The organism is Marinobacter sp. L-80 (genome assembly GCF_056859395.1).
Genome location: NZ_JBSXOI010000077.1, coordinates 402,838 through 518,180 on the forward strand (window position 1 = coordinate 402,838; position 115,343 = coordinate 518,180).

General features: G+C 53.2%; 114 protein-coding genes and 2 pseudogenes (2 of these 116 only partly in view). 38 read left to right on the top strand and 78 right to left on the bottom strand.

The window, feature by feature from the left end; all coding sequences use genetic code 11:
- The 3 genes from groL to AC13E3_RS21435 all read right to left on the bottom strand — a co-directional run.
- Positions 1-766, bottom strand: the 5' portion of a protein-coding gene (groL, locus tag AC13E3_RS21425) for a chaperonin GroEL (protein WP_349518175.1). 887 nt of this gene lie to the left of the window's left edge; only the first 766 of its 1,653 coding nucleotides appear in the window; it begins with the start codon at positions 764-766; its stop codon lies off the left edge, out of view.
- 78 nt (positions 767-844) lie between these two features.
- Entirely contained in the window at positions 845-1,132 is a 288-nt protein-coding gene (gene groES, locus AC13E3_RS21430; RefSeq protein WP_088556849.1) for a co-chaperone GroES, read from the bottom strand.
- A gap of 194 nt (positions 1,133-1,326) precedes the next feature.
- Positions 1,327-1,875, bottom strand: coding sequence for an FxsA family protein (locus tag AC13E3_RS21435; protein ID WP_482902486.1), 549 nt, complete (start codon positions 1,873-1,875; stop codon positions 1,327-1,329).
- A gap of 159 nt (positions 1,876-2,034) precedes the next feature.
- On the opposite strand from AC13E3_RS21435, the gene AC13E3_RS21440 reads away from it, so the two are divergent.
- The 3 genes from AC13E3_RS21440 (at position 2,035) to AC13E3_RS21450 (ending at position 4,335) form a co-directional block, all read left to right on the top strand.
- The gene (locus AC13E3_RS21440) at positions 2,035-2,796 is read left to right on the top strand and encodes an SDR family oxidoreductase (protein ID WP_482902487.1); all 762 of its coding nucleotides are present in this window, start codon (positions 2,035-2,037) and stop codon (positions 2,794-2,796) included.
- 122 nt (positions 2,797-2,918) lie between these two features.
- Entirely contained in the window at positions 2,919-3,161 is a 243-nt protein-coding gene (locus AC13E3_RS21445) for a helix-turn-helix transcriptional regulator (protein ID WP_008171357.1), read from the top strand.
- Positions 3,151-4,335, top strand: coding sequence for a type II toxin-antitoxin system HipA family toxin (locus AC13E3_RS21450; protein ID WP_482902488.1), 1,185 nt, complete (start codon positions 3,151-3,153; stop codon positions 4,333-4,335). The genes AC13E3_RS21445 and AC13E3_RS21450 overlap by 11 nt, the downstream gene beginning before the upstream one ends.
- Here AC13E3_RS21450 and AC13E3_RS21455 read toward each other — a convergent pair.
- From AC13E3_RS21455 to AC13E3_RS21465, 3 genes are all read right to left on the bottom strand, one after another.
- Entirely contained in the window at positions 4,292-4,600 is a 309-nt protein-coding gene (locus tag AC13E3_RS21455; protein ID WP_482902489.1) for an MGMT family protein, read from the bottom strand. The genes AC13E3_RS21450 and AC13E3_RS21455 overlap by 44 nt on opposite strands.
- Positions 4,600-5,937: an AmpG family muropeptide MFS transporter gene (locus tag AC13E3_RS21460; RefSeq protein ID WP_482902490.1), complete on the bottom strand. Its 1,338-nt coding sequence runs from the start codon at positions 5,935-5,937 to the stop codon at positions 4,600-4,602. The genes AC13E3_RS21455 and AC13E3_RS21460 overlap by 1 nt, the downstream gene beginning before the upstream one ends.
- Positions 5,938-6,015: 78 nt before the next feature.
- Entirely contained in the window at positions 6,016-6,498 is a 483-nt protein-coding gene (locus tag AC13E3_RS21465; RefSeq protein ID WP_482902491.1) for a YajQ family cyclic di-GMP-binding protein, read from the bottom strand.
- A 111-nt stretch (positions 6,499-6,609) separates the two neighbouring features.
- Here AC13E3_RS21465 and AC13E3_RS21470 point away from each other — a divergent pair, with 111 nt between their 5' ends.
- Positions 6,610-7,581 (top strand): response regulator, encoded by a 972-nt coding sequence (locus AC13E3_RS21470; RefSeq protein WP_482902492.1) that lies wholly within the window; start codon positions 6,610-6,612, stop codon positions 7,579-7,581.
- 242 nt (positions 7,582-7,823) lie between these two features.
- Here the strand turns inward: AC13E3_RS21470 and AC13E3_RS21475 are convergent, their stop codons facing one another.
- From AC13E3_RS21475 to AC13E3_RS21510, 8 genes are all read right to left on the bottom strand, one after another.
- Positions 7,824-8,084, bottom strand: a complete 261-nt coding sequence (locus AC13E3_RS21475) for a DUF2442 domain-containing protein (protein WP_053112546.1) — start codon at positions 8,082-8,084, stop codon at positions 7,824-7,826.
- Between the two features lie 9 nt (positions 8,085-8,093).
- Positions 8,094-8,360, bottom strand: a complete 267-nt coding sequence (locus AC13E3_RS21480) for a DUF4160 domain-containing protein (RefSeq protein WP_482902493.1) — start codon at positions 8,358-8,360, stop codon at positions 8,094-8,096.
- A gap of 29 nt (positions 8,361-8,389) precedes the next feature.
- Positions 8,390-9,403, bottom strand: coding sequence for an AraC family transcriptional regulator (locus AC13E3_RS21485; protein WP_273157519.1), 1,014 nt, complete (start codon positions 9,401-9,403; stop codon positions 8,390-8,392).
- A gap of 135 nt (positions 9,404-9,538) precedes the next feature.
- On the bottom strand, positions 9,539-10,750 hold the full coding sequence (locus AC13E3_RS21490) for an argininosuccinate synthase (protein WP_482902494.1): 1,212 nt from the start codon (positions 10,748-10,750) through the stop codon (positions 9,539-9,541).
- Between the two features lie 129 nt (positions 10,751-10,879).
- On the bottom strand, positions 10,880-11,278 hold the full coding sequence (fliS, locus tag AC13E3_RS21495) for a flagellar export chaperone FliS (RefSeq protein WP_482902495.1): 399 nt from the start codon (positions 11,276-11,278) through the stop codon (positions 10,880-10,882).
- A 36-nt stretch (positions 11,279-11,314) separates the two neighbouring features.
- Positions 11,315-13,306 (bottom strand): flagellar filament capping protein FliD, encoded by a 1,992-nt coding sequence (gene fliD, locus AC13E3_RS21500; RefSeq protein ID WP_482902496.1) that lies wholly within the window; start codon positions 13,304-13,306, stop codon positions 11,315-11,317.
- A 255-nt stretch (positions 13,307-13,561) separates the two neighbouring features.
- Positions 13,562-13,996: a flagellar protein FlaG gene (locus AC13E3_RS21505; RefSeq protein ID WP_482902497.1), complete on the bottom strand. Its 435-nt coding sequence runs from the start codon at positions 13,994-13,996 to the stop codon at positions 13,562-13,564.
- Positions 13,997-14,066: 70 nt separating this feature from the next.
- A complete protein-coding gene (locus AC13E3_RS21510; protein ID WP_482902498.1) occupies positions 14,067-15,617 on the bottom strand; it encodes a flagellin N-terminal helical domain-containing protein in 1,551 nt (516 codons plus the stop codon).
- A gap of 385 nt (positions 15,618-16,002) precedes the next feature.
- Here AC13E3_RS21510 and AC13E3_RS21515 point away from each other — a divergent pair, with 385 nt between their 5' ends.
- The 6 genes from AC13E3_RS21515 (at position 16,003) to AC13E3_RS21540 (ending at position 21,567) form a co-directional block, all read left to right on the top strand.
- Complete coding sequence (locus AC13E3_RS21515; protein ID WP_482902499.1) at positions 16,003-17,877, top strand: flagellin N-terminal helical domain-containing protein; 1,875 nt, start codon at positions 16,003-16,005, stop codon at positions 17,875-17,877.
- Positions 17,878-18,022: 145 nt separating this feature from the next.
- On the top strand, positions 18,023-18,262 hold the full coding sequence (locus AC13E3_RS21520; RefSeq protein WP_482902500.1) for a type II toxin-antitoxin system Phd/YefM family antitoxin: 240 nt from the start codon (positions 18,023-18,025) through the stop codon (positions 18,260-18,262).
- Position 18,263: 1 nt separating this feature from the next.
- Positions 18,264-18,479: a type II toxin-antitoxin system VapC family toxin gene (locus AC13E3_RS21525; RefSeq protein ID WP_482902501.1), complete on the top strand. Its 216-nt coding sequence runs from the start codon at positions 18,264-18,266 to the stop codon at positions 18,477-18,479.
- A gap of 259 nt (positions 18,480-18,738) precedes the next feature.
- Positions 18,739-19,020 (top strand): type II toxin-antitoxin system ParD family antitoxin, encoded by a 282-nt coding sequence (locus AC13E3_RS21530; RefSeq protein WP_482902502.1) that lies wholly within the window; start codon positions 18,739-18,741, stop codon positions 19,018-19,020.
- 5 nt (positions 19,021-19,025) lie between these two features.
- Complete coding sequence (locus AC13E3_RS21535) at positions 19,026-19,352, top strand: type II toxin-antitoxin system RelE/ParE family toxin (RefSeq protein ID WP_008171327.1); 327 nt, start codon at positions 19,026-19,028, stop codon at positions 19,350-19,352.
- A 214-nt stretch (positions 19,353-19,566) separates the two neighbouring features.
- Positions 19,567-21,567 carry a tetratricopeptide repeat protein gene (locus tag AC13E3_RS21540; RefSeq protein WP_482902503.1) on the top strand — a complete coding sequence of 667 codons (2,001 nt, stop codon included), beginning with the start codon at positions 19,567-19,569 and terminating at the stop codon, positions 21,565-21,567.
- 76 nt (positions 21,568-21,643) lie between these two features.
- Here AC13E3_RS21540 and AC13E3_RS21545 read toward each other — a convergent pair whose 3' ends face one another.
- From AC13E3_RS21545 to AC13E3_RS21560, 4 genes and pseudogenes are all read right to left on the bottom strand, one after another.
- Positions 21,644-21,985: a HepT-like ribonuclease domain-containing protein gene (locus AC13E3_RS21545; RefSeq protein ID WP_482902504.1), complete on the bottom strand. Its 342-nt coding sequence runs from the start codon at positions 21,983-21,985 to the stop codon at positions 21,644-21,646.
- Complete coding sequence (locus AC13E3_RS21550) at positions 21,975-22,298, bottom strand: nucleotidyltransferase family protein (protein WP_482902505.1); 324 nt, start codon at positions 22,296-22,298, stop codon at positions 21,975-21,977. Before AC13E3_RS21550 ends, AC13E3_RS21545 begins: the two co-directional genes overlap by 11 nt.
- Before the next feature lie 89 nt (positions 22,299-22,387).
- Positions 22,388-22,720: pseudogene (locus AC13E3_RS21555) on the bottom strand (transposase); the annotation flags it as partial.
- A complete protein-coding gene (locus tag AC13E3_RS21560; protein WP_050898262.1) occupies positions 22,713-22,898 on the bottom strand; it encodes a hypothetical protein in 186 nt (61 codons plus the stop codon). The pseudogene AC13E3_RS21555 and the gene AC13E3_RS21560, both read right to left, overlap by 8 nt.
- 505 nt (positions 22,899-23,403) lie before the next feature.
- Here AC13E3_RS21560 and AC13E3_RS21565 point away from each other — a divergent pair.
- Positions 23,404-23,829: pseudogene (locus AC13E3_RS21565) on the top strand (tetratricopeptide repeat protein); the annotation flags it as partial.
- Here AC13E3_RS21565 and AC13E3_RS21570 read toward each other — a convergent pair.
- Both AC13E3_RS21570 and AC13E3_RS21575 read right to left on the bottom strand, forming a co-directional pair.
- The gene (locus AC13E3_RS21570; protein ID WP_075267572.1) at positions 23,784-24,056 is read right to left on the bottom strand and encodes a type II toxin-antitoxin system ParD family antitoxin; all 273 of its coding nucleotides are present in this window, start codon (positions 24,054-24,056) and stop codon (positions 23,784-23,786) included. The pseudogene AC13E3_RS21565 and the gene AC13E3_RS21570 overlap by 46 nt on opposite strands.
- A gap of 80 nt (positions 24,057-24,136) precedes the next feature.
- Positions 24,137-25,546 (bottom strand): plasmid pRiA4b ORF-3 family protein, encoded by a 1,410-nt coding sequence (locus tag AC13E3_RS21575; protein ID WP_288367928.1) that lies wholly within the window; start codon positions 25,544-25,546, stop codon positions 24,137-24,139.
- 291 nt (positions 25,547-25,837) lie between these two features.
- Between AC13E3_RS21575 and AC13E3_RS21580 the strand changes: the two genes are divergently transcribed.
- The 5 genes from AC13E3_RS21580 (at position 25,838) to AC13E3_RS21600 (ending at position 27,803) form a co-directional block, all read left to right on the top strand.
- Entirely contained in the window at positions 25,838-26,077 is a 240-nt protein-coding gene (locus AC13E3_RS21580) for a type II toxin-antitoxin system Phd/YefM family antitoxin (RefSeq protein WP_008171314.1), read from the top strand.
- 1 nt (position 26,078) lies between these two features.
- Positions 26,079-26,465, top strand: a complete 387-nt coding sequence (locus AC13E3_RS21585) for a type II toxin-antitoxin system VapC family toxin (RefSeq protein ID WP_273082713.1) — start codon at positions 26,079-26,081, stop codon at positions 26,463-26,465.
- A gap of 104 nt (positions 26,466-26,569) precedes the next feature.
- The gene (locus AC13E3_RS21590) at positions 26,570-26,752 is read left to right on the top strand and encodes a hypothetical protein (RefSeq protein ID WP_273073132.1); all 183 of its coding nucleotides are present in this window, start codon (positions 26,570-26,572) and stop codon (positions 26,750-26,752) included.
- The gene (locus AC13E3_RS21595; RefSeq protein ID WP_482902506.1) at positions 26,710-27,336 is read left to right on the top strand and encodes a hypothetical protein; all 627 of its coding nucleotides are present in this window, start codon (positions 26,710-26,712) and stop codon (positions 27,334-27,336) included. Before AC13E3_RS21590 ends, AC13E3_RS21595 begins: the two co-directional genes overlap by 43 nt.
- Complete coding sequence (locus tag AC13E3_RS21600; RefSeq protein WP_482902507.1) at positions 27,294-27,803, top strand: hypothetical protein; 510 nt, start codon at positions 27,294-27,296, stop codon at positions 27,801-27,803. Before AC13E3_RS21595 ends, AC13E3_RS21600 begins: the two co-directional genes overlap by 43 nt.
- Before the next feature lie 256 nt (positions 27,804-28,059).
- On the opposite strand, the gene AC13E3_RS21605 is transcribed toward AC13E3_RS21600, so the two are convergent.
- From AC13E3_RS21605 to AC13E3_RS21625, 5 genes are all read right to left on the bottom strand, one after another.
- The gene (locus AC13E3_RS21605) at positions 28,060-28,398 is read right to left on the bottom strand and encodes an endonuclease domain-containing protein (protein WP_008171308.1); all 339 of its coding nucleotides are present in this window, start codon (positions 28,396-28,398) and stop codon (positions 28,060-28,062) included.
- A gap of 421 nt (positions 28,399-28,819) precedes the next feature.
- The gene (gene sbcB / locus AC13E3_RS21610; protein WP_405420616.1) at positions 28,820-30,265 is read right to left on the bottom strand and encodes an exodeoxyribonuclease I; all 1,446 of its coding nucleotides are present in this window, start codon (positions 30,263-30,265) and stop codon (positions 28,820-28,822) included.
- A 92-nt stretch (positions 30,266-30,357) separates the two neighbouring features.
- Positions 30,358-30,600: a DUF2442 domain-containing protein gene (locus AC13E3_RS21615; protein WP_405420619.1), complete on the bottom strand. Its 243-nt coding sequence runs from the start codon at positions 30,598-30,600 to the stop codon at positions 30,358-30,360.
- A 58-nt stretch (positions 30,601-30,658) separates the two neighbouring features.
- Positions 30,659-30,811, bottom strand: coding sequence for a DUF4160 domain-containing protein (locus tag AC13E3_RS21620; RefSeq protein WP_405420622.1), 153 nt, complete (start codon positions 30,809-30,811; stop codon positions 30,659-30,661).
- Between the two features lie 61 nt (positions 30,812-30,872).
- On the bottom strand, positions 30,873-31,766 hold the full coding sequence (locus AC13E3_RS21625; RefSeq protein ID WP_482902508.1) for a hypothetical protein: 894 nt from the start codon (positions 31,764-31,766) through the stop codon (positions 30,873-30,875).
- 267 nt (positions 31,767-32,033) lie between these two features.
- Between AC13E3_RS21625 and AC13E3_RS21630 the strand changes: the two genes are divergently transcribed.
- The 7 genes from AC13E3_RS21630 (at position 32,034) to AC13E3_RS21660 (ending at position 39,613) form a co-directional block, all read left to right on the top strand.
- On the top strand, positions 32,034-33,062 hold the full coding sequence (locus AC13E3_RS21630; protein ID WP_405420626.1) for a response regulator: 1,029 nt from the start codon (positions 32,034-32,036) through the stop codon (positions 33,060-33,062).
- A gap of 3 nt (positions 33,063-33,065) precedes the next feature.
- Positions 33,066-34,019, top strand: a complete 954-nt coding sequence (locus AC13E3_RS21635) for a GGDEF domain-containing protein (protein WP_405420629.1) — start codon at positions 33,066-33,068, stop codon at positions 34,017-34,019.
- A gap of 150 nt (positions 34,020-34,169) precedes the next feature.
- Positions 34,170-34,823, top strand: coding sequence for a transposase (locus tag AC13E3_RS21640; RefSeq protein WP_405420631.1), 654 nt, complete (start codon positions 34,170-34,172; stop codon positions 34,821-34,823).
- A 117-nt stretch (positions 34,824-34,940) separates the two neighbouring features.
- Complete coding sequence (locus AC13E3_RS21645) at positions 34,941-38,180, top strand: DEAD/DEAH box helicase (RefSeq protein ID WP_405420634.1); 3,240 nt, start codon at positions 34,941-34,943, stop codon at positions 38,178-38,180.
- Positions 38,181-38,295: 115 nt separating this feature from the next.
- A complete protein-coding gene (locus AC13E3_RS21650) occupies positions 38,296-38,544 on the top strand; it encodes a type II toxin-antitoxin system Phd/YefM family antitoxin (RefSeq protein ID WP_405420636.1) in 249 nt (82 codons plus the stop codon).
- A complete protein-coding gene (locus AC13E3_RS21655; RefSeq protein WP_405420639.1) occupies positions 38,534-38,824 on the top strand; it encodes a type II toxin-antitoxin system RelE family toxin in 291 nt (96 codons plus the stop codon). Before AC13E3_RS21650 ends, AC13E3_RS21655 begins: the two co-directional genes overlap by 11 nt.
- Before the next feature lie 90 nt (positions 38,825-38,914).
- Entirely contained in the window at positions 38,915-39,613 is a 699-nt protein-coding gene (locus tag AC13E3_RS21660; protein WP_482902509.1) for a Fic family protein, read from the top strand.
- Positions 39,614-39,689: 76 nt separating this feature from the next.
- On the opposite strand, the gene AC13E3_RS21665 is transcribed toward AC13E3_RS21660, so the two are convergent.
- The 14 genes from AC13E3_RS21665 to pseB all read right to left on the bottom strand — a co-directional run bounded on the left by AC13E3_RS21665 (position 39,690) and on the right by pseB (position 52,134).
- Complete coding sequence (locus AC13E3_RS21665; RefSeq protein WP_405420644.1) at positions 39,690-40,058, bottom strand: histone-like nucleoid-structuring protein, MvaT/MvaU family; 369 nt, start codon at positions 40,056-40,058, stop codon at positions 39,690-39,692.
- A 212-nt stretch (positions 40,059-40,270) separates the two neighbouring features.
- Positions 40,271-40,597 carry a nucleotidyltransferase family protein gene (locus tag AC13E3_RS21670; RefSeq protein ID WP_405420647.1) on the bottom strand — a complete coding sequence of 109 codons (327 nt, stop codon included), beginning with the start codon at positions 40,595-40,597 and terminating at the stop codon, positions 40,271-40,273.
- The gene (locus AC13E3_RS21675) at positions 40,584-41,012 is read right to left on the bottom strand and encodes a nucleotidyltransferase substrate binding protein (protein ID WP_405420650.1); all 429 of its coding nucleotides are present in this window, start codon (positions 41,010-41,012) and stop codon (positions 40,584-40,586) included. Before AC13E3_RS21675 ends, AC13E3_RS21670 begins: the two co-directional genes overlap by 14 nt.
- A gap of 123 nt (positions 41,013-41,135) precedes the next feature.
- On the bottom strand, positions 41,136-42,398 hold the full coding sequence (tviB, locus tag AC13E3_RS21680) for a Vi polysaccharide biosynthesis UDP-N-acetylglucosamine C-6 dehydrogenase TviB (RefSeq protein WP_482902510.1): 1,263 nt from the start codon (positions 42,396-42,398) through the stop codon (positions 41,136-41,138).
- 198 nt (positions 42,399-42,596) lie between these two features.
- The gene (locus AC13E3_RS21685) at positions 42,597-44,150 is read right to left on the bottom strand and encodes a Fic family protein (RefSeq protein ID WP_273157729.1); all 1,554 of its coding nucleotides are present in this window, start codon (positions 44,148-44,150) and stop codon (positions 42,597-42,599) included.
- Between the two features lie 230 nt (positions 44,151-44,380).
- Positions 44,381-44,656, bottom strand: a complete 276-nt coding sequence (locus tag AC13E3_RS21690) for a GxxExxY protein (RefSeq protein ID WP_075267575.1) — start codon at positions 44,654-44,656, stop codon at positions 44,381-44,383.
- Positions 44,657-44,805: 149 nt separating this feature from the next.
- Positions 44,806-45,057 carry a DUF2442 domain-containing protein gene (locus AC13E3_RS21695; RefSeq protein WP_053112596.1) on the bottom strand — a complete coding sequence of 84 codons (252 nt, stop codon included), beginning with the start codon at positions 45,055-45,057 and terminating at the stop codon, positions 44,806-44,808.
- Between the two features lie 79 nt (positions 45,058-45,136).
- Positions 45,137-46,525: an MBL fold metallo-hydrolase RNA specificity domain-containing protein gene (locus AC13E3_RS21700; RefSeq protein ID WP_482902511.1), complete on the bottom strand. Its 1,389-nt coding sequence runs from the start codon at positions 46,523-46,525 to the stop codon at positions 45,137-45,139.
- Between the two features lie 71 nt (positions 46,526-46,596).
- Positions 46,597-47,649: a pseudaminic acid synthase gene (pseI, locus tag AC13E3_RS21705; RefSeq protein WP_482902512.1), complete on the bottom strand. Its 1,053-nt coding sequence runs from the start codon at positions 47,647-47,649 to the stop codon at positions 46,597-46,599.
- The gene (gene pseH, locus AC13E3_RS21710) at positions 47,646-48,173 is read right to left on the bottom strand and encodes a UDP-4-amino-4,6-dideoxy-N-acetyl-beta-L-altrosamine N-acetyltransferase (protein ID WP_459419377.1); all 528 of its coding nucleotides are present in this window, start codon (positions 48,171-48,173) and stop codon (positions 47,646-47,648) included. Before pseH ends, pseI begins: the two co-directional genes overlap by 4 nt.
- Positions 48,166-49,281, bottom strand: a complete 1,116-nt coding sequence (gene pseG, locus AC13E3_RS21715) for a UDP-2,4-diacetamido-2,4,6-trideoxy-beta-L-altropyranose hydrolase (protein WP_482902513.1) — start codon at positions 49,279-49,281, stop codon at positions 48,166-48,168. The genes pseH and pseG overlap by 8 nt, the downstream gene beginning before the upstream one ends.
- Complete coding sequence (gene pseF, locus AC13E3_RS21720; protein ID WP_482902514.1) at positions 49,274-49,975, bottom strand: pseudaminic acid cytidylyltransferase; 702 nt, start codon at positions 49,973-49,975, stop codon at positions 49,274-49,276. Before pseF ends, pseG begins: the two co-directional genes overlap by 8 nt.
- Entirely contained in the window at positions 49,972-51,132 is a 1,161-nt protein-coding gene (gene pseC, locus AC13E3_RS21725) for a UDP-4-amino-4,6-dideoxy-N-acetyl-beta-L-altrosamine transaminase (RefSeq protein WP_482902622.1), read from the bottom strand. Before pseC ends, pseF begins: the two co-directional genes overlap by 4 nt.
- A gap of 3 nt (positions 51,133-51,135) precedes the next feature.
- Positions 51,136-52,134 (bottom strand): UDP-N-acetylglucosamine 4,6-dehydratase (inverting), encoded by a 999-nt coding sequence (pseB, locus tag AC13E3_RS21730; RefSeq protein ID WP_482902515.1) that lies wholly within the window; start codon positions 52,132-52,134, stop codon positions 51,136-51,138.
- 125 nt (positions 52,135-52,259) lie between these two features.
- Between pseB and AC13E3_RS21735 the strand changes: the two genes are divergently transcribed.
- A complete protein-coding gene (locus tag AC13E3_RS21735; RefSeq protein ID WP_482902516.1) occupies positions 52,260-53,696 on the top strand; it encodes a phosphomannomutase in 1,437 nt (478 codons plus the stop codon).
- 17 nt (positions 53,697-53,713) lie between these two features.
- On the opposite strand, the gene AC13E3_RS21740 is transcribed toward AC13E3_RS21735, so the two are convergent.
- The 24 genes from AC13E3_RS21740 to cysQ all read right to left on the bottom strand — a co-directional run bounded on the left by AC13E3_RS21740 (position 53,714) and on the right by cysQ (position 82,890).
- Positions 53,714-55,648: a polysaccharide biosynthesis protein gene (locus AC13E3_RS21740; RefSeq protein WP_482902517.1), complete on the bottom strand. Its 1,935-nt coding sequence runs from the start codon at positions 55,646-55,648 to the stop codon at positions 53,714-53,716.
- Complete coding sequence (locus tag AC13E3_RS21745) at positions 55,645-56,196, bottom strand: sugar transferase (protein WP_338355678.1); 552 nt, start codon at positions 56,194-56,196, stop codon at positions 55,645-55,647. The genes AC13E3_RS21740 and AC13E3_RS21745 overlap by 4 nt, the downstream gene beginning before the upstream one ends.
- 37 nt (positions 56,197-56,233) lie before the next feature.
- The gene (locus tag AC13E3_RS21750) at positions 56,234-57,187 is read right to left on the bottom strand and encodes a UDP-glucose 4-epimerase family protein (RefSeq protein WP_482902518.1); all 954 of its coding nucleotides are present in this window, start codon (positions 57,185-57,187) and stop codon (positions 56,234-56,236) included.
- Complete coding sequence (locus AC13E3_RS21755) at positions 57,184-57,963, bottom strand: glycosyltransferase family 2 protein (protein ID WP_482902519.1); 780 nt, start codon at positions 57,961-57,963, stop codon at positions 57,184-57,186. Before AC13E3_RS21755 ends, AC13E3_RS21750 begins: the two co-directional genes overlap by 4 nt.
- On the bottom strand, positions 57,960-59,084 hold the full coding sequence (locus tag AC13E3_RS21760; protein ID WP_482902520.1) for a glycosyltransferase family 4 protein: 1,125 nt from the start codon (positions 59,082-59,084) through the stop codon (positions 57,960-57,962). The genes AC13E3_RS21755 and AC13E3_RS21760 overlap by 4 nt, the downstream gene beginning before the upstream one ends.
- The gene (locus AC13E3_RS21765; protein ID WP_482902521.1) at positions 59,071-59,883 is read right to left on the bottom strand and encodes a glycosyltransferase family 2 protein; all 813 of its coding nucleotides are present in this window, start codon (positions 59,881-59,883) and stop codon (positions 59,071-59,073) included. The genes AC13E3_RS21760 and AC13E3_RS21765 overlap by 14 nt, the downstream gene beginning before the upstream one ends.
- The gene (locus tag AC13E3_RS21770; RefSeq protein ID WP_482902522.1) at positions 59,870-61,174 is read right to left on the bottom strand and encodes a hypothetical protein; all 1,305 of its coding nucleotides are present in this window, start codon (positions 61,172-61,174) and stop codon (positions 59,870-59,872) included. The genes AC13E3_RS21765 and AC13E3_RS21770 overlap by 14 nt, the downstream gene beginning before the upstream one ends.
- On the bottom strand, positions 61,171-61,923 hold the full coding sequence (locus AC13E3_RS21775; protein WP_482902523.1) for a Wzz/FepE/Etk N-terminal domain-containing protein: 753 nt from the start codon (positions 61,921-61,923) through the stop codon (positions 61,171-61,173). Before AC13E3_RS21775 ends, AC13E3_RS21770 begins: the two co-directional genes overlap by 4 nt.
- Before the next feature lie 132 nt (positions 61,924-62,055).
- On the bottom strand, positions 62,056-63,123 hold the full coding sequence (gene wecA, locus AC13E3_RS21780) for a UDP-N-acetylglucosamine--undecaprenyl-phosphate N-acetylglucosaminephosphotransferase (protein ID WP_482902524.1): 1,068 nt from the start codon (positions 63,121-63,123) through the stop codon (positions 62,056-62,058).
- Positions 63,124-63,244: 121 nt separating this feature from the next.
- Positions 63,245-64,675, bottom strand: a complete 1,431-nt coding sequence (locus tag AC13E3_RS21785) for a mannose-1-phosphate guanylyltransferase/mannose-6-phosphate isomerase (RefSeq protein WP_482902525.1) — start codon at positions 64,673-64,675, stop codon at positions 63,245-63,247.
- A 179-nt stretch (positions 64,676-64,854) separates the two neighbouring features.
- Positions 64,855-66,063: a glycosyltransferase family 4 protein gene (locus tag AC13E3_RS21790; protein WP_482902526.1), complete on the bottom strand. Its 1,209-nt coding sequence runs from the start codon at positions 66,061-66,063 to the stop codon at positions 64,855-64,857.
- Complete coding sequence (locus AC13E3_RS21795; protein ID WP_482902623.1) at positions 66,060-67,151, bottom strand: glycosyltransferase family 4 protein; 1,092 nt, start codon at positions 67,149-67,151, stop codon at positions 66,060-66,062. The genes AC13E3_RS21790 and AC13E3_RS21795 overlap by 4 nt, the downstream gene beginning before the upstream one ends.
- 54 nt (positions 67,152-67,205) lie before the next feature.
- A complete protein-coding gene (locus AC13E3_RS21800) occupies positions 67,206-68,333 on the bottom strand; it encodes a hypothetical protein (RefSeq protein WP_482902527.1) in 1,128 nt (375 codons plus the stop codon).
- Between the two features lie 96 nt (positions 68,334-68,429).
- Positions 68,430-69,176, bottom strand: a complete 747-nt coding sequence (locus tag AC13E3_RS21805) for a glycosyltransferase (protein ID WP_482902528.1) — start codon at positions 69,174-69,176, stop codon at positions 68,430-68,432.
- Between the two features lie 93 nt (positions 69,177-69,269).
- Positions 69,270-70,253 (bottom strand): GDP-L-fucose synthase, encoded by a 984-nt coding sequence (fcl, locus tag AC13E3_RS21810; protein ID WP_482902529.1) that lies wholly within the window; start codon positions 70,251-70,253, stop codon positions 69,270-69,272.
- The gene (gmd, locus tag AC13E3_RS21815) at positions 70,253-71,374 is read right to left on the bottom strand and encodes a GDP-mannose 4,6-dehydratase (RefSeq protein WP_482902530.1); all 1,122 of its coding nucleotides are present in this window, start codon (positions 71,372-71,374) and stop codon (positions 70,253-70,255) included. Before gmd ends, fcl begins: the two co-directional genes overlap by 1 nt.
- A complete protein-coding gene (locus tag AC13E3_RS21820) occupies positions 71,371-72,606 on the bottom strand; it encodes a glycosyltransferase family 4 protein (RefSeq protein ID WP_482902531.1) in 1,236 nt (411 codons plus the stop codon). Before AC13E3_RS21820 ends, gmd begins: the two co-directional genes overlap by 4 nt.
- Positions 72,603-74,978, bottom strand: a complete 2,376-nt coding sequence (locus AC13E3_RS21825; RefSeq protein ID WP_482902532.1) for a polysaccharide pyruvyl transferase family protein — start codon at positions 74,976-74,978, stop codon at positions 72,603-72,605. The genes AC13E3_RS21820 and AC13E3_RS21825 overlap by 4 nt, the downstream gene beginning before the upstream one ends.
- Positions 74,979-75,021: 43 nt before the next feature.
- Positions 75,022-76,350, bottom strand: coding sequence for a flippase (locus AC13E3_RS21830; protein ID WP_482902533.1), 1,329 nt, complete (start codon positions 76,348-76,350; stop codon positions 75,022-75,024).
- A 5-nt stretch (positions 76,351-76,355) separates the two neighbouring features.
- Positions 76,356-77,309 (bottom strand): Wzz/FepE/Etk N-terminal domain-containing protein, encoded by a 954-nt coding sequence (locus AC13E3_RS21835; RefSeq protein ID WP_482902534.1) that lies wholly within the window; start codon positions 77,307-77,309, stop codon positions 76,356-76,358.
- Positions 77,309-79,873 carry an SLBB domain-containing protein gene (locus AC13E3_RS21840; protein WP_482902535.1) on the bottom strand — a complete coding sequence of 855 codons (2,565 nt, stop codon included), beginning with the start codon at positions 79,871-79,873 and terminating at the stop codon, positions 77,309-77,311. Before AC13E3_RS21840 ends, AC13E3_RS21835 begins: the two co-directional genes overlap by 1 nt.
- A gap of 31 nt (positions 79,874-79,904) precedes the next feature.
- On the bottom strand, positions 79,905-81,389 hold the full coding sequence (locus AC13E3_RS21845; protein ID WP_482902536.1) for a capsule assembly Wzi family protein: 1,485 nt from the start codon (positions 81,387-81,389) through the stop codon (positions 79,905-79,907).
- Positions 81,390-81,637: 248 nt separating this feature from the next.
- On the bottom strand, positions 81,638-82,117 hold the full coding sequence (gene rfaH / locus AC13E3_RS21850; RefSeq protein ID WP_482902537.1) for a transcription/translation regulatory transformer protein RfaH: 480 nt from the start codon (positions 82,115-82,117) through the stop codon (positions 81,638-81,640).
- Entirely contained in the window at positions 82,114-82,890 is a 777-nt protein-coding gene (gene cysQ, locus AC13E3_RS21855; protein ID WP_482902538.1) for a 3'(2'),5'-bisphosphate nucleotidase CysQ, read from the bottom strand. Before cysQ ends, rfaH begins: the two co-directional genes overlap by 4 nt.
- Positions 82,891-82,980: 90 nt before the next feature.
- Here cysQ and AC13E3_RS21860 point away from each other — a divergent pair, with 90 nt between their 5' ends.
- Positions 82,981-84,342 carry an MBL fold metallo-hydrolase gene (locus AC13E3_RS21860; protein ID WP_482902539.1) on the top strand — a complete coding sequence of 454 codons (1,362 nt, stop codon included), beginning with the start codon at positions 82,981-82,983 and terminating at the stop codon, positions 84,340-84,342.
- 24 nt (positions 84,343-84,366) lie between these two features.
- Here AC13E3_RS21860 and AC13E3_RS21865 read toward each other — a convergent pair whose 3' ends face one another.
- The 4 genes from AC13E3_RS21865 to AC13E3_RS21880 form a co-directional block, all read right to left on the bottom strand.
- The gene (locus AC13E3_RS21865) at positions 84,367-84,678 is read right to left on the bottom strand and encodes a pilin (RefSeq protein ID WP_482902540.1); all 312 of its coding nucleotides are present in this window, start codon (positions 84,676-84,678) and stop codon (positions 84,367-84,369) included.
- Between the two features lie 15 nt (positions 84,679-84,693).
- Entirely contained in the window at positions 84,694-84,933 is a 240-nt protein-coding gene (locus AC13E3_RS21870) for a pilin (RefSeq protein ID WP_482902541.1), read from the bottom strand.
- A 75-nt stretch (positions 84,934-85,008) separates the two neighbouring features.
- Positions 85,009-86,724, bottom strand: coding sequence for a PglL family O-oligosaccharyltransferase (locus AC13E3_RS21875; protein ID WP_482902542.1), 1,716 nt, complete (start codon positions 86,722-86,724; stop codon positions 85,009-85,011).
- A gap of 178 nt (positions 86,725-86,902) precedes the next feature.
- Positions 86,903-87,361, bottom strand: coding sequence for a pilin (locus tag AC13E3_RS21880; protein ID WP_482902543.1), 459 nt, complete (start codon positions 87,359-87,361; stop codon positions 86,903-86,905).
- A gap of 413 nt (positions 87,362-87,774) precedes the next feature.
- Here AC13E3_RS21880 and pilB point away from each other — a divergent pair, with 413 nt between their 5' ends.
- The 12 genes from pilB (at position 87,775) to AC13E3_RS21940 (ending at position 101,712) form a co-directional block, all read left to right on the top strand.
- Positions 87,775-89,490 carry a type IV-A pilus assembly ATPase PilB gene (gene pilB, locus AC13E3_RS21885; protein ID WP_482902544.1) on the top strand — a complete coding sequence of 572 codons (1,716 nt, stop codon included), beginning with the start codon at positions 87,775-87,777 and terminating at the stop codon, positions 89,488-89,490.
- A 2-nt stretch (positions 89,491-89,492) separates the two neighbouring features.
- Positions 89,493-90,713, top strand: a complete 1,221-nt coding sequence (locus tag AC13E3_RS21890) for a type II secretion system F family protein (protein WP_482902545.1) — start codon at positions 89,493-89,495, stop codon at positions 90,711-90,713.
- A gap of 74 nt (positions 90,714-90,787) precedes the next feature.
- Positions 90,788-91,663 (top strand): prepilin peptidase, encoded by an 876-nt coding sequence (locus tag AC13E3_RS21895; protein WP_482902546.1) that lies wholly within the window; start codon positions 90,788-90,790, stop codon positions 91,661-91,663.
- A 3-nt stretch (positions 91,664-91,666) separates the two neighbouring features.
- Positions 91,667-92,305 carry a dephospho-CoA kinase gene (coaE, locus tag AC13E3_RS21900; RefSeq protein ID WP_482902547.1) on the top strand — a complete coding sequence of 213 codons (639 nt, stop codon included), beginning with the start codon at positions 91,667-91,669 and terminating at the stop codon, positions 92,303-92,305.
- Positions 92,298-93,392: a hypothetical protein gene (locus AC13E3_RS21905; protein ID WP_482902548.1), complete on the top strand. Its 1,095-nt coding sequence runs from the start codon at positions 92,298-92,300 to the stop codon at positions 93,390-93,392. The genes coaE and AC13E3_RS21905 overlap by 8 nt, the downstream gene beginning before the upstream one ends.
- Positions 93,392-94,135 carry a tRNA (N6-threonylcarbamoyladenosine(37)-N6)-methyltransferase TrmO gene (tsaA, locus tag AC13E3_RS21910; protein WP_482902549.1) on the top strand — a complete coding sequence of 248 codons (744 nt, stop codon included), beginning with the start codon at positions 93,392-93,394 and terminating at the stop codon, positions 94,133-94,135. The genes AC13E3_RS21905 and tsaA overlap by 1 nt, the downstream gene beginning before the upstream one ends.
- Before the next feature lie 43 nt (positions 94,136-94,178).
- Positions 94,179-96,530 (top strand): response regulator, encoded by a 2,352-nt coding sequence (locus AC13E3_RS21915; RefSeq protein ID WP_482902550.1) that lies wholly within the window; start codon positions 94,179-94,181, stop codon positions 96,528-96,530.
- Between the two features lie 62 nt (positions 96,531-96,592).
- The gene (gene yacG / locus AC13E3_RS21920) at positions 96,593-96,781 is read left to right on the top strand and encodes a DNA gyrase inhibitor YacG (RefSeq protein ID WP_482902551.1); all 189 of its coding nucleotides are present in this window, start codon (positions 96,593-96,595) and stop codon (positions 96,779-96,781) included.
- Positions 96,782-96,893: 112 nt separating this feature from the next.
- Positions 96,894-97,451 carry a YfaZ family outer membrane protein gene (locus AC13E3_RS21925; RefSeq protein ID WP_092030965.1) on the top strand — a complete coding sequence of 186 codons (558 nt, stop codon included), beginning with the start codon at positions 96,894-96,896 and terminating at the stop codon, positions 97,449-97,451.
- A gap of 137 nt (positions 97,452-97,588) precedes the next feature.
- A complete protein-coding gene (locus tag AC13E3_RS21930; RefSeq protein WP_482902552.1) occupies positions 97,589-99,760 on the top strand; it encodes a hypothetical protein in 2,172 nt (723 codons plus the stop codon).
- An 89-nt stretch (positions 99,761-99,849) separates the two neighbouring features.
- Positions 99,850-100,785 carry a glucosaminidase domain-containing protein gene (locus AC13E3_RS21935; RefSeq protein WP_482902553.1) on the top strand — a complete coding sequence of 312 codons (936 nt, stop codon included), beginning with the start codon at positions 99,850-99,852 and terminating at the stop codon, positions 100,783-100,785.
- 12 nt (positions 100,786-100,797) lie between these two features.
- Positions 100,798-101,712, top strand: coding sequence for an acyltransferase (locus tag AC13E3_RS21940; protein ID WP_482902554.1), 915 nt, complete (start codon positions 100,798-100,800; stop codon positions 101,710-101,712).
- Here the strand turns inward: AC13E3_RS21940 and AC13E3_RS21945 are convergent.
- The 6 genes from AC13E3_RS21945 to zapE all read right to left on the bottom strand — a co-directional run bounded on the left by AC13E3_RS21945 (position 101,678) and on the right by zapE (position 110,795).
- Positions 101,678-104,380, bottom strand: a complete 2,703-nt coding sequence (locus tag AC13E3_RS21945) for a LuxR C-terminal-related transcriptional regulator (RefSeq protein WP_482902555.1) — start codon at positions 104,378-104,380, stop codon at positions 101,678-101,680. The genes AC13E3_RS21940 and AC13E3_RS21945 overlap by 35 nt on opposite strands.
- 214 nt (positions 104,381-104,594) lie before the next feature.
- Positions 104,595-105,956, bottom strand: a complete 1,362-nt coding sequence (locus tag AC13E3_RS21950; protein WP_482902556.1) for a DUF1329 domain-containing protein — start codon at positions 105,954-105,956, stop codon at positions 104,595-104,597.
- A 33-nt stretch (positions 105,957-105,989) separates the two neighbouring features.
- The gene (locus AC13E3_RS21955) at positions 105,990-107,855 is read right to left on the bottom strand and encodes a DUF1302 domain-containing protein (RefSeq protein WP_482902557.1); all 1,866 of its coding nucleotides are present in this window, start codon (positions 107,853-107,855) and stop codon (positions 105,990-105,992) included.
- A gap of 128 nt (positions 107,856-107,983) precedes the next feature.
- Positions 107,984-108,196: a hypothetical protein gene (locus AC13E3_RS21960; RefSeq protein WP_008170200.1), complete on the bottom strand. Its 213-nt coding sequence runs from the start codon at positions 108,194-108,196 to the stop codon at positions 107,984-107,986.
- Between the two features lie 280 nt (positions 108,197-108,476).
- Entirely contained in the window at positions 108,477-109,661 is a 1,185-nt protein-coding gene (locus AC13E3_RS21965; protein ID WP_482902558.1) for a thiolase family protein, read from the bottom strand.
- Between the two features lie 36 nt (positions 109,662-109,697).
- Complete coding sequence (zapE, locus tag AC13E3_RS21970; RefSeq protein ID WP_439531865.1) at positions 109,698-110,795, bottom strand: cell division protein ZapE; 1,098 nt, start codon at positions 110,793-110,795, stop codon at positions 109,698-109,700.
- Positions 110,796-111,026: 231 nt separating this feature from the next.
- Here zapE and AC13E3_RS21975 point away from each other — a divergent pair, with 231 nt between their 5' ends.
- A complete protein-coding gene (locus AC13E3_RS21975) occupies positions 111,027-111,467 on the top strand; it encodes a Z-ring associated ZapG family protein (protein WP_008170195.1) in 441 nt (146 codons plus the stop codon).
- A 228-nt stretch (positions 111,468-111,695) separates the two neighbouring features.
- Here AC13E3_RS21975 and AC13E3_RS21980 read toward each other — a convergent pair whose 3' ends face one another.
- From AC13E3_RS21980 to hisG, 5 genes are all read right to left on the bottom strand, one after another.
- A complete protein-coding gene (locus AC13E3_RS21980) occupies positions 111,696-112,439 on the bottom strand; it encodes a Nif3-like dinuclear metal center hexameric protein (RefSeq protein ID WP_053112668.1) in 744 nt (247 codons plus the stop codon).
- A 166-nt stretch (positions 112,440-112,605) separates the two neighbouring features.
- Positions 112,606-113,658: a histidinol-phosphate transaminase gene (gene hisC / locus AC13E3_RS21985; protein ID WP_273071655.1), complete on the bottom strand. Its 1,053-nt coding sequence runs from the start codon at positions 113,656-113,658 to the stop codon at positions 112,606-112,608.
- Positions 113,659-113,699: 41 nt separating this feature from the next.
- Positions 113,700-113,834, bottom strand: coding sequence for a hypothetical protein (locus tag AC13E3_RS21990; RefSeq protein WP_008170188.1), 135 nt, complete (start codon positions 113,832-113,834; stop codon positions 113,700-113,702).
- Between the two features lie 67 nt (positions 113,835-113,901).
- On the bottom strand, positions 113,902-115,206 hold the full coding sequence (gene hisD, locus AC13E3_RS21995) for a histidinol dehydrogenase (RefSeq protein WP_053112670.1): 1,305 nt from the start codon (positions 115,204-115,206) through the stop codon (positions 113,902-113,904).
- Between the two features lie 53 nt (positions 115,207-115,259).
- Positions 115,260-115,343, bottom strand: the end of a protein-coding gene (hisG, locus tag AC13E3_RS22000) for an ATP phosphoribosyltransferase (protein ID WP_014577730.1). The gene runs 558 nt beyond the window's last position; only the last 84 of its 642 coding nucleotides appear in the window; the start codon falls outside the window, past its right edge; it ends in the stop codon at positions 115,260-115,262.

The window sequence follows — 115,343 nt, forward strand, 5'->3', positions numbered from 1 at the left end:
CTTCGATATCTTCAGCGATGATCTGCAGCGGCTTGCCAGCCTTGGCAACAGACTCCAGCACCGGCAGCAGTTCGCGGATGTTGGAGATCTTCTTGTCTACCAGCAGGATGTACGGGTCTTCCAGCTCGGCAGACATGTTGTCCTGGTTGTTGATGAAGTACGGAGACAGGAAGCCACGGTCGAACTGCATACCTTCAACCACGTCCAGCTCGTCTTCCAGGCCACGGCCTTCCTCAACGGTGATGACGCCTTCCTTGCCAACTTTCTGCATCGCATCGGCGATGATCTTGCCGATGGTCTCGTCGCCGTTGGCAGAGATGGTGCCAACCTGGGCAATCATCTTGCTGTCGTCGCAGGGCTTGGCCATCTCGCGGATCGCCTTCACAGCTTCGGTCGTGGCCTTGTCGATGCCGCGCTTCAGATCCATCGGGTTCATGCCGGCAGTAACAGCCTTCACGCCCTCGTTAACGATGGACTGAGCCAGAACGGTTGCAGTGGTGGTACCGTCACCAGCTGTGTCGTTGGCCTGGGAAGCCACTTCTTTCACCATCTGGGCGCCCATGTTCTCGAACTTGTCAGACAGTTCGATTTCCTTGGCCACGGAAACACCATCTTTGGTGATGGTCGGCGCGCCGAAGGATTTTTCCAGAACCACGTTACGGCCTTTCGGGCCAAGGGTCACTCTAACCGCGTCTGCCAGAACGTTGACGCCCGCGACCATGCGCTTACGCGCGCTATCACCGAATTTAACGTCTTTTGCTGCCATGTCTTCTATTCCTGTTCGTTAAACCGAAGTCGTTGAATCAATCGGATTAATGAGAGTTCGTGCGATTCGCCTCAGCGATCACTCAAGCACGCCGTAGATGTCGCTCTCGCTCATGATGAGAAGCTCTTCGCCGTCGATCTTGACGGTGTTACCGGCGTACTGGCCGAAGACCACGGTGTCACCCACCTTGACCGCCAGTGAGCGGGTTTCGCCGTTATCCAGGATGCGACCGTTACCAATGGCAATCACCTCGCCCTGGGAGGGCTTCTCTTTGGCGTTACCCGGCAGCACGATGCCACCCGCAGTTTTCTCTTCTTCTTCCTTACGGCGCACGACAACACGGTCGTGTAGCGGACGAATTTTCATTGCTCGGTTTCTCCAATAGTCAGATTAATGTGGCAATGACATTGTTGATGTAGGTCGGATTAGCGAAGCGTAACCCGACAAATTGCCCGGCTTGATAACCAACTGTTTTCAGAGGAAATCAGCCCGCAGCGAACTTGTGGTTCCTATTTGGGGTAGCAGGTAGGTGTTTTCAACACCCCGGAGAGAAAATTTTTTCACTTTTTTTCGATCCGGTCCCGATCGGATTCCGTCTCGTCCTGATACTCGCCTTCGATGATGTCGCCATTGCTGTCACGGTCAAATGGACGCTGCCGGCCAAACGGGTTTTCCCGGCCACCAAACGGATCCTGCCCGAAGGGACTGGACCCGCCACCGGCACGGAAATAGAAGCTGCTGCTGCGGTTCTGACCAGCCACGACCATGCGCTTCAGCGCCTGCGCCGCGAGCCAGTGGCGGCTCCCCGGAATCAGGCACAAAAAGCCGACCGTATCGGTGATAAAACCCGGCGTCAGCAGCAAGGCGCCACCAATAGCCAGAATCAGCCCCTCGGCAACCTCTTTGGCAGGCAATTCACCACTGTTCAGCCGCTGATTGGCCCTCAACAGCGTTGCCAGACCCTGCTGGCGAAGCAGCCACGCACCGATCACGGCGGTCAGCAGCACCAGCCCGATGGTATTGAGCACACCAATCATGCCGCCGACCTGGATCAGGACCGCCATCTCGGCGATGGGCATGACAATGAAGAGAAAAAGGAAAACGGACAAAGTGCCTCCATTGTTTCGGATCTTGTCGGGCTACGCTTCGCTAACCCAACAAGGATAAAACCCCACCATAGTCGTATTTGGTATACTCCGCGCACAAAAATAACCGCACAGACGCACAGCAACCGTAAAACCACCTGATAACAGTAGTTAGGGCAAAACATGAAACTTCAAGATTCCGTGATTGCAATTACCGGCGGTGGCCAGGGCCTTGGCCGCGCCATGGGCGAATACCTTGCCGCCAGAGGGGCAAAAGTCGCGCTCATCGACCTGATGCCAGAGAAGCTGGACGACGCCGTTACCGCCTGTGTGGCCGCAGGCTCCGAGGCCAGAAGCTACGTCTGCAACGTCGCGAAAGAAGAAGACGTGGAAAGAACCTTTGAAGCCATCGTAAAAGACTTCGGCCACCTCAATGGCCTGATCAACAACGCCGGTATCCTGCGGGACGGCCTGATGGTCAAAGTGAAGGATGGCGAAGTTGAGCGCCGCATGGAGCTGTCACAGTGGCAGGCGGTTATCGACGTCAACCTCACCGGCGTCTTCCTCTGCGGCCGCGAAGCTGCCACCCAGATGATCAAGAACGGCGACCAGGGCACGATCATCAACATCGCCTCCATCTCCCGCGCCGGCAACATGGGCCAGAGCAACTACTCCGCCGCCAAAGCCGGCGTCTCCGCACTGGTTCCCGTGTGGGCCAAAGAACTCGCCCGCTACGGCATCCGCTGTGCCGGTATCGCCCCGGGCTTCATCGAAACCGAAATGACCGCCTCCATGAAACCGGAAGCCCTGGAAAAAATGACCGCCGGCATTCCGCTGAAGCGCATGGGCAAGCCGGAAGAGATTGCCTCTGCTGCGGCGTTCATCTTTGAGAACGACTATATGTCCGGGCGGATGCTTGAGGTGGATGGGGCTCTGAGGCTGTAATCCCTCAGATCCATCAGAGAAGTGATGCCAGCTCAGGGACGAGCCGGCTTATAGCTCAAATACTTTACATATCGAAAGATAAAGACAATAATGTAAATTATTTTCGACAAAACAGGCCGGCAATGGATTTTCAGACCCTCGGACACGAAATCTCTGCATTCCGCCAACAACAAGGCGTCTCCCAGCAAAAAATGGCAGACCACCTCGGCATCTCTCGCGCCACAATCAATGCGCTGGAAAACGGGCGGTCTGGCGACATCGGCATCCGCAAGGTTATGAAAATACTCGACTACCTGGGCAAGGAGCTGGCTGTCCGGGACAAGTCTCCATTCCCGACCCTGGAGGAGCTGCGTGATGAGCGATGAACTGGACGTTCATGTGAATCACAGGCCTGCGGGGAAACTGTTCCGCGAGTCAGGCGAATTTGTCTTCAGCTACTCCGAGAAAGCCAGCCCCGCCGCCTTCGTCTCGCTGACCATGCCGGTCCGAAAAAAAGATTATAGCCATCCCCAACTGCACCCGGTTTTCGAGATGCATCTGCCGGAGGGCTACCTGCTGTCGGTAATCAAAAAGCAGTTTGCCAAACTTACGGATACCGACGACTTTGGGCTTCTTCGACTCCTGGCGCCGAATATTCGTGGCAGGGTCGAGTTCAATCCTGATGACCAGGCTGGCGAGACTTCATTGAGTCTCGAACAACTCTTGCACTCTGACACCCCCACCCTGTTCGAGGAGCTGGTGTCACGGTTTGCGCTTCGCTCTGCTTTAAGTGGCGTACAGCCCAAAGTCCTCGCGACACTGGAAAACAAGGCGACACTCCGGCTCGAAGACTACATCGTCAAAGCCTGGGGCCCTGATTATCCCGAACTGGCTCTCAACGAATACTGCTGCATGCTCGCCTGCCAGTACGCCGGAATTCCCGTTCCCGAATTCTATCTATCGGATGACGAATCCCTGTTCATCATGAAGCGGTTCGATTTGAAAGACGGCGGCGAGGCGCTTGGCTTTGAAGACATGTGCGTGCTTCAGGCAAAACAGCGGGAAGAAAAGTACACCGGCAGCTACGAGCAAATTGCCAAAACCATCAAAACGTTTGTTAGCGCAGAGAACAAGAAGGCCTCCCTTGAACAGTTTTTCAAGATGATGGTCCTGAACAATATCCTCCAAAATGGCGACGCCCACCTGAAGAACTTTGGCCTGGTCTACGAGAGCATCGATTCCATCAGGCTGGCGCCCGCCTACGATGTCGTGTGCACAACCGCCTATATCAGGCAGGATATCTCCGCTCTCACCCTCATGGGCAGCAAGAAATGGTGGCCCAGAAAACATATGGAGCGGTTTGGAGTTCAGGTCTGTGACCTGAGTGCGGTCAAAGCCAGAGAGTTGTACGAGGAGTGCCTGAGGGCAATTGCAAAGGTTCAGCTCTATATCGCGGACCGGCTTTCACGGGAACCTGCCGGAGAAAAAGCGGTGCTGTTGGCTCACCTCCAGACGCTCATTGCCAACGAAACCGCGACATCGAAACCCGCCCTTCGGTAACTTCGACACCCTCGGACTCAAGCCGGCTTACCTGCTCCCGGTATTTCTCGGACCCCGCGGGAAATGCAATCTGGCCGTTACTGCGAATCACCCGATACCAGGGCACCGCATGCCCTTCTGGCAGCTTGCCCAACGCCTTTCCGATATACCTCGCCTGCCGCCCCAACCCTGCCATCTCTGCAACCTGGCCGTAACTGACCACCTTTCCCTCCGGCACGGCCAGCACGACTTGCCAGACTTTCTGGTCTTTGGTCGGTTCGGACATCAAGGGCTCTCTGCTTCGGCATCAGGCTTCGATTCATTGCGCGGCGCCAACGCATCCAGTCGATGGCCATTTCGGATCATGAACATGGCCAACAAAATGGCAGGGACGCCCATTATGCCGGCCACCAGGAAGAACTCCGCATATCCGAAGCCCGCTACAACGATCCCGGAGAAGCCCCCCAGAAACTTGCCAGGCAGAGTCATCAGGGAACTGAACAGTGCGTACTGCGTAGCCGTAAACGAGGCACTGGTCATACTGGAGAGCCAGGCAATCAGGGCCACGTTGGCAATACCGCCACTGAGGTTATCGGCGCTGACCACCGCGGCCAGGGTAACGATGTTGGGCGGGTACTGGGCCAGAACGACGAACAGAAGATTGGTGGCGGCCGTCATGATCGCCCCCAGCAGAAGAATTCGACGAACCCCGTAACGAACCACCATAACCCCACCAACCAGCGAGCCGGCAATGGTCATGAAGAAGCCGAAAATCTTGGTCACATCAGCCACCTGGGTTTTGCTGAACCCCATGAAGTCCAGGTAAAAGGGATTGGCCATGACGCCCATGGCAATGTCCGAGATACGGTACACGGCAACCATGAGCAGGATGACCAGCGCCAGCTCCTTGTACCGCCTGAAAAAATCCAGGAACGGGCCTGCGACAGCAGCGTAGAACCAGCCAACCAGTCTCGCCAGGCGCGGATTCAGATGGGTGCGCCTGGCGGCCTCCTGCTCAATCTTGTGAGCAATGTCCTGGGCGGCAGCAAAGTGGTTCACGCTGGGCTCGCGAACGATGAGAACGGTGAGTGCGCCAACGCCTACGAGGGCCGCCATCACCTCATAGGACACCTGCCAGGACCAGAATTCCGCCAGGTAAAGAGCCCCGGCGCCGGCCACCAGAAGCGCCAGACGGTAACCGAAGATATACGTTGCGGCCAGCGCCGCCTGCAGCCGCTCCTCGGCAATCTCGATGCGGTAGGCATCAATGGCCACATCCTGAGTGGCGGAGGAAAAGGCCACCAGCAGGCCGCAAAGAGCCATCATTTCAGGCGCTGCCGTAGCATCCACGTGAGCCATCAGGTACAGCCCCGTGGCGATACCCGCCTGCGCAAAGATAATCCAGCTCCGCCGCTTGCCCAAAAGCCGGTCGAGCAACGGCAGTTTCAGGCGGTCCACCACCGGTGCCCAGAACACCTTGATTGAATAGGTAATACCGAGCCAGCTAAAGAACCCGATGGTGGCGGTTTCCACTCCCACATCCGCCAGCCGGGCGTTAAGGGTGGAAAACACCAGCAGAAACGGCAAACCCGCCGAGAACCCCAGGAATAACAGGGCGATCACCTGCCAACGGGTGTAGGTGTAAAGCGTATCCCGAATCAGGGTCAGGCGGGTGCCGGTTAAGATGGTAAAGCCTCCGGATCAGTCGCGGAAATTATTGAACTGCAGCGGGATATCCAGCTCAGCTTCGCGCAGCATAGCGATGGCCTCCTGGAGATCATCCCGTTTCTTGCCGGTCACCCGCACCTTATCGCCCTGGATACTGGCCTGGACCTTCATCTTCTGGTCCTTGATCATCTTCACGATCTTCTTGGCCATATCAGTTTCAATGCCCTGCTTCAGCAGCAGGTGCTGTTTGACCAGCTTGCCGGACTTGCTGTCGCCGCCCTCGGCCAGCGCGCGGGCATCGATATTGCGCTTGGCAAACGCCATCCGCAGCATATCCAGCAACTGCTCGAGCTGGAACTCCTGCTCGGCACTGACGGTGATGCCCTTGTCATCCAGCTCAATGTCGGCTTCAACGTTCTTGAAGTCCCAGCGATTGCCCAGTTCGCGCTTGGCCTGGTCGACCGCATTGGTGACTTCGTGCATATCGATTTCTGAAACAATGTCAAAAGAAGGCATGGTCGTTATTCTCCAACAGGGTAAGAAGGTATACTTCTTGAGTTTGCTGGGGATGATACCAACCCCCGACAACTCCCGCACCTGACAACGGACTGGTAAAAGTAGATAACAATGCCAAATCTGGACCTTCCCATCCTCGTAGTAGACGACGCGAAATTCAGCAGTATGGTGGTTGGCCGCACGCTGCGAAATGCCGGATATCGCGACGTACGCATCGTTAATAACGCACCGGAAGCCCTGCAGCTGATCGAACAGCGCCCGGTGAGCGTGCTGATTGCCGACTGGCTGATGCCCGAGATGGATGGTCTGGAACTGACCGATCAGGTCCGCCAGCAGGACGAACAGAACAACCATTACACCTACGTGATCCTGCTCACCGCAAGGGAAAGCGTCGAGGCCCTCTCGGAAGCCTTCGACCGGGGCGTGGACGACTTCATATACAAGTCCGACATGACCAAGCAACTGATCCCCCGTATCTTCGCGGCAGACCGAATGGCCGACCGCCAGAATACCCTGCTGAAGGCAAACTCACTGCTGATCGAGAACAACCGGGAACTGGAATCCACCAACATCATTGATCTGGAAACCGGCCTCTGCAACACCAAATACGGCCGCGAGCGGCTGACCAGGATGCTGCGCCACGCTGAATCCCGCGGCGGATGCTCTGCCTACGTGCTGTGCGGCATTCGCAACTGGCAGGAACTGAAACGCAAACACCCGCCCACGGTGATGAGTGAGCTGGGCATCGGCATCGCCCGCCGCCTGAGCACCCTGATACGCCCTATTGATGCCCTGTGCCGCGTCGGCGACAACCAGTTCGCCATCATTGCCTACTTCCCGAACAGCGACCATTGCACAACCACCGCCTTCCGGCGCGTGTTCGACGGCATCAACCACAAGGCTCTGAAAACCACCGCCGGCTATATTTCCGTGGAAGCCGGCATGGTACTTTGCAAAGCCGACGCCCAGAACGGCACGCCCTCGATCCAGGATATGGAACGGGCCGCGGTGCAGGGGCTGGTGGATGCCTATGATACGCGTCGGTTTACCGAGACTGCGCCGGAGATCGGAGCGACCGCCTGAAGCGGCGACACACTCGGTAACACTGATACACACTTCACAAACAGACAGGCAGAAGCGGAAGACCTATTCTGCAATTGTGGATTCAAGCAGTATCCCCCATGGTGGAGGAGCCGAGTAGTACCTCCGCCGCCATATGGGGAATCGAATCCACCGGATTAACGAATTTTTCAGGCACTTTCGTTCTTTCCTTGTTTTTTGGGCCAGCTTTTTAGCTGGCCTTTTTATTATAAGCCTGACACCCATTACCCTTCGGAAACTTTCAATAACGCCGACCGCTTTAACTCCTGCTCAACCGTCTCCGGGGCAATATCCTGACCATTGGGCCAGGTGATTGCACCATAGGTGATGCCTGCCTGCCGGAAATAATCCGTATCTTTCAACTCACGAAAAATGCCTTTTTCAAGGTAAGGCGACATATCCAGAACACCTTCCAGGCCATCAACACGTACTACCTTCAGCTTATAGTCATCCAGCGCCTCAACACTCTTTATATCCCAATACATCCGCACCTCCTAGAGCGGAGCAACCCTGAAGGGTAGCTCCCCATGAACAGCCAAATCCCAGTCTACCAGCAATTCTTCCCTGTGAAGCTCAATCCATGCCTGAACGAGACGGAGCTGTTTTCTCGGTAGGGTACCGGCGAGCAACTCTCCATCATGCAGACTCACCGATGCTTCAATCTCTGCGTACCGAGCATGAATGTGTGGAAGATTGTGATGATTATTATCCAACAGGTACATTCTTATCAGAATGCCATAGAACATCGAGATTACTGGCATTTTTGCTCTCCTTGGCTTGCCATCCACATTCAGTTTTTACGAAAATCCCCCGGAGTCTGACCCATCACCGCCTTGAACTTGCGGTGGAAGGATGTCGTCTCGCTGTACCCCAGCCGGAAGGCGATATCGGGAATACTCATTTCGGTGTTTCGCAGGTAGTCTTCAGCCATCTGCTGGCGGACTTCATCCAACAGCTTCTGGTAGGACACCCCCTCCTGACCCAGCTTGCGTTGCAGGGTGCGGCTGGTCATACCCAGATCTTCAGCAATCATATCCTGCCGGGTGACTCCATCCGCAAGTTGTTTCTGAATACTCTGTTTTACCCGGCTGGTCAGATCCGTATCAGAATCCAGCAGGGCCAACTGTGATAACGCATGAGTTTCCAGGGTCTTGCGCAACAGCGGGTCTGGCTGGCGCAGGCGTGTGGACAGAAGACTCTGGCGCAGGATTACGCAGTCCTCTTCGGCACTAAATTCCACCGGGCACTGCCAACGCTCTGCATAGGCCTTCTCGTAATCGCTCCCCGGGGAGGAACGCCGAAGCTGTACCCGCAGCGGCGAAGCCTTCCGGTTATCCGCCAGCCAACGGGCATAGTTGATCCATGAGGCAAACACATTGTCCACTACCTGGGGCCATACCAGCGGATCCGTAAAGTTGCAGGTCCACACCAGAGACACTTCATCACCATTCAACCGCAGCCCCGTGGTGCCCATATCTCCCACCAACTTTTCATAGGGTGCAATTCGAGTGACAGCCTCTCCAAGCGTCACACAACTCATCGTTATGTAACCAAGCACGCTATAGGAGCCTGGCTGCACGTAATCACCGGTTTCCAGGCCGAGAATAGGATTACCCGTTGTTTCGGCAAGCAGGCGGATAAAGATTTGAAACTGCTCGCCGTTCAGGCGACCGTCACCGGTATCGAGAATGTTCAGCTCAAGGCCCGCTTTGCTGAAAAGACGGGTGGTATCAATGCCTTTGGCATCGGCGTAGCGAACATATTGGCGCAGGGCAGAGACGGAAGCGGTTCCGAGAGGGGGCATGGTGACTTAAATCGTTGTTGGCATTTTGTCGAAGAGTATAACCAAAAACGCCGGATTGTGGATGAAAACGGGGTCAGATGAAAATGGGGTCAGATGACTTTTCATCCCATTTTCATCTGACCCCAAGTTCACGCTCTAAAGCTTGCGGCCTTTGCCAGCGGCAATCCGCAGGCGCAACGCGTTCAGCTTGATAAAGCCTTCCGCATCTTTCTGATCGTACGCACCCTGGTCTTCTTCAAAGGTGGCGATCTTCTCATCGAACAGAGAATCGTCAGACTTACGGCCGACCACGTCCACATTGCCCTTGTACAGCTTCAGGCGAACGGTGCCGTTCACGTAGTTCTGGGTCTGGTCGATCAGCGCCTGCAGAGCCTCACGCTCCGGTGACCACCAGTAACCGTTGTAGATCACCTCGGCGTAGCGCGGCATGATGCTGTCTTTCAGGTGCGCCACTTCGCGATCCAGGGTAATGGACTCGATGGCCCGGTGGGCGCGCAGCATAATGGTGCCGCCCGGGGTTTCGTAACAGCCGCGGGACTTCATGCCCACGTAGCGGTTCTCGACGATATCCAGACGGCCGATACCGTTGGCACCCGCCAGCTTGTTCAGAGTTTCCAGAACCACGTGAGGCTTCATGTCCTGACCGTCAATGGCAACAATGTCGCCCTTCTTGTAGGTCAGCTCAACGTAGGTCGGCTCATCCGGCGCGGCTTCCGGAGACACACTCCAGCGCCACATATCTTCCTCGGCTTCCGCCCAGGGATCTTCGAGGTTGATGCCCTCGTAAGAGATGTGCAACAGGTTGGCATCCATGGAGTACGGGCTCTTGCCCTTCTTCATTTCCACCGGAATGTTGCGCTCTTCGCAGTACTTCAGCAGCTTCTCGCGGGAATTCAGATCCCACTCACGCCAGGGTGCAATCACCTTTACACCCGGCTTCAGCGCGTAAGCACCCAGCTCGAAACGCACCTGGTCGTTGCCCTTGCCGGTTGCGCCGTGTGAAATGGCATCGGCGCCGGTCTCATTGGCGATATCGATCAAACGCTTGGCAATCAGAGGACGGGCAATGGACGTACCCAGCAGGTACTCACCCTCGTAGATGGTGTTCGCGCGGAACATCGGGAACACGTAATCGCGCACAAACTCCTCGCGCAGGTCCTCGATGTAGATTTCCTTAACGCCCAACGCCTCAGCTTTCGCCCGCGCCGGCTCAACTTCCTCGCCCTGGCCGATGTCGGCGGTAAACGTTACCACCTCACAGTTGTAGGTATCCTGCAACCACCGAACGATGACGGAAGTATCCAGGCCACCGGAATAGGCCAGCACCACCTTTTTAATATCAGACATGCCCTTGCTCCAGACTGAACAGAATGGATGTGTTGAAAATAAGGGCAGTATTGTACGGGAGAGCGCGAGGAATGGCTATAAAGCCCCTCTCCCCTGGCGGGAGAGGGGTTGGGGAGAGGGGGTTATTGATCAGCCAGCAGCCTGCTGACCAATAGCCTCTTCCCGAATACCATCCCACCCTTCTTTAACAGAACGCAGAAGGGTAAGAACCTCATCCAGCTTGGCCAAATCATTCTTGGCACTGGCTTCCAGCAAAGAGCGCTCCATATAGTCATACAGCGCCTCAAGACGCGCAGCCAGATCGCCACCTTGCTCAAAATCCAGGAAGGAACGAAGTCCACCTATGATCTCGATGGCCTTGTTGATCAACTGGGCCTTGCCGGAGTAATCCTTCGCCTGGATCCGAGACTTGGCCATATTGATCCGCTCAATCGCACCGTTATACAGAAGCTGGATCAGCCTATGCGGATCCGCATCAGTGATACTGGTTTGGGTGTTTACGCGCTGGTATGCCTGTAAACCGTTCATATCAGACCTCTTCGTTCGCTAACCGACCTGGGCCGATCAGTTGTTGTTCCGGTTGTTTTGAGGCGCAAGCGCAGCGAGCTGCTGGCTTACGTAATCCTGCGTGCTGTTGAGCTGGGAAATCAGGGAGTCTGCCGCTGTGAACTGGCTAACCAGCCGCTCACGATAAGCAGCAATCCGCTCCTCAAGTCGCGCCTGATTCTCCTGAATCTGTTCCAGATCCCGATTGAGACTTTCAGTCCGGGACTCAATGGCGCCATCGGCGCCAACAAAACTGCTGACCAGATCTACGGTTCTTTCGGCAACCCCTTCAACAAAGGTAATGGAGCCGCGACTTCCGGTCTGATCGCCCAGAATACGAACCTGAAGACCAGAAGCACCCCCGTTGCCATTTCCCAAAAAGAGCACCTGGCCGTCACCCTCCGCGGTTCGGCCACCAATCGTGCCAGCCACATCGACACCCGACGTGCCGGTGGCAGCGGACAATCCGTAAGCGGAACCATCTTCTACTGAGGTCAGGCTGACATTCGAATCACTGCCATAATCTGAAGACGTAAATGTGAGCTCGCCGCCACTGCCAACGCCAACCTGAACACCGGAGCCAGACGCATTCAGAGCATTGTTAGCGTTCAACTGTACCTGAATCTCGTCTGCCAGTTCCTGCGCGGTGTTATAGGTTTGCTGAGTGAGCTGAATGCTCACCGAGGTCTCCCCATTAACCTGGAACGTCAGCTCGTCGTTGCCGGCGTCGATGTCAAACGGCACACTCGAAATCGTAGCCCCGGAGAGTGAGCCCTGTGTCGCGGCCTGGGTGATATTGATGTCGTACCTGCCTGGCTCAGTGTTCAAACCACTGCGAACAAACTCAACCTGGCTATCCGTTGTCCGGCCTTGCTCGGCAAACAATGCCGTTACATCGTCCGGATTATTCTTCAGCTGCTCTTCAAACTTGGCTCGATCAAACTCCAGGCCGCCAGTCTCAAAGTTGGTCGTGATGCCCACATCCGCCAGGCTACGAACACTGGAATTTTCCAGGCCCGGCACAACCCGCGTCAGAACCTGACGCAATTGATTCTGAATAGAACGGACGGTACTGTCACCCGTGAGCAGACTGCCAACGCCTGCCTCAGCGTTAAAGCCAGCGAGACTATCAATAGTGGACTGAAGCGAATTAAATTTATCAACGAAGCCTTGTACGCGATCAGCAACCGCACCCAAGTCTTGCTGAACCTTGATAGTAGAGGAACCAGTCTCGGTGATATCGAAGGTCAAGCCATCAATTACATTCTCAAAACTGTTGGTGGACCGAGTAACCTCAACGCCGTTGATTTCCATCACGGCATCTGAAGCGGCAATTGTTTCTTGCAGACCGGAATCCGCATCCATTCCGGTGTTAAACGCAAAACGGGACAGGCCCTGGTTATCAGTATCTGTGCCACCCGTGTCGCCGGAAACTGAGATACTTACAGCGTTGGCAGTTCCGGTCTCATCCGCAGAAAGAACCAACTGGAACCCGTTCCCCGTATCGATAACACCGGCAGAGACGCCCGCATCTGAATCATTGATCGCGTTTGCCAGCCCCTGAAGCGTGTCGTTGCTGTTATCAACAGTGATATTCGTGGTTTTATCGCCTACATTCAGCGTCAGCGTGCCTTGCCCCACACTGGTCGCATCGCGATCCGCGAACACATCCCTGGAAGCCAACGCTTGCGCACCAGCAATACTGGTTACCTCAACGCTGTATGTGCCGCGACTCGCCTTAGTGCTGTCTACGGAAACCCCAATACCTTCGTTAGAAGAACTTGCAGAAAATGCCTTGAGATTATCCGGAGCGCTGAGCTGGCGCATTGGCAAACGCAATTCGGTAACAGCGCTGCGTAGCTTACCGTAGGCGGACAGCAAAGCCTGGGTTTGCTCTGTCTTCTGTGTAAGCCTATTTTCCGTAGGCGCACGCTCTGCCTGTACCAGTTGATCAACCAGATCCGAATTCAGAACGCCTGAACCAAGACCCAACGATGATATGTTTGCCATGCTCATGCCTCCTCAAGGGGGCGAATCTCTTCATTGTTCAGTTTATCGGCAAAAAGCGGCAAAACTTTGCCTTTTTCTTTCGCCGATTTGTAACACCCTGTAACAGTTAACAACACCTCCCCTCTCCCCTCGCGGGAGAGGGGCCGGGGGAGAGGGAGAACCCTCTCACCCCAAAAACGCAGAACACCGCCGGCCCCTCACGGGTGCGGCGGTGCTGAAATACCGTCATTTAACTTGGTGTAAAGGCGAGCGCCTTTACACTTTGATATTAAACAACGTCAGCGGCTCATCCTGAAGCAAGTTTTCTGCCAACCTCAATGCTAGCTCATCCGGAATCTGGCGAATAACCTCTTTGGTAGACTGATCAACGACCTTCACGATTGTCTGACCAAGATCATTATCCACTTCGAACTGCAAATCCCGCTGCACATTCTGAACAAAATCGTTCAGTTGGCTAACCGCATCATCCAGTTGCTCCCGTGTGGCTTCATTGCGAGCCTGGAGCTTTTCAGCCTTGGACACGTCCGAAGTTACCTGGGAATTCTGGGCCTGGCTGACTGCGGCAGACGAACCAGCAAGGTCGGAGGCATTCCTGCCTTCGGCCTGAGATGACGAAATTGCCCGAGCCGGTGTTTGCTCACTGGTGCGAACCAGCTTCAGATCCGGGCTGTTCAGGTTAACGTCATTCATAGCTTTACCTCGCTATCCTAAAACGGCGTTAAGCCGGAACCCGAAGGTTCCGGCTGTTACCGCTAGCCCCTTACTGCAGGAGGGACAGAACCTGCTGCGGACGGGCGTTTGCCTGAGCCAGGACGGAGATACCGGCCTGCTGCAGCACCTGGGACTTGGAGAGCTTCGCGGTTTCGGCGGCGAAGTCTGCGTCCAGGATTCGGCTGTTGGATGCACTCAGGTTTTCTGAAGTAGTCGCAATGTTCGCGATTGTACTTTCGAAACGGTTCTGAATCGCACCGAGCTCTCCGCGGAGACTGTTTACCTTGTCCAAGGCGGCATCAGTTCTGAGAATCGCCTCATTTGCGCCAGCCACTGTACTGATATCAGCGCCACTGACTCCACCGGTAGTTTCCAGAGAAATAGCGCCCGCACTCTCAGACGCGGAAGAAAATCCTAATGTCACGTCAAGCTCATCGTCCGCAGAAATAAAGTTTATTTCTGAATCTGCCGAAAACTTGACCTCTCCGTAAAGATTAGCAACGGAACCATCTCCCACGGTTTGAGAACCTGCAGTTGCAGTAGTATCGATTAAGCCCTCATCGGCGGTAGTAATAGCCGCACCGCCGATTGATTGTTGGAGGTTGATAGTCCTTCCGTCACTCGATGACAAAACGAGACTTCCGGAGTCATTAATTGCGCTGATACCAGTCGCACCGCTTTTGGAGTTGATCGAATCAACAATGTTCTGCAGGTTAAGTGTAGCAGCAGCACCCACTCCATCGGCATCGGCAGTAGTATCATCGGAGTCCAAGTTTACGGTTTGGCTGTAAACGACTTCCCCGTTGATCTCTATGTTGTAGTCGCCCTTTTGACCACCGGAACTTGCGGTCAAACCCGCCAAACCAAACGTTTGCTCATTACTTGCAGAGGCGGTCAGCCCCTCGACGCCGGACGCGTTGACAGCCTCAGCAATGGCAAAAGCACTGTTGGCCTCATAACCACTTGCTCCTACAACAGCCTCAGAAGCCTGAATTTCCGTGAAGGCATTGTCACCGACCGCTATCGAGACTCGAGCGCTAGAGCTGATAGCAGTGCCGCCAACAGTAAAACTACTTGAGGCGATTCGGCCAATTTGGTCAGTCTTCGTACCCTGAGTCAAATCAATCCCAATGGTCTCCCCAGCATTCGCACCTACCTGGAAGTTCTGCTTACCAAAGGAACCGTCCAAAACTTTCAAGCCGTTAAAAGCCGTCTGATTGGAAATTCGGTCAATTTCCTCCAAACGGGCAGTAACCTCATCGTTCAGTGCCTGACGGTCAGAATCACTGTTTGTGGCGTTCGCGGACTGAACCGCCAAATCACGAATACGCTGAAGGTTATTGGTAATTTCTTCCAGAGCACCCTCGGTAGTCTGCGCAAGGGAAATGCCATCATTGGCATTGCGCTGAGCCACATCGAGACCAGAAATCTGAGACTGAAAGCGTGTAGAAATGGCCAAGCCAGCCGCATCGTCCTTGGCAGAGTTGATGCGCAGACCAGAAGAAAGACGCTCAAGCGCCTGATTGCTCAGATCCTGAGACTTTTGAAGCTGATTCTGTGCAGACAGAGACGCAACGTTAGTGTTAATACCGAGAGCCATAATGCTTCTCCTTCGACTGATGTCGTTATTTCATGGAAAAGGTCTGGCGCCCGTTTTCAGTTTGGGAGCGCCGCCCTGTTACACCACTTAACGGCGCCTTCTCAGGTTGCTTTAGAAAAAAAACCACTGTTTTTGTTAACAAATGTAAAACCGGCAATTTAGTTCCCTTCAAAGCGGCAGCGCTTTGGCGTGCCATGTTTCCCTCAAACGGCTACCAGAACTGGAAACCTATTTAAAAACAGAAAGATAAATTTAAATCAAAGAAACTGGCACACCCTTCGCTTGTCACCCTGCAAAACGGCAATTTAACGAATTTCAGCCGGCAAGGGTTCCCATTAAAGATCGGGCACCAGGCTTCCGGCACCTCTGAGCAGGGAGAATTGATATGCCTCAGGTCATTAATACCAACATTGCTTCGCTGAATGCACAACGTAATCTGAACGCCTCTCAGGGGCAGGCCAACGTAGCTCTCGAGCGCTTGTCCTCGGGCTTGCGCATCAACTCTGCCAAAGACGATGCGGCTGGCCTTGCGATCTCTGAGCGCTTTCAGTCGCAAATCGCTGGCCTGAACCAGGCTCAGCGTAATGCCAATGACGGCATCTCCCTCGCCCAGACCGCTGAAGGCGCCATGGACGAGATTACCAATAACCTGCAGCGAATTCGTGAACTGGCCGTTCAGTCTGCTAACGCTACAAACAGTATCTCGGACCGTCAGGCTTTGAACCAGGAAGTGCAGCAACGGATTGAGGAAATCAACCGGATTGCGGCACAAACTTCCTTTAACGGATTAAAGGTACTGGACGGAACCTTTGCTACCCAGACTTTTCAGGTTGGCGCTAACACGGGCGAGACCATTGCTATCAGCGGTTTGGACTCCAGAGGCAGCCAGATAGGCTCGGTTCTAGAGCGTACGAACAATCTTGGGACTACGGTCGTTGGGGAAGACAGAGCGCCTGGCTTGCTCACAACGAACGACCTTACACTCAAATACGGAGACGGGACCGTTTCTGGAACGCTTACGATTGGCGACACACAGATCCCGATCACCAGCACACCAGGCTCAATCAACGACTTGCGGTCAGACATTGAGACAGCGATTAACAACTCCCCAGATATTGATGGGACAGCTATCACTGTCGGTGTCGATGGGGATGCGCTGACCTTCTCTAGCACGCTTCCCGAAGCTCAGGATTTTGAACTTTCGCTTTCCAACCAAGCTGCAAGCGCGACGACCTTCGCAATTGGCAACCTTGGAGGTGCCATTGACTCCGGGACTTCAGACACCGAACTTGAGGCAACCGGCGTTGCCACTCTTGACCTAACATCGGCCTTTGTTGCGTCAAGTTTCGCGGAGGGCGAAATCATCGTTGACTCCAATACCATTGATTTGAGTCCAGCATTGGCTGGCGTCGAATATGGAGATTTAAATAGTGTCGCCGATGCAATCACCACGACGTTGCAAAATGCAGGCATAGATGTAACGGCTAGTATTACAGGAGGGACAGTTCTCAACCTCACCAACAATACCTCAGGGACCAACTACAATATCTCCGGGTTCTCGCTTGACGATAACGCAGATCAATTGAACTTTTCCCAGAGCTCAGAGGTGCCGGCGGAGGCCGGCGTATCGCTCAGAGATTATTTGGAAGAGGGAAATGCTGTCGACTTCTCAGTCACCATCAATGCCACAACTCCAGAAGAGCTACTGATCGACGTGTCTGGCGCGACGTCGCTCAGCGACATTGTGAGCCAAGTCAATGCAAAATCGAACGACACCGGAATTCAGGCAAACCTCGATGCCACGAATAACGATATCTATTTCTCATCACAATTTGGTGAGGCCTTTACAGTCGATATCGATGCCGACATTGATGGCGACGGTCTTTTCACTGGTGATAGGGATATAGACTTTTCAGTCGCTGGCGATCCTGCCACAAACACGGTTAGCATGGTCGACATAGACATTTCTACTCGTGATGGTGCCGACTTAGCCATGATCGCAGTTGATTACGCAATCGACAGCATCAACGGCTTCCGAGCCGAACTCGGTGCCGTCCAGAACCGCTTCGAATCCACCATCGCAAACCTGGCTACCACCTCTGAGAACCTCTCAGCCTCCAACAGCCGCATCCGCGACGCAGACTTTGCGGCAGAATCGGCGGAGCTCGCCCGAACCCAGGTCCTCCAGCAAGCCGGCCTCTCTGTTCTGGCCCAGGCCAACGCAAGGCCGCAGCAGGTGTTGCAGTTGCTACAGGGTTAACGGCGTTTGACCTGAAAAGTGGAACCAGAGCGGCCGGGGTATTAGCTCGGCCGTTTTGGTTTTAGATTGCTGTTTTTTCAAAGTGGCTCGCACAAAAACCGGGTGTTAGGCTAAGTCTTAATAGCTAAGCTTAGGTGCGCAAACCATGGAATCCGTCAACATGCACGAAGCGAAGACTCGCCTGTCACAGCTTGTGGCCCGTGCAGCCAAGGGCGAGGCCTTCATTATTGCGAAAGCCGGCAAACCGGTTGCCCGCGTAACCGCTTACAATTCCCCGGAAGCAGGCCAGCAAAAGAGAATCGGCTTCATGGCTGGTGAGTTCACAGTGCCAGACGATTTCGACAGGATGGGTCAGGATGAAATAGGCGACATGTTCGGAGGCTGACGTGAACCTGCTTCTGGACACTCACGTTTTGCTCTGGGTGGCGGCTGAACCCTCCAAGTTATCCCCTCGGGCTACAGGGCTGATTGGCAATGAAGAGAACCGCCTGTTTTTCAGTGCTGCCAGCCTTTGGGAAATCGTTATTAAAAATGGTCTGGGCCGGCCGAATTTTCGGGTTGATCCTCATTTGCTGAGGCGCGGGTTTGTCGATAACGGCTAATCAGAATTGCCAATCACCTCGTAACACACTCATGCAGTGAGCCACTTTCCCGGCATACACCAGGATCCTTTCGACCGGATTCTGGTTGCCCAGGCAGAGACTGAGGGCTTTTTGCTACTTACCCCTGATGAGCTGGTTGCACGTTATCCGGGGCCTGTGCGGCTGGTCCAGGGTAACTGACGAAGAAAGTTACCCAAGTCTTGGCAGGCAGATCACCCGATGGCATTATATGCCAATGCACATTAGAGGGAGACTTCCTATGGCAACCCGAAATATCGTTTTGACCAACCACCAGGAGCAGTTGGTTGGCGCCCTTGTAAAAACCGGGCGCTACCAGAATGTAAGCGAGATTCTGCGTGAAGGATTGCGTCTGGTAGAAGAGCAAGAACTGCAATACCAGAACAAACTCCTGAAACTGCGCGAGGCATTGGCCGAAGGTCTGGATGACATCGAGAATGGGCGCACTGTAAGCCTTGGGGTTGGCGAAGAAATTACAGACTACCTTATAAGCCGCGCCGCTGACCTTACTCGCAAGGATTGAAGCAGATGGCTCAACTATGGACGGTAGAGCTTGCACAAAAGGCAAGTGAGGATCTCGATCAAGTAATCCTCCACACAGAGGAAAACTTCGGGCGTGACCAGGCGGTTCGTTACAGCGCCTTAATAGGTAACGCGCTCCAGGAGCTATCCCGGTCAGGCCCTGCACATCCATTAGCCAAAGAGCGATCGGAAGTGCTTCCCGGTATCCTAAGTATGCAGGTGCAGAGGGCCGGGAAGAAGGCCAGGCACATTCTCTTTTTCAAGGAGCATGAGCAGAAAATCGTTATCGTACGCATCTTGCATGAATCCATGGATTTCAGGGAACACCTCTAATCTGGGAAATTCGCACTTAAGCGGCAGGTCGCCCAGGCAGAGGGTTTCTTGCTACTTACCTCCGATGAGCTGGTTGCAGGCTACCCGGGGCCTGTTCGGTTGATTTAGAGAACTGGCATACCTTTCGCAACACCTCTCTCAAAGCACGGCAAACCGTCAAAAAAACTGCAGACCTTTGCCGCTTCCAATTGCGGCTGTATTCATGAGGTGTCCCATGCAAGCCAAGCATCAAGTCCAGGTATCCCAATCCCAACAGGCCCAGGTTGCCCGCCTGCTTTTGCAGGCCAATCTTGCCTATGGGGAGTCCAACAGCAACGGCCTGAGCCATATTCAGCGGCTGAAGGCCCGGCAGGAATGCCGGCGCTACCTGAACGAGGCGCTGGTTCTGGAGCCGGAGAATGCCGGTGGGCTGGGGCTGCTTGGCCGCGTGGAGATGGACGACGGGCAGCTTGAGAAAGCCCACACTCTGTTCAATGCCAGTCTGAACCATCAGCCGGTCCAGGCGCAGCAGTACTGCAACCTGGGTTACTGGGCTCTGAAAACCGAGCGGCCGGCGCTTGCAGAGCAGTATTTCCTGCAGGCCCTGGACTGCGACCGGCAATCTGCCGCCGCTTTCTGCGGTGTTGCCCACTCCAAGCGTTTGCAGGGACAGTTCGATGTGGCCTATCTGCATTACCGCAAGTTGCTGGAAACCGGCGCCGAATGGGATTCCATATACAGCGGCATGCTCACCTGCGCCCAGCACCTGGAAGTGAACAAGGCGGATTCCGCCCTGGCCCAGGATGCTATCGCTCTGCTTCAGCGGGATGGTCTGCCGCATCAGGAATTGGGCCGGTTTGTCAGCGCCATTATTCATCAACAATACGATCTGGATAACCCGGATGCTCAGATTTTCCTGGATGCCGCCAGCGAAGATGAACTGCTGATCCTTGCCCTCCAGAAAACTCTGATGCCCAATCCTGCGGTGGAAGAGCTGGTTACCCTGCTGCGTCGGGCGATCATTGCCGAAGTCGCACAAACCGTTGAACTTCGGGACGAACTGCAGCGCCTTACGCTGGCCATCGCTCAATACGCCGACAAAACCGGCTATGCCCTGGCAGCTGAAGACGATGAAGAACGACTGGTGTCTGCCATCAACGACAGCATCCAGGCCCAGTTTGCCCTTTGCGAGGAGCAGGATGGCCTAATCGGCTCACTGATGATCAGCGCAATGTATGGCGCCCTCTTCCACCAGCCCTTCGCCGTGCAACTTGGCCAATGGAACCTGGTGGACTGGCCCCTGGCATTACAGCCAGTTCTGGCCGCCAGCTATTACGATCGCGCCGAGGAAGAGGCGATCAAACAGAATTTCGATGAGAAGGCCGAGGAACTCTGTCTGGATAAGACCGATGTTCCCCAGGCATGGCCGTCCTGGTCTCGGTTGGCCTACCGCACCGAAAGCAGCCTTAAAACACTGATGGCCACCGAACTGGGGCTGGACACCGACAATCTCCCGGCCACTCTTCGCATATTAGTGTGCGGTGCGCAGTCCGGCCAGCGCGCCATGGAACTGGCCAGCTACCTGGACGATGTGGAAGTGATCGCGGTGGATGAATCCCTGGCCAACATCGCCAAAGCCACGCGCATGGCGAATGAGATGGGCATGGACAACATCGTGTTCTGGCCCTGGTCCATCGCCCAGCGTTTCGTGGCCGATGGCCACCAGGTGCACTGGATTGAAGTTGGTCGCCTGCCCTCACTGGCCATGACCACACTGTCTCTGGCGGCTCTGGTTAACCAGGCCACCGGCTCCGGCGCTGTGGTGCACATGCACACCGCCATTGCCGAACAAACCTCCGGCGACAAACAGATTCGCAAGCTGGTTGCCGAGCATAAGCTTCAACCCACCCGCCAGACGCTACGCCAGCTCCGCCGGATGGTCCTTGCCAATCGACACGACTCAACCTGGCAGGAATTGACCTCCGACGCCGATTTCTACAGCCTCGGCGGCTGCAGGGACAGATGGTTCAGGCCGCAGGACACAGCCCAGCTGAAAGAGCTGATGGCTATGGCGAGTAATGAGGTGGAATGGAAGCTCGTGAAAGCGCGGGATGTGGATGGCCACAGCCTGGCAACCGGGCCGGTTCAGAAGCAGATTCAGGCGGAGGCGCTGGGCAGTGAGGTGCAGAGTCTGATGGGGCAGAATTTGAGTGTTTATTTTGTGAAGCGGCGGTGAGATTGAACTTGGGGTCAGATGAAGTTCTCATCTGACCCCGTTTTTAACGCATTCCTGCAATATCAACTTTCGATGATTAATCAGCGCTCAGAGCTTCCCGCGCCTGATTCAAAACGTCATTTAGATTGCTTTCCAGCACACCCCAAACAATCACCGGATCGATAGTCGCATAGCCGTGAATAAGCACGTTCCGAAATGCGATCATCTTTTTATAATCGACAAACCGCTCAGCCTCGTCCGGAGCAATCTTGTGTAACTTACCCATTGCCTCTCCGATGATTTCGAACTGGCGCTCAACAGCAGACTGCAACAACTCATCACTCAGATAATCGTCTTCACTGCTACCAGCAACAAAACGCTGAACCTTCTCAGCAGCTGCAAGAATATCGTAAAGGTACTTGAGAGCCTCACGCTGCATACAAGGAATGCCGCTCTTCAAGAACCGAGGCTCTGAAATAAGGGTTGGTCAAGGAGGACACAGTGACCAGATCCACGGAGCGAGAAAACATCACTTCAAGATCTTCTTTTAGTCCGAAAAACGCCGCGGCTTTTTGTGAGGCCGTTAGCGCCGGATCAAAATCCACAAGAAAATCCAGATCACTGCTCTCATTGAAATGCCCCGTAGCAGCAGAACCAAAAACATCGAAAGACATTACACGGTGCTTTTCACAAAGCCGCCGAATCTCGTCCTGTTTTTCTTTCAGCATCTCCAGTGCATTAAATGCGGCCATACTTTACTCAGTCGCTTACGGTATATGTCTGGAGTTTAAACCTTGCCCCCCAAACAATAAAGAAAGCGGCGGCCGGAACGGCCAACATCGGGGCGCTTGGCAATGAACCAGGATACATTTTGGCGATCTTTATGCTTATCCCGCCTTTGAATGCCAAGATAACCGGCATCACCGAACACGCGCTGCTCGTCACCGTGAAGAAGGTTGCCGGCGGACACGATGTCGTGGACATTGGCAGCGGTGGTATCGATGCTGTGGATCAAGCCGAGCGTATCGTCCACGCCGATATGCATCTTCATGCCAAAGTACCACTGGTTGCCTTTTCTGGTTTGTCGCATCTCAGGGTCGCGCTGGCCGCTTTCATTCTTCGTGGAGCTTGGTGCAGAAATGATGGAAGCATCCACAATGCTGCCTTCACGCAGCATGGTCGGCAGCGGATACGGTGGCCGGCCAGTCTGGCCCCTTGGGGTAATATCGAGCTACCTTCTTCTCCAACTGCTTCCACGGAATCAGCTTGTCCATCCGTTCCAGAAAAATCTCGCGGCGGGTTTTACGCTTCTTGTTCTGGTACTCGGCTTCGGAGACGGTAATCTGATCCATGGTGGTGATGAATCCTGTGCGGTTGACAATGGCCGTATTATCGCTGATTTTGAGACTTATTCAGAGTCTCCCTAAGTTCTTTTGAACAAGTTTAGATGGCCGGTCAGGTCAATCATGAAATCTGTCAATTTGCAGGAAGCGAAAACCCGCTTGCAGCAACTGGTTGCCCGTGCAGCCAAAGGTGAGCCCTCCAAGTTATCCCCTCGGGCGACAGAGCTGATCGGCAATGAAGATAACCGCCTGTTTTTCAGTGCTGCCAGCCTCTGGAGACTGAGGGCTTCTTGCTACTTACCTCGAATGAGCTGGTGGCGCGCACCCGGGGCCTGTGCGGCTGGTCCAGGTAGACTGAGGACAAAACTTACCGCAGCCTTGGCAGGCCGATCACCCGATGGCTCGACTATGGACGGTGGAGTTTGCAGACCAATCTTGCCTATGGGGAGGCCAACAGCAATGGCCTCAGCCATATCCAGCGGCTGAGGGCCCGGCAGGAATGCCGGGGCTATCTGAAGCCGCCAGTGAAAACGATTTGCTGATCCTTGCCCTCCAGAAAACCCTGATGCCCAATCCTGCGATGTTTGCCCTTGGTGAGGAAAAGGACGGGCTCATCGGCTCACTGATGACCAGCGCGATGTATGGCGCCCTTTTCCACCAGCCATTCGCGGTACAACTTGGCCAGTGGAACCTGGTGGACTGGCCTCTGGCATTGCAGCCAGTTCTGGCCGCCAGCTATTACGATCGGGCAGAAGAAGAGGCGATCAAACAGAATTTCGATGAGAAGGCCGCGGTGGTCACCGAACTGGGGCTGGACACCGACAATCTCCCGGCCACTCTGCGCATCATGGTCTGCGGCGCCCAGTCCGGCCAGCGGGCCATGGAACTGGCCAGCTATCTGGACGATGTGGAAGTGATCGCGGTGGATGAATCCCTGGCTGGTTTCTTTGCAGAAACTCTCAGTTCATCCATTGAACAAGTCCCTTTGCCACTGGCAATTCCCGCTGTAACGAGACTTTGTAACTGGTCGATTTTGTGTCGCCGGTCCTGATCTTTACGAATAAGATCACGAACATAATCGCTGGTATTGGAATACCTACCAGATTCGGCCTGTTGCTCTGCCCAGGTTTTCATCGCATCGGGCAGGGATATATTCATCGTTGCCATAATTAAGCCCTCTAATGGTCAGATAATGGCAAAAGTTGCCAAAGAATGCACCGCCACTACTTTGGAGCCAGCCCCGAAACTTATACTCTGGTAAATAGCCCCTCAAACAACGCCGTCCGCCGCATCATCTGCTCACCCTCACTCCGCAACCGTGCATGCTCAGGATCCAGCTCGATCAGGCCAAGTAGCTGGTACAGCGTCAACATTCTTGAGCGCATCGCAGATCGTGCCTGCTCCTCATCGCTCATGTAGACCACCGGGTAGGCGGCAAGCGGCAGCCGGGGAAAGGCCTTGAGCATGTCCTCCAGGTAGTCGTCCACCGGGCGCCACTGCTCGCCTTTCTCTGACAGCAGCCAGAAGCAGAATGGTGCGGTGTACTGTATTTCATCCAGGCCATCGTAGTGGTCCATGGAAGCCCAGCTGAGCCGCGAGAACGCGGTGGAGAGCAGATCCCTGTAAACCATTAACCAGCCTTTTTTCTCAAGCCTGGTTTCGGCGGTTTTTTTGAGTGAAAGTACACCTTTCTGCTTTTTGGTATAGCCGGCAATTTCCAGCAACACGCGGGTGAGAATCACGGCCAGAATGTGCTCCTCGGAGCGAATCGGAGAATATCTCGCCATCGGTGCCACAATCTCTTCTCCACCGGCTTCAATCATGGCCTTGACCTGTTTGAGAGGCAGGTTGCCCTTGCCGGTGAGGCGGATGCCCTTGCCTTTCATGGCCTCAACCAGAACTTTCGCCATCCGGATGACCGGCGCGGTGTCGAGTTCGCGGTTTACGGCTTCGGCATCGATCAGCGGCTTGAACACAGAGGGGCAATTCAGTGGGTTCTGCAGCAGCTCATAAACCTGGCTGGGGCTAAGGCCGAAGAAGTCTCTGGCCGGCGGGATATCGGGTTCGGATTCGGTTTCGGAAAACAGGGCATCCCGCTCGGCGAGCGCCTGGTTGATGTCATCAAGATCCACAAACTCCGGCTCGAACCATTCGCCACCCATCCACTCGCGCACTGCCACATGCTCCGGATGAGCGGCATCTTCCATGGCTTCCAGAAAATCGTAGAATCCGGGCAAGCCACCGACATCCTCTGGCGGGCACTGGCGCACGGCTTTTATGCAGCGGGGCAACGGCTCGCCCTGATCGCCCGGCAGGACCTTTTCAAGCCGTACCTCATGCTCCCAGCTGTCGCCGAAATCATAGTCATACGTCAGAGCCTGCCCTTCCTTGTTGAGCACAGCAGACACCGCCACCATGGTTTCATCCTGAAAATTCAGCATGCCATCGAAATCCTCCGCCGGATCACCAATCAACCGGTCATCACCCGCCTGAAACATATGCAGATGACAGGCCTGCCAGCCCATCGCCAACTGGATAATCCGGTGAAGATCCTGAAACGTGGTATCCGGCGCAATCAGCAACCGGCGCCAGATCGGCGGCCGGGCGCCGAGAAGTGATACTTTGAGTTGGTAGGCTTTGTTGGCTGGCGGGGGCATAAGGGCTCCGGTAGTTTGGGGTCCACTTCATGAGCACATTTCTAAACGCAATCATTGTACTTACGGCAAAGCTGGTTCAGTTCTCCGTGTCGATCCCTCAGGACACCTGGCAATCCGGATTTAGCCATTCCCGCTCCCTTATAAATAAGTCGCTTTCCCAAAAGTCTAACCCACACCTTCCCGGCACTCTACCTTGTTGCGGCATTGCCTAATCAGAAATGCGCCGGAAGGTAGCCCAACTACCTCGCCAGTGATAGACTAAGTTCAAAGAACTAAGTCTATGGAGGAAAAATGGAATCCGTCAACATGCACGAAGCAAAAACCCGCCTGTCACAACTGGTGGCCCGTGCCGCCAAGGGCGAGGCATTCATCATCGCCAAAGCGGGAAAGCCGGTTGCCCGGGTAATGGCTTACGATTCCCCCGAACAAAGCCAGCAAAAACGGATTGGCTTCATGGCAGGTGAATTCACGGTGCCGGAAGATTTTGACCGGATGGGCCAGGACGAAATAGTTGAAATGTTCGGAGGCTGAGGTGAACCTGCTTCTGGATACCCACATTCTGCTATGGGCAGCGGCCGAGCCGGATAAGCTGTCACCCGAGGCGGCAACCCTGATCAGCAACGAAAGTAACCGCCTGTATTTCAGCGCCGCAAGTCTTTGGGAAGTGGTTATCAAGAATGGGCTGGGCCGACCGGATTTTCACGTTGATCCGCATCTACTGAGGCGTGGCCTTATGGATAACGGCTACCTGGAATTGCCGATATCGTCGCAGCACGCACTTGCCGTAAGCCACCTTCCGGACATACACAAGGATCCTTTCGACCGGATTCTGGTCGCCCAGGCAGAGACAGAAGGTTTCTTGCTACTTACCTCCGATGAGCTGGTTGCACGCTATCCGGGGCCTGTTCGGTTGATTTAGAGAACTGGCACACCTTTCGCAACACCTCCCTCAAAGCACGGCAAACCGTCAAAAACTGCAGACCTTTGCCGCTCCGGATTGCGGCTGTTATCACGAGGTGTCCCATGCAAGCCAAGCATCAAGTCCAGGTTTCCCAATCCCAGCAGGCCCAGGTTGCGCGCCTGCTCCTGCAGGCCAACCTTGCCTATGGGGAGTCCAACAGCAACGGTCTCAGCCATATCCAGCGGCTGAAGGCCCGGCAGGAATGTCGGGGCTATCTGAAGCCGCCAGCGAAGACGAACTGCTGATCCTTGCCCCCCAGAAAACCCTGATGCCCAATCCTGCGATGGAAGAGCTGGTTACCCTGCTGCGTCGGGCGATCATCGCCGAAGTCGCACAAACCGTTGAACTTCGGGACGAACTCCAGCGCCTGACGCTGGCCATTGCCCAGTATGCGGACAGAACCGGCTATGCCCTGGCAGTTGAAGACGATGAAGAACGGCTGGTCTCTGCCATCAACGACAGCATCCAGGCCCAGTTTGTCCTTGGCGAGGAACAGGACGGACTCATCGGCTCACTGATGACCAGCGCCATGTACGGCGCTCTCTTCCACCAGCCCTTCGCAGTGCAACTTGGCCAATGGAACCTCGTGGACTGGCCCCTGGAATTGCAGCCCGTTCTGGCCGCCAGCTATTACGATCGGGCCGAAGAAGAGGCCATCAAACAGAATTTCGATGAGAAGGCCGAGGAACTCTGTCTGGATAAGACCGATGCTCCCCAGGCATGGCCGTCCTGGTCTCGGTTGGCCTACCGCACCGAAAGCAGCCTTAAAACATTGATGGCCAACAGGTGCACTGGATCGAAGTCGGTCGACTGCCCTCCCCGGCCATGACCACCCTGTCTCTGGCGGCCCTGGTTAATCAAGCCACCGGCTCCGGCGCTGTAGTGCACATGCACACCGCCATTGCCGAGCAAACGTCCGGCGACAAACAGATTCGTAAACTGGTCAGCGAGCATAAGCTCCAACCCACCCGTCAGACGCTGCGCCAGCTCCGCCGGATGGTTCTCGCCAACCGAAACGATACTGCCTGGCAGGACCTGACCGCCGACGCCGATTTCTACAGCCTCGGCGGCTGCCGCGACAGATGGTTCCGGCCGCAGGATACCGCCCAGCTGAAAGAGTTGATGGCTATGGCGAGTAATGAGGTGGAATGGAAGCTCGTGAAAGCACGGGATGTGGATGGCCATAGCCTGGCAACCGGACCGGTGCAGAAGCAAATTCAGGCGGAGGCACTGGGCAGTGAGGTGCAGAGTTTGATGGGGCAGAATTTGAGTGTTTATTTTTTGAAGCGGCGGTGATTTGGATTGTGGAGGCCAGGACGCTTCCGCCTCTCCGCCTCTCCCCCTCTCCCCCGACCCATCTCCCGCCAGGGGAGAGGGGAGATTAGGGGTACAGAAATGAGGACAACACCATCAAAGCCCCCTCCCCTGGCGGGAGAGGGGCTTTACTAACAGAAGTCCTGCACCCCCAGTCCCTCGCGGAGAAGGCTTTGCCCAGCAAAAGTACTGCAGCCCGAGCCCTTGCGGTAGAGGGGGTGGTTAAATTGTTACTCCTTCATTCCCCTCGGCCTTCAACTGCTTTGTAAATAACCGAGAGCACCACATCGGTCTGTCGTAGAATCTCGTGGTTCCAGAACCGAAGCACCCTGTAACCCTGCGCTTTCAACCAAGCGTCTCTTCGTTCGTCAGTTGCTGACTCACTGTGCTGCCCACCATCAGCCTCAACGATGACTTTTGAACCGAAATGCACGAAATCCACAATAAAGGGTCCCAACGGTTGCTGTCGGCGGAAGCGTTTTCCATTGAGTCGGTAGGCACGGAGGTGGAACCAGAGGCGCCTTTCGGCGTCGGTCATATTTTTGCGGAGGTGTTTGGCGAAGGTTGTTTGGTTCATGGTTCGTCCCTGGGTTTGTGGTGGGCTTCCTGCCCGTTTTGCGGAGACACAATAGCCCCTCTTCGGTAGCCCCCCCCTCTCCCCCGGCCCCTCTCCCACAAAGGGGAGAGGGGGGCTTTTGGATCAAATTCTCCGGATGACTCTGCCTTGCCCAACTCGCAGGCCAGCACAGAGGCGAGATTCTTAATCAAATCTCCGAGCAACTCCATTTAGCCCCTCTCCCCTCGCGGGAGAGGGGGCTTTTGGATCAAATTCTCCGGATGACTCTGCCTTGCCCAACTCGCAGGCCAGCACAGAGGCGAGATTCTTAATCAAATCTCCAGGCAACTCCATTTAGCCCCTCTCCCCTCGCGGGAGAGGGGTTGGGGAGAGGGGGGGGCAAGCCCTTACGGCGGCTCCAACGGAGCCAACATCTTTATCCTCAGATATAAGGAATCAAAGATTCCCCATACAAATGCAAATCCTCCAGGATATGCCGCCGCTCCGGCGTCAGTTCCGGGTCCGCCGCCAGACGCTGTAACTCCTGGGCATAAGCCTCCAAAGACCGCCAGCCCTTCTTCGGGTGCATTAGCCTCTGGCTGCGAAACTCCTCCCATCGCTCCAGCTCCTCACCCATCAGGCTGCCCGGATAATTCCTGGCCCGATAGCGAAACAGCAGCTCCTGCAGGCGATCATCTTCAAAGGTCACATCCAGCTCGCCGAGTGTTTCCACCGGCTGCTCCAGCACCCAGTTCAGCTTCTCGCGGTCGGTTTTGCTGATAAAACCGCCAGCATAGAGCTGTTCGTCCGGGTCTGTGAGGTCGCTTTCGTGGGGCTGGTCGAAGGCCTCGGCAATCCTGGCTGGTAGATCCGGAGCCTTGCGCAGCATGGCCAGGTTGGCCCGCAAAGTATCACCATCCAAGGCCAGTTCTTCCAGGCGTTCCTGTGAAAGGGTGGAAAGCATGTTCGCTGGCGCCAGCACCGGGCATTTGTTCAGCTGCACCCCTTTCAGCGGAAAGCGGCTCACCCCCTCCCCCAATTCCGCCTGGGAAGTAAATACCCGCTCACGAATCTGTTCAGCACTGGCGTTGATCAGCTCGCCGGGGTCTTCACGCAGGTCGTAGACAATCACCTGGTTCTTATTTGTGGAATGCTCGGCTACGGGTGCGACCAGGGCACAGCAACCCCGGCTCGCTGGGTACTTGGCGGACACGTGGAACACCGGCTTCATAGTGGCCGTATCCAGCATGGCCCGTGCCGAGTGTTTGTCCTTGTTCTGCAGCACAAAATCAAAGAGCTTTGGCTGTTTCTCCTTGATCAGTCTGGCTACCGCAATGGTTGCCTCAACATCCGACACGGCGTCGTGGGCCGCTTCGTGGGCGATGCCGTTGGCAACGGTCAGCTCCTCCAGCTTGAAACTGGGGCTGCCATCTTCCTTCCGGGGCCAGTTGATACCCTCCGGGCGCAGGGCGTAGGTCAGGCGCACCATATCAATGATGTCCCAGCGGGAATTGCCGTTCTGCCATTCGCGGGCGTAGGGATCACGCAGGTTGCGGTACAGGGTATGGCGGGTCACTTCGTCGTCGAAACGCAGGCTGTTGTAGCCCACCACACAGGTGCCCGGCTGGCTGAAGGCTTCATTAATCTGGGCGATAAACTCCGCCTCGGGAAAACCGTCTTGCAGGGCTTTCTGGGGCGTAATGCCGGTAATCAGGCAGGCCTCCGGCGATGGCAGGTAATCATCCGCCGGCTTGCAGTAAATCACCAGCGGGTCTTCGATGATGTTGAGATCCGCATCCGTTCGCACACCGGCAAACTGGGAAGGCCTGTCGTGAACCGGGTCTACCCCGAAGGTTTCGTAATCGTGCCAGTAAAACGAGCGAATCAAAACAGAAGCTCCTGCGTTCGCGAAATCGGGGTCAGATGAAATTGGGGTCAGATGAACTTTTCATCTGACCCCAATTTCAGAGGGCGGGAGAATCAGGCAGCAGTTTGCCGGGCGTCGACCGACAACATCGCCTCAATGCTCAGGTGATAGTCGATATCTTCCCACTCGATGCCTGTTGCATCGCAAATGAAACGATACTTGCGAAATTCCTCAATCGAAGCGCGCTCCAGCTCTGGATACCAATGGATAGGTGTCGATATCACGCGGCCGTCCTCCAGTTCTACATGGAGATGGCGATCGTCTATATGAACGGATTTACCTTTCAAACCAGGCATTCCAACGCTCCAGAAACTCCGACCGATGGCTTTCAACAATTCCAAGGCAGGCTCGCAGCTACTGCTGTTTCAGTGAGCTGTGCACCACCTTTAAATCACTTAACTGGATTTTAGCCCATCGCTCGCCTTTAAGTACATGGACGTGCGCAGGCCAGTGATCGTTGGCGTAAAAGAAGAGCTTGAAGCCAGTCAGGTAAAGAAGGGTTGGCACCGATCACTCCCTGATCCCATGAGCCAAAAAGTTTTATTCGGGAGCAAAAATGAGGACCACCTTAAAAGAGCTGCTTACCCATGTCATTGCGGTGGGTTTGCAACCGCTCCACGCCCTGGTTGATCAATTTACTCATCTCAACAGTCATGCTGGTGGGCAGGTTGATGAACACACCCTGGCCAGCGTTGATCACGGTGGCGCCGTCCGGGCTTTGCCAATCAACACCCTCGCGCTGGAAACCAACAAAGAAATCGTTGGTGAACCCCGTGGTGCCCTCAGCGTTCTCGTCACCCACAACTAGGGACTGGAGGTGAGTCAGCGGAGCACAGTTTGTGGCGGGAGCTCCGGTGCAATCGGCGGGAGCTGCTGCGGGGTCGACAATACCAATATGAGTGGCTCTTCGTGGAGTTGCCTGGCCGTTTTGATCCATCAACGTGGCGTCGTATATCGTGCCGGACCCATCATCGAGTTTCAGGCCGATGTTGCCACTGAAACTGCTAGTCAGCGAAGAAACCGAACCTCTCGCCTGCCCGAAGCCCATCCTGAAACCGGCCAGCTCATCGTTAGCGTCATTTGCCAGTTCGATATAAGGCTTAAACGCCTCAAAATGAACCGTATCGCCTTTGTTGTAAGTGCGGCCGTTATATTGAACCCCATCATTGCGGGCAATATGTCCCAGCGCCAAGTGCTGGGCGGCAAAGTCTACGCCACCGTCAATTTCACCGGCCTTCACATCATCAATGTTGACCCGGGTCTCGACGTCCATGCCCAAAGTCATTCGGGTGAACTGATGACCGTCAACACCGCCGTCAATGTTCTCAATCTGCATAAAAGCCTGCCCGGTCACCTCACCCATTGTTTCCTCAGAAATGGGCTTCAGCTCGGCCTGGGCAACGGGCGCAATACCCAGGCAGAACAGGGTGACGGCAGCGTATCCATACGCTCGCTGTCTCATAGTTTTGTGTCTCTGAAGAACCATTATTATTTTATTTGCCGCAGGCACACTATAACCAAGGCAGATCGGCCAATAGAGTGAGCAGAGTCACAATCACCGTTTACAATTCAGTAATACTCAGCCAACTTTGAATACAGTCACAAAACCTTTGGCCTATTATACTTACAGCCTCTTACCGAATGTTACGAATGCTGTAGCAAACGTGTACACAAAGAAGACTGCTGGTATACTTTCGCACCCTATGACGAACCCTCTACGGCCCCATCAATGACCACCCGCATACTCATCTGCGACGACTCTGCCCTTGCCAGAAAGCAAATGGCCCGAGCCCTGCCAGAAGGATTGCGTGGCGATGTCAGCTTCGCAAAAGACGGCGTGGAAGCACTGGAGAAATTGCGCCGGCACGAGGCCGAGCTGATGTTCCTCGACCTGAACATGCCTGAGATGGACGGCTATCAGGTGCTGGAACAGGTTCGCAAGGAAGACCTTCCGGTGATGACCATCGTGGTTTCCGGCGATATCCAGCCGGAAGCACGGGAACGGGTAAAAAAACTCGGCGCCCTCGACTTCATCAAGAAACCGACAGAAACGTGCATCGTCCTTGATCTGCTGGTGGAATACGGCCTGTACCGGCCTTGCGAACTCGAAGACTCCGCGCTCAATGACAGCAGCCTGAAAAGCACAGGCAGTACCGCCCCGGAAATCTCCGTTTCCCTGAACGACTATCTGCAGGAAATCTCCAACGTCGCCATGGGCCGGTCCTCGGATCTGCTGGCCCGCCTGTTGCGCGTGTTCGTCAAACAGCCGATTCCCAAGGTAGCCTTCCTGGCCAACTCCGAACTGCACATGGCCATTTCCTCGGTCAGCGACAGCAACACCTATTCCGCCGTGTGCCAGGGGTTCACAGGAGCCGGTATTGCCGGGGAGGCACTGCTGCTGTTCGCCGACGCCAGCTTCCGGGACATGGCAGAGATGCTTCACTACGACACCCTTGAGGGCGAAGCGGTGAATGTGGAGGTGCTGATGGACATGTCCAGCATACTATTCGGCGCTTTTCTCAAGGGCATCGGCGACCAGTTGGACCTGAAACTCGGCCTGGGCCACCCCACCGTGCTCGGCCAGCACCGGCAAATCTACGAACTGCTGGAACACCACAGCGCCCGTGAAGAGCAGCTGTTGTGCATCGAAATCTGCTACACCCTGGAAGACCGCGACATCGAATGCGACATGCTGATCCTTCTAACCGAGGATTCAGTGCCTTTTCTCGAAGATCGCCTGCAATATCTGGTGGACTGACTCATGGCCATAGAAGAATCCGAAGCCAACTCCTTTCACTGGCTGATGGACATGCTGGAATCCGTGGAAGTGGGCCTGGTGGTCCTGGATCTGGATTTCAGAGTCGAAGTCTGGAACGGATTCATGGAAAACCACAGCGGCATCACGGCAAGCAAGATCCAGGGCCAGGTATTGTTCGATGTATTCCCTGATATCCCCCAGGCCTGGCTGACTCGCAAAGTCGATGCTGTGGCCTTGCTCAACACCAAGGCGTTTACTTCGTGGGAGCAGCGCCCTTACCTGTTCCAGTTCCGCAATACCCGGCCTATTACTGGCACCGAACAATACATGTTCCAGAACCTGACCATCAGCCCGCTCTCCGGCACAACAGGCGAGGTCGAGAAAGTGTGCCTGATGGTGTACGACGTAACCGACATCGCCAGCAGCAAAATGGCGCTGGAACGGGCCAACGAGCAGCTGGCCAAGCTGAGCATGACAGACCGCCTCACCGGCCTGCTCAACCGTGGCACCTGGGAAAACCTGGTCGACGCCGAGTTCGAACGTTTCCGCCGCTACGGGCACACCACCAGCCTGGTGATGTTCGATATCGACCACTTCAAGCCGGTGAACGACACCCATGGCCACCTGGCCGGGGACGAAGTGATCAAACACACCGCCAGCGTCACCCGTGCCGCCATCCGCCAATCCGACAGCGCCGGCCGCTACGGTGGTGAGGAATTCGGCATCATACTGCCGGAAACCGACGCCGAGGGCGCACGCATTATCTGCGAGCGGATACGGGAAAGCATTGAACAGAGTGAGGTGGAAACCAGCGTAGCGCCGATCCGTTATACCATCAGCATTGGCATAGCCCAGCTAACCGAAGAGCCTGAGAACTATATGCAGTGGATGCAGAAGGCGGATGAGGCGTTGTATGCAGCAAAAAAAGGCGGGCGAAACCAGGTTGTAGTGGCTTAAGTTGGGGTCAGATGAAATTGGGGTCAGAAGAAAAGTTCTTCTGACCCCAATTTCATCTGACCCCGAGTTCGTGCACTCCGTCATGGAAGACGAGGCAGCACCGCGATAGGGTTCCAACATAAACCAAAACTGTCACAAGGACGTGATGCTATGCCCAGAACTATCAGATTCTGCCCTCCCGGCGTACCCCAACACATTATCCAAAGGGGGAATAACCGTCAGCCAACCTTCAAAGGTCGAGTGGATTTCGCTTTTTATTGCCGCTTGATGGAGCAATATTCCGAAGAACATGGTGTCGCCCTTCATGGCTGGGTTCTGATGACAAACCATGTGCATCTGCTAGCGACACCCTCAAAAGAGAACGGCATATCGGCCTTTATGCAGTCACTCGGTCGTCGATACGTACGCTACTTTAACCGTCGACACGACAGAACAGGTGGCCTGTGGGAAGGTCGGTTCCGATCATGCCTCATTGATTCCGAAAATTACCTGCTCGGCTGTCAGCGCTATATCGAGATGAATCCGGTTAGCGCTAGAATGGTCGCCAATCCCGAGGATTACTGGTGGTCGAGTTACCAGTGCCATGCGCTCGGGAAAACCAGCGAAATGCACACACCTCACCCACTATACCTGGCCCTTGGCAAAGATTCGCATGAGCGAAGGCACAGATACCTAAAACTCTTCGCCCGGCCTATGCCCGATTACCTCAAAGACGAGATCCGCAAAGCCGCCAGAAGCGGAAAGACGCTGGGCTCTGCAAAGTTCAAAAGCGAACTTCAAGCAAGGTGCAGCATTGTCGACTGAGAACCAGGATCAATTTGGGGTCAGATGAAAACGGGGTCAGAAGAATTTTTCTTCTGACCCCGTTTTCATCTGACCCCAAGTTCCATTAACCTCCGGGCTTTTAGGCAGAAGCGCTCCATGCTCATATCCCACACGCACCTCACCCAGATTTATGGTGAAACCGTTGTTCAACGGGGGCGCCAGTATTTTAATGAAGGTCGGGTCGATGCTTTCAGTAGTCAGTTCGAGGGCATGAGCATACGCTTGCTGACAGGCACAGTTGCCGGCAGTGAGCGGCGGCCCTATCAAACCCGGGTCTGGATCGACCCTCATTATCCCTTCGACCTGCGCACACAATGCAGCTGCCCGGTTCAATTCTTCTGCAAACATTCAGTAGCAGTGTTGCTTGCCGCGAATTTCAGGCTTGAAGCGGAAAGTCAGAATCACCTGCAGAACGTTCGGGCGCAGGAGCAAACGAAGCGTTGGTTTGCCAAGGTTCGCGACCGGACCGACAAGGCGAACGTCGCGTCGTCAGAATGCCTGGTCTACGTACTCAAACCACCACGGGCGTTTGAAGCTCTTTCCGTGTCTGTGAGAAAAGCCAGGCCCCGAAAAGACGGTAGCCTTGGACGCGGCAATCCTTGCTCGCCATGGCACCGCGCCCAGCTGGATTACGAGCGGCCAAAATATTTGCGCAAATCCGACATAGCGCCTCTCACCTGGATCTCAGCGTTTTCGTCCGGGTATTATTCAGAACCGAAAATCGAGGATTACACCGGCGCAAGCTTTCTGGATGCTGTGATCGAAACTGGACGTCTTTTCTGGGAATCAACCGAAAATCCACCCCTCACTCGCGGTGGCCCCCTGCGCGCCACCTTTGAATGGATGGCACTGCCGAATAATCACTGGCAGCTGGCATTGTCTTCGCTTCCAGACAGCATTGTTCTGGCGCCTACCGATCCGCCCTGGTACATCGACACACTCAATCATAGCGCAGGCATAGTTAATACCGGCACAGATACGGCTACCTTTGAGCTTTTAATGACATGTCCGCCGTTGACCAATGCACATATTGAAGAGCTCTTACCTGAATTGACCCCATTGATGCAGGAACTTGCAATACCTCTGCCGGAAGACCTAGTGCTTCCTGAAATCATTACGACCACACCGAAACCGGTCCTACAGCTGTATTCAACGGTACTCCCCGGCCATCAGGAACTAAAGGCCGCCCGGCTGGCTTTCATCTATGGCGATCACCGAATCCACTACACCGATAAAGGTGAGACTGTCCGGCTGGAAAGCAGCCAGGGCCCTGTCCTTATCATCCGGGATGAGGAGGCCGAACTCGAGCTCGCAGGCAACCTTGATCAGTTCATCTACATCTCCATACATGCCAGGGACTGGCAAGATCCGCCCCCCGCTCATAGCCTGATGGACTTCACCTTGCCTTCACAACGGGATTGGCTCAGTTTTCTGGCCTACGAGCTGCCGATGCTTGAAGCCAGCGGCTGGCTCATTGAGGTCGACGAATCCTTCGATCTGGCAGTGATCGAACCGGATCAATGGTATGGCCTCACCCAACAGACGGATGAGCCAGGGTGGTTTGATGTCGAGTTAGGCATTGAGTATGAGGGCCGGACCATCAACCTGATTCCCCTGCTTTCCTCGGCTCTTGAGCGACTGAAGCGGGAAAGTGAGTACGACACCGAGGGCGCATTAATACTGCCTGAGCACCTGTGGCTGCATGACGATGAACGTCTTATCCGGGTGCACTCCGACCGCGTTCGCCCCATGATCGAAACCCTGTTCACCCTCTACGGAAAACCGGATGTTGAAGGCCGCCTCAGGCTGTCGCGGCTAGACAGCGCCCAACTGCTCGGCCGCACCCGGGCCGAATGGGAGAACAGCGAAGAGCTCGAAGCCCTGGGCAAAAGACTGACAGGATTCACCGGCCTTGAACAAATCAGACCAGCACAGGAACTTAACGCACAACTGCGCCCCTATCAGCAAACAGGGCTGAACTGGCTGCAGTTCCTTGGTCACAACGGACTCGGCGGCGTGCTGGCGGACGACATGGGGCTTGGCAAAACCCTGCAAACGCTGGCAAGCGTTCAGGTCGAAAAGGCTGCGGGACGCCTGAAAAGACCGGCCCTGATTGTCTGCCCGACCAGCGTTATACAGAACTGGCAGGGTGAAACCAGAAAATTCACCCCGGAGCTTCGCGTGCTGACTCTCCATGGCGCAAATAGAAAATCACTGTTTGCACAAATCGAAGAAAAAGATCTAATCATAACAAGCTACCCGCTGCTCACCCGCGACATCGAACAGCACAAAGCCAATCTATACAGCCAGATTTTCTTCGACGAAGCCCAGAATCTGAAAAACCACCAGACCGCCGTCGCCAGAGCTGCCCGTAAACTCAGAGCCAACAACCGCTTTGCGCTGACGGGTACGCCCATGGAAAATCACCTGGGCGAACTCTGGGCGTTGTTTGACCTGGTATTACCCGGATATCTCGGTAGCCACGATGAGTTCCGGCAAAATTTCCGCAAGCCCATTGAAGAACACGGCGCTATCGAACAACAGGCCCTGCTCACACGTCGTGTAAAACCCTTTCTGTTACGCAGGACAAAAGAGCAGGTTACGCCGGAGTTGCCAGAAAAAACCGAAATCATCAAGCCCGTCGAGCTCAACCGGGCCCAGCGGGATCTCTATGAAACCGTGCGTGCAAGCATGGATAAACGCATTCGCAAACTGATGGCCGATAAAGGCGCGGCACGCAGCCAGATCGAAATTCTCGACGCCTTGCTCAAACTTCGGCAAATCTGTTGCCACCCCCGCCTGCTGACTCATTCAACAGAGGGCCAGTCGGCAAAACTGGACTACCTGATGGAAATGCTTGCGGAACTGATCGATGAGGGTCGACGAATCATCGTCTTTTCCCAGTTCACCTCCATGCTGGCGCTTATCGAGGACGAACTCAACAAACGCGGCACTTCTTACGCCAAACTGACCGGCCAAACCAAAAACCGGAAAAAACCAGTTGAAGAATTCCAGAGGGGTGAAAAACCGCTGTTCCTGATCAGCTTGAAAGCCGGCGGCACGGGCCTGAACCTGACCGCTGCAGACTGTGTGATCCACTACGATCCCTGGTGGAATCCGGCCGTAGAAAACCAGGCCACCGACCGCGCCTGGCGCATTGGACAGGACAAACCAGTATTCGTATACCGACTGATCTGTGAAGGCACCGTCGAGGAAAAAATCCAAAACCTCCAACAACGCAAGAGCCAGCTAGCGAACAGCCTCTACGGAAACAAAGAGGCTCTATCCACCGCCCTCACCTCCGACGAGATTGCCACCCTGTTCGAAAAAATGTGAAGTCGGGGTCAGAAGAACTTTTCTTCTGACCCCATTTTTTTAAAAATCTTCTTGCTTGCATATAAGCCCGCCCACCCTCAAAATATGACCTATTAAAAGGTCTTTGGAGAGAGTTATGACTAATCAAATCTATTCTGAAGTAACCGCAAGCATTTCAGAGTTCAAAAAGAATCCGATGGCGGCCGTGCATTCGGGAGAGGGGTTCCCTATCGTCGTTCTGAACCGGAACAAGCCGGCATTCTACTGTGTTCCAGCTGAAATCTACGAAGCCATGCTTGACCGACTTGACGACCAAGAGATGGTAGCAATTGTGAAAGAGAGACTTGCAGAGCCAAGTATTCGAGTCAATCTCAATGAGCTTTAAGTATTCGCTTGCATTCAAACCATCAGCTCTAAAGGAATGGAAGAAGCTCGCTCCGGCAATTCGAGATCAGTTCAAGAAAAAGCTTACGAAACGCCTTGATGAACCTCATGTTCCATCTGACGCTCTGTCGGGGCTGCAAGGTTGCTACAAAATCAAGTTAAAGAGTGTTGGATATCGTTTGGTCTACCAAGTTGAGGACGGCGAGGTTTTAGTGACGGTTGTGGCCGTGGGGCGGCGGGAACGCGGTGATGTGTACAGCAAGGCGAAAGATCGAGCGTAAATTTTGATAACGCATGTTGGAAACGAACGAAAGTTACCTACTTTATTCTGATCCCACACGTAGAACCCATGAAGTGAACTCGGACCTGATATGACTGCCGCTGAAGACACCTGCTGGTCAGTGCCGCCGAACAAAAGCAAAGCCCTGATGATTGCGCAAAGAGAGGTTTCTGTTTTTGTGTATGACGCCGTTCGTCTGGAGGGAATTAACTTTACGCTGCCGGAAATACAAACGTTGCTGCAGGGCATTACGGTGGGCGGCCACAAATTAAGCGATCAGCAGATAGCTATCAACCAGAGTGAAACCTGGAAAGCCCTGTTTCAAATGATCCGGGAAAGTCAGTTCCAGTTGACGAAAGAATGCGCTGAAAGCCTGCATGCCATTGCTGCGAAAGAAGAGGCGCTGGAATGGGGATGCTTCCGTTCAGGGTCCGTGCTTATCGCAGGCACCGATTATGAACCTCCCGCCGCTGGCGAGCTTCCCCGACTTTATGAAGAAATGGTCCAGAGCCTGAATGATATTGAGGACATCTATGATCAGGCCATTCATCTCTTCCTCACCATGGCCCGATGCCAGTTCTTCTATGATGTAAACAAACGGATGGGCCGCTTCATGATGAATGGCCATTTATTGAACAACGGATATCCTGCTATCAATATCCCCGCCTCAAGACAGCTTGAGTTTAACGAGTTGATGCTGGAGTTTTATGCAATCGGTGATGAAACGGCCATGAATCGCTTTGTGCGCAGCTGCCTCAGCGAAAAAGTCATCCGCATCATGAAGGAGTGAAATCGAGGTCAGATGAAAATGGGGTCAGAAGAAAAATTCTTCTGACCCCATTTTCATCTGCCCCCAACTTAAGCGCTTAGTCCTGCTGCCAGCTCTGCACAGCTTCCTTACCATGCTTCTGACGCCACTCGTTCAACGTCTTGTGATTGCCACCACGGGTCTTGACCACTTCCCCGGTGTGCGGATTCTTGTAAGTCTTCATCGGGCGCTTCGGCCGGCTGCCAGCGGTTGTGTCAGCCTTTGCCCCAGACACTGAGGGATCAATTGCAGAAAGAATCTGAAGAACATCCTTCGGTGACTTGTCATACTCCTTCATCAATGCGCGAACCTTGTTTTCAAACTCCAGTTCACCTTTCAGAGCCTGGTCTTCTTCAAGCTGTTCCAGCTCTGCAGCAAGCTTTTCCATAAGCTGTTTTTTCTGGTAGTAATCGTTAATCTTTGCCATGGAATTAAAACCTTCTTAAAATAGGAGTTTTAACAAATTAAGTGGAGTTGACTAAAAGTCAGGCACAATAATAATAAAAAAAATGTTGTCTGGCAAAATTATTTATTTACGAGCCCTTAATAAAAAGCCAATCAACTTGACCGGCTTTTAAAAACTCTCTTTATAAAAATGTATTTACAACCTGGATCTGCTTCGCCCCCTTGAGCCCCTATTCATAGGAGCCTAATACCGACGCGCTTCACATGATCCAGCAACGCTTTATTCTCCACCTGATGCTTCAAAGCAAGATCAACTTTCCAAGGCATCAGCAGGTCATCAATTTCTGCTTCAATCTGATTGAATTCCTGCCACGAAATTTCGGGGGCAATAAGCATTAAATCGATATCGGAATTGGCGCGAAAATTACCTTTTGCCCGGGAGCCGTACAGAACCACACCTTGCACTGCGGCGTGGTTCTTGAAAATACGCTTTAGATTCTCAAGCGCGTAGTCAGGTAGGCCAACTGACCGACCCGCTGCTGAAGATTCAGCCAATACCATGCTTTCCCGCCTGTTCTTGCATTCGATCCCGAAAAGCAGTGAAGAGTGGATGGTAAAGTCCAAGGATATTCTTCAATATTTCACGAGCGGTTTCTTCGTTGTAGGTATGCGAAGTGCGGTTCCGGTCCTTCAGCATCTGCATCCACTGTTCGCCCTGATCAACAAGGCCATTGGCAAAGGCCTCCCGGATTGCATCTCTGGAGCCCGTGATTCCCGAATTACCCTGCCACCGGAAATAGTCACGAATAACATTCCACGCCAACTCATAGGTGTACTCAAACGCCTGAATTACACCCTGCTTCTCAAGCTCTGAAAGCTCCCGGGCCTGGCTCAAAGCGACGGCCTCATCCAACTGCCGGTAGGCTTTTTCAAAGTTGCTGAGGCGCTGTAGCCATCTGATATCTTCGTCACCCATCTCTTATTATCCCGCCGATGTCTCAATATTAAGCCTAGCATATCGAGCTTATCTTGAGCCCAACCGTTTAACCTGGGGTCAGATGAAAATGGGGTCAGAAGAAAATTTCTTCTGACCCCACATTTACAATCTCAGGTCTGCCTCACCCAACGGCAAAACACCCTTCAGATCAAACAGGACGCCATTATCTTTCAAATAAGCACGCAACTCTTTCGACGATTTAGCGGCATATTCACGATGAGGCACAGCCAGAAACAGCGCATCGTAGTCACCGGCTTTCGGAGCCTCCACCAGTGAAATCCCATATTCATGCTCGGCTTCCGTATTATCCGCCCAGCAGTCTGTCACATCCACGGAACAGCCGAAATCCTGCAATTCACGGATAACATCAATCACCCGGGTGTTCCGCAAATCCGGGCAGTTTTCCTTGAAGGTCAGCCCCATCACCAACACTTTTGACGATGCCACGGTATGCCCGGTTTTAATCATTGCTTTAACCAGCTCGGCCGCCGCATACGGGCCCATATTGTCGTTTACCCGCCGGCCAGACAGAATAATCTCCGGGTGATAACCAATAGCCTGGGCCTTGTGGGTCAGATAATACGGATCCACACCAATACAGTGGCCACCAACCAGGCCGGGCTTAAACGGCAGAAAATTCCATTTGGTTCCCGCTGCCGCCAGTACTTCATGGGTATCAATTTTCAGGCGCGAGAAAATCATCGAAAGCTCGTTCATCAGCGCGATATTCAAATCACGCTGGGTATTTTCGATAACCTTCGCCGCTTCGGCCACTTTAATGGAACTGGCTTTATGGGTGCCGGCGGTAATAACACTGGCATAAAGCGCATCCACTTCATCGGCAATATCCGGAGTGGAGCCTGAGGTAACCTTTATAATGCTGGTTACCCGATGCTCTTTATCGCCCGGATTGATTCGTTCAGGACTGTAGCCAGCAAAGAAATCCTTGTTAAACGTAAGGCCGGAGACTTTCTCCAATACCGGAACACAAACTTCTTCCGTGGCGCCGGGATATACCGTGGATTCGTAAATCACGATATCGCCCTGCTTCAGAACCTGCCCAACCGTTTCACTGGCTTTTACCAGAGGCGTTAAGTCCGGCGTTTTGAACTCATCAATAGGGGTGGGCACAGTCACAATGTAAATCTGGCAATCGCGAATGCCTTCAAGATCATCGGTAAAAGACAAACCAGGCGCCGCAGCCAATTCTTCCCGGGAAACCTCACGGGTAAAATCAACGCCATCGTTCAGCTCGGCAATCCGCTTTTTGCTGATATCAAAGCCGACAATCTCACGCTTTTCGCCAAAGGCCGCGGCAAGAGGCAGCCCCACGTAACCAAGACCAATAACTGCAATCTTCTTCATTTGAAATCCTTTGCGAGGAAGCTCAATACGGCGACCATACGCCCTACTCTGATGGAATAATTATGTCTGTACCAGCCAGGGATTGAAAACACCTTTTATGATGCATCCGGGCCAGGTAATCCACGGCATTTGGATGGCCTTCGATCGAGCGGCCAGCGGCGAATAACTGCACTACACAGAGATATGCCCTCACCAAAATCATCGTTGATTCACATCCGGCAGATCGGCAAAACCTTCGGCTACGGCCTGCTCTAGCTCCGATGCAATGTCGGATTGCGCCAGCACCGGAAATTCCTTCATCAATTTGCCACTGACCCGGCCATGCTGGCGTATCGCCCGGATCATCCGATCAATGTGCTCATCGGGGCCTTCAACCCAATCCTTGATCGCCTCGCGGGTGCGATACCACGCCCGCTGAAAGGCGGCCTGATGGTGCATCTCGTGCTCCAACGTATGCCGAATGATCGCGAACAGATATTCCGTATGTTCGGTCAAGTCTGGATAGCTCCAGACAGGTGCTGCCTCCTCATAGGCATTAAAAACAAAGTCCGATTCAATACCATCTGCGTAGGCCACGCGTTCCTGGGTGAAATCGACCGCATCACGGTAAGCCGACATCAATGGCCGGGAGTAACGTTCAAGAATTCGATCATAGTCGGCCCGCCTGACCGCCGAGGACGTTATCGCCGCTGAAACCGGCAAAATAAAAGGCTCAGGCACCACGCCGTCGCGGCGAAGAGTATCATTCACCAGAAAACGGGAGATTCGTCCATTACCATCAGCCAGCGGATGAATGAAGACGAACCCGAAACTTGCCACAGCAGCGCGAACCACTGCATCCCCCGGATCGGTTTGCGCCAGAAAACGCTGCAATCCCTCCAGCATGCCTGGCAACCACTCCCAGTGCGGGCAGACGTAATGAACAACTGCACCGTAATCGATCGAACTACTCCCAACAAACACAGGCGATTGCCGAAGGCCCGTCCGGATCGTGGTGGTTCCCAGGATAGCTGACTGAAACTCACTCAGGGCGTCATCATCAAGGGGGGAATCCAGCCGGCCACAATACTGTTCCATGGCGGTGGCAAAACGGCGTATGCGATCCTGATGCTGCCCTTCGTGCTCGATCGCGAAACTGGCACGGCTCTCTTTAATAGTCAGCCACACTGCACTGCGACGCAAAATATCCGGTCCAAACTCCCCTTCCATCGCTAAAAGCCTGTCAGCGATTCCATATTGACGGGCTTCCAACACTGAAGTCGTGCGACGAACAAGGGGGCAGAATTCAGGGGTTCCCGGCAGGTTGTCATTAATCCGCCAGCGGCGGTTACGACACCCCCCGTTAGCCGCCGTAACATACAATTCGGGATCCAGCGCATCACGATAGTTGCCACCGACACCCTCCACTGCCAGAGTCTTGCCGGTTAGCCATTCGTAGAGAAAACCAGCACGCCGGGCATACTGGCCGGTAGGTTCAGAGCGTATCCAGTCAGCAAGCGCCTCTGCGGGCAATGCCCCAAACAACCTTGCCAGAAACTCCAGCGCCACCCCTTCGTGTTTTAAAGCGAAGGTCAGGTGCGCGCCCAGCGTGCCTTGCGGGCGCATCGCCTCTGTGTAGTATTCCAGGCGGCGGCCGGCCTGGTCGTAGGTTTGGCGCCTACGCCCGATACGGCTCTCCAGCGGCAGCGGCTGGATTGCCTGCACGTCGTAACGTGCTGCCAACCATGCATAGCCAATTTCATCACCCGCCATCGTGCTCAAAATGATTATCCTGCCAAAAAAACGATTAAAACTGCCAGCTTTTCAGAAAAAACAATTCTAGCAGGTGCCGGTCACGATATATATCTGGCAATGGCGTCCCAGTAGGGCTTCAGATCCCGGTATATCCGGGGGAATTCCGCCGCCAGAGAAGAATCGACGACAATTTCCAGAGATCCCTGGTGAAGGAGGGGTCTGCCCTCCCATGAAAAAACCCGGCCTGGTCATAACACCACCCGCTTTACCACAGCCTTTGGAAACGAAAAATTAACCAACAGACCAAGCTCTTTCCCTGTGGCTTTGAGGTAGTTGATTAACTGCGGCTCCGCCGATATCGGCATTTGCTTCTGGGCTTTAAGTTCGATGATGACGGCGTTCTCGACCAAAAGATCGACCCGGTGTTCGGCAATGGGCTCGCCTTTGTGATCTGCTCCCAGATGCCGGTATACCTCATACACACAGCCGGTAATACGGTAGCAAAGCTCTTTTTCCTTGAGCATCTTATATCCTTATTTTTAAGAACATTTTTGCCACTAAATCCACGAAAGAACACGAAAGGGAAAGACAAGGAAGCCCTGACTTTTAATCAGTCAGTCTTTGTTCGTGTTCTTTCGTGGATTTAGTGGCAAAAATCTTTATCTTTTCCATGTCAGGCCGCGTGATCACGTTTTGGGTGGGTTTGGTCGCCTTGGCCAGCCAGCAACCCCTGGATACTGATATCCTCATCCAACGAATCCCAGTGAATACCATGAACACTCAGTTCAAAGTCATCCCTGGCTTTTTGTTCCGCGTGCAGCAGACGCGGGAACCAGGCCAGCGGGGCACCAATTGTTCGACCATCCGAGAGAATGACCCAAAGATTATCTTCATCAAACCAGACTTTTTCAGGCGAAGTAGTCATGCCAAGCATCCTCAAACCGTTGTCGGTTCTGTTCTGTTACTTCCAACAATACCCGAATCGTGCGCGCATCAAAACCTCGCTACGCCGGGATCAGCACTTGGGAGCCAGGCAACACCCGTTGAAGCCTTACCTGAAATGCCGCCTTCGCATCCTCATCCCCATGCACCACCCGAATTTCCGTAGGTGCTCCAGGAATACCTTCAACAAACCGAAGCAAATCACTCTGCCCAGCATGGGCCGAATAGCCGCCAACCAGATGAATCCGGGCCCGGATATCATAGCGGTCACCATCAAGCTCCACCCAACCACCGCGAGGCCCATAAGTGAGGATATCCCGCCCCGGCGTGCCCGCAGCCTGGTAGCCCACAAACAGGACATCGTTCCGCTTTTCCCCAAGCATTGCCTTCAGATAATTCACCACACGGCCACCGGCGCACATACCGGAGCCGGCCAGAACCACACAAGGGCGGTGGGAACGGGCAAGGTAATCCACAGCATTCAGGTGGTCTTCATGGGAGTTGATAACCGTGAGTTGCTCGAAAGAAAGCGGATGCCGGCCCTGGCGCACCAAGTCTGTGGCCTCAGCGTCCCAGTAGGGCTTCAGGTCTCGATAGATTCGGGTGAATTCCGCCGCCAGCGGCGAATCCACAACAATTTCGAGGTTGCTCCAGAGCTCACCACCAAACTCATGAATCAGGCCCTCAATCTCATAAAGCAACTCCTGCGTGCGCCCAATACTGAATGCTGGCACCAACACCGTGCCGCCATCTTCCAGGGCGTGCTCGAGCACCGCCTTCAATCGATAGCGCCGCGTTTCCCGATCCTCATGGTCCTTATCCCCATATGTACTCTCAATCACCAGCCGGTCCGCCCGCTCCGGGGATTGGGGCGCCGGCAGCAACGGAGCATGGGGCGCGCCGAGGTCGCCACTGAACACAACCCGTTCTTTAGATTCGCCCGCACGTGCATCACACTCAACATAGGCCGAGCCCAGTATATGCCCAGCCCTCTGCAACCGAACCGACAGCGAACAATCACCCTCAGCAAACACCGAATGCCACTGGCCATAAGGCACCGGCACCAGGCGGGAACGGATCAGTCCCAGAACCCTATCAATCAGTTGCCGGTCGCGGGTGAAACCGATTTTCAGGGCATCTTCCAGTATCTCCGGCAGCATAATGGCTGAAGGCTCGGAACAAATAATGGGCCCATCGAAACCCGCAGCCAGCAAATAGGGAATGCGCCCCACGTGGTCGATATGCACGTGGGTGACCACCAGAGCCCGGATATGATCAATGGGAAAATCAATGGAGAGATCAGAGGCAGAAGCGCCGGGGCCCTCGTCCTGGCCCTGGAACAGGCCGCAGTCTATAAGGATGCCGCTTTTTTGGGTTCCTTGATCAAGGGTAAGTTCGTGGCAGGAGCCAGTTACGCCAGAGGTGGCGCCGTGGTGAGATATTGAAATCATGCTTGAACGTCCTTGTTGATAATTCTTAGCCCGGCCCGAGTCCCCTGCCAAGTCTTCTATCCGTTTACCGGTTACCGAAAATCCTCTTCCCTGACCGGAGAGTTCCTGCTTATGTCATGCGTGGCCACCTTGCCAACAACCGCTTTCAGGTGCTTCGACGCCAACCCGAAGCCGGGGCGAACACTCCGCACATCGTCCCCGGAAATGACGTCCCCGGCCTTGATATCATTCACAAAGTACAGGGAGCGACGAAACAGCGCGTTACCCTGCTCGCTGGATTTGCGACCGTAATTCACCTCGCCAAGAGCCTTCCACGCGGTCTTGCTATCCCGGCAAAGCGCTTTGAGATCCTCAGGTTCCAGGGAAAAGCTATCATCCGGCCCACCGCCAGAGCGATCGAGCGTGAAGTGCTTTTCAATGATCGCCGCGCCCAGCACGACGCTGGTGATTGCCGTTGTATTATCCAGGGTATGATCAGAAAGCCCTGTCACCAGGCCGAAACGCTGCTTCATGTCCACAATGGTTCGCAGATTATAGTCTTCCGCTGGCGCCGGATAGCCACTTACACAATGGAGAATCGCCAGCTGTTTACAGCCAGCTCCGCGCGCCGCATCAATGGCTTCCTGAATTTCCTCCGCATCTGCCATCCCGGTGGAAATGATCATCGGTTTACCAGTCCGGGCCACATACTCAATCAATGGCAGATCCACCGCCTCAAATGATGCGATCTTATAGGCTGGAGCGCCGAGTTCCTCAAGCAGATCAACGGCGGTGGTATCGAACGGCGAACTGAAAATCGTGATGCCCCGCTCCCGGGCCCGTTCAAATAGAGGCTTATGCCACTCCCAGGGCATGTGGGCCTCTTCGTATAGCTCGTAGAGGGTACGACCGTCCCAAAGCCCGCCTTTGATTTTGAAATCGTCGGTATCCGAATTCAGGGTAATGGTGTCGGGCCGGTAGGTCTGCAGTTTTACCGCATCTGCCCCGGCATCAACCGCTTCATCAATGATCTTCAGTGCCGTTTCGAGCTTGCCGTTATGATTGGCTGAGAGCTCCGCAATTATGTAAGGCGGCTGAGATGATGAAATTTCACGACCATCAATGACAATTTTGGCTTCACTCATAAACACGCCCTTAAACCTTTACTTCGAATTTTCCACTCGGCAGCCAGAAGGCCAAAACAGATAACGTCGTGATAACGTTCTCCGTCGCAGTGTTGCTCTCTGAGGACACCTTCCCGGGTAAACCCGAGACGCTCATGGAAGCGGACTGACCGCTCATTAAAACCGAGCGCCTGCCCACAGAGTTTATGCAATTCCAACTCTTCGAAGGCGTACCTCAAGGCAGCTTCACCAAGCGACCGCCCTGTTCCTGGCTCTGAATCCGGCGCCAGATAGAAGCCCCAGTCCGCAACCTGGGCACAGCGGGTCGAGGAGATATTAACGAAGCCTACAGGGGCCGAATCAACCTCGTAGATCAGCAGCCACACACCGGGGGCTTCACTGTTCCGGGCAAACCACTGCTCATGCTCCTCGGGGGAGATTTCATGGCTGGTGTACATAAACCGGCGCACATCGGGATGATTCCGCCAATTGAGAACCCGCGCGAGGTCCCCGGAGCGCATAAGTCTCAGCCGCCCACTACTCATCCGAACCCTCCTGGAGGGCGTCAGCCACACGCTGCACACCCAGACCATCGCAGATTGCGGCAGCATTCTGGCTCATCTCAAGCAACCTTCCAGCCGCGAGTACTTTACGCATCGCCCTCGGCAATGTCTCTCCAATAGCGTCAGGCCAACCCAAACTGAGTGATGCGCCCGCTCGTTTAAGTGCCTCAGCGCCCGGCCGCTGGTTGTCGGCCATCACCACAAGCAAGCTGGGCAAACCAAGGCAGCAGCGCTCCCAGGCAGAGCCTCCAGCAGCACCAATGGCAAGATCTGCCTGGCTCATCAGCTCCGCCATGTTGTTGGCATTTACGACCACCCGAGTAGCCAGGCGCATTGATTCCGCCTGCTCTATCACCTCGTCGATATGAGGACAGGCTGCCCCGAGAACGACGGTAACCCGATAAGCGGAAACAACCTCGATGGTATCCAATACCCGCAGAACATTGCCGGTAACATTCGCCGCATCCACGCCACCCATACTAACGAGTATGTTCCCGGGCTCCCGGGTTTGCCGTGCTTCAAGGGACATGGCACGTACCCGGCGGAACTCGGGCCGAAGCAACGCGTAATCAGAGCCAATCAGCTTTTTGGTATCGCCGGGTACAAGACCATCGTAATCGTGCGGTTCACGCCCAAGATTCTGGTCCAGTAGCAAATCACACTGATGCCTACGGTCTGCAAGATCATCAATAGCCATCAGGCGCCTGCAACATGTACGAACCTGAGTTTCCCAGCGATGATCGAGCGCGTAGTGGTCTACCACCAACCAGTCCAACTCGATGCCCTCGAGTGCCTGTAGCGTGTCAGAGGCATCCGCTTCCCAGCTCACTCCCAGCCAAGCGGCGTGGGGTGTTGCGTCGTCTGGAGAGCTCGCAGTTTCTCTGGATTCTACCGATGAAAGCACCAATACATGATGCCCCCTGCTGCCCACCGCGCCCTCCAGATTTCCCGGCATCCGCCGCATCACGAAATAACACCGGGCACCGGCTTCTGCCAGAGCATCCGCAAGGGTCAGGCAGCGCATAACATGGCCAGAGCCAATGAGGGTGGACGCGTCCACCCGGAAAGCCACCGCAAGCGCTCTACCCATGGTGCGCCCGGGCTCTCAACGCTTTGAACATATACTCTGCCGTCTCCCAATCCTCTGGAGTATCAACATCCTGAACACGGTAACGGGGAATCGGGATTCCGAGAGAGTCCTGCCCGAAGATCATCCGCTCCTCAAGCCAGGCCTCCGCGGTTCCCCAGTAAAACTGACCGGCATCGTGCCAGGCTTCTTCCAGATCCTGGGAACGTGTCGAAAACTGCTCCGGATGCATCATCTCCACCCGGCCACCATCGGCAAGGCGAAGTGCACGCTGAATAGGAAAGGCATAGCTGGTCACAGAAAAAGCGAAGCTACTGCCCGAAGATTCAAGCCGACTTTCGCCTTCCTGGATATCAGCAGGTTCGATGAAAGGGGCCGTCGCATAGATGCAGCAAGCACGATCGACGGTATGGCCAGCGTTTAAGAACCACTCAACCGCGTGCCGGACAACCGGAAGCGTTCCCGTATAATCGTCTGAAAGATGCTTAGGGCGCATGAAAGGAACTGCCGCTCCGAATTTCCTGGCCACGTTGGCGATCTTTTCATCATCGGTTGAAACGATAACCTCGTCAAAACAGCCACTCGCTCGGGCCGCGTCAATTGACCAGGCGATCATCGGTTTGCCGCAGAAATCCCGGATATTCTTACCCGGAATCCGCTTGCTGCCTCCCCGCGCCGGAATTATCGCAACCTTCATACCGAAAGAGCCTGGTTCAGCGCTTCAACCACCGCATCCTGCTGCTCAAAAGTGAGGCCGTGATACATGGGAATGCTGATAGCCTCACTGTAATAACCCATGGATTCCGGAAAATCATCGGGCGCGAACCCCATTGCTGTGTAATAGGGCTGGGTGTGGACAGGGATGTAATGCAGGTTGACGCCGATGCCCCGCTCACGGAGCGACTCGAATACCTCACGATGGCTGGCACCAAGCTCAGCCAGCTTCAATCGGATTACATACAGGTGGAGCCCCGAGTAGCTGTCCGGATGCTGCCATGGCGTCACCACCGGCAAATCCGCCAGCAGCTCATCATATCGCCGGGCCAACTCATGCCGGCGCTTCACGAAGTCATCCAGCCGTGCCATCTGGCTAACCCCCAGGGCCGCCTGCAACTCGGTCATTCTGTAGTTAAAACCCAACTCTACCTGCTGATAGTACCAGGGTCCGTCCGGCTCGTGGGTCATACGGCCCGGGTCGCGGGTAATGCCATGACTGCGGAGCATCTCCATACGCTGAGCCAATTCAGCGTCATTGGTGACAGCCATGCCACCTTCCGCGGTTGTCACAATTTTTACCGGATGGAAGCTGAACACCGTGATATCGCTGTACCGGCCACTGCCAATAAACTCGCCCTGATACTTGCCACCAATGGCATGGGACGCGTCCTCGACAATGCGAAAACCATAACGCTCAGACAACGCCTTAATCCGTTCCATGTCGCAAGGCTGGCCACACAGGTGCACCGGCACAACCACCTTGGGCAGACGATCCTGCTCCCTGGCCTGTTCCAGCTTTCGCTCAAGCGCATCCGGGCAAAGGTTGTAGGTGCGGGGGTCGATATCGACGAAATCCACCTTTGCACCGCAATAAAGGCCACAATTTGCCGAGGCCACAAACGTAACGGGCGAAGTCCAAAGCCAGTCCCCTTCTCCCAGGCCGAGAGCCGCGCAGGCAATGTGCAGGGCGGAGGTTGCGCTGTTAACAGCCACGCCAAACTTCGCACCAACGTGAGAGGCCACCGTGTTCTCAAATTCTGGAACTTCCGGGCCCTGGGTCAGGAAGTCCGATTTGAGAACTTCAACAACGGCATCAATATCCTCTTGCGTGATCTCCTGGCGCCCGTAAGGAATCATCAATCAGATACTCCCGATTTTTTCCCGGTTAGCATCGATCCAGGCCTGCAGATCTTCTTGGGACATCCATTCTGTGTTGTTGTCACTTGAATAAACAAATCCCTCAGGCACTTTCTTGCCGTCCTTGATGCGCGCAGCATCGGCGCTCCAGTCATGAATAGCAGGAAGAATCTTGAAGTGTTCGGGATACTCGTAGGTGTAATAGGAATCTTCGGCGCCTATCATCTGCTCATGTAGCTTCTCGCCGGGGCGGATGCCGACGATCTCGTGTTTGGCATCCGGAGCGACTACCCGGGCAAGATCGGTCACCTTCATGGAAGGGATCTTCTTCACATAGATTTCGCCACCTTCCATATCCTCAAAGGCGTGCCATACCAGCTCTACGCCCTCTTCCAACGAAATCATAAAGCGGGTCATCCGCTCGTCGGTAATGGGCAACACGCCTTGGTCCTTAACCGACATGAAAAACGGAATAACCGACCCACGGGACCCCATCACATTGCCATAGCGCACGACCGCAAAGCGTGTCTCATGGCCACCCGCGTAGGAATTACCAGACACAAACAATTTGTCTGAGGCGAGCTTGGTAGCGCCGTACAGGTTGATAGGGCTGCTGGCTTTATCCGTTGAAAGGGCAACAACACGCTTCACGCCTTTATCGATACAGGCATCGATCAGGTTCATGGCGCCGTTGATATTCGTCTTGATGCACTCGAAGGGATTGTATTCAGCGGTTGGGACAATCTTGGTGGCCGCAGCATGCACCACGTAGTCCACGCCATCAAGGGCCCGGTATAGCCGGTCTTTGTCGCGCACATCACCGATAAAGAAGCGAACGCGGTGATCGCCGGCAAACTTTTTGGCCATCTCCCACTGTTTCATCTCATCCCGGGAGAAAATAATCACTTTTCTCGGATTGAAACGCTCGAGGAGCATGGGGACGAAGGTATGGCCAAAGGAGCCTGTACCGCCGGTGATCAGTATGGAGCTGTTTTCAAACATTAGCTGTAGATGCCTTTAATGGAACGATAATCCGTCTTTTCCAAGATAGATTTACGCCGTAGAACATGTAGAGAACCGATAGTACAATCCCGCCCCTATCTTTCGCCAGACCAAACGGAGAACTGATGCAAAACAATCCCAGCCATGCCGGTGCCGTAATTGCTCGAAGTAAGATAGCTTTCGGCACCAGCGGAGCGCGAGGCCTGGTTGAGCAATTCAGTGACGATACCTGTGCTGCTTTTGCCGTCGCGTTCATTACCAATATGCAGGCAAAGTTCACATTTGATCGGGTAGCGATTGCCATCGACCGTCGCCCCAGTAGCCCCAAAATGGCGGCCGCCGTTTCCGGCGCTTGCGAGGCGTTGGGGTTATCCGTGGACTACTATGGCGTTTTGCCAACACCAGCATTAGCACTGCAGGCAATGGCCGATGGCATTCCCTCAATAATGATTACGGGGAGCCACATTCCATTTGACCGCAATGGCATCAAGTTCTATCGTCCAGATGGCGAGATAAGCAAGGAAGACGAGCAAGGAATCCTGAACAATCGGGCAGAGCTGCCCAATTACAGAGCAAACCTGCCACAACAATCCAACCTCGCAGAAGAGCATTACGTTGCACGCTACACCGGCCTGTATTCATCCGAACCGTTAAAGGGTGTTCGAATAGGCCTCTACGAGCACTCGGCAGCCGGCCGGGATCTTAGTCGGGCGATTTTTGAAAATCTGGGCGCTACGGTCATTTCACTTGGCCGCACAGACACTTTCGTTCCGATAGACACTGAAGCCGTTTCGGATCAAGACCGAATCCTTGGGAAGCAATGGGCACGAGAACACAACCTGGACGCCCTTTTTTCAACAGACGGTGATGGCGACCGCCCACTCCTGGCCGACGAGAACGGTGAATGGTTGCGGGGCGACATCCTGGGCCTGATTTGCGCACAGAATTTGGGTATAAAAACGCTCGCCGTGCCCGTTAGCTGTAACACTGCCATCGAGCTGTGTGGTGCTTTCACAACTGTAGCCCGAACCCGAATTGGCTCACCCTACGTAATCGAAGCAATGTCAGTCCTCAGTGAAAAGCACGATTCAGTGGCAGGTTTTGAAGCCAACGGGGGTTTCCTGTTAGGCGCCGACCTCACAATGGAGAGCTCCGCGCTCAAAGCACTACCGACGAGAGATGCTATTCTCCCGGCTGTGGTAGCCCTCATCGCCGCCCATCAAAAGGGCAAACCGCTCTCGAAACTACTTGGGGATTTGCCTGAGAGGTATACCGTCAGTGACCGAGTAACCAATTTCCCGACTGAAAGAAGCAAAGAACTGATAGCTGAATGGAAGGCCAGGCCGGAATCCCTAAAAATGGAACTTGAATTGCCACAAGACATCCGAACCATCGACTTCACAGATGGCTTAAGGGTTACACTTCAGAATGAGCAGATTGTGCACTTGCGGCCGTCAGGCAATGCGCCTGAACTTCGGTGTTATTGCGAAGCAAAGCGCCCGGAAGAAGTACAACAGTTAATCGAATCGTGCATGCTTAAACTGCGTGAGCTCGCCACTTAAGCAAAAGCGTGTCCTGATCAGTTAACTTTTACACTCTCAGGCCTCGTCGACTCCGACCTATCCTCAGTTACGCTGTCTAGATAGCCGTTGATGCTACCGCTGGGTTTGAAGCCCGTTGGTGCCTCCATCAACGTCTGTATAACAGCGTCACAATCAAACTGCCTGCTGGCAATCATCAAAGACTCCAGGATAGGTTCTAACTCAGGCCACTCCAGAGCAACTTCTCGTGCCATCAAAATTCGCGGATGAGAAGTTGCCAGCGGGCTATTGCCAATCAAGAGTTCCTCGTACAGCTTCTCGCCCGGTCGAAGGCCCGTGAACCGGACTTCGATTTCGCCTTCAGGCTGATCCGCTGTTTTCTCGGTCAGCCCCATGAGGTGGATCATTTTTCTGGCCAGATCCGCTATTTTCACCGGCTCGCCCATATCCAGGACAAAAACCTCCCCACCTTTTCCCATACTGCAAGCTTGGAGCACGAGCTGACTGGCTTCCGGGATCGTCATGAAATAACGGATAATGTCCGGGTGGGTAACGGTTACCGGCCCGCCATCACGAATCTGGTCTCGAAAAAGAGGCACCACGGAGCCAGACGACCCAAGCACGTTGCCAAACCGAACCATTGAAAAGACTGTCTTAGACTGACGTCGGGCCAGAGCCTGCAAAATTAACTCTGCCATACGTTTGCTCGCGCCCATGACATTGGTCGGGCGCACTGCTTTATCGGTCGAAATCAATACGAAGCGCTCCACGCCCGCTTCGATAGCGGCCTCCGCCACACGCAATGTGCCGAAGACGTTATTCATCACACCTTCTATCACATTATGCTCAACCAATGGCACGTGTTTGTAAGCAGCAGCGTGGAAGACTGTCTGAACGCCATAGGCCTCCATCACCTTACGACACCTCATTTCCTGGGTAATGCTGCCTAACAACGGCTCTATCAGAACACCAAGGCCATCAATATTATTAATCGCGGCCAGCTCTCTCTCGATTGAATACAGCGCAAACTCAGATCGTTCAAACAAAACAAGCCTACGCGGCTTGTGCCGAATAATCTGGCGACAAAGTTCCGACCCGATTGACCCTCCGGCCCCCGTCACCAAAACCACTTTCTGGTGAAGAGTTTCCGAGATTCCCTCTGAAGTTTCGGCAACTGGCGGGCGCCCCAACAAATCCTCAATCTCAAGATCCCGGATATCGTTAATACGGGCACGCCCCGATACCAGCTCCGAAACAGAGGGCACCGTCTGTACAGGTACTGACGCCTTTTCAAGCTCTTCCAGCAATAGCTTGCGATCGACCTTCGAATCCGGATCCAATGCCAGTAGGATCCGCTCGATGCTGTATTTTTGGATATTCTTGGCAATCAGCTCAATGCTGATAACAGGCAATCCATTTATGGTGGTTTTGTGGCTTGCTTTGTCCAGGGCGATAAAAAATGCAGGCCGATACTCAGTACCCTGCCTCAATGCCGACGCCAGTTGCATCGCTGTTTCACCAATCCCGACGATGGCCACGGATTCCTTATTGCGCTCGAAGGGATGATTCACGAGCATTCGAATACCCAGGCGGGTGCCGCTCACGAACACGAATGCAAAAGCCCCATAAATGACGGGCACAGAACGTGGAACGAGCACCTGAAACAAAAACCCGAAGACAATCAGTGCCAGGGCAGAAACAGCAACGCCGTATAGGATGGTGATAAAGGCCTTGTCGCCCAAATACCGGATTACTGCCCGATACAGCCCCAGTTTCACGAAAACCGCGACCGTCACCAACACAGTGAGAACCGAGGCTGCCAATTGCCCCCGGTTCGGTAGCCATGTCACATCCTCCAACCTCAGCGCGTAGGAAGCCCATATTGCAAACAGAAGAAGAGTGATATCAGAAGCAACAGAGATCGCTCTCTTCTGAGCACGAGGCAATTCCAGAAACGCATCAAGTATTTTCATCCTCGGACCCGGTCACCGGCGCCCCTACCCAGGGCGGTCAGAAATATGTATCGCAGATAAGTTGCTACAGAAAGCTCCTCTAACATTCTTGCATCGGTACTCGCCAACAGCTCTGGGGTAGACATATCAATGCCATTGATTTGGGCCAAACCCGTGATGCCCGGGCGAGCGTTCAGAACACCAAGAGCCTTTCGCTGTGAGATCAATTCTTCCTGGCTTGCCAAGCAAGGCCTGGGCCCCACGAGACTCATGTCGCCCCGCAAGACATTCCACAATTGAGGGATCTCATCAAGCTTGGTTCGCCTCAAAAAACGGCCATACCTGGTAATCGAAGAGCTGCTCGCCAAATGACTCGCCACAGACGCCGTGTCTTTTCTCATGGTGCGGAACTTGATGAGAGTGAACGGTCTACCAAACCGACCCACCCGTTCCTGGCGAAAAAGAGGAGAGCCGGTGTCAAACAGCCCCAGAACAATCAATACCAGAAGCACAGGCATTCCCAGCAAGAGGCCAAGCAATGAGATCAAAACATCCAGCAAACGTATCAATGAGTCACCAAAGAATTTAGAACCAGAAAAGTGTTCACTATACAGCTAAAGTCCGCGCCAGCCCCTCACGAACGGAATAGGGAGGATGCCAACCCAAAGTGTCCTTCAAGGATGAGCTGTCAACCAACAAGTTTTCCGTGAGCCTGCGGATAACATCGCCCTTGCCGACCGCCTTCCCCATGATTTCCAGAAACGCCGCTGGAACTGGCAAAAGCCGGGGGCTTCGGCCCTTAAGTACTCGTAACTCCCGCACAAGGTCGCTAAAAGAAAGGTCGTCAGCGTCGCTGATTAAAAAGGTGCGACCTGCAGCCTCAGGAGCTGTGCACAAACAACCAATGCCGTCTACCAAATTGCCCAGATACACCATACTTCGGCGATTGTTCAAACACCCGAATGGTAGCGGCCAAGGCGTATCAGACAATCGCATTAACGCGTCAAAGTTTGCTCCCACACCTTTGCCATAGACCAGTGGCGGGCGCACGATAACCAACTCCATGGATTCCCGCGCGCAAAGCGCGGCAAGCTGCTCTTCAGCCTCCAGTTTAGAATAACCATAAAAATCTTCCGGCGCCGGAGTATCGCTCTCGGTGAACGGTTTTCTGCCCTCTGTGGACTCACCATTCACCTTGATGGAGCTCAGGAAGACAAATCGCCTTACCCCTTTGCTGGCTGCAATTCTAGCCACTCTCAACGTGCCCTCCACATTGGAACGCCGAAACGCCCCCAGAGGGTCTTTTGCAGGATCGGTCATCACATGCACACGAGCTGCACAGTGAACAACGACTGAAACCCCGTTTAACGCATCACTCCACCCGGAGTCGCGCTCTATATCCAGGCCGACTTTCTCCTCCACAGCTTCACTGAAACACCCAGCACGTTTGCGAACAGCCGCTACAACCTTTTGGAAGCGCCGATTCGCCAGTTCCTCGACAAGCGCTCGGCCTACGAACCCGTTCGCTCCGGTGACAAGTACAGTTCCTTCTTCATTCATCCCGGGCGCCTCACCAGCTCCAGAAGCTTGAAAGGGATTTTTGAGAGCACCAAGACGAGGTTGGTATAAACTCCATTTTCCCGGCATGCACGCACAATTTCGCGGTTTAGTAACCAACTGCTCTTCGGCCCAGCCGTACTCACACCACCCGCCCTCATTGTGACAAGAACGCGGTCGATACTCACGAATTTAGCCCGAAGCTTCAGTAACCATCGAACAAACATTTCGTAGTCAGCTGCAATGGAAAAGTCTTTCCGATAGCCACCTGAGCGATCGTAGAGCTCTTTTCGAACAAAGGTGGCCGGGTGTGGCGGCATCCAGCCAAACCGGAGCTTCCAGCTGCGAAAGTGACCTGCACTGTAATACCTGACGACCTTTTCTCTTTGCTCTGGATCAACAAAAACCACGTCTCCAAAGACCATATCGGCACCCGGGTTTGAGACAAAAGCTTCAACAACCTCAGAAATAATGTCCCTGGACGCATAAAAATCATCAGAGTTCAGGATTCCGATAACATCACCGGTTGCGGCGGCTACACCCTTGTTCATTGCATCATAGATGCCATCGTCGGGTTCGCTGATAACCTGTGCTATCCGGCCTTCATATTCGCCGATGATCCTGAGCGTCGAGTCTCTTGAAGCGCCATCCACAACAATATGCTCAATCCACGGATAGGTTTGTTCAAGCACAGATTCAATGGTATACCGGATGGTTTTTTCACTGTTAAAGCATACCGTTACGATAGAGACTCTGGGCCCGTTGCTCTCAGTGCTCATGCCAAAGACTCTCCAAATTCCCCGGTCGCGACTTCATCGTAGAATGCCATGGTTTCTTCAAAGCAGGCCTGCCAGGAAAAGCGTTCGGCACGAGCAATTCCCTGCTCCACACACTTCGCCCTCACCTCTTCGTTGTTCAGACTTTCAATCGCAACCAGCAGTTCATCTACTTCAGGGCTGTTGACAAGGACCGCTGCGTCCCCGGCAATTTCAGGAATTGACGATAAATTGCAGGCAACTACCGGGCAGCCGGCCCTCATAGCTTCGAGAACCGGGATTCCAAAACCCTCATAGGCAGAGGGATACAACAGACAAAAAGCTGAGTTATAGAGCAAATTCAAATCTTCCGGTCCGATGCCTGAAACATGACTGAACGAACCACACTGATCCGATAGCCAGTCACTCTCATCCTCACCCATCGGCTCTCCACCAACGGCAACCAACCCCAATCCCTTCAACTGCGAGACAACGTCTACGGCTTTATCAAAGTTCTTGTAGCCGTTTCTGGCGCCAACGAACAATACAAACGGCCGATCAAAAAGTTCTGGAAATCGGTCACTGAGCAGGCCTTTCTCACGAGACTTCAAAGGAAAGAAATCCTCGCCAACACCGTTATAAATAACCCTCACACGGCTCTCATCTACCTCCGGGAAGAAATGCAGCAAGTCCCGCTTAGTATTCTGTGACACGCAGATCACCCCGGCACTTCTCAGAATCGCCTGTTTCTTCTGGGTTGAATGAACCAGGCGCCGTATGCCAGACCCAAACCGCTCATAGGTGAAATCATGCACCGTAGTAATCGTCGCCACACGCGGCTGCGAGGCCCAGCGATAATAACTGCTGTGAAAAACCGTCTGCGGTGGCAGCTTCTGCAAAAAAGGCAAATACCGAACCAGAGGAACTGGCAGCCGTGATTCGCAGTCGAATATTCTGGGTAAACGGCTTTCGAAGATATTATTATTGCGGCATGCAAACACCTTAACCGAGGGCCGTCCGCGCAACCGCTTTAGAAGCTCATACCAGTAAACCGATATCCCGCCAGCAGACTGCAGCGAAAAAACAATCGAATCCATTGCAATCTGATAGTTCTGGTTGCCTTGCTTCGGGTCATCGCTGCCCAAACTTTCCAACTCCCTTCTTGACCACCATCTTTAAAGCCTCAATCACAAGCCTCCAGCCGTAATAGGTATGAACCCGCAGGCCGCCTTTTACGACAGACCAACGCTCAATCGTCGAGGTCAACCGCTTACGGTCCGACACCCCACCGGCCTCATAAGACGCAACAACAATATCCCTGTGGCCGAACCGGTAGCCATCCAGCCAGGCTCGATAGAAAAATTCGTAATCCGCGACAATTTTCAAATCCTCACGAAACTTTCTTGCCTGCAGTTCCCTGCGAACAAAGGCAGACTGATGGCAGAACCGCGCGCCTTTCCATATATCCCTTACATCGCCTGCCTTCACGAGCCTTTTTCTTCCATCGCTGTATCTGACCTCATGATCGCCAAAGAGCACATCAAGCTCATGATGCCCAGAACCGGAAAACATCGAAGCAATCGAGTCTTCACTCCAGAACCAGTCACCGGCATTCATAAACAACACCCACTCGCCGGTTACGAGATCAATAGCCTTGTTCATGGCATTGTAGATACCGCGGTCTGGCGCACTTTGCCAGTAATCAATCAACGCCTCGCTTTCACGAATAACCTCCAACGATCCATCCGTAGAGCCGCCATCGATTACCACATACTCGATATTCGGATAAGTCTGGCCGGAAACGCTGGCTATAGTGTTTGCGAGCGAGTCACGCATGTTAAACACCACAGTCACCACGCTCACCAGAGGGTAACCGTTATTATTCTGTCGGGTACCCTGCAACCGCCGACCACCCTCAAGTAACTCCGGTTCAGATTCTTTCACCAAAACTTCTTCCTTCGGCAAACTCGGAACAATAAAAAAGATGCTTTCGGTACGCCAACAAATACAGAAACGAAGCCATTACCAAAAGCAGTCCGGGGGAGAAATACCCGTACCCACGGAAAAAGAACTCAACAAAGTAACCGAAAACCAGGCCTGCAGCTATCAACAGCTTTCCGGTCAACCGGGAATCGGCGCGAGATGACCTGTTCAAAAACTGTCGCAAGAAAAGACGTGCCCTGAAAAACCACCAAACACAAAAAACAAAGTAAGCAAAGCTGATCAAAATCCCGAAAACACCCAACTCTGCAATAACCTTGGCCGCCAGGAACCCTCCGTCCTGCAGATTCAGGTGGTAGCCACCGGTCAGACTGGATATTGCCTCCGAGAACTCATTCAGCTCGGTCGTACCGGAACCAAGGTTTTGAAAGCCGAGCCCCATGAGCAGGTTTTGCGAAAAGTTTTCAAACGCCAAGGCCCAACCCTGAAGAAAAACGAGCGCTGTCAGGTTGTCTGTCTCCAAACTCGGAGCGCGACTGGCGAAATAGCTGTTAAAGGTAAACAAGGCGAATAAAGCAAGCGGGGCCAGGAGCAAGCCCAAAACCATCCAAAACCGATAATCCGGCGAACGGCACAAGAAAGCCCAAAAGGCCATTATAGAAAACACCATCAGCGTCAGGCTTGGCTGAAAGAATGCCAGCAAGAATAGATTCAACAGCAGAAACAGCACACGGCGGGGGTGCCCTATAAGACTATACGCCACGGCGATCTGGCCGAGAGCCAAAGCATAGTGACTGGGCTCAGAGAACGGAAAAACCGGGCTTACCAGAGCCCCATAGGCAACCGGGATAGCCGAGGGAAATAACTGGCTAAACCATCCCAAGAATAGGAAGAGTAATACAGAAAGAAACAACCCTCGCAACAAGGAAGCCAGCTCAACGCGGCGAAAAACCTCGACCAGAGCGACAGCAGCGAGCATCACCAATAGAAACGCCAAACCAACTACAGCGTCCGTTTGCCTGTGCCAGAAAAACTCAATAACTCCGGCTCCCAGGAGCCATAGAATGCACACGAAAATAAAAAAGTACGTCAGAAGATCTGCTCGAAAACTAATCAACGCGCGTGAGAACAGTAAAAGAATACCAACTGAAATCGCCACTAATCCCGGCGCCGGGGAGCTAAGCGATAACATTACGTAGGTAAGCTGAGAGAACAACGGCGGCACTGAAAACAACAGAAATAAAAGGTACTTGTCAGCGCTGTAAAGAAGAGAGGGGTTATGCTCAGACCTCACATCGCCCGCCGTACATCTCTGATAAATTCCGCGAAGAAAGCCGCTACCAAAGCCAAAATCAGGGCGAAAAAAGCACCTACAACGATGATAAGCAAAGGCGCTGGCCCTTCCGATTCCGGCGCCCGCCGCGCTTTGGCCGCCACTTCAGCGGCACTCAGAGCCTCCAGGCGGGCCTTAACCTCTGCACGGCGCTCATATAAGGATGCCATTGCCATCGCCGTTTCCTGCTGTCGTGAGTCAGCAAGGTTCCGGAGGCCCTCATCAAGGGCGTTGAGCCGCGTTGTGAGACGCGCTTTCACAAGCTCCAGCTCCTGCATCTGATGGGCGATTACATCAGCCAAAAGTTGCTGGTGAACCTTCTCAACCAAGCCTTTGGAGTTCAAGGAAGAAATCGAAGTGATTTTAACCAACCGGGAACCTTCAGGACTTGAGAACTCCAGAGTAAAAGATAACGCTTTTTCCTCGCCTTCAACCAAATCCAGCCCCGCGGCCGGTCCCCACTGGGACTCCAGCAAGGAAACCAACTCCTCAGATCGACTCATACCTAGCCCCTCCTGGAGAGGGCCTAACTGCACTAGACTGACAAACTGGAACCGCTCCGGGTTAACCAGCGCATACAAAGCGCCTGCAGCAAACACACAAATGAAGACTACAAGAATCAGCCGCCAACGCCTGAACATCCTTGCAAACAAAACCACCAGGCTGACTTCTTCGTAATTGGCTGACAACTCGCCAGTGCGATCTTTCAAAAGATTCCATCCTTATCTTAATGACTGTTTTCCGGGGCTTCTTGCAGCACCCACAGCCTTAAAGAGTAAATCACAGGCGCCAGAATAGCGAAACCCGGCACAAGGCCGGGCTTGGAAGGAGACTAATTTAACTCAAGCAGCTTTTGAGCGGGAATACTTCCTGAACACAACCAACAGCCTCCACACATGGGTGAGAGCATAATCGTAAAGAAAGAAAACAACCAGAAACAGGGCAAACATCAACCATTCCGGGGCCTGCACCATCTCCCCAACCACACCAATACCCGCAAGAATAATTGAAACCATGGTAATCAGTAACAATGCCTGCCGATCACTGAATCCGGCGCGCATGCAAATATGGTGGAGGTGTTCCCGATCCGGCGCCATGATCGACTGGCCCTTGCGGGCTCGCCTTATCATTATTGCCACCATATCCATAAGCGGAACCGCAATTAGCCAGAGGGCCGTAACGGGCCGGAATGCCGCATCGGTCTCCTGAGCGCCATTAACCAACAGCCAAACAACAGAAAAGCCGATAAACATCGAGCCGGCATCGCCCATGAAGATTTTCTTGCGGAACGGATAGATCCGCAGGTTTGCAGCCATAAACGGTATCAGAGCCATACCGATGGTAACGGCCAAGGCCAACTCCAGACTGAACCCCGGCGCCAGGCTGAACAGACAGGCAAGCGATACCAGCGTTACCAGGCTCATGGAGCCCGCGAGCCCATCAATGCCATCCATCATGTTGTAAGCATTCGTGGCACCAATCACCGCGGCGACCGTAACCAGAGGCCCGAACCAGCCAAGGGAAATCGAACCGAACCCCAGCAGGTTACCAAGGGTGGTAAGGTAAACACCTGAACCCAGGGCTAGCAATGCCCCCAAAGCAACCTGAGCCCACAACCGAAATCGGGCAGGAATATCTCGTGCGTCATCGATAGCACCCAGAACCACCAACAGCAACGAGCACAGCAGGTAAATACCAAAACCATTTGCCACAGGCATCGAGATCAACCACGCCACCAGAAGACCTGCAAAGGCACTGACCCCGCCAATAAGAGGTACAGCGCCCTTGTGGGATTTTCGATGATTGGGCAAATCCACGAGCCGAATTTTTCTTGCGATGGGTCTTAATCCAACAACTGCAAGTAGGGAGATGACGGCTGCAATTGAGCCGGAGACGTAGGCCGCTTCCATGACGCTTCCTGACAACATGTAGATAAAAAGGACAAAACAGCCGGGATTGTAAAGGTTGCCAATCCGGTTGTGACTTAGTTCACAACATTTAACGAATACGGGCTCACACTACGCCGGCCAATCAAGCCCGGCCGTAGCGATCCTCAAAGCGGACGATATCATCCTCTCCTAAATATGAGCCTGACTGGACTTCAATCAACTCAAGATCTATCACACCCGGGTTCTCCAGAGCATGAACCTGCCCCACCGGGATATAGGTGGACTGATTCTCTGTAACGAGATAGGTCTTATCCCCATTGGTCACCTGAGCGGTACCACTCACCACAATCCAGTGTTCTGCCCTGTGGTGATGCATTTGTACGGACAGCTTGCACCCGGGCTTTACAGTAATCCGCTTTGCCTGATACCGCTCGCCCTGGTCGATCGAATCGTAAACTCCCCAGGGACGATAGACTTCCCGATGGTTCATGTGCTCATGGCGGCCATCGTGCTTGAGGGCTTCAACAACGGCTTTTACGTCCTGAACCCTGTCTTTATGAGCCACTAGCACCGCGTCTTTGGTTTCGACCACAACCAGATCCTCAACACCCACAGTTGCAACCAAACGGTGCTCCGCGTGAACCAGATTGTTGCTCGAACCTTGGGTTATCACATCTCCCTGAATTGCATTGCCGTTGGAATCCTTCTCACTCACTTCCCAGAGTGAAGACCACGAGCCAATGTCGCTCCAACCAGCATCAAGCGGCACCACAACAGCCTCGGATTCGCCGCCTGCCTCCTTACAGAGCGGTTCCATCACGGCGTAATCCACGGAATCCTCCGGGCAAGCCGCGAATGCGGCCTCATCAACGCGAGTAAAATGCATGTCTTCTGAAGAACCAGCCATCGCCGCCTGGCAGGCAGAGACGATGTCCGGTCGGTAACGCTCAAGAACTTCCAGATAACGGCTGGCACGGAACATGAACATGCCACTGTTCCAGAAATATTCACCCGAAGCCACATAGCCCTCAGCGGTTTCCTGATCCGGCTTCTCCACGAATCGGGCAACCGAGAAGGCATCTTCATTCACAGCTTGACCGCGATGAATATAGCCGTAGCCCGTCTCTGCATGGCCAGGTACAACGCCAAAAGTGATCAGCTTGCCGGCTTCCGCAAGAGGGAGTGCTTTCAAAACCTGCATCTGGAAGATGTCTTGATCCCTTATCAGGTGATCGGCTGCAAGAACCAAGAGCACTGGGTCCTGACCTACATTGACTGCTCTAATAGCACAAAGCGCTATCGCAGGTGCGGTATTGCGACACTCAGGTTCCAAAATGATATGGGCTTCACTATGACCTGCTTGCCGTAGCTGCTCCGCTGCAAGAAACCTGTGTTTCTCATTACAGACCAATGAAAGCTCAGACGCTTCAATGCCAGGCAGGCGTTTGACGGTTGCCTGAAGCATCGATCGGGAGCCTTCAACCAGAGAAAGAAACTGTTTTGGGTTTAGCTGCCTAGAAAGCGGCCACAGTCGTGTTCCACTTCCACCGGCCATAATAACGGGAAAAATCATATATCCTCCTAAACCAGGAAATCATTTAATAGGACAAAAAGTCTAAAGATTTGAATTAACACGCCCAAAAACTAAGAAAAATAAAAACATTCAGAATTCCATTAAATATCTCCAACTATATTACTCAGTCGGAAATGATTTATTAAAATTGTCTAAACATCTCAAAACTTGCAAGGCATTCAGACGTTGTGCTTAACCATATTCAAAACCAAATCTCGGAACGGAGCTAAATGTGCCTCCCAGCTCTGGTTTTTTTCAACGTATCTGCGGGCTTCCTCAGCAATCCTAACTCGCATCCCACTATCCTCAACAAGGTTTACAATATGCTCACAATACTCACTCGCGTTCTTTGCGACCAAAAGGTGCTTTCCGGGCTCCAAATCAAAACCCTCCAAAGCAGTTGGCGATATTATCGCGGGTAGTCCAAGCGCCATATATTCTAAAACCTTATTCTGAACGCCGGCACCTAATCGTATTGGCGCTACAGCAACACAAGCATCACCTACTGCCTCTGACACATTTTCCACATTACCCTTTACCTCTACACCGTCAAGAGCCTCTAACTCCAACATATTCTGGTCGTAAACTCTTCCAATGATCCGGAAAACAAAGTTCCCATGCGCTCTTAATAACGGCAAAACTTGGTGGGCGAAATATCGCACAGCATCTAAATTCTGATGCGAATATAAGTTTCCAATAAACGCAATTACTTTACTATTAAAATCCCGCTTCTCGTAGCCGTACTTCAGAACGTCAACGCCATTAGAGGCCACGAAAATGTTTTCGCAGGCACCATTATTAAGCAGGCTTATACGATCAATCTCAGAAACAACAAAGGAGGCATCAAACTCACAACTTACCCCGACCTCATATTTCTTCAAACGGCCCGATTCGAAACTGTAAACCATTGAACGAAAACTTTTATCGTCAGTTTGAGCCTTCACACGTTCATAATTAAGTGAGATAGCATCTGTCATTTCCAGTATCTTAGGCTTCTCAAGTCTTCTCAGATACTCCGCGGTACGGACAAGATGGCCAATACAAAGGTCGTGATCCTCCGCCTCCCTTTCCACAAGTCCTAGAAAAGATTTACTCCAATAATAGGAAACTTGTAGCGGTCTGGAAGAAAATATCGATAACAATGAATTTACTCGCGATCGGGTTGTAGACAAATAAAATCGCTCCACTCGCGTAAATACACCATCATCAGGAACTTCGAATTCGATTTCATATTTAGACTCACACAACGAAAGAAGCGTAAGGGAACAATATTTCGATAATTCTTTGCAGACTTCATAAATTCGAAGTCTGTCGCCTCCTACAACTGGATAGGGAAATCGCGGTGTTACAACAAGCACTCTTGGCTTACAAGATTTGTCCGGGTTCAAGCGAGCTCCCCCCAAAATTCTACGATTTTCTTACGAATCCTTTCCTTACTAAACTTTTCAACTTGATTGATTCCCTTACGTGACAAATCTAGCCACCTACCCTTATCCGACAGGAGTTCCAACATTTGATTTGCCATATCGGCTGGGTTCCGTGGGTCAAAAAATAAAGCTGCATCGCCAACGACTTCCGGAATAGCAGTAGTATTGCTGCAGATGATGGGCGTACCGCTAGCCATCGACTCCAAAAGCGGAATGCCAAATCCCTCGTAAAGTGAAGGAAAAACGAATCCATACGCCTTTCGATAAAGTTCCATTAACTGAGGCTCGCTCAAGAAATCCTCAAAGTGGACGCTCCCAGAAATTTTTAAGCGAAGAACATGACGCCACAACGCCTCTCTAGCTGCCTCTCCAACCCCAACTACCCGCAATTCAACTTTAGGCTCAAAACTAGAATGAATAACACAAGAAAAAGCCTCCAAGAGCCGCACCAAATTCTTACTTGGAGCCTCGCCAGACACTGCAAGAAAATATGGCTGACGATCTCTCAAACTAAAAATATCAGACTTAGGTCTAAGCCACGAATCGCTTATCGAATTTGGAATCACATGAATCTTTTTATCAGATATTCCAAATCGACGAATTATGTCTTGCTTCGAAAAATCTGACACTGTGACCAATACATCAGCATTCTTCGCAGCTCTTGGAACCACTACCCGTCGATAAAGCCTACCAATATTCTGATAATGGGATGAGGACCTTTCAAGCTCCTTAAAGTTCTTCATAAAAATAAGATCATGGATGACTAAAATCTTAAAAATTCCACGAAGCCCAAATAAAGGAGACGTATTTGATGGCGAGAGAAGATGAGTCACTGCATGGGATTTGGCCATAGAAGGTAGAAAAAACTGCTCCCATATCGGAAAAATACTAGTGCCTTTATTCGCATAACGAAGCTGTGTCATCTTCATATTCCTGGGCAAAAATCCCAGACAATTACTGGCTACTGGCTCCACAAGGGCGCGCGCATACTGTCCCATTCCCCTTGGATGGCTTGCCATCAAGCAAGCATCAGCACCAATTTTCATCATCACGATTGAGCCTCACGAAGTAGTAAGTTCAAAATAGAATCCTTTCAATCAAAATCAACTATTCTTTAAAAACAATCCGCGAAAATAGCAACAAAAAAGTGGAAAAAGCACAAAAGGGAGCGTCCTTATCGCGTTAAGCGAGTCGGACATAAATGAAAATAAGAAGCCAATAAACATTAAGTAAAAAATAACTTTCCCAATAGGTTTATTAAAATCCATTATAAAGTTATTGACAACCACAACCATAAAAACAGCCCAAATCCCAAGTACACCAAACGCTAAGATGGAGCCATGCCATATTCCGGACACAAAGATCATCTCGAAGAAAAATGTTGGATTTACGCCGGTAGCCCCCGCCCCAGCGCCGTATAAGTAGTTAGAAACGTACGGCCCTATAGCTTTCTCAATGCCAGTTCCGAAAACAATCTTATAAAACGGATTTAAGAAATACCCCAAAACACCCGACTTCATCGAGTCTTCGGGATAATATGCGGCAACTTGTATCGCCTCCGCACCTATAAATTGCCGAAGATATACTGTTGAGTGAGTATAGATCAATTCGACCATATAAAATGCCAACCCCTGAACATCGAATTTTATACCCACTGTACGCGCATACTGAAAGGCAATGAATAATAAGCCTAAAAGTGTAGCTAAAGAAACTTTAAAAAAAGGAAACCTTTTTTGTGCTCCCGCCAAACAAAAATGGACAAACAGCAACATACCAACCGCGCTAAGGAGACCAGACTTCTTCCCTGGAAGTATTGCTAAAAACATGATTAAAAAAACCAGAATCACTTTAATAGAAAAACGCTTCTGATAAGCAAAGGAAACCAAAAGGGAAGAAACACATAGAGAAAGAATACCGTAAGAAAACCATGTAGCTTTTTTATTTTCCTCATTAAGATCAACAATTGCATTGGACCCACCAATAAATATAGGAATACTACTCCAATTAAGATAGAACCAAGCGCACAAAACAACAAAAATAATAAAAATAACTCTTTTAGATTGCCGGTCACATCTTTCGCGATACCTTGGCTCGGCACGATAATAACTTAACCTATATGTTAAAGAAACAACATACCAAATACAGAAAATTAGAGTAGCAGACAGAAGCACAAGATACAGAAGATGGGTAAAAACCAAAATCGAGTATTTTCCATCAAACCCATTCAACATCAAAAAATCTACGCACCATATAATTGGCAACAAGCACCTGATAAACAAATAAAACCCAAAAGGCCCAACTAAAAGGTACGCCATAAATTAAGCCGCTTATAGTCTAAATAGTTCTCGAATACGGTGCGCAGCAAAGTAATATATTGGGCGTGCAATCAAGGTTAGCAGCTGAATGGTTACGATTTTTTTTGAATGGTGACAGTAAATAAGGGACAACTCTTTGATGGACTGGATAACAGAACGCCCGCTAGTACTCAGTCCGCCCAAAGTGAACACAACGAGGGGAACTTCTCTATATCGATACCCGTTTTCTTTAATATATTTTTGGATTAAATCGAAGTCCGAATGGATCAAGTAATCTAGCCTATAAAATCCAGTTGAAATCAGAGCAATTCTATTAAATACGGCTCCTTGGTGATGTATTATAGGCAACGGACCGCTCGTATCCGGACTAATAACCATCGCGCTTTCCTTTAGGACAGGAACAACTAACAACCTTAAATCTTTCGCATCTAGCTCGCTTAAAATTTTAGGAATGTTATTAACTACGAGCCGATCATCTATACCCATAAACAAAAGATAATCACCATTTGACTCAAGCACTCCTTTATTCATTGCATCATAGAGACCTTCATCAGGTCCCTCTATAATCTTTTTTATGATGTCTTTGTTGTTATCAAGTACAACTAGCGTCTGATCACTTGAGCCCCCATCTACTATAATTAACTCTATCCTCGTATCCGAAATTTTTCGAAAATCCTTTAAGAAAGTCTCAACGTTTTTCCCGCCGTTGAATACAGGGACGATTATCGAGAGCTGAATTCCATACTTTGGTTCATTCACGTTCAAAGACCTGACTTGAAAATAGAGACTGGTTGTGTATAAAACCCAAAAATTTAAAAGTATATTAGAAAGGAATAATTATCAAAAACCTGATCAGCTAAGGCCTTCATCATCAAGAGTATTCGCATTATTTTCCATCCAGCTATATGTATGCGCTAACCCTTCAGTTAAGGACACAGTAGACGTCCATCCCAAGCTTTTAAGCTTAGATTGACTCATCAACTTCCGGGGAGAACCATCAGGTTTAGATTTATCGAACGTTAACGTGCCTTCAAAGCCAACTACAGACTTCATTATTTCGGCCAGTTCACGAATTGAGCAATCGGTGCCGGTACCGATATTAATGTGGGATAGCATTGGGTCAGTATGCTGGATATAGGTTTCGTCACTTAACTCCATTATATGAACACTAGCTGACGCCATATCATCAACATACAGAAATTCCCGCCGTGGTCTTCCTGTTCCCCAGACAACTACTTCAGGTGAACCCGCAAGCTTCGCCTCATGAAAACGCCTCATCATTGCAGGAATCACATGAGAATTATCTGGATGAAAATTGTCATTCGGTCCGTACAGATTTGTAGGCATTACACTCCGGTAATCACGACCATACTGTCTATTATAGCTTTCACAGAGCTTTATACCTGCGATCTTCGCAATGGCGTAGGGCTCGTTCGTAGGCTCGAGAGTTCCAGTGAGTAACGCCTCTTCTTTCATTGGCTGTTCTGCGTATTTTGGATAAATGCATGAGGACCCCAGAAACAGAAGCCTCTGTATACCCGCCTGATGTGCGGCGTGAATCAAGTTGCATTCGATCATCAGATTTTCGTAAATAAACTCCGCAGGATAAGTATTATTCGCATGAATCCCGCCTACTTTCGCAGCCGCTAGATACACCTGTTCAATTTTCTCATCCTGGAAAAATGACTGAACCTGTTGCTGATTGGTGAGATCCAGCTCACTTCGGGTTTTCGTGACGATGTTGGTATAACCCAGCGCTTCCAGGCGCCTAACGATCGCGGAACCAACCATACCACGGTGTCCGGCAACAAAAATGCGAGTGTTGAGATCAGTCATTAGCCATTCTCCAATGCGACGGGAAGTTCAAGACCATGTTTTTTGAGCAGTGCAAAGCGGCGAGCAGTTTTCAGATCCTCTGCGACCATTTCTGCACACATCTGCTGGGCCGTAATCTCTGGAACCCACCCAAGTTTTTCTTTTGCCTTAGTGGGATCCCCCAGGAGTGTCTCAACCTCGGCAGGTCGGAAGTATCTCGGGTCTACACGAACAATGGTGTCACCCACGGAAACTGCGGGAGCCAAATCACCATCAACGGCAGTAACTATGCCTTCCTCTGAAGTCCCCTCCCCTTCAAACTTGAGCGTAATACCAAGCTCCGCCGCAGACCAGGTAATAAATTCACGCACCGAATACTGCTTACCGGTGGCAATAACAAAATCTTCTGGCTTGTCTTGCTGAAGCATCATCCACTGCATGCGTACATAGTCTTTGGCATGCCCCCAGTCTCTCAAGGCGTCCATGTTCCCCATGTACAGGCAGTGTTCCAGTCCCTGGGAAATGTTAGCCAGGCCGCGGGTAATTTTGCGGGTTACGAATGTTTCACCCCGGCGCGGGGACTCATGGTTGAACAGGATGCCGTTACAGGCATACATGCCGTAAGCTTCACGGTAATTAACGGCAATCCAGTACGCATAAAGTTTGGCCACTGCGTAAGGGGAGCGGGGATGAAAGGGGGTTGTCTCTTTCTGGGGAATTTCCTGTACCAGACCATACAGCTCCGACGTGGATGCCTGATAAAAGCGAGTCTTCTTTTCGAGGCCGAGAAATCGAATCGCCTCGAGAAGTCTAAGAGTCCCCATGGCGTCCACATCTGCCGTGTACTCCGGGGCCTCGAAGCTCACGGCTACGTGGGACTGCGCCCCCAGGTTATAGACCTCGTCCGGCTGAACTTCCTTCAGGATACGGGTTAAGTTGGACGAGTCGGTAAGATCGCCATAGTGCAGAACAAAGTTCTGGTTTTCTACGTGGGGATCCTGATAGATGTGATCTACCCGCTGAGTATTGAACAGAGATGCTCTGCGTTTGATGCCGTGCACCTCGTAACCTTTCTCAAGAAGGAATTCAGCAAGGTAGGAGCCGTCTTGGCCTGTGACGCCGGTTATCAGTGCTTTTTTCATTTAGAAAGAATTTCCGTGTACATTTCAATGTATTGATTTGCTACGAGCCTACTATCAAATCTGTCTCGTACAGATTCAGCCGCGCGCTTCCCCGCACCTTCCTTAACTCCTTGATTCAGTACCCACTCAATGCCGCGTGCGAGGTCCTTAATATCAAAGGGAGAAGCAAGGTACCCAGTCTCCAGATGGTCGATCATATCGCCATTACCTCCAATGGCGAATGCGACAACCGGTGTGCCGCAGGACATAGACTCCATTATTGCATTAGATAGATTCTCCTGAAGGCTTGGAACCACCATCACATCGGCCGCACTGTAGAGAATCTTAAGCGAGAGGTCGTCGTTTAACTGTCCTAAAAAGTGCACCTTCTGCTTGAAATCATTATCCTGCGAATCGCCGGATGCTCCGAACACAACAAGCTCTACCTGTTCATCCTCAAGTAGATTCAGAGCACCGCTTAACTCCGCGAATCCTTTTCGGGGATCACCGGTTGCATTCATCGCACCAAACAAAACCAAACGGCTGTCCTGAGGCAGTCCCAGTAGATCCCTAGCTATATCCTTTTCAACTTTGCTAAAGAACCCAGTGTCAATTGGGTTTGGCAAAGCCAACACGGTCTTTCCCTGAAGAAGCCGACTTTCGCTTGCAGCGTTGGCCATCCAATTACTAAGTCCGATAAAGTATAAATCCGATTTGCTTGAGAACGCCTTTTCCTTTTTCTTCTGTATCCAATAGCTAAGGTCCCGGGATTTAGTAGACCCTAATACTGGGCAAGATCCACATGTGGTTCTAAACAAACCGCAGTTTTCGTCATAGTGACATCCGCCTGTAAACGCCCACATGTCATGTAGGCTCCATACGATCGGCGCTTTGATCTTCGGTATATCTTTAACCGGCAACATTCCACTATTAATCCAATGAAAGTGAACTATGTCCGGGTTGATTTCATTAATTCTTCTGACTATCTCACTGGGTACCCACGCTGGACTGAATAACGTTTTAGTTTTCTGCTCATAACGCTTTGCAGGAAGAGAATCTAGAAAGGGTCGAACTCTTCCGCAAGCTTTCTCCAATGGCTTGTCGCCGGTAACAACGGATTGGAGATTCCCCGTTTTTGACTGGACCAGCATCTGACTTTCAATACCTTGATTCAGTAATGCCCGATGAAGTCTGTTAGCTGCTCTCGCGGCTCCTCCGGATATATCCGAGGCATTTACTATAAGAACCTTCATTGGACCACCGTTGACCAATTGATATTCTTCTCAGAAATCTCGAGGCCCATTTCCCGAATAGCATCAACGAATGTGAGATTATCGACGGAGTGCTTAGTCGAATACTTGCTTGAGAGCTGCGATTCAACTTCAGCGACAATGGATTGACAGCTCAACCCTTCAATATTAAGTGACGGTGTCTCAAATTTAGTGGCGAGCGAATTAACCTTACCTTTTCCCATGGTATAGTCAATTGCAACACATTTGACTCCAAGCGACAGCCCGAAAACCAGAGAATGAAACCTCATTGCGAGCAAAACCTCAGCTTCCTGAAATTCCTTTAAATACTCCGAAGGAGCCAGCTCGCGACGCAAAAGAGAATAATCTAGTCGCGCACCCAGATCTTCACATTCACGAAATAGCCGTCTGTAAAACCACCTATCATCACCACCAAAGTGATTTGTGCACATGGGGAGAGGCTTTACTATCAAGTCAGAGTGCCTTGAAATGAGTTCCCGAACTGATTTTATAACCTGATTTTCATAGTTTTCTTTAATTTTGAGAGCTTTGAACTCTGATATATCTTTCGCGTACTCTTTGTACGGAAAATCCCGGAGACCGAGTAACAATACTTTTCCCTTCTTGGCCGAGGCGTTTTCTGTAGGTAGATTAACCTTTTCCAACCATGTAAATGCTGGATCCTCAACCACCCTGTCGCCGATGGTGTTAATCCCCAGGCCTGAAGCGTTTTTGAGGGATCGCTCATCTCGGTAGAATCGATAATCGCAAAGAGAAAGTATTCTGCCGATGCTTTCATTAAGCCACTCTTCACCCAGGGGACCAACGCCTACGCCTGCCGCTAGAGTTATGGCGCCCGACTTTTTCGCGCGTTCAAAGATTATCTCCATAGGGGCTAGTGGAGGTATGGCCATAAGCGGACCACCTCCAAAAACAGCCATATCAACGGTCGAGGCCATGCCGATCGCACTTTCGATAGAAACTACATCAACGCCTTTGAATTCCGGCATTTGCCGTCTTGTCATTTCTGTGACGTAGGGGTTTAACGAGGCGACAACGAATTTCACATTTTCGCCAAAAACATCGCGGAAACTTTCCAGGATACCGCCAACGATTGCCTTATCACCTAAGGTTTCGGTGCCATACCAACCACATATGAGAATAGTCTTTTTACCTAGCCCGGAGCCTGAAATGTCCTGCAATTTAATTTTTTCGGGCAATGCGCTTAGTACCTCAATATTCTTATTGAAATTCCGGTGCCTTCTTTTCCGGTTAATATAGTCAAATCCAGGGATAGAAGAAAGTCGCCGTTTCAAACCGAATTTTTTATCTAACAGTTTAATAAATAGCTTTCGATATTCATCTCGATCCGGAATGCCAACGTAGTCATGATGGCAGCTATCACAGTCATTCTGGATGATCGAGCGAAGGTGCCCTTGATTATCAAAATATGCTTTATGACTACTCTCTTTTGAAATGTCCGAGGACAGAACTTTACTCTTGACAGCACAATAAGCGAGTTCACCACGAGCGGTAATAGTGGCTCCTTGATGCTGCCATGCACAGCCTGCTTTTCTGGGCGATTCGCAAATTATTTGATCAATCAGCGATCGATAAAAAAAGTTCTGCGTTGGACTGGCCTCATAATGCTCAATGAGGCCTTCCAAAAACTCGACAAACTCATATTTCTCTTCGAACATCAAAGCATAAGGCGCTTCCAAGGTGCTGGTATACAGTCTTTGGTGAGGGACACCTTGTCGATATTTTATATAAACGTCGTTTCGGATGCAGAAATCAAGCAGGTCGTGCAATTCATATACGTTTTCTCTTATTACAGTACAGCCGATCCTGACAAAATCGACGAGATCAGAACCTTTAATAAAATCGATAACCTTCTTGGCACGCTCAAAATTACCAACTCGACCGCGAACGCGGTCGTGAACTTCGCCATATCCGTCTAAGGAAACCATCACATCGAAGTTTATATTATTATCTGACAGGATTTTAGCGACTTCCTCAATGCGCTCAATAACCTGATCGTATTTATAAGCATTGGTGATCAGAGACACATACTTAAGGGTTTTAATTTCATCTACTACCACCTGTACCAAATCCTTTAGATCACTGCGCAGCGTGGGCTCTCCACCATTGAAACCGACCGCCTGAACTTCAGAAAATAGGGAATCACGTAGACCAGTTCGAAGCTGCTCGGGTGTAATATCGTCGCTTTTTTTATTTTCCCATATACGACACATCTGACAACGAGAATTGCAGATATCGATAACCGGAAATTGGATTACCTTCGGCTTTTCAAGAGGAAGGGGCCTTTCGTGAGTCAGGAATGTGATTTGCTTTTTGATTGTTTCAATCTTCAAATGTATCACCTTAACATGCGACTTAAATTTCAGCGACTAAAATTCAGCTTTTAGACCGACTTTGTAAATAGGTGTACGCCAAACGGATCCCCGACATCCCCATGGTACAAAGCGCGTAAGTCTTCATCCAGAATATGAATCGAAGCTTTGGCGTGAATGCATCGAAAATATAAAAGGCAGTAACAACGGCTATTAAGGTCGCAACTGCGGCGCCAACGCCACCATAGATTGGGATGAGAATGAGATTTGCCACTACGTTAACCAACAAACCAATGGCATTACGATGAAGATTCCATATTAATTTGCGCTCTGAGGCTAGCCATGAACCCGACACTGACCCCATAAAGATGAAAATTGCAGCGAAACAATGCAACTGCAGAATGATCCCACTTTCTGCGTATGAATCGCCGAAAAGTAAATGGATGATATCGTGGGCAAAAAACACAAACACTAAAGAAACAATAAACCCTAGTGCTACGATTATCGAAATCAAAATTGAGATTGAATCTAGGTACGCTTTCTCTGAGGCGGCCTTTAACTGAACAACCTTTGGAAAGCTTGCAGCAACTATCGCTGCTGGGACGAAATACCACCCTTCAGAAACTCTTGTTGCAGCAGAATAAATCCCAACACTTTCTGCCCCTTCCATAATTCTTAACATTACCTGATCCAAACGCACAAAAAGTATTCCTCCAAGTCCAGCTAGTATTTCAGGCCATGCTTCATTCAGGATTTCCCGGAGTCGTACAGGAGAAAAATGAATTAGTCGTATAAGTTTTCGACCTTCACCGACACCAATGAAGACATAAAATAAAGCTGCAACCAACGCATGCTCAAAAAGTACAAGACTGAATATCCATGCAGGACTTTGGTCTAACAAAACTACGGAAACTTTCAGCGCTGAACTTACGATAAACACGCCGGTTCGGATAACTGTTACAGGCTTGACCTTTGCTAAGCCTTGCTGGTGTAGATCAAGAACCTCAAAAGGCTGAAAGATGAGTGACGCCAAAACCAGTAGAAAAAGTAAAGCAGTAGCTTCGTATAAAATCAGGGCAAAGATGGAAGTTAACGCAAACAATCCTAAGGTAATAAAAAACCTAAAGAAGAACATGGAGGAAACAAGCTCTTCTCTACTTGCAAGATTGGCTCTGTCTTCGGTTACATTCCTTATCGTTATTCTGTTTGCGCCGGAGCTTGCAACAACAACCAGAATGGAAAACACGGCTAAAGAAAAGTTTAATTCTCCGAACAAACTGGTTCCTAAGTGTCTCGCGACAAGAGCAATAACGAGAAACCCGAGAACGAATCGGAGCCCTTTCTCCGAAACTAGCCATAGAGCATTTGCTATGAGTTGACTGTTAGAGAGCAACTTGATTATTTACTTCGCTGAAGGTTAATGAAGCCGTATACCACAACGAGAAAAATTGACAAGAAAAGACCCAGTAGCGTAAAGATAATCACGATCATAGCTCGCTTTGGTTCTGATTTTTCCTCAGGTATCACTGCTGGATCAACGGTCTTGAAGACATATTCTTTCTGGGCGTTTGCGAGCATTACTGTGCGTGTTTCATTTTCGATCAACTGGTAGAAAACCTGCTGCATCCCGGCAATGCTGGTCTCATTCAGTTTCTGTTCAAGGTACTGAATGCTAGCTTCTGCTTCTTCGACATCCTGTCGCCGCATGTGCTCATTTATATCTTTTACCAGCCATTGGGCCCATTCTTTCGCTGCGACAGGAGAGCGATTTTTAACAGAAACCGAAATCATGCCATTGTCTTGGTCTTCTGAGACTGAAATATGGTCTTCACGGAAAATCTTTACCAGATCCCAGTCTGAGGGCTTGAGCGAGTTGCCATTTTCGTCAACCAGCCATTCCTCCGCCTCTGGGTCATAGATCTCACGGTCGTAGACCCATTGACTATTGGATTCATCCCACGATTTCATTGCGGCGAGGGGTTTTACCAAGTCATGGCGGTGAATGAAATCGGTGATGAAGGCTCGGGACTGAAGAACTTCCTTCGCGATGGCTGTCTGGTTGGAACCACCGCCCAGACTTATGCCCGCAAGGCTTGCCAGGCCGCCGAGCTGGCCACCCAGGCCGCCGAGCTTGCTGTCTTCATTGTTAGCAGGGGCGACTAAAACGCTGGCCTGATAAATGTTTGGTTTGTACAGGGCGTAGGCCACCCCGGCTGCCGCGAATAACATCGTTACAGCTACGATCAGCCATTTGCCCTGCCAGAGGATACCAAAAAGTTCTCTAAGATCTATTTCGTCATCAGGGTAATACGGCTGTTCGATTTGTTGAACGGGGGCTTCCTGCTTACTCATCACAGATTCCCCACCGCTGCGGCGCCAAGTGCCATCTGGTAGACGATCTGGCTTACGTTGGTCCAGAGCTCCAGCTGATTCAGCCGGTCTACGTCAATCGGCACAATGATTGTATCTCCGGGCTGGAGTTGCTGGCTGCGACTCCCAAACCACGCGCTCTTTTCCGGTAACATTACAGAGCCGTCTGCCTTCACCACGTATACTCGGTCTTCATCCGCCTGGCGAGTTGGGCCGCCGCTCCGCTCGAGATAATCATCCACGGTCAGGCCCTCCGAGTGAAGGTGGCTGGTTGGGAATTGCACCTCCCCGAACACGCTCACGGATTGCGGAATGCCTGGCACGCTTAGTTCATCACCGTCCTGAAGCAGGATTTTCTGATAATCTGAATCCGCGAGCACGCTGGGCAGGTCGATTACCATTCTGCCAACCGGGCGGCTGCTTTGAACGTCTTCGAGAAGGCCTTTTACCTCATCCACTCGCTGTGCATTCTGGCCTCCGAATGAATCACCTTCCAGCTGCACCCCAAGCAGATCACCTTGCAGTCTTTCTTCTGCTTCTCGCAGGCGCTGCGCTTCAAGTTGGCGAAGCTTTTCGCGGGTGAAGACAGCCCCACGTGGAAATGCGTTGTCGGTGAGCCCGCCTGCACGCTCCAAGACCTCCTTGAGGGTTTCTCCGTCACGGAACGTATATTCTCCCGGGTAACGCACTTCCCCTTCGAGCGTTATTGTGCGGTTAGCACCAAAGGCAGGAATGGACTTTATCAGGAGCCTGTCGCGACTCTGCAAACGATTGTCGCTTTGCCCTTTCATGACTTTGGCCAGATCAATTTCAATGATCTCGGTCTGTTCTACACCCGCATCGTCGGTATAGCGACGGGCCAGCTCTGCCGAGTACATGGAGGCAGAGTCTCTGAGGCCACCCGCCACGAAGATGGCATCTTTTACGCTTCGGGTTGTGGGCAAGGGGTATTCGCCCGGATAGCGAACCGGGCCGGAAATACGCATGGTTTGCTGGGGTGAGTACGGGCCTGCTTGAGCTTTCAGACGCTTTAGTACCGGCGCAAATAGAGCTTCGCGCGTATTACCCTCGGCACGTTCTCTCATCTTGGCAAGCTCTTGCCTCTTTTCATCGCTAACACCCGGGCTATTCGAATTTTCTTCGATCGTTGATGACACTTTGCCTCTGTCGGTAAACAGCAGCAGCTTGTCTTTTTCCTGCAAGATGAGATCGTTGGAACTTCCAGGGGATGTGACTGCCGCCCTGAGTTCAAGATTGAGCACTGAGATGCGCTGCGTTTCGGGATCCGTTCTTACGATGGCGGCATAGTTGGTGTCTGCGAAACGAAGAAGATCGGCATCGAGATTCCGTATGATCGAGCTAACCCGCATGCCGGGTACCCACGCAAATTTACCGGTGCGAGTTGCCGCACCCTGAATCTCAACATATTGCCCGGTAACATCTGCAATCGAAGCCACCGAAGCCCGATCACCCGATTTTACCCGCGCCTGCTTACCCGAACTTTGGGTCAGGTCTGCCTCGGAGATGATCCTGAGAAACTCCTCATTGGTTCGCTCGATCCTGGTAACCTGGGGATAGGCCTGGGGTGTAAGCCCGCCAGCCAGTTTTATCAGTTGCTGCAAAGTGGTATCGGGCTCGATTTCATAGAGAGCAGGCCGATAAACCTCCCCATCGATACCTGCTCGACTGCCAACAGAGGGAATAAAAATGACGTCGCCGGCCTGCAGGCGAGCATCAGCCGAAGTATCACCCGCCAATAATAGGTCATACAGATCGAGGGTTCCGAGAAGCTTTCCGTTTCGCTTGTGTTGAACATTACGAAGCGAGCCTGTTTTCTTGATGCCACCGGAAACATACAACGCGTTGGTAATGGTGGACAGCGAGCTTACGCTGTAGGAACCGGGTGTTCGCGCCTCACCCAGAACAAACACCCGGATGCTCCGCAACTCCCCCAGGGAGACGGCAGCTTTTACCCCAATATACTGCTCTGAAACGAGCTGAATAATATGGTCGCGGGCCTGCTCAAAGGTAAGCCCTGCCACCGTTACCGGGCCGCGCTCCGGAAAATCAATGGTGCCGTCTCGAGAGACAGGAAGCTCCAGTTGCTGATTCTGGTTACCCCAGAGCTGGACATTGAGAACATCTCCTGGCCCCATCGTGTATTCCGCTGGAACCGGGATCTCGGTAACGGGCGCGAATGTTGTCGGCGAGCCTGCAAACAGATCATAACCGAACGGCTCCAATCCATTGTTTTTCTCTGCAAAGGCTTCGTCTCTTTGCGCTTGCTTTTGCTCTGCCTCGCGCTTTTTCGCCTCGCTCTCTTGGAGCGGCTTAACCACTTCCTGTTCTGGTTGCTTCGGTCGAGACTGGCCGGATGAGCCTGTCAATTGGCTCAGGTCCACACCGTACTGTTGAGCCAGAGCTTCCTGTTGGGCTTTAGGAAGCGATTTGAATTGCTCAATCTGGGCGGGCGTAATGGATTGAGCATAAACGGACATAGCTGGCAGAAGGGCAAGCGCCAGAATCAGTTTTTGTTTCAGGTTCACGGGTATTGGGTCCGGTTGATTTTACTGAATGTCAGAAACGGTAACGCCAGGCGGCAGAGATAGCCCATTGGTCTTTCTCGCCCCCAACTAGTTGAACTTTTTTGTCGGTAAAACTGGCATTTAGATCCAGCCAACCGTTCATTACCTCGGTACCATAGCTGGTTTCGACAACGGCAATGTCTTGGTCTTTCGTCGGCAAATACGCAAACACGCTGGTATCCGTTACCTTTGCCCCCTGCGCGCCATCCTTGTTCAGGCGCGCTGCGGTGAGGCTGATACCAAGGTTACTGCCATCGTGGAAGAAATTGAACACACCCAAAGTCAGGGCTTCCGCATCTCCATCTATGCTCGCGCCCATGCTGCGACCGTAGTAGTGATAGCCGGTTTGGTACCGAAAATGGTCGTAGGTGATATTCGGCATCGGATCACCCAGCACATCATCGGCCAGGGTATTGGCGTATTCCAGAAACCATTGCTGATCCTGGGAAAAGAGGGAGCTGGTCCAATCCGAACCGAAAAGCCAGGATTTTCTGGCTGGGAAAGCGCCCGCTTCATCTTCCCCCATCATTTGGGTGTAAATCCCCATACTCTGCTCGCCGACAGCAAAACCGTAACGAACGTCGATGCTGCCAAGCTGGTTGCCGGGATCGTTCTCGGCTCCGTCCTGCGAGTTGTCCCGGCCGATCAGGATGTCCCAAACAGTAGAGAGGTTTTCAGGCCTTCCCTCTCCGCCAAACATAAGTATTCTGGACAGCCCGACATCAAGACCGCTGACCGGCCGGAATCCAAAACGCATCCCGATCAACTTGGTATCCGGCACTACGCGGTTGCTTTCCATCTGACCGGCAAACACGCTGAACTGCCAGGGTCCGATCCATTCAAGCCACTTGGATTGCGGAGCGGTTGTCTCGTTGCGGTTGAGCCACGCAGAAGGCAGAGGCCGGGCATTATTCGATAAAATCAGGCTGTGCTGCCATCCTGGCCCCCACCATCTGTCTATCGCTCCCGCACCCAGCACCCAGTTGTTGACCGTGGCAGCGAGGTAACTGCCATCCAAACGAAAAGTGTCGTCGTCTTCCGGATTCGCAGAGACCGAGGGACTCAGGCCGAATGCCCAGTGCGCTCCCTGCCACTGAAGATCGAGGCTGAGTTCACCGGTTTGTTCTGGCTTATCGGCAAAACTCCGCAGAAGTGAAGGCTCAGTTGTCCCCGCCACTCTGGCCTCAGCCCGGAATCCTGCCGTCGCATTCTGCTCCATTTCGAAGCGGAGATATGCCCACTCGCTTCCGGCAGCCGGATCGCTAGCCAAGGAGGATTTCTTTACACCACTGTGGACATCGGCCCAGGAGACCGGCCACGTGGTCGCTACCCTTTCGAGGTGACCACGGTCTGCAAGCTTTTGGAGGGAATATCTGGCGCGAACATCACCAGGCTCGAGCCAGGGCGAGGCGATTACGGAGAAGCTGCTCAGACACGCTACCGCCCCACCGACCAGGGCCCAGTGTTTTAAGGTCATGAAATTAGGTTATCTATAAAGCGACGGGAAACAGGCAAAAGGAAGGGGACAACTGACTCCCAACTGTTTCCCTGTCGGTAGATGAATGTACTGTTTCAGAAGCGTGACGATTTTACGGCAATGTCTATGACAAGCAAGTGACAAAAAGTCTGACGCATGGGTTATCAGAGAGTTGGCAGCGTAAAGAATTGTTAAAGGTTCGGACCCACAATTACTTTGATCAAATGCCAATCAAACAAGATGCGCACTCAAGCTTTGATTGATGACACTGGCACCTTTACTTGCTGCTGCTTTTGCATAAAGTTGATCAGCACTATGGCGCGAGCCTCGCCATCATAAGCCTGAAAAATGGCATTGATGCCTGTAAACGGCCCTTCCTCGAGCTGAACAGCCTGGCCTGGCTTGATGCCGCCCTGCTCCGTCACTGAATCCAGGCTTTGCTTTACATGCTGGATCACATCATCACTGATAGCTGCAGGCTTGTTAGCAAAACCCACAATCCTCAACACCCCGCGAGTAGAGCGAAGCTTTGCCCACATTGGATCGGTTTGCTCGAGATTTACGAACAGGTAACCGGGAAATAGCGGCTCAAGTTTCTTAGTGCGCTTACCGGCTTTGATTTTCTCTACGGTAATTTTCGGGTAGAAGCAGACAATCTCCTGATTCTGGAGATGTGTAAGGGCGCGATCGCCCTGGGCGGGTTTGTGCTGGAGTGCATACCATGTCATGGCTGAGGAATGTACCAGCTTCCCGCTGCGATGAAATACGGATTTAACACATCTTGTTTACCGTATTTCAGCGGCTTGCCATCCACGGTCTGAACTTTCCCACCTGCCGCCACCAACACGGCCTGTCCTGCGCCTGTATCCCACTCGCAAGTTGGTCCCATACGTGGATAGATATCAGCATGGCCCTCGGCAATACGGCAAAACTTTAGGGCACTTCCAGCCTGTACCAGTTCGTGCTCACCAAGCTGATCAATAAATGCTCGAGTTTCAGGGTTCAGGTGGTTCTTACTGGCAACCACGCGCTTTACGTCCTTGGGCTCTGCCACCCGAATCCTGTGAACTTTGCCGGTGCGATCACGCATGTGAGCGCCCTCACCGACCACGCCCCAGTAGGCTTCTTTCAATGCGGGGGCAGTAACCACCCCCATAACCGGCTGACCATCCTCAATCATCGCAATGTTAACGGTGAACTCCCCTGTCCGCTGCGTGAAGTCCTTGGTGCCGTCGATGGGGTCCACCAGCCAGAACCGGCGCCACTGCTTACGCTCTTCCCAGGGGATATCCTTGCCCTCTTCCGAAAGGATGGGGATATCCGTGCTTATTCGGCGCAAACCCTGGGTTATGATTTCGTGGGCTGCGGTGTCTGCAGCCGTTATAGGGGAATCGTCTGCTTTGTAGCTCACCTTGAAATCAGACTGATAGATATGAAGCACTTTTTCACTGGCCTCGTCTGCTACCTTGATGACGTCCGGGAGAATGGAGCTGTAATGCATGCGATTCGCTTCCTGCTTCAGATCAAAACGTTATGAACTATGATGAGTAATAGTAACACTCCCTTAACGAAGAACCAGAAGGACGCCTCTATGAAACTTCGCTTCCTTGGCGGAACAGGCACAGTCACCGGCTCCCGTTACCTGCTCTCGGATGACAAGCACCGAGTGCTAGTGGACTGTGGTATGTACCAGGGCGTGAAAACCCTGCGCCGGCGCAACTGGGCGAAGTTTCCGGTGGATCCGTCCACCATTGATGCTGTAGTGCTTACCCACGCTCATATTGATCATTCCGGCTACCTGCCAGCCCTGGTGAAAAACGGCTTCAAAGGCAAGGTCTACTGCACCAAAGCCACTCATGAATTGTGTAAGGTTTTGCTTCCTGATGCCGGCTTTCTTCAGGAGGAGGATGCGAAATACGCCTTCCGCAAAAAGTTCTCCAAACACGAGAAGCCGGAGCCGCTGTTTACCGAAAAAGATGCGTGGGAGGCCCTTAAGCACTTTGAATCCCTCCACTACCATGAAGCGTTCGAGCCAGTAAAAGGGTTCCAGGTAACCTTCACGCCCGCGGGGCACATTCTGGGCTCTTCCTGCGTGCATGTTCATCACAAGGGTGCCGACCGAACGGTTGTGTTCAGTGGGGACGTTGGGCGACAGAACGACGTCATTATGCGGCCACCGGAGCCATTGCAGAAAGCCGACGTGCTGGTCTGCGAATCAACTTATGGGGATCGAGCCCATGGCGAGACAAACCCTGAGGCGGCGCTCGCTGAAATCATTACCCGCACCGCGGGGCGCGGAGGTATTGTGCTTCTACCGGCGTTTGCCGTTGGGCGCGCGCAAATGCTGCTGTATGTCATTCACAAAATTATGAGTAATGGCAAGATTCCCCACCTGCCCGTGTTCCTAAACAGCCCGATGGCCATCAAAGCCACGGAGATCTTCTGCAAGCACCATAAAGAGCACAAACTGAATGCCGCTCAATGCGAGCTGATTGATCAGAAAACCACGTTTGTTCGCAAGGTAGAAGAGTCCATCGAATTGGACGCTGTGCGTTATCCCTGTGTCATTATTTCTGCCAGTGGAATGGCTAGTGGTGGGCGGGTCCTGCACCACCTAAAGACCTTACTGCCGAATCCCCGGAACAGCATTGTGTTTGCGGGTTTCCAGGCACCAGGTACCCGTGGAGATGCGTTGGTAAATGGGGCGGAATCGGTGAAAATCCATGGGGAATATTGGCCAGTCAAAGCTGAGATTCATAACCTGGATTCGCTTTCTGCTCATGGGGATTACAACGAAATCCTGACTTGGTTGGAGCAAGGCACGATTAAGCCACAGAAGGTTTACGTCACTCACGGGGAGATGGTCGCGAGTGACGTTATGCGGAAGCGGATTCGTGATAAGTTTGGCTGGGAAGTTGAGGTGCCGGAGTTGTTTGAAGAGGTGGAGATATAAAGCCTCTCAATAGCCATAACCTTGCTAGAGAGAACAACTTTCTGGCAAGTATAGCGATTGCCAATTTGCCACAACCGCCGAATTTTCGAGCTTGCAAGACCACACCCCTGCCGCCGTTCTTTCCAACCTGATAACCAGCCCATGTAAATGGGGTTGTGACGTGCCACCCATCGTCACCACTAAGTGACCAGACCCGTCAGCGTTAACTGCTCCAATGTCAGTGGCCGCTGTCGCTGTCGTTAAGTCAGATGGGCTGACTCCTAAATCTGAATTGGTAACAGCCCCGTTATACAAAACCTGACCTTCGAAAGCAGCTTTATAACGCGAAAGCTCCACAACTGCTCGATTTATCTAACTTTTCGCCAAATACTTCTGATAGATGGGCACCGAGAACGCTGCAAGAATTCCAATAATTGCAACAACAATCATGAGTTCTACCAGCGTAAAACCATCCTGTTTTCTTACCATAATGTCACTCGCAACCAAGTTTGAAACGCCTACCGGATACATCGGAAGCAAGACTTCGGCCAATTTTAACGATGACTCGCTCAGAAATTCTTTAGATATCATCAACTCGGGAACCTCGAGCAATAGACTCCTGGATTGAATTACTAAAGACTGCCTCAGCAAGAATATTTTGGAGGAATATGATTCACCGGAATCTCATTAAAAATCGCATCTACCAAGTTCTTGCTTAAAAGCAAAACCATTATTTCTGAGCAAGACAATATCCGAATTGAGAACTCTTATGAATCTCGGGTATTTTCTCTTCAGCTGTCTATAACTCAAACAGGCATCAAATTCTGAACCAAGCATACCTAATAGCGTTAATCTTGTGAGCGCGAGCGGATTCGGCTGCCAAGCTAGAATATTCTTAGCCTCTAAAATCTGTTGTGAGATCTGTGTAGGCTCCGGCAAAAAGCGATAATATCTAACAAGAACTGCATCGCCACCGTACAGACTGTTACTTCCGAGCGAATACAAGGTTCTTTTATCATTTACGCTTACCTCTTTTTTATTGAAAATTTCTGTAATTTCAAAATAATGAAAAACTGTACTATAGATAACAACACAAAACACAGAGCCAAGCATAAATGCTGAAATTTTTGGCACGAATGTCGATGAGCACTTTACAGGCAATTCATCATCCAATAGCGTAACAAAAATCAGAAACACAGCCAAAAAATAAAAATTCCAAAAAGGGTACTCAAGCATACTATAGGAAAGGAACATCAAGATAGCCGACGAAACGAAGAACCAACTACAATCTTTATCTTTCTTTAAAATCAAACGAAAAACATAAAAAAGCATTAATCCTACGACTAAAAATCCAACCCAACCCCACTCAACTAAAGCCGATATCATAAGGTTGTGAGGATGATCCCACATCTTATCAACACCACAATCTGTCATTTCAGCCATATCACGTTGGAAACTGAAACTTGAATATGTGCCCAAACCTTGGCCTAGAGCCTCCACCTTCCCAGAGGACAAAAATTGCAGAGTCTTCTCCCACTCGCACAAACGCTCATTTGAAGAAAAGTCAGAGAATCGTTCGATACTTCTTTCGCCGCCACCCTGCTCGCTAGAAGTCCACGCAGAGGTATAGTTTGTCAGCGTTTCATCAATAAAGGGCGTCAACCCATAGCCCGCGATCAAAATCAGAATAAATGAACTGAGACCGAAAGCAATTCGTTTGCGCGAAACCTGAAATCCAAACAAAATAACCGCAACAGAAGCCACAATAAAAACTAGGGCATAAATAGCTGCGGACCTTGAGCCAGTTAAAAAAATTGCAAATATCAGAAACACAGAAACCAAAAAAAATAAAGACCTGGAAAGTCGGAACTCATAAAAAAGAAAGAGTGAGCTTAAACACCCTAGCGATAAGCTAAAAGCTGTCATATTTGACTGACCTAGAGTTCCTGATAGCCTAGAGCCACCATAATTTGCCCATGGAAATATTAACTCTAAAAGTCCGTAATACTGAATGAGACCGACAAGAACTTGGAGTAGAGAGGAAAACACTAAAGCCCAAGCAATCAAAATTGCAAGCGAATCACTTTCTAGCTTGTTTTTTACTATTCCTCCAAGCAGGAGAGCACACAACCCAAAAACCCAAAATAACAAGTGCCAAAGCCATGTAGACGACCTCGGCAGATCATTTGAAAAACCAACAAAAAGCCATAGAATTCCCAGAGCTGCCCAGAGGAATACGAACCTCGTAACAGAAAATTTCTTGTTAATTTCCAAAAGAACAAAAACCAATCCTAATATTAGAAAAGATGCCGCGACTGCCTGCTCTATAAAATTGGTAAATGGATAGAAATGAGCAAAAATTAAAGGAGGAAAAAATAAAGTTATAAATATAATAAAACGCATCACTCCTCCTAACCCCTACAAATCAATTAATAAAATAAATCTTGTAAAAGTCGTTACTACGCTTTCACACCAAAACAATTTAAGAGGAAGAAGCTTAAATTGAAGACCACGAATCCACGACCGGAAACACCTATAAAAAAGGGCGCTCAAGAGCGCCCTTTACAAATGCTTCGGATCTTTAACAACCAGCAGGAATAAAGCTGGGATCCCAACCGGCACCGGCAGCGCCTTGGCTGACTGAGCAAGACCATGCACCGTTTGCGGTACGGCTAATTGTTACGGTAGCACCATCAATCGCAGTACTAGCGCTTTCACCAAGAGTTGCGACCATGCTGCCTGCACCAGTGCCGTCGAAGTTAACGACGAACCCATCGATCAAGCTCGACTCAGTGAAGCCGAGGTTGTTGTTAGCGGCACCTTCTGTGCCACTTGGGGTGACGCCCCGCATCAGGTTTTCCTCAGCAGAAGTCTTAAGTGCAGAAACCTCACCAACAACGCGGTTAACCTGTGACCGTGCAATGTAATCCTGGTACTGCGGGATTGCGATTGCAGCCAGGATACCGATGATCGCAACAACGATCATCAGTTCGATGAGGGTAAAACCCTTCTGAGCATGATTGATTTGAATATTTTTCATTTATCGACCTCTGTGTTTGTCGTTGATCAACTCTTTCTGGCCCGGGCCCGGTGGAGTCGCGCCCCGTGACCGGTGTTTTGAGCCTGCAGCAATCAATGCACTCGCTGTGCCAATATCAATGGCACGTGAAATTTCGAAAAATAGGCGTTTTGTTTCAGGGTCCTGCGGGGCTTTGTGAGCAAGATCACAAAAGGGACTTGGGCTGGTTCAGCTGCCCGATGGCGTCATTGAGTGACGTTTTTGGTCACTGTTGTTCGAGATGGTCTGGAGTGGTAATTGAAAGTGGGGTCAGAAGAAGGCTTTCTTCTGACCCCGGTAAACCGCGCCTTTCCAAATGAGTGCTGGCCATCTAAACTCAGTGCAATTGACAAACCCCCGATTCAGTTACTTAGGCTGCGCTCTTTACTTAATTTATGTCTACCAATAAAAGCAATATCACGCTCACGGGCCTTGCGAGGCGTTTCGTAGATGACGGGCTGCTGGACGAGTCAACCGCAAAAGACGCTTTTTTGCAGGCATCCCAGAACCGCATTCCATTGATCACCTATCTTACCCAGAACAATCTCGCAGACAGTTCCAGGCTGGCTTTTTCGGCAGCTATGGAATTTGGGGTTTCGGTTCTGGACCTTTCCGCGTTTATGCCGGAAATGATGCCCGAGAAGGTAGTTGACGAGAAATTAGTTCGGAAACATAACGCTCTTCCCCTATACAAACGAGGCAATCGTCTGTTCATTGCCGTTTCCGATCCAACCAACATCCAGGCACTGGATGAGATCAAGTTCAATACCGGCCTGAGCACCGATGCGATATTGGTGGACGACGCTAAACTTCGGGAAGCCATCGACAAGTATCTGGAGTCTCAGGACACCACGATGGGTGATCTTGATGACTCCGATCTTGAGGGGGTTGAGACTGAAGGCGGTGAGCAAGAAGACGAAGGCGCTGTTGTTGCCAGCGAGGTGGACGACGCCCCTATTGTAAAGTACGTCAACAAGATGCTGCTCGATGCGATTCGCGGCGGCGCTTCGGACATTCACTTCGAACCTTATGAAAAAGTCTATCGGGTAAGGTACCGCACGGACGGTATCCTGAAAGAAGTTTCGCGCCCCTCAATTAAGCTGGCTCCGAAGATCTCCGCACGCGTAAAAATAATGGCCCAGCTGGACATTTCCGAGAGACGCGTGCCCCAAGACGGCCGGATCAAGATGAAGCTGTCCAAGACCAAAGCCATCGATTTCCGGGTAAACACCCTGCCCACTCTCTGGGGTGAGAAGATCGTTTTGCGGATTCTTGATCCCAGCCAGGCGAAGCTGGGCATTGATGTGCTGGGTTACGAGGCGGACCAGAAAGAGATGTACATGGATGCCCTGAAGCAGCCGCAGGGCATGATCCTGGTGACCGGCCCTACCGGCTCCGGTAAAACAGTTTCTTTGTACACCGGCCTGAATATTCTGAACACCCCGGATATCAACATTTCCACCGCGGAAGACCCGGCGGAAATCAACCTTGAAGGCATTAATCAGGTAAACGTGAACAACCGTGTGGGGCTGGGCTTTGCCGAGGCTCTGCGGGCGTTCCTGCGTCAAGATCCGGATGTAATCATGGTGGGTGAGATCCGGGATCTGGAAACGGCCAATATTGCGATCAAAGCGGCGCAAACCGGGCACCTGGTCCTCTCCACACTGCACACTAACAGTGCTGCAGAAACACTTACGCGGATGATGAACATGGGCGTGCCCTCGTTCAACATTGCCACCTCGGTAAGCCTGATTATTGCCCAGCGTCTTGGCCGCAGGTTATGTAGCGCCTGCAAACAACCCTTTGAGGTGCCGAAAGAAGTGCTGGTAGAGGAAGGGTTCACACAGGAACAAATTGATACAGGCTTCACGTTGTACCGCCCCAAGGGCTGTGATAAATGCAATGGAGGATATAAAGGCCGCGTCGGGATTTACGAAGTGGTCAAGATTACCGACGAGCTGGCGAACATGATTATGGAAGAAGCCAGTTCCATCAAAATTGCAAAGCAGGCTCAGGCCGAAGGCTTCCGTAACTTGCGTCAGTCAGCCCTTATGAAAGTGATTGAGGGCGTGACCAGCCTTGAAGAAGCTAACCGCGTGACGAAGGATTAAGCATGGCAGAGAAAGCACAGAAGCTGGAATCGTATGTTTGGGAAGGGAAAGACCGTAAGGGTAACAAGTCCAAGGGTGAATTAACGGGCTCCAACTTGGCGCTGGTTAAGGCACAACTTCGAAAGCAAGGCATTATTCCGGACAAGGTCAAGAAAAAACCCAAGCCACTTTTTGGTGGTAGCAAGAAGATCAACCCTTTCGACATTGCCATGCTGACTCGTCAGCTTGCAACCATGATGAAGGCTGGTGTGCCTTTGGTTCAGAGTTTCGACATTGTTGCGGATGGCCTAGAGAACAAAGGGCTCCAGGAACTGGTAATGAGTATCCGGAATGACATTTCATCAGGTACCAGTTTCGCAGGCGCATTGCGTAAACATCCTAAGTATTTTGATGATCTTTACTGCAACTTGGTGGATTCTGGTGAAAAGGCCGGTGCGCTTGAGGCAATGCTCGACCGCATTGCGACTTACCTTGAGAAGACAGAGCTTCTCAAGAAGAAAGTCAAGAAGGCAATGACTTACCCGATTGCCGTTATCGTCGTTGCTGTTATTGTAACATCGATTCTTCTGGTGAAAGTTGTCCCGCAGTTTGAGAGCCTTTTCCAGGGGTTTGGCGCTGAACTTCCTGTTTTCACCCAGTTTGTAGTAGAGCTTTCGGAGTGGTTGCAAAGCTGGTGGTTCGCGGTCTTACTGGGAATTGTGGGAACCATTTTCCTGTTCAAAGAGGCAAAACGGCGCTCACAGAGGTTCTCGGACTTGGTTGATAAATACGTTTTAAAGCTGCCCATTGTTGGAGAGATCCTCGATAAATCTGCAGTTGCCAAGTTCGGTCGAGTTCTTTCCACTACCTTTGCTGCCGGCGTACCTCTAGTCGATGCACTTGACTCGGTAGCAGGCGCCACAGGTAATGCAGTTTACCGGGATGCCGTCGATCGCATTAAGAACGATGTGGCCAGTGGTACCCAGCTTCAGGCCTCCATGCGTCACCAGGATATCTTCCCGGTTATGGCCGTGCAGCTGACAGCCATTGGCGAGGAATCCGGTAACCTCGATGAAATGCTCGGCAAAGTTGCAGAACATTATGAGGCAGTGGTCGACGACATGGTCGATAACCTGACGGCCCTGATGGAGCCGATGATCATGGCGGTACTGGGTGTTCTGGTTGGTGGTTTGATCATCGCCATGTATCTGCCGATCTTCCAGATGGGTCAGGTGGTTGGTTAAACCCCTCTCCCCCTCTCCCCAACCCCTCTCCCGCTCGGGGAGAGGGGCTTAACTGCCGATAGTTGAGCAATTTGATGTTGAGTCTCGAAACTTTTCTCGCCACTCCCTGGCTTGTTTTTCTTTCCGTCACCCTCGTATCCCTCTGCATCGGCAGCTTCCTGAATGTTGTCATTCTGAGGCTACCTAAAATGATGCATCAGGACTGGCGCTGCCAGTGCGAGGAATTCCTTGAGCTGCCGGAGAAGCAGCGTAAGCAGGAAGAGCGGATTACGCTCTCCAAACCGGCTTCCACCTGCCCTTCCTGCGGCCATGGCATTCGGGCATGGGAAAATATTCCGGTGGTCAGCTGGCTGGTTCTTCGGGGCAAATGCGCCTCGTGCAAGGCGCCCATTTCGCCCCGTTATCCGATCATTGAGGCCGTTACCGCGATTTTCTCGGTGGTGACCATTGCTGTCATCGGGCCGAATGAGTCGGCGCTTTGGGCGCTTCTGCTGGTTTGGGCCCTGGTTGCCCTGACCGTGATTGATTTCGACACTCAGCTTCTGCCGGATAGCATCACCCTGCCCCTGATGTGGTTGGGCCTGGTGCTGAATTATTTTGGTGTGCTTACGGACTTCAACAGTGCCTTTTGGGGTGCCGTAGCCGGTTATCTCTCGCTTTGGTCGGTTTATTGGCTGTTCAAGCTGGTTACCGGCAAGGAAGGCATGGGGCATGGTGACTTCAAATTGCTCGCCGCGCTTGGCGCCTGGCTGGGGTGGCAGTTGTTGCCAGCGGTGATTCTGCTTTCCTCGGTTGTAGGTGCCGTTGTGGGTATCAGCCTGATGGTGTTCAAGAAGCATGGGCGGGAAGTTCCGATTCCGTTTGGGCCCTACCTCGCGACGGCGGGGTTGATTTGTCTGTGGTTTGGCAGTGAGATTCAGGCGTTCTGGTACGGATTCCTGGGAGTCTGATTCATGAAGATTGTTGGCCTTACCGGCGGGATTGGTTCCGGAAAATCCACTGTGGCTCGCCTGTTCGGTGACCTGGGCGTGCACTGGGTGGATGCGGATGATGTTGCCCGGGAGGTGGTTGAGCCGGGGACGCCCGCGCTTGTGCGGATTGCGGAGCATTTTGGGGAGGAGATTCTGACTTCTGACGGTGCTTTGGATCGGGCGCAGCTTCGTGGGATTGTTTTTGAGAAGCCTGAGGAGCGGGTTTGGTTGGAGGGGCTGTTGCATCCGATTATTCGCGGGGAATTGGTTAGGCAGTTGAATCCCCCCCTCTCCCCCAGCCCCTCTCCCGCGAGGGGAGAGGGGGGTGAATACGAGCTTCCTTATGTGCTTCTGGTTTCGCCTCTTCTTCTTGAAACCGACCAGCATGAGTTGGTTGATCGCATTGTGGTGATCGACATTCCCAGAGAAACCCAGATTGAACGCACCATGGCCCGGGATACCAATTCCCGGGAGCAGGTGGAGCGGATCATTGCGGCTCAGATGTCCCGTGAGGATCGGCTGGCGCGGGCGGATGCGGTGATTGATAATGATCGCCCTCTGGATGATGTAACGCGTCAGGTGCGGGAGCTGCATGAAAGGTTGTTGGTGGATTTTGGCTGACTGTTTTTTCCGCTATCGTTTTGCAGGTATTGCCGCTGCACTTTCTCTGACGTTCTCTTCCCCAGGCCACAGCATCGAGCCGGTGTTTGAGGTTCGGGAACGCTCTGTGGCGGAGATTCTGTCTCCAGCTCAACTGCCGATCGGGTTCTACACGTTTGAGCCTGATGAATACTGGGCCGATCCGCGGGATTCCTACTGGCTCAAATTCAGCAACTGGGTACTGCGCCAGGAGCGCCTGCATGGTCAGAAAATCCAGTCGGTTGGGCAATGGGCTGACCGGACCTTATCGGGCAGTGAACACAACCTGCCCAACAACGAAAGCTATCTGCGAATTGGCTTTGCGACGGAGTCCGAATACGGCGATCCCGCTCAGTTCGAGCCTGAAGCGCGGTTCCGTATCGATATTCCGACCACCGAGCAAAAGCTGCGCCTGGTTATCGAGAGCGAAAGCGAGGAACTGATTCCACTCGGCGAGCGCCAGCGGGACCGGCAGCTCACCGAACCGGAGCGTTCCGATACAGAAGCGACGGGCGCGCTGCGTTACCTGACCCAGATTGGCGATGCCATCAACTTTTCTAACGATGTGGGTGTGCGCCTGCGGCTCCCCCCGGATGCCTTCTGGCGGGCAACAGCTGAAAAGAGCTGGCGCCTGGACGACAAATGGGTGCTGAACGCCCAGCAACGCTTTTACTATTTTCACCAGGACGGCTGGGGCGAGCGAACCTGGATTGGCGTTGGGCGCCCGGTGGGCAATGACTGGTATTTTCACTCGTCTTCAGAACTGGAGTGGGTTCACAACGACAAGGAATTTGTTGCGGCTCAGATATTCAGCATGCGTAAGCGCATGAATAACCGCTTGATTGTAACGCCCCGGCTGGGTGTGCTTGGGGAAAGCAAACCTTCCTGGCGCACCACATCAGCGTTCGGCGATCTCACGTTTCGTTACCGTCTACACAGCAACTGGCTGTATGCGGAGCTGATTCCAGCACTGGAATCCCCCCGGGAGGAGAGCTTTAAAGACCGAGCTTCTGTGGTATTTCGGGTGGAAATGTTTTTCTCCGGTATCATTGAGGATGATCGTTTGTAATGCCAAGACACCCCTCGAAACCCGCGACCGAGGCCCTTACTCTCACGCCTATCGCCATTACCCGCTCATGCTTTCAGGACAAGTTCGGGGTGCCTCGCCAGCCGGGGTTGACCCGTCATGCCCGGGCCGAGCTGATTATCCAGCCACCGTTTGACCGTGAAGATGCCTTCCGTGGGCTGGAGACCGCCAGTCATCTGTGGCTGACCTTCCAGTTTCACGAGGCGGTGCGGGCGGAATGGCGGCCAGTGGTGCGTCCTCCACGCCTGGGTGGCAACCGCAAGATGGGGGTGTTTGCCAGCCGCTCACCGTTTCGCCCCAACAGTCTTGGTCTGTCGGTGGTGCGCAATGAGGGGCTGATTCGCAGAGATGGCGAGCTTATCCTGCGCATCAGCGATCATGACCTGATCGAAGGCACACCAATTCTCGATATCAAACCTTACCTTCCCTTTGCCGATTCCGTGCCCGAGGCTACCCTGGGCTGGGCAGATTCGCCGCCAACGGAACGGCTGGAGGTGGTTTTTCTGCCGGAAGCGGAGGCGCAGATCCGTCAGCTTTCATCGGAAGACTATCCGGAACTGCGCCCGCTGATCGAGGATGTGGTCGCATACGATCCACGTCCCTCCTTTCGTAGAGGTCGGGAGGAAGAGCGCATTTACGGCGCGCATCTGTACGATTTGAACGTGCGATTCCGATTCGTGAATGATCATTCACGGAAACGTGTCGAAGTGCTGACGGTCTGTTAAACTGCTTTTGGTGATTTTGTAGTCGACACAGGGAATATGTGCCTTGCCTTCAAAGCGGTTCTTCAAACGATTGGGAATACGACCACTGGCGGCAAGGTTGCTCGCCTACGTATTGCTGTTCAGCCTTTTTCTGTCTCTGGTGGCAACGGGCGTTCAGCTGATCGGAGAATTCGAGCGGCGCAAGAACGATCTGCTGAATGACCAGACACGGGCCGCGGAGTTGGTTTCCGGGAGCATGAGCAACAACATCTGGCTGATGAATTTCAGCGAGGTGGCCAACAGCCTGGATGATATGAAAGCAGTGCCCGCTGTCCAGTACGGGCGGGTGGTGACCAGCACCGGCGAAACCTTCAGCACCGGCACTTACCCTGAGGGCCGGGTCATATCGCAGACCTTTCCACTGGTTTTCGACCGCTCCAACAACCGCAGTCCTGAAAACGTTGGCACACTCACCGTCACCTCCTCCATAGACCAGATCTACACAGACCTGCGTAACCGCGCGTTCCTGAACCTTTTGTTTCAATCCATTGTTGTCATGCTGGGCACCCTGGGCTTGCTGGTGATCGTTCGTTTAACGCTTACCCGGCACCTGGAATCCATGGCCGATTACGCCGCCCGGCTGAATCTCGACGCGCTGGTGGACCCACTGAAGCTGAAGCGCAAGGCGCGGAAGACGCCGGACGAACTCTCGGAGCTGGAGCAGGCCCTGAACAAGATGCGCCTGCAGATCCTTGAGGACACCCGTTCCCTGCGACAGACCACGATCCAGTCCCAGGGTGAGCGGGACGAGGCGGTGCGGGCCAACCACGCCAAGAATCAGTTCCTGGCCAATGTCAGCCACGAGCTGCGCATTCCGCTGCAATCCGTGCTGGGCTACGCCAATCTCCTGACGGATACGCCTCTGGATCAGGAGCAGCGAGAGTATGTGCAGACGCTGCTGAGTGCCTCGGAGAGCCTCTCTGCCATCATCAACGATCTGCTGGATATCTCCAGCATGGAAGCCGGCAAGCTGGTACTGGATGACATTCCCTTCGATCTTCGGGAAACCCTCAATGATCTGGTGCACATGCTCGGCGCCCGCGCCCGGGAGAAGGGGCTGGCACTGGAGCTTCGGATTGACGAGAACCTGCCCTGGGCCCTGAAAGGCGACCCGGTGCGCATTCGCCAGATCCTGCTGAACCTCACCTCCAACGCCATCAAGTTTACCGATTCCGGCCATGTGCTGATCAGCATTGAGATGCTTGGCCGCCGGGACGACAAGGCACGCCTTCGCATTGCGGTCGAAGATACCGGCGTAGGGATCAACCCGGAAGATGTTCCCCTGATTTATGAGCCCTACGTGCAGCTGGGCCAGCAGTTCCAGCGCCAGTTACCGGGTGCCGGCCTGGGCCTGACCATTTGCCGCCAGTTGGTGGGCCTGATGGACGGCTCCATGGATCTGGAAAGCCGGCCCGGCGAGGGCTCTACCTTCTGGATGGAACTGACCCTGCCCGTGGCCCCGGAGAATGCCGCCCGGGTTCGGCCGGATACCCGGATGGTGAAAAACCGCCGGATTCTGGTGGTGGATTCCTATGAGCTGTCCCGCAAGATTACCCTGGAGATGCTGTCCCGGCACGAAGTGCACATTGAGGCGGTGAAATCCGCCGGGGAGGCGCTGACATCCCTGCGCACCGCGTTCGATGGCCAGCAGCCGTTCGACGCCATCATTCTGGATGGGTTTGTACCCGATATGGACAGCGACCTGCTGTGCCGGCAGATTCGCAGCAATCCGTTGTGGTCCGATATGCGCCTGCTGATTCTGTCATCCAATCCGCAACGGGGTGACGCCGAACATTTCCGGCAGGCAGGTGCCGATGCCTTCCTGAGCAAGTCGCTGCGGGAATCCTGCCTGACGCCAATTCTGAACCAGTTGTTTGCCGATGCCGCCAAACAGGAACGGCGTTTCCTGACCCGGTTTTCCCTGCAGGCGGTTACCGATACCGCCAGGCGCCGGGAACTTCCCTGTGGCCGGATGAAGGTGTTGCTGGTGGAAGACAACCCGGTCAACCGTACCCTGACCCGCCGCCTGCTGGAGAAACTCGGTTGTGACGTGATGACCGCCAACGATGGCGAGGCTGCCGCCAGCCTGTGGCAATGGCATCCCTTCGACCTGGTGTTCATGGACTGTGTGATGCCCCGCGTGGACGGTTTCGAAGCCACCCGACGCCTGCGGGAGTGGGAAAAAACCCACAACCGCGCGCCCATCCCCGTGGTCGCTCTGACCGCCAGTGCCATGGAAGAAGACGAGGAACGCTGCCGCCGGTGCGGGATGGATTCTTTTGTTGCCAAGCCTGTCAATATTGAAATGTTGCGGGCAGTACTGGAACAATATTGTCAGGCGTCTGCTGCCTCCTGAAAGCTGTTTTCTAAAATCAGGGCACAGACATCCAGACACGTTTCCACTACCCGAAGGCAACCATGAACGTTGAATGCCCAACCTGTAAAAAGTCCGTGGAATGGACCGAGACCAACCCCTGGCGCCCTTTCTGTTCCAAGCGCTGCAAACTGATCGATCTGGGGGCCTGGGCCAACGAGGAATACCGGGTACCCGCAGAGAACGCTTCACCGGAAGATCTGGACCAGGGCGGCGATACCACCCGGCACTGACCTGCGAAAAATGAAAGTTAACGGGGACTTACCGGCATTTAAGTTGAGTGGCCCGGAACACCCCGTTAACATACCGGCAATTCTGCTAAAAACGTAACGAAGGTGCACATATATGAAAGCGTCCCGGATTTCCCTGATGATTCTCTCACTGGCTGCCGCGCCTGCCTTTGCAGGGGATGTCGACCTTAGCCTCACCAACGATTCGGTGAAGGGCCAGGTAAATTTCTTCGGCACCAACAACGACCTCCAGCTTGGCACCGGTTACACCTACCGCGAAGGTGGCCGCGATATTTTCAACGTTGATTTCCATGCCCAGGGCCGCACGGCAATCGGCAACCTGCCCACCACAGCCGGCATCGGCATGAGGGGTATCTATTGGGATCAAAGCCGCGCCGATGGCGGTGCTGTCGGTCTTGGCGGTTTTGCGACCGTCAATATCCCGGATGTCCCTGGCCTGTCGTTCACCGGTGGCCTGCACTACGCCCCCAGCATTCTCTCGTTTGGCGATTCCGATGATATGACCAGCCTTGAGCTGCGTGGTAGCTATCGGGTTATCCGCAACGCCGAGATTTTCGCCGGCTATCGCTATCTGAACACCGATATCGAGAACTCCTCACGAGACGTCAATCTCGATGAAGGCGTTATGGCGGGCATGAAGATTTTCTTCTGATTCCTGCCTTTTCTGAAACGGGCCCGGTGGGGCCCGTTTCGTGTTCCCTCCATAACCCTTTCGTGCTTTTCCTCACGCTTTCCCGAGAATCCCACTGTTAGACTGTTTGCCTGTATTTTCTGCACGGATAGCCAGGCATGCGATTCACACTCGGTTTATTGCTCTCTTCGACTCTATTACTCACCGCCGGATGTGGTGGCGGTGACGATGCCATTGAGGGGGCGGCTAGTCAGCCCAATGACTTCGCAGGCAACAAGAACCCGGTGGACGATTTCAGCTCCGGCAACACCGGCGATTCCACCAACACCGGGGGCCTCGCCAGCAACGAAGTCCGGGTAACCATGGAGGTACCGGGTGGTGTCACCAGCGAGGGCGAGCCTACCCGCCGTAACCTGAGAATCGTACCGCCGGACAGGGTGAGTGTTTACTACACCAATCAGGCCCTGTCTGTGCTTGATGAACCCGCGATTTCCACGCGCACCGACAGCGAAGGCTTCACCATTATCGAATTCACCAATGGCCTGCCCCTGGGTCCGGATGTGATTATCGATGCCAGTTACGGCAACACCCGCATGCGTGCCCTGGCCGCCGATGCTGACCGGGATGTGAAGGTGAATCCCTTCTCCGAGTACCTGGTGCGCAATACGCTCAGCAGCTACACCGCCGGCGAGTTCCAGACCATTATGGATTGCGTTGCCGATGAGGGCGGCGAGCCGTGCCTGAACAAGTATGTGTGGTCTACCCTGGCCGACCAGGTGCACGACTTTGAAATTGAGATTCCTTCCAATGTTGGCCTCGGCGGTGCCCTGGATATTCTCGAAGATCGGGGAGACTTTGCCCGTTACGTGAGCGCAATGGCCGACTACGCGGTGCTCGATGAGACGTCCTCGGGAAAGATAAGCGCCAGTTCCGCAGACTATAATTCGGTATTCCTGGGCATCGAGTTGGGGCAGACTTTTCTCGAGTCTACCCTGAGCGGGTCCGGACAATGGGGTGTTCGAACGGCCCAGGAAGAGGTGCTGACCGATGATAATGGCACCGGCTATGTCTATCCGGCTCTCACCCTGACCAGCTTTGATGCCTTCAACATCCGAGTGACCTCTCTGGCCAACGATATTCCATACGATCGCGAGGCTCTGATTCACCAGGCGGGAAACGACTTCTTCGTGCGGGGCTCTGAATACTGGGAACGGAACACTCATTCTTCATCCCCCGGAGCAGCCACGCTGTTGGAAGACACCCGCCTGCTGGCAGGCCGGGCCCTGTATCAGAGCATTACCGGCCGGGGCAGCTCGAAAATTATTGGCTGGACTCGCAATCCCTACTATCTGGACGCCTTCACAAGCGCGCCTGAGGATGAAACCACTGGGCCCGACCGGGTGATCAGCGGCTATTTCAGCGCTGGCAAAGCGATCGAGCTGGAAGCAGACGGCGACCAGTTGCGGCGGCTGGGTACTCTGGAGGATCAGTATCTGTCGGTTCTTGAGGTCAACCTCCTCAGAAAGGAGGGATTCGACGCCGACAGTCTGAATGGCCGCGACTACAACATGCTGTATCTTGGAACCCGATTCAGCGACGAGACAACGCCTCTCACCATCGAAACAGGCGTTGGCCAATGGCAGATTTCTGGCGGTACAGTTAACCAATCCCAGAGCTTTACGTCATTACAACGAGACAGTTCAGGCACTGTCTCGACGGACTCCAGCGGTACCCGAGCAGAATCCTGGACCCTGAGCAACCGAACCTCGCGGCTCAGCAACGGGGATGTGGATATCGGACGACTGAACCTTGACATCACCACCGCTTCCGGTGATTTCCAGCAGCCAGATATTGGTGTCGGTGCCAGCACCCCGGATGGCACCCTGATGGCATTCAACCTGGACGATAGTCCCTTGGGCGACGGTATCCTGATTGCCGCGGAACAAACCGCGAACACCGCACCGGCTACGGGACAGTTCAGGCTTCAGGGCGTGGCCCTGGCCCTGACATCGCAGACGAACCGCCTCCGACATTTTGACAATGCCCTGCTGACCATCGAATCCTCAAGCTCGGCAACACTCTCGCCGACTTCGCTGACCAGCACCCATTCCGTTGATGACGAGACCGTGACAAAACCTGCGCTGGAGAGCCTGGCGGACATCGACCTGGCGCTCAGCCAACTGGGCGACGGGAGGGTAGAGTTCACCTCAGGCAACCTTGTGCTTGAGGGTTTTCACACCGCCAGTCAGGACCAGTTCTATTTGCGTTTCCGATCCACAGGGGGTGGTGAGGAACAGATCGGTTTGCTTGTTGCAACACGACTGCCCTGACGGCAGTGGCATCCGACAAAACCCAACTGGCAAACGCTCTCGTATAACCTGTTATAATCATTGCTATATCGATTGAAACGAGAGGTTTTATGTCTGCGGGTAAACGGGCCGTCATACTGATGCTCCCCCTGATTGCATTTGCGATCGGCGGTGGCTTTTATACGCCACAGGCCAGTATTGACCGGATCAACTCCGATAACACAGGCTCCGAACCCGCACTGTCGTCCCTGCCCCCGCTCCCAAGTTGGGCCAACGACGACTTGCCAGATTTTTCTCAGTATCAGGACACCACGGAGAAGAAGGCCGCGTTCTTCTCGTTTCTCTACCCACGGATTGTTCTGGCCAACTCACGGATTCTGATTGAGCGCGACTACCTGGATAGCCTCGCTGCGAAGGAGACATTGACCAGCAAGGAGTATGATTGGCTGGCCCAACAGTCCGAGCGATTAAGGGTAGATGCCGAGCCCGGCAGCGATGAGCAGTTTGCCCTGCTACGCAAGCGTCTCGATGTAATTCCTCCGTCTCTGGTCCTGGCACAGGCCGCCAACGAATCCGCCTGGGGCACCTCCCGGTTTGCCACGAAAGGTAATAACCTTTTTGGCCAGTGGTGCTTTTCAAAAGGTTGCGGACTTGTTCCCCGCGGCCGGGCAGAGGGCGCGAGCCATGAGGTGGCCAAGTTCTCCTCACCCTATCGGTCGGTTCGTGCGTACATACAGAACCTGAATCGCCACCCGACCTATCAGTTGTTGCGAGACGTCCGGCTCGAAGACCGCCGTGATAATGCCCCTCTCTCAGGCCTGGAGCTTGCAGAGGGTCTGCTTGGCTACTCCGAGCGCGGAGAAGAATACATTGAAGAGATTCGGGCAATGATTCACTACAACAACCTGGAGTTTTACGACGACGATTTCCGCAGCGTGGTCAGAAACCTCGAACCTGGCAGCCTTGAACAGCTGGCTTCTACCGAAGCGGAAACCGGTTTGCTACCCCGCCAATCATCACTGAAAACCAACCCGGCTGAAGGTTAGAGACCCTACCCCATGCTCGATTTTCTTCCCGCGCCGCTGAAGGGGACTTTAGCGGCCCTTCTCATCCTGTGTAATACGTTGGTGCTGATTCCGTTTCTTCTCGCAGTCGCCCTGCTTAAACTCGTTCTGCCCATTACCGCCGTACGCAAGGGCTGCACGGTGATCCTCAACACCATCGCGTGGCTCTGGATTGGCTTCAACAATCTTCTGATGGATCTTCTGCACAAGGTCGACTGGGATGTGCGGGGCGTGGAAAATCTCAGCCGGAAGCACTGGTATTTTGTCACCTGCAACCATCAGAGCTGGGCCGACATTCCCGCCATTCAGTATGTGCTGAACAGCCGGATCCCCCTGCTGAAGTTCTTCCTGAAAAGACAGCTGATCTGGGTGCCGTTTCTTGGCGTTGCCTGGTGGGCGCTGGACTTTCCCTTTATGCACCGCCACACCAAGGAACAGATCGCCAAACGCCCTGAGCTGAAGGGCAAGGACGTGGCTGCCACCCAGGCCGCCTGCGAGAAATTTCGCTACACCCCGGTGACGATTTTCAACTTTATGGAAGGCACCCGGTTTACGCCGGAGAAGCATGACCGCCAGAACTCACCTTACAAGCACCTTCTGAAGCCCAGAGCGGGTGGTACCGCGTTCGTGCTTGGCGCCATGGGCGAGATGATTCATACCATGCTGGATGTCACCATCGTGTATCCGGAGGGCCGTGCCGGCTTCTGGGATTACCTGTGCGGGCGTATCCGCAGGATCATTATTGAGGTGCGGACGCGTGAGATCCCCCGAGAATTCCTGGGCATGGATTACGAGAACAACCGGGAAACCCGGATCGCGTTTCAGCGGTGGGTGAGCGATATCTGGGCCGAGAAGGATGCCCGGATCGATGAGCTTAAAGCAGTCCCAGCTCCCGGGCCCGGACAATAGCCTGAGTCCGGGATTTTACTTCCAGCTTGGCATTGATTCGGCGGGCGTGAGTTTTCACCGTGTGCAGGGAAATGTGCAGCTTGTCGGCAATTTCCTGGTTCGACAGCCCTTTGGCAATCAGTTCAAGCACGCCCTGCTCCCGCTCGCTGATCGGCTCGGCCAGTGTGTCAGCGCCTGATACGCTGGCCTGCAACTCGAACAGCTCACCGAGCGCCTCCTTGAAAGCATTCTCAGGCAACTGACCAAAGCCCTTACTCATCAGTTCCTGCAACTCACCACGCAGTTCCCGGAACGGACTGATGAAATGCTCGGCAGCGGCTTCGGCAACGACTGCCGACAGTATTTTCAGCGCAACCACTGCCCCTTTTTCATCCAGAACAATCACCGCTTCCAGCAGGCGCATGTGCAGCTCAACACCCCAGGGAATAGCCCCCTCGTAACGCTCACGGATACCCTGGAGCGTTTCCCGCGCTTTTATCAGGTCACCACGGGCCAGATCGACCCGCACCTGCAGGCAATCCAGCAGACCCGGCATCATCGGGAACAGCTCTGGCACACAACCGGCTTCCCGATACGGGGCCAGCTTACGGACCGCCTGATCCGCGCTGTCGATCTGGTTCTGGGACAGCCAGCAATTCGCTTTAAGCGCCTCCAGTACGGGTACAAACAGCGACTCGTCAACCTGCCAGGAATGCATGGTGCGTTCTGCCCGCCCGATCCAGACGAAGGCGTCGTCGAGCCGGCCTTGCCCACGGCACATCAGCACTCGGATGGTCATCGCCAGCAACAGCCCCAGATCCCGGGTCTGTTCCGCGTGGCGGCCACAGGTAACGAGCAAACGGTCCGCCTCGGCTTCCCGGCCCTGATGCCAGAGCACCAGCACCAGGTTCAGCTGCAGACGGGTCTCGCCGATACGAGCAGGACGAGCCAGCTCCTGCATGGCAGTGTCGAGGCCAGTGCGCAACAACTGCTCGGCGTGTTTGAGAGCGCCTTTGCCAAGTTCGATGCGGGCATGGGCGTAAACCGCCAGGGCTTCCGAGCCGGAATCGCCGGCTTCCCGGGCCAACCTCGACGCCGCGCGGTTGGCTTCCCGCGCTTCCTGGAACCGACCTGCTGCGCACAGGGCACTGGAGCGAACCATCTGGGTGACCAGTTGTCCCTGGGTACTGAGCTCACCTTCGGCCAGGGCTCGATCCGCCATTTCCAGGGCCGGGCCAACACTGCCCTCGCCTCGCAGAATAAACGCTCTCAGAGCACAGATGCGTGCAGCCTGTTCTTTCTGCTCATGCTCGGCCAGGCCGTCAATCAGAGCTCGCGCCTGGCGGAACTGGCCGCCAATCGCATGAACCCAGCTGTAGACAATCCTGAGACGCACGCTCCGTTCCAGCAGCTGTGCCGGCAGGCTCTTGCGAAGTCGCAGAAGCGAAGCAGTATCCTGCCCCAACAGCAGAGCCTCGGACCCTTCCGAGGCAATCCGAATGACCTCCTCCGCATCGCCAGCCAGCAAGGCGTACTTGAGTGCTTCCGGGAACTGGTCACGCACGCCAAACCACCGACTTGCCTGCAGCATTCGCTCCGAATAACCGGCCATGACCGGCGACTTCAGCCATTCCTGCAACAGCGGATTCAGCCGGTACCAGCGACCACGACCCGGCATCGACTTGAGGGGCAAACCCCGCTCGGCAGCCTGGGAGGGAACAAAGCCGGTTTCCGGCAGGAAGGGCTCAAGGGCCAGAAACAATTCATCGGAACACAGTTCAAGCTCGGCGATCCCACGCATGGAACGCATCTGGCCGGGCGTCAGATTGCCCAGAACCGATTCTTTGAGAAAACGCTCAACGCTTGGCGCTTCCTGGATCGGTTTGCGTTCAATCGTCTGGTACACCTCTCGGCGATACAGCGCTAGTGGCGTCGCCCAGCCCTCAGTCATGTCATAGAGGTTATCGACAGCAACACTGGTGAGTTCGCTGTTTGCCGTCGCGGGCCGAAAAAACTCGAAGGTTTCGGAACGAGAGAATTCAAGCGCTTCAGGCCCTATGCGGGTAAACCGGTTTTCCAGCTCAAGGCTGTGTGTTTCGAAAGGCAGTGCCTTGCGCGAAATCAGAACGATGGAGGAGCCAGCCGGAAAGTCCACAATCAGTTGGTGGAGCAGGTCCACAACGGCGGGGTTGCTGAGATGCTGGAGATTGTCCAGCACCAGAACCCGTGGCTGACTGTCACCGGTGCGAGCCAGCGCTACCTGCATCATCGACAGTGTATCGGAAAAGGTGGCGCCACTCTGAATCCCCTGCTCGGGGGGTTCGGGCAGATCCAGGGCAATGGCGAGCAGTGTCAGGAAGCGGGACGGTGCATTGTCCTGGGAGTTCAGGGCAACCCAGCGAACCTGATCGGTAGCCATTTCTGCGCCACCAAGCGCACTGACCACGGCGTGAGATTTGCCATAGCCACAGGGCGCTTCCACAAACAGAACGCTTCTGGAAGTCAGTGCTTCAGAAATCTTGCCATTGAGTCTTGGCCGGGCCAGGGAATCGGACGGAACCGGGGGAATCTGAACCCGTTGCCTGAGCAGGTCTCTGACCAGCTCGCCTCTTTGAAGACCACTATTCGCCGACTGAAATTCATCGTTGGCTGCACAGCCATCATTGAATGGTTTCACGCACTGCCCCATTTAGCTCCGGCTCGCACTGCCTTGCACCGCCGGAAAAGTGGATCTTGCACTGACTTTTCAATGGCGACCGACATCGGGTACGCCTTTAGTATGATAAGAAGGTTAAACCAATTGAGGGGTGGGCTGCAAAATTTTGACGTGAAAGGATTTTATCGAGTGATAAAAAAACGACGGACCCAAAGGCCCGCCGTTTTTTAGCGGTTCGGATGAACGCTTACCGTGTACCGGCGCGGCGCAGTGCGGCCGGCGAGTAGTCCCTGGAGCGACGTTCAACGCCAAACTCATAGGGATTTTCTTCTTCGTTGGTCAGACCAAGCGCGAGGTACCGGCCAGAGAGCAGGTCGTACAGCGTCTCAATGGCGTACCAGGGCACTTTCTGATCATAGAACTGCATATTGTGGGCTTCTGCAACACGCCAGAGTTCGCCACGGCCGTCGTAGTGATCAATGACAGATGCCTGCCAGGAGTCCTCATCAATGTAGAAGTCACGCTGGGCATAGATGTGGCGGGCCCCTTCTTTCAGGGTTGCGCGAACATGCCATACACGGTGCAGCTCGTAGCGAGTGTAATCCTGATTGATATGACCAGCCTGAATAATCTGGTCATAGCTCAGACTGCGATCGGTCAGCTTGTAGGAGTTGTACGGAATGTACATTTCCTTCTTGCCAACCAGCTCCCAGTTGTAGCGATCCGGAGCACCGTTGAACATGTCGAAGTTATCCGAAGTACGCATACCGTCAGACGCGGTACCCGGTCCGTCATACGCTACCTGAGGCGCCCGACGAACCCGACGCTGACCGGCGTTGTAAACCCACGCACGGCGAGGCTCGGCAACCTGGTCGATGGTCTCGTGTACCAGCAGTACGTTACCGGCGAGACGTGCCGGAGCGGTAATGGCCTGCTTGAAGTAAAATAGAACGTTCGCATCCTCGTCCGGATTGTAATCCGAGAGGTAGGTACGCCAGGTAAGCTCGTCCTGGAATTTCACAACAGAGAATTCACCACCTTCAGTCGGCGTCACCTGACCAACGGTACGCTGTACAGAACCACCTCTGTAACGGGTAATGTGGTTCCAGATTGCCTCCAGACCATTCTGAGGGATCGGGAAGGGGGTAGCAGACTGGTAGTTGCCCAGGCCATTACCATCCTTGATCAGCTCAACGGTGGTTGCATTCTCAACGGTCTGCTCCATAACTTCCTTCGGATAGGCCGCAGAACGGTGGGTTTCATACACCGGCATGAAATAATCGTTGTAACGCTTGATCATCGCAACCTGCCCCGGGGACAGTTTGTCTTTGTACTGATCAACGTTGCTCTGATCAATGGTGAACTTCGGCTCTTCGTTGGGGTACGGATTTACGTATATGCCGTCACCCTTGTAGTTGGGCGGAGGGGTAGTCAACCCACCTGTCCACGGGGGGATTTCACCGCCATTGCCGGCTTTCATCGCGCCTATCGGTGTCAGCGAATCACCCAGCTTGGCCGCTTCTTCAGCAGAAACCGCACCCCAGGCCTGGCCGGCAAACATGCTCGCTGCCAGAACGCCTGTGGCCAGTAGTTTCTTGTTCAGTTTCATTTAAATTCCCTCGTTCAACGAATTCGTACCGGATCAGAATGAGTATGAAATGCTGGCAGTCACGTAATCGCGGTCGGTCAACTCATTATACGGCTTTCCGTCAAAATAGTTCGTGTAACCGATATCGGCACTGATAACGTTCTGGTAAACCGCTTCCACGGACACGCCAATCGCCTTGCTGCCCTCGTTGAATGCTCCGCCGGGCTGCGGGCTGTAACCTTTGACATCGTGGCTCCAGGCCAGTTGCGGTAACAGGTTTATACCGGCAAACGCATCGAGATAACTCCACACAAACCGGGTGCGGTAGCCCCAGGAGAAATCGGTAGTGAAGCCTTCATTGTTGCAGTAGTTGGTATTGATGTTAAGTGCTTGACCCGTCTGACCGGAACCGTCACACGCCCCGCCCGGGAGCTGACCTAGGCCAAACGTGCCTGACCTGCCATAACGGGCGGTGTCGTAATCGGGCAGGTCGTGTACGTATGTCGCGCCAAACTCGGTAACTATGGTGAGACGATCCGCCCCCATCACCGTCTCAATAAATTTGATCAGCGTGAACTGTGCCTGGGACACACCGTATTCATCATACCCTTGAACGGCCTCACCGTTAAGGGATTGTCCGCCGGCCTGCGCCTCGCGCATCACCTGGAGCTGGCTTGCCGGCAATCCGGTTTCCGGGTTTACAACCTCGTTGCCGCCAAAGATCAGTTCAAAGGCGTTCCACTGCAGCGGCAGCTTGTCGCGGTAGGAGTACTCAGCCCCCAGAGACCATCCGCCCGGAGTGATCGTGTTGATGCTCACTCCGTAAAGGTTGATGTTTTCCGGGTACTCAATGAAATATAGCGGCAGGTTCTGGCCATTGTTCGGATCACGGACGATACCGCTGACATACGGCAGGCGGCTGTTGTACTTAATATAGTAGAAGCCAAGCTCTGACTCATTCAGTTGCGGTAAAAACCAGCGCATGGCAACGCCAAACTGATCCTTGGTATCCGCCTGCCTGTCTCCAACACGGTCTGCAACCAGGCCCTGTGCGAGCGCCTGTGAATCAGGCAACTGACCGGCAAGCAGAACCGGGCCACAGTCCTCGGCCGCGAAATCGTTGGTTGAGAAGAAGGTTCCGCAGTTATCCGGGCGGACCGGCTCCCAATCGTTCTGTACAAAGGCTTCCACGGTAAGGCTCTCAGTCACGCCTGCAGACATATAGAACATTTCGACCGGCAGAAGTGCGTCTTTTATCTCGGAGCCCGGAGCCCGGAAAGCCGGGACATCTATAGGGTTGATAATGTTGATGCCACCCTGAATAAAGGTACTTTCGCCCCAGCTGAGAACCTGCTTGCCATAACGGAGGCTGACAGGAACCTCGCCAAAGTACCAGTCCGAGAATACATAGGCGTCCAGAATCTCACCACCGGAGGCATAATCCTTGGCATATTGATTCAGCTCGCGGCGCTGGCCGACATAATCAACGGCACGGCCTTCGTCTTTCAGTTCAAAGTCGTACCAGTAGCGGCCACGCAGCAGACCACCAACCCTTGTAAGGAAGGGGTTGTCCAGATCGTAGTTCAGGTACAGCTCGCTGTTACCCTTAACGATTTTGGAGTAGGTATCGCCCTTGTCGAAGTTCAGGTTGCCGTCGTCGTAGTTGTTGGAGGAGGCACCGATATTTTCCAGGGGGCCGCCCGGCGCGTACTCGGGGCCAAGGTTACCCTGGGCGATAAGGCGTTTGTCGCGATCCTCGACTCGCCAACCGGCACCCGCAGACAGCGTGGTGTTGAACTGGGCTTCTACATCTCCCATGTAAAAGGAATAGGCGGCTGCCTGACCGGACATACCGGCTGCCACCGCCACGGCCAGCGGTAATTTGGTCCAACGCTGCCATTGATGTGTTTTTCTTGTCATTGGAAGGCTACTCCATTGTTGTTCTGAGTCGCTGCTCTGATTATTGGTGTTCACGATGTATTGGAGGCTTCATGCACAGTGCTCGTGATGTTGGCACTATAGCTAACGCCTTCGGGCGCTTTGATCAGTCAAAAGTATGATTTTGCTATCATCCCCCTGTAAACGCCGTTTGCCGCCGGGTTTCGTCGCACAGAATCACTATAGACAACAAAATTAGATGCAACCACTTTGGTTTTGGTGGTTTTTTTCGCTTTGAACTTGGGAGCAAGCACTGCCGCCGGGGTGAGCCTTCCGGGAACCGCTACGAGCACATCCATGTGCGCTTGTTTCGGGCCATCCATGGCCCTCTACATTCCCGGAAGGCTCACCCCGACGTCAGCGCCCATAGTTCCGATGTAATCTGCGACTCAGATGTCACCAGATTCACGACAAAAGGAAGCTTCGGCACCAGTGCCTCGAAAAGCCTTCTCGTATTGTCAGGGGCAAGGGGCGGTCGTCTTTCTGAAACTGTCGGCAGCAGGGATGCTGCCGTCAAGCCTACATGGACGTATTCACGGCGTGTTTCAGAAAGGCTGTCGCCCCTTATCGAAGCACAAAAGCAAAAGGCTAACCGAAGCCGGATCAGAACATCTCGATAGCCATGGCAGTAGCTTCACCACCACCAATGCAGAGAGCTGCGATGCCTCTCTTTTTGCCGTAACGCTGGAGGGCGTACATAAGGGTTACCAGGAGGCGGGATCCGGTGGAGCCGACCGGGTGGCCCTGTGCGCATGCGCCGCCGTGGATGTTAACTTTCTCGGGGTCCAGGCCTAGTTCGCGGATGGGCATCATGGCGACCATGGCGAAGGCTTCGTTGATCTCGAAGAGGTCTACGTCGTCTTTGCTCCAGCCGGTTTTGCCGAACAGGGTTTCGATGGCGCCGACAGGGGCGCAGGTAAACTCGGCAGGATGCTGGGACTGGGTGCTGTGACCGACGATTCGGGCCAGGGGTTTGAGGCCGCGCTTTTCAGCTTCGGACTCGCGCATCAGGAGCAACGCAGAAGCGCCGTCTGAGATCGAAGAGGCATTTGCCGCTGTGACGGTGCCATCTTTGGCGAATGCCGGACGCAGGCTCGGGATCTTTTCGATGTTGGCGTTGTGGGGTTGCTCGTCGTCCTCGACAACGACTTCGCCTTTACGGCTTTTCACGGTTACCGGAACAATCTCGTCTTTCAGCAGGCCTTCTTCAATGGCTTTCTTGGCCCGGGTCAGGGAGGTGATGGCGTACTCGTCCATTTCTTCACGGGTGTAGCCTTTCTTGTCGGCCATTTCCTGGGCGAAGGCGCCCATCAGGCGACCGGTTTCGGCGTCTTCCAGGCCATCCAGGAACATATGATCCTGGGGTGCCTGGCCCGGTCCCATGCGGTAGCCGCTGCGGACGCCCTGCAGAATATAGGGGGCGTTGGACATGCTCTCCATACCACCAGCTACCATGATGTCATTGCTGCCGGCTTTGATCAGATCATGGGCGAACATGGCGGCTTTCATACCGGAGCCGCAGAGTTTGTTGATGGTGGTGGCGCCGGTGTGATCCGGGAGCCCCGCCTTGCGCATGGCCTGGCGTGCCGGGCCCTGTTTGAGCCCGGCAGGCAGAACGTTACCCATGATGACTTCCTGCACATCGGCAGGCTGAAGACCGGCGCGCTTCACGGCTTCGGCGATGGTAAGCGCGCCCAGGTCGGTGGCGCTGACACTGGCCAGGCTACCCTGAAATCCGCCCATGGGGGTGCGGACACCGCTTACGATGACGACGTTCTCTGTGCTCATTTCTGAATCTCTCTGTTGGTTGTCTGGTAGTTTTTTTTATGGCTTATGCGGCGCTTCAAGGTATTCCCGGGACTGCATCTCCAGCAGGCGGGATTCGGTGCGCTCGAATTCGAAGCCGAGGCGGCCGCCGGTGTAAAGCTCTGTGATAGGTGCCGCCGCCGAGATGATGACTTTAACGTTGCGGTCGTAAAATTCGTCAATCATGTTAATGAACCGGCGCGCCTGATCGTCTTTTTCTTTGCCCAGAACGGGCACGTTGCTGACGATGATGGCGTGGAACTGCCTGGCCATCTCGATGTAATCGTTCTGGCTTCGTGGGCCGTCGCAGACGTCTTTGAAATCGAACCAGACTACGTCGTCTGCGTGCGCCTGGGCGGGAATTTTACGGCCGTTGATTTCCATGGATTTGCTGTGTTTACCGGCCTCAACCGCCAAAGCATCGAAACTTTTTCGCAGGCTGACATCTGCATCTTCATCAAGAGGCGAGTGGAACAGTTCCGCCTGCTCGAGAGTCCGCAACCGGTAGTCTACTCCGCCATCAACGTTGACCACATCGGTGTGCTTTTTGACGAGTTCAATAGCGGGCAGGAACCGGGCGCGCTGGAGACCATCCTTGTAGAGACCATCCGGGACGATGTTGGAGGTACACACCAGGGTGACGCCGCGACTGAATAAACCATCCATGAGAGTGGCGAGGATCATGGCGTCGCCAATGTCGGACACGAAAAACTCGTCGAAACAGATAACCCGAGTTTCATCCGCAAACTTCCTGGACACCAGTTCCAAAGGGTTTTTCTCGCCCTTGAGCGATTTGAGTTCGCTGTGGACACGCTGCATGAAACGGTGGAAGTGAACCCGCATCTTGCGATCAAAAGGCAGCGACTCGTAAAAAGTGTCCATGAGGTAGGTTTTGCCGCGGCCTACCCCACCCCAGAAATACAGGCCCTTGACCGGCTCTTCCTTGCCTTTTTTGAGCTTGCGGAAAAGTTTGGCCTTGGGCTTGCTGCGATCCCTTTCGGCTTCCACCAGTTTGTCGTACAGTGACTGAAGGCGCTTGACCGCATCTTCCTGGGCCGAGTCCTTCTGGAAATCCGGGCGTTCAAGATCCTTCTGGTAACGTTGCCAAGGGGTCATGGTCGCACTGGTTTCGGAGGACATCGCAGCTGTCATCAAGGTATTCCCGGAAGTTGATCGTAAATTTGGGCGCCATATTGTCTCGCATTTGGCGATTTTTCGCCACGTTGGCCGCCTGGGCAGCAATACGACGATTGGCGCAGGCCACAATCATGGGATGATGGAGCCTGGGGCGTTATACTCGTCGAACAGGGGCTTGGCTCACTTCTAGGTAAAAGGACGACACAGCATATGACAAACCTGATTCTGGCAGCGATTGCCGCATTGGTTGTTGGCATTGTCATCGGGGTATTTGTTGGCCGTTCCGGGCAGGGAACGTCGCTTCGGCAGCGCCGGGCGGAACAGCAGATTGAGGAACTGAGAAGCGAATATACCCGCTACCAGGCCCAGGTGAACGAGCATTTCATGGAGTCGGCCCATTTGCTGCGCCGCTTCAACGATGCCTACCGCGACGTGAACCAGCATATGGCACGCGGCGCCAACCGTCTTTGCAATGACGAAGACTGGATGGAGGAGTTGGCGCAGGAGACTTCCAAGAAGCGCCTGGAAGAGGTTCGCGAGGACGCTTCCGAGCCGCCGCGGGATTATGCGCCCAAGACAGATCCTAAGGATTCCGGCACGCTTGCTGAGGACTTTGGGCTCAAGAAGGGTGATAAGGCTCAGCAGGCCTGAGTTCTTTTTTTGCTCTAGCGGAAACTTGGGAGTTTAGTCTCGATAAGACTTCTAAGTTCGGGGAGGGACCGGGGTAGTCACCCCTTTCCGAGAACCGCTACGAGCACATCCATGTGCGCTTGACGTCGGCCATCCTTGGCCGCCGACATTCTCGGAAAGGGGTGACTACCCCGCTCCGTCGACTCTGTGCAATTCGCACTAAGCCTTCATCTAACCATCTATTCCTGATTAGACAGGGTTGTCGCAATCAATAAACTTGTGACTCACCCCAAATTCCTCGGCTAACGCTTTCCCGAGCGCTTGCACACCATAACGCTCAGTCGCGTGATGACCAGCCGCATAGTAGTGGATACCACACTCCCTTGCCGTGTGCGTCGTCGGCTCGGAGATTTCACCGCTGATATAGGCATCGAGCCCCGCATCCAGAGCAATGTTAATAAACCCCTGTGCAGCACCGGTACACCACCCTACCCGCTTGATCGCAGTCGGACCTTCGCCCACCCAGAGCGGTTCACGGTGAAGCTGTCTGGCAATGTGAAGACCGAACTTCTCGGGAGACATTGCTTCTTCCAGCTCGCCTTCCCACACCAAACCACCTAACGGGCGCGGGTTCTTGATGTTGAGAATGTTCGCAAGCTGACGATTGTTGCCGTATTCGGGATGGTCATCCAGCGGGAGGTGGTAGGCGACAAGATTGATATCGTTGTCCAGGAGTTGCTTCAAACGTTCTCGTTTCATCCCCTGAATGCGCTGATCCTCGCCTTTCCAGAAGTAACCGTGGTGGACCAGGATCATATCGGCGTTTGCTTCGATCGCAGCTTCGATCAGAGCCTTTGAGGCCGTTACGCCAGAGATGACGGTTTTAATTTCAGGCGTGCCTTCAACTTGCAGGCCATTGGGACAGTAATCCTGGAAATTATCGGGTTGGAGCCATTCGTTGATTTTCTCAAGGATGTCGCTTCGATTTGCCATAAAAACTCCACTCCGGACTATTTCAGAGAAGCTCGAGGAGTGAGGCAGACGCCCCTTCCCGGGAATGTCGGCGGCCAAGGATGGCCGACGCCAAGCGCACATGGATGTGCTCGTAGCGGTTCCCGGGAAGGGGCGTCTGCCTCACTCTACCCGCCAACTTAGCAGGCTAGAGGGACCGGAGCCCCTCAATCAAAGCATCATTCTGCTCAACAGTGCCAATAGTGATTCGCAGAAATTCGCTAATTCGGGGCTTATTGAAGTGCCGGACGATAATACCCTGCTCCCTCAGGCCTTTGGCCAAAACCTCGCCCGGCTGATCTTTATGACGGGCAAAGATGAAGTTTGCCTTGGAGGGTAACACCTCGAATCCAAGATCTTCGAGGGCGGTAATTACACGCTCGCGCTCGGAGATCACGCCCTCGCAGCACTTCCGGAACCAGGCTTCATCCTCGTAGGCCGCCTTCGCGCCGGCCAGGGCCAGGCGGTCCAGCGGGTAGCTGTTGAAGCTGTTCTTCACCCGGTTCAGGGCCTCGATCAGGTCTGGGTGGCCGACGGCGAAACCTACCCGCAAACCGGCCAGTGACCGCGCCTTGGAGAGCGTCTGGGAGACCAACAGGTTCGGGTACTTGTCGACCAGGGTGATCGCCGACTCACCGCCGAAATCAATGTAGGCTTCATCCACAACGACGACGCGGTCCGGGTTGGCAGCCAGGATTTCTTCCACATGCTGCAGCTCGAGATACCGGCCGGTTGGCGCATTCGGGTTCGGGAAGATCACGCCGCCGTTGGGCTGCTTGAAGTCGTCCGGGTTGATTTCGAAGCTTTCTGTCAGCGGTACTTTTTTGCTCTCGATGTTATAGAGGCCGCAGTAAACCGGATAGAAGCTGTAAGTTATGTCCGGAAACAGGATCGGTTCGCCATGCTGGAACAGGCCAAAGAAGATGTGGGCCAGGACTTCATCGGAGCCGTTGCCGAGGAAGATCTGTTCCGGCTTTACCTTGTTGTACGCCGCGATAGTCTGGCGCAGGCTTTCGCCTTCCGGATCCGGATAGAGGCGCAAGCCGTCGTTCAGTTCGGCCTGGATGGCTTCGATGACTTTTGGTGAGGGGCCGAAGGGGTTTTCGTTGGTGTTCAGCTTCACCAGGTTGGCCATTTTTGGCTGTTCGCCTGGTACGTACGGAACCAGGTCGTTTACCAGGGGGCTCCAGAATTTGCTCATAGCTTTTGCACTCCGTTTGGTGCAGACGGGCGACGGGCAGGTCACTCTCCGAGAACCGCTACGAGCACCCGCAAGCGGGTCCGGCCAGCAATCTCAGATTGCTGTCGTGTGGCTATCGCATGAAGCTCCGCTTCATCATCGCTCTGCCACACCCATGTGCGCTTGGCGTCGGCCATCCATGGCCGCCGACATTCTCGGAGATTGAGCTGCCCGCCGCCCTGCATACATAGGGGGTGAAGTCTTTTAATCTTTAATACGATATTCCGCCGACCGGGCGTGGGCGGTTAAGCCCTCGCCACGGGCAAGAACCGACGCCACACGCCCCATTCGATCAGCACCGGCAGCGCTGAAGCCGATGATGGAGGATCGCTTCTGGAAGTCGTAAACGCCCAGCGGTGAAGAGAACCGTGCGGTGCCGCTGGTGGGCAGCACATGGTTCGGGCCGGCGCAGTAATCGCCCAGGGCTTCGGCGGTGTAGCGGCCCATGAAGATGGCGCCGGCGTGGCGAATGTCTTCGAGCATGGCCTCGGGGTCTTCGACCGACAGCTCCAGGTGCTCCGGGGCGATGCGGTTGGAGACTTCGGCGGCTTGTTTCAGATCGGCGACCTGGATCAGCGCGGCGCGGTCGGTCATGGAGGTGCGGATGATGTCGGCGCGCTCCATGGTTGGCAGCAGTTTGTTGATGCTGGCTTCGACGGCATCCAGGAATTCGGCATCCGGGCTGATCAGGATGGACTGGGCCTGCTCGTCGTGTTCTGCCTGGGAGAACAGGTCCATGGCGATCCAGTCGGGGTCGGTTTTGCCGTCGCTGATCACGAGGATTTCCGAGGGGCCGGCGATCATGTCGATGCCGACAACGCCGAAGACTTCGCGCTTGGCGGTGGCGACGAAAATGTTGCCGGGGCCGACGATTTTATCAACGGCAGGAATGGTTTCTGTGCCATAGGCGAGCGCGCCCACGGCCTGGGCACCGCCAACGGTGAAGACCCGGTCAACACCGGCAATCGCTGCGGAGGCCAGGACCATGTCATTCACCACACCATCCGGTGTCGGAACAACCATCACGACTTCACTGACACCCGCGACCTTTGCGGGAATGGCGTTCATGAGCACGGATGACGGATAAGCGGCTTTCCCGCCGGGCACGTAAAGACCCGCCCGATCCAGCGGCGTTACCTTCTGGCCGAGCACGGTTCCGTCTTCGTCTTCATACTGCCAGGACTTCTGGTTCTGGCGTTCGTGGTAGTCGCGAATTCGCTCAGCCGCTTTTTCAAGGGCAACCCGCTGATCCTGGGGAATCGCGTCCAGAGCCTGCTGCAAACGGCTTTGGTCCATTTCCAATTCGGCGACGGACCCAACCTTCAGGCGATCGAATTTCTCGGTAAATTCCAGAACTGCCTGGTCACCCCGGGTTTTCACCTCATGCAGGATGTGGCGCACCGACTCGTTCACCTGATGATCAACGCTGTCGTCCCAGGCCAAAAGTTTGGCCAACGCATCATTAAAGTCACTTTGGGAAGCGTTTAATCGGGTGATCTTGGCGGTCATAACTCAAATCCTATATGGGATTAACGACTAACTGACTCTGGCCGGCCCTGACATTAGGTCCGGCGTTTATCCACAGCTGCGGACATCTTTTCGATTATGGGGTTAATACGCTCGTGTTTCATCTTCATGGAGGCACG

Coding starts and splice junctions, on each gene's coding strand:
- groES (WP_088556849.1), bottom strand. CDS start 1,132: ATGAAAATTCGTCCGCTACACGACCGTGTTGTCGTGCGCCGTAAGGAA.
- AC13E3_RS21440 (WP_482902487.1), top strand. CDS start 2,035: ATGAAACTTCAAGATTCCGTGATTGCAATTACCGGCGGTGGCCAGGGC.
- AC13E3_RS21445 (WP_008171357.1), top strand. CDS start 2,919: ATGGATTTTCAGACCCTCGGACACGAAATCTCTGCATTCCGCCAACAA.
- AC13E3_RS21450 (WP_482902488.1), top strand. CDS start 3,151: ATGAGCGATGAACTGGACGTTCATGTGAATCACAGGCCTGCGGGGAAA.
- AC13E3_RS21455 (WP_482902489.1), bottom strand. CDS start 4,600: ATGTCCGAACCGACCAAAGACCAGAAAGTCTGGCAAGTCGTGCTGGCC.
- AC13E3_RS21465 (WP_482902491.1), bottom strand. CDS start 6,498: ATGCCTTCTTTTGACATTGTTTCAGAAATCGATATGCACGAAGTCACC.
- AC13E3_RS21470 (WP_482902492.1), top strand. CDS start 6,610: ATGCCAAATCTGGACCTTCCCATCCTCGTAGTAGACGACGCGAAATTC.
- AC13E3_RS21475 (WP_053112546.1), bottom strand. CDS start 8,084: ATGTATTGGGATATAAAGAGTGTTGAGGCGCTGGATGACTATAAGCTG.
- AC13E3_RS21480 (WP_482902493.1), bottom strand. CDS start 8,360: ATGCCAGTAATCTCGATGTTCTATGGCATTCTGATAAGAATGTACCTG.
- AC13E3_RS21485 (WP_273157519.1), bottom strand. CDS start 9,403: ATGCCCCCTCTCGGAACCGCTTCCGTCTCTGCCCTGCGCCAATATGTT.
- AC13E3_RS21490 (WP_482902494.1), bottom strand. CDS start 10,750: ATGTCTGATATTAAAAAGGTGGTGCTGGCCTATTCCGGTGGCCTGGAT.
- fliS (WP_482902495.1), bottom strand. CDS start 11,278: ATGAACGGTTTACAGGCATACCAGCGCGTAAACACCCAAACCAGTATC.
- fliD (WP_482902496.1), bottom strand. CDS start 13,306: ATGGCAAACATATCATCGTTGGGTCTTGGTTCAGGCGTTCTGAATTCG.
- AC13E3_RS21505 (WP_482902497.1), bottom strand. CDS start 13,996: ATGAATGACGTTAACCTGAACAGCCCGGATCTGAAGCTGGTTCGCACC.
- AC13E3_RS21510 (WP_482902498.1), bottom strand. CDS start 15,617: ATGGCTCTCGGTATTAACACTAACGTTGCGTCTCTGTCTGCACAGAAT.
- AC13E3_RS21515 (WP_482902499.1), top strand. CDS start 16,003: ATGCCTCAGGTCATTAATACCAACATTGCTTCGCTGAATGCACAACGT.
- AC13E3_RS21520 (WP_482902500.1), top strand. CDS start 18,023: ATGGAATCCGTCAACATGCACGAAGCGAAGACTCGCCTGTCACAGCTT.
- AC13E3_RS21530 (WP_482902502.1), top strand. CDS start 18,739: ATGGCAACCCGAAATATCGTTTTGACCAACCACCAGGAGCAGTTGGTT.
- AC13E3_RS21535 (WP_008171327.1), top strand. CDS start 19,026: ATGGCTCAACTATGGACGGTAGAGCTTGCACAAAAGGCAAGTGAGGAT.
- AC13E3_RS21540 (WP_482902503.1), top strand. CDS start 19,567: ATGCAAGCCAAGCATCAAGTCCAGGTATCCCAATCCCAACAGGCCCAG.
- AC13E3_RS21545 (WP_482902504.1), bottom strand. CDS start 21,985: ATGCAGCGTGAGGCTCTCAAGTACCTTTACGATATTCTTGCAGCTGCT.
- AC13E3_RS21550 (WP_482902505.1), bottom strand. CDS start 22,298: ATGGCCGCATTTAATGCACTGGAGATGCTGAAAGAAAAACAGGACGAG.
- AC13E3_RS21560 (WP_050898262.1), bottom strand. CDS start 22,898: ATGGATCAGATTACCGTCTCCGAAGCCGAGTACCAGAACAAGAAGCGT.
- AC13E3_RS21570 (WP_075267572.1), bottom strand. CDS start 24,056: ATGGCAACGATGAATATATCCCTGCCCGATGCGATGAAAACCTGGGCA.
- AC13E3_RS21575 (WP_288367928.1), bottom strand. CDS start 25,546: ATGCCCCCGCCAGCCAACAAAGCCTACCAACTCAAAGTATCACTTCTC.
- AC13E3_RS21580 (WP_008171314.1), top strand. CDS start 25,838: ATGGAATCCGTCAACATGCACGAAGCAAAAACCCGCCTGTCACAACTG.
- AC13E3_RS21590 (WP_273073132.1), top strand. CDS start 26,570: ATGCAAGCCAAGCATCAAGTCCAGGTTTCCCAATCCCAGCAGGCCCAG.
- AC13E3_RS21595 (WP_482902506.1), top strand. CDS start 26,710: ATGTCGGGGCTATCTGAAGCCGCCAGCGAAGACGAACTGCTGATCCTT.
- AC13E3_RS21605 (WP_008171308.1), bottom strand. CDS start 28,398: ATGAACCAAACAACCTTCGCCAAACACCTCCGCAAAAATATGACCGAC.
- AC13E3_RS21615 (WP_405420619.1), bottom strand. CDS start 30,600: ATGCCTGGTTTGAAAGGTAAATCCGTTCATATAGACGATCGCCATCTC.
- AC13E3_RS21625 (WP_482902508.1), bottom strand. CDS start 31,766: ATGAGACAGCGAGCGTATGGATACGCTGCCGTCACCCTGTTCTGCCTG.
- AC13E3_RS21630 (WP_405420626.1), top strand. CDS start 32,034: ATGACCACCCGCATACTCATCTGCGACGACTCTGCCCTTGCCAGAAAG.
- AC13E3_RS21635 (WP_405420629.1), top strand. CDS start 33,066: ATGGCCATAGAAGAATCCGAAGCCAACTCCTTTCACTGGCTGATGGAC.
- AC13E3_RS21640 (WP_405420631.1), top strand. CDS start 34,170: ATGCCCAGAACTATCAGATTCTGCCCTCCCGGCGTACCCCAACACATT.
- AC13E3_RS21645 (WP_405420634.1), top strand. CDS start 34,941: ATGCTCATATCCCACACGCACCTCACCCAGATTTATGGTGAAACCGTT.
- AC13E3_RS21650 (WP_405420636.1), top strand. CDS start 38,296: ATGACTAATCAAATCTATTCTGAAGTAACCGCAAGCATTTCAGAGTTC.
- AC13E3_RS21655 (WP_405420639.1), top strand. CDS start 38,534: ATGAGCTTTAAGTATTCGCTTGCATTCAAACCATCAGCTCTAAAGGAA.
- AC13E3_RS21660 (WP_482902509.1), top strand. CDS start 38,915: ATGACTGCCGCTGAAGACACCTGCTGGTCAGTGCCGCCGAACAAAAGC.
- AC13E3_RS21665 (WP_405420644.1), bottom strand. CDS start 40,058: ATGGCAAAGATTAACGATTACTACCAGAAAAAACAGCTTATGGAAAAG.
- AC13E3_RS21670 (WP_405420647.1), bottom strand. CDS start 40,597: ATGGTATTGGCTGAATCTTCAGCAGCGGGTCGGTCAGTTGGCCTACCT.
- AC13E3_RS21675 (WP_405420650.1), bottom strand. CDS start 41,012: ATGGGTGACGAAGATATCAGATGGCTACAGCGCCTCAGCAACTTTGAA.
- tviB (WP_482902510.1), bottom strand. CDS start 42,398: ATGAAGAAGATTGCAGTTATTGGTCTTGGTTACGTGGGGCTGCCTCTT.
- AC13E3_RS21685 (WP_273157729.1), bottom strand. CDS start 44,150: ATGGCGGGTGATGAAATTGGCTATGCATGGTTGGCAGCACGTTACGAC.
- AC13E3_RS21690 (WP_075267575.1), bottom strand. CDS start 44,656: ATGCTCAAGGAAAAAGAGCTTTGCTACCGTATTACCGGCTGTGTGTAT.
- AC13E3_RS21695 (WP_053112596.1), bottom strand. CDS start 45,057: ATGACTACTTCGCCTGAAAAAGTCTGGTTTGATGAAGATAATCTTTGG.
- AC13E3_RS21700 (WP_482902511.1), bottom strand. CDS start 46,525: ATGATTTCAATATCTCACCACGGCGCCACCTCTGGCGTAACTGGCTCC.
- pseI (WP_482902512.1), bottom strand. CDS start 47,649: ATGAGTGAAGCCAAAATTGTCATTGATGGTCGTGAAATTTCATCATCT.
- pseH (WP_459419377.1), bottom strand. CDS start 48,173: ATGAGTAGTGGGCGGCTGAGACTTATGCGCTCCGGGGACCTCGCGCGG.
- pseG (WP_482902513.1), bottom strand. CDS start 49,281: ATGGGTAGAGCGCTTGCGGTGGCTTTCCGGGTGGACGCGTCCACCCTC.
- pseF (WP_482902514.1), bottom strand. CDS start 49,975: ATGAAGGTTGCGATAATTCCGGCGCGGGGAGGCAGCAAGCGGATTCCG.
- pseC (WP_482902622.1), bottom strand. CDS start 51,132: ATGATTCCTTACGGGCGCCAGGAGATCACGCAAGAGGATATTGATGCC.
- pseB (WP_482902515.1), bottom strand. CDS start 52,134: ATGTTTGAAAACAGCTCCATACTGATCACCGGCGGTACAGGCTCCTTT.
- AC13E3_RS21735 (WP_482902516.1), top strand. CDS start 52,260: ATGCAAAACAATCCCAGCCATGCCGGTGCCGTAATTGCTCGAAGTAAG.
- AC13E3_RS21740 (WP_482902517.1), bottom strand. CDS start 55,648: ATGAAAATACTTGATGCGTTTCTGGAATTGCCTCGTGCTCAGAAGAGA.
- AC13E3_RS21750 (WP_482902518.1), bottom strand. CDS start 57,187: ATGAATGAAGAAGGAACTGTACTTGTCACCGGAGCGAACGGGTTCGTA.
- AC13E3_RS21755 (WP_482902519.1), bottom strand. CDS start 57,963: ATGAGCACTGAGAGCAACGGGCCCAGAGTCTCTATCGTAACGGTATGC.
- wecA (WP_482902524.1), bottom strand. CDS start 63,123: ATGGAAGCGGCCTACGTCTCCGGCTCAATTGCAGCCGTCATCTCCCTA.
- AC13E3_RS21785 (WP_482902525.1), bottom strand. CDS start 64,675: ATGATTTTTCCCGTTATTATGGCCGGTGGAAGTGGAACACGACTGTGG.
- AC13E3_RS21795 (WP_482902623.1), bottom strand. CDS start 67,151: ATGATGAAAATTGGTGCTGATGCTTGCTTGATGGCAAGCCATCCAAGG.
- AC13E3_RS21800 (WP_482902527.1), bottom strand. CDS start 68,333: ATGTTGAATGGGTTTGATGGAAAATACTCGATTTTGGTTTTTACCCAT.
- fcl (WP_482902529.1), bottom strand. CDS start 70,253: ATGACTGATCTCAACACTCGCATTTTTGTTGCCGGACACCGTGGTATG.
- gmd (WP_482902530.1), bottom strand. CDS start 71,374: ATGAAAAAAGCACTGATAACCGGCGTCACAGGCCAAGACGGCTCCTAC.
- AC13E3_RS21820 (WP_482902531.1), bottom strand. CDS start 72,606: ATGAAGGTTCTTATAGTAAATGCCTCGGATATATCCGGAGGAGCCGCG.
- AC13E3_RS21835 (WP_482902534.1), bottom strand. CDS start 77,309: ATGAGTAAGCAGGAAGCCCCCGTTCAACAAATCGAACAGCCGTATTAC.
- AC13E3_RS21845 (WP_482902536.1), bottom strand. CDS start 81,389: ATGACCTTAAAACACTGGGCCCTGGTCGGTGGGGCGGTAGCGTGTCTG.
- rfaH (WP_482902537.1), bottom strand. CDS start 82,117: ATGACATGGTATGCACTCCAGCACAAACCCGCCCAGGGCGATCGCGCC.
- cysQ (WP_482902538.1), bottom strand. CDS start 82,890: ATGCATTACAGCTCCATTCTCCCGGACGTCATCAAGGTAGCAGACGAG.
- AC13E3_RS21860 (WP_482902539.1), top strand. CDS start 82,981: ATGAAACTTCGCTTCCTTGGCGGAACAGGCACAGTCACCGGCTCCCGT.
- AC13E3_RS21875 (WP_482902542.1), bottom strand. CDS start 86,724: ATGCGTTTTATTATATTTATAACTTTATTTTTTCCTCCTTTAATTTTT.
- AC13E3_RS21880 (WP_482902543.1), bottom strand. CDS start 87,361: ATGAAAAATATTCAAATCAATCATGCTCAGAAGGGTTTTACCCTCATC.
- pilB (WP_482902544.1), top strand. CDS start 87,775: ATGTCTACCAATAAAAGCAATATCACGCTCACGGGCCTTGCGAGGCGT.
- AC13E3_RS21890 (WP_482902545.1), top strand. CDS start 89,493: ATGGCAGAGAAAGCACAGAAGCTGGAATCGTATGTTTGGGAAGGGAAA.
- AC13E3_RS21895 (WP_482902546.1), top strand. CDS start 90,788: ATGTTGAGTCTCGAAACTTTTCTCGCCACTCCCTGGCTTGTTTTTCTT.
- coaE (WP_482902547.1), top strand. CDS start 91,667: ATGAAGATTGTTGGCCTTACCGGCGGGATTGGTTCCGGAAAATCCACT.
- tsaA (WP_482902549.1), top strand. CDS start 93,392: ATGCCAAGACACCCCTCGAAACCCGCGACCGAGGCCCTTACTCTCACG.
- yacG (WP_482902551.1), top strand. CDS start 96,593: ATGAACGTTGAATGCCCAACCTGTAAAAAGTCCGTGGAATGGACCGAG.
- AC13E3_RS21925 (WP_092030965.1), top strand. CDS start 96,894: ATGAAAGCGTCCCGGATTTCCCTGATGATTCTCTCACTGGCTGCCGCG.
- AC13E3_RS21930 (WP_482902552.1), top strand. CDS start 97,589: ATGCGATTCACACTCGGTTTATTGCTCTCTTCGACTCTATTACTCACC.
- AC13E3_RS21935 (WP_482902553.1), top strand. CDS start 99,850: ATGTCTGCGGGTAAACGGGCCGTCATACTGATGCTCCCCCTGATTGCA.
- AC13E3_RS21940 (WP_482902554.1), top strand. CDS start 100,798: ATGCTCGATTTTCTTCCCGCGCCGCTGAAGGGGACTTTAGCGGCCCTT.
- AC13E3_RS21945 (WP_482902555.1), bottom strand. CDS start 104,380: ATGGGGCAGTGCGTGAAACCATTCAATGATGGCTGTGCAGCCAACGAT.
- AC13E3_RS21950 (WP_482902556.1), bottom strand. CDS start 105,956: ATGAAACTGAACAAGAAACTACTGGCCACAGGCGTTCTGGCAGCGAGC.
- AC13E3_RS21955 (WP_482902557.1), bottom strand. CDS start 107,855: ATGACAAGAAAAACACATCAATGGCAGCGTTGGACCAAATTACCGCTG.
- AC13E3_RS21960 (WP_008170200.1), bottom strand. CDS start 108,196: ATGGATGGCCCGAAACAAGCGCACATGGATGTGCTCGTAGCGGTTCCC.
- AC13E3_RS21965 (WP_482902558.1), bottom strand. CDS start 109,661: ATGAGCACAGAGAACGTCGTCATCGTAAGCGGTGTCCGCACCCCCATG.
- zapE (WP_439531865.1), bottom strand. CDS start 110,795: ATGACCCCTTGGCAACGTTACCAGAAGGATCTTGAACGCCCGGATTTC.
- AC13E3_RS21975 (WP_008170195.1), top strand. CDS start 111,027: ATGACAAACCTGATTCTGGCAGCGATTGCCGCATTGGTTGTTGGCATT.
- AC13E3_RS21980 (WP_053112668.1), bottom strand. CDS start 112,439: ATGGCAAATCGAAGCGACATCCTTGAGAAAATCAACGAATGGCTCCAA.
- hisC (WP_273071655.1), bottom strand. CDS start 113,658: ATGAGCAAATTCTGGAGCCCCCTGGTAAACGACCTGGTTCCGTACGTA.
- AC13E3_RS21990 (WP_008170188.1), bottom strand. CDS start 113,834: ATGGCCGACGCCAAGCGCACATGGGTGTGGCAGAGCGATGATGAAGCG.
- hisD (WP_053112670.1), bottom strand. CDS start 115,206: ATGACCGCCAAGATCACCCGATTAAACGCTTCCCAAAGTGACTTTAAT.